General features: G+C 71.7%; 116 protein-coding genes, 1 other RNA gene and 1 pseudogene (1 of these 118 running past the window's edge). 56 read left to right on the forward strand and 62 right to left on the reverse strand.

What is annotated here, in order from left to right; genetic code table 11:
* From PSEJ31_RS16890 to PSEJ31_RS0107270, 3 genes and pseudogenes are all read right to left on the reverse strand, one after another.
* A pseudogene (locus tag PSEJ31_RS16890) lies at positions 1-140 on the reverse strand (alpha/beta hydrolase); the annotation flags it as partial.
* 244 nt (positions 141-384) lie between these two features.
* The gene (locus tag PSEJ31_RS0107265; RefSeq protein ID WP_019397841.1) at positions 385-864 is read right to left on the reverse strand and encodes a YbjN domain-containing protein; all 480 of its coding nucleotides are present in this window, start codon (positions 862-864) and stop codon (positions 385-387) included.
* 114 nt (positions 865-978) lie between these two features.
* A complete protein-coding gene (locus PSEJ31_RS0107270) occupies positions 979-1,434 on the reverse strand; it encodes a hypothetical protein (RefSeq protein WP_019397842.1) in 456 nt (151 codons plus the stop codon).
* Positions 1,435-1,552: 118 nt separating this feature from the next.
* On the opposite strand from PSEJ31_RS0107270, the gene PSEJ31_RS0107275 reads away from it, so the two are divergent.
* Positions 1,553-1,744, forward strand: coding sequence for a hypothetical protein (locus PSEJ31_RS0107275; RefSeq protein ID WP_028915070.1), 192 nt, complete (start codon positions 1,553-1,555; stop codon positions 1,742-1,744).
* 11 nt (positions 1,745-1,755) lie between these two features.
* Here PSEJ31_RS0107275 and PSEJ31_RS0107280 read toward each other — a convergent pair whose 3' ends face one another.
* The 4 genes from PSEJ31_RS0107280 to PSEJ31_RS15820 form a co-directional block, all read right to left on the reverse strand.
* A complete protein-coding gene (locus PSEJ31_RS0107280) occupies positions 1,756-2,031 on the reverse strand; it encodes a hypothetical protein (protein ID WP_019397844.1) in 276 nt (91 codons plus the stop codon).
* 106 nt (positions 2,032-2,137) lie between these two features.
* Positions 2,138-2,836: a hypothetical protein gene (locus PSEJ31_RS0107285; RefSeq protein ID WP_232210998.1), complete on the reverse strand. Its 699-nt coding sequence runs from the start codon at positions 2,834-2,836 to the stop codon at positions 2,138-2,140.
* A 281-nt stretch (positions 2,837-3,117) separates the two neighbouring features.
* On the reverse strand, positions 3,118-4,107 hold the full coding sequence (locus tag PSEJ31_RS0107290; RefSeq protein WP_051403689.1) for an alpha/beta hydrolase-fold protein: 990 nt from the start codon (positions 4,105-4,107) through the stop codon (positions 3,118-3,120).
* Positions 4,108-4,164: 57 nt separating this feature from the next.
* Positions 4,165-4,419: a hypothetical protein gene (locus PSEJ31_RS15820; RefSeq protein WP_037034749.1), complete on the reverse strand. Its 255-nt coding sequence runs from the start codon at positions 4,417-4,419 to the stop codon at positions 4,165-4,167.
* A 12-nt stretch (positions 4,420-4,431) separates the two neighbouring features.
* Between PSEJ31_RS15820 and PSEJ31_RS0107300 the strand changes: the two genes are divergently transcribed.
* A complete protein-coding gene (locus PSEJ31_RS0107300; protein WP_028915072.1) occupies positions 4,432-4,872 on the forward strand; it encodes a hypothetical protein in 441 nt (146 codons plus the stop codon).
* A gap of 48 nt (positions 4,873-4,920) precedes the next feature.
* On the opposite strand, the gene PSEJ31_RS0107305 is transcribed toward PSEJ31_RS0107300, so the two are convergent.
* Positions 4,921-5,346: a GNAT family N-acetyltransferase gene (locus PSEJ31_RS0107305; RefSeq protein WP_019397132.1), complete on the reverse strand. Its 426-nt coding sequence runs from the start codon at positions 5,344-5,346 to the stop codon at positions 4,921-4,923.
* Between the two features lie 180 nt (positions 5,347-5,526).
* On the opposite strand from PSEJ31_RS0107305, the gene arr reads away from it, so the two are divergent.
* Positions 5,527-5,925, forward strand: a complete 399-nt coding sequence (gene arr, locus PSEJ31_RS0107310) for an NAD(+)--rifampin ADP-ribosyltransferase (RefSeq protein ID WP_037034751.1) — start codon at positions 5,527-5,529, stop codon at positions 5,923-5,925.
* Between the two features lie 3 nt (positions 5,926-5,928).
* Here the strand turns inward: arr and PSEJ31_RS16895 are convergent, their stop codons facing one another.
* Entirely contained in the window at positions 5,929-6,579 is a 651-nt protein-coding gene (locus PSEJ31_RS16895; protein WP_147208201.1) for a hypothetical protein, read from the reverse strand.
* A gap of 395 nt (positions 6,580-6,974) precedes the next feature.
* Between PSEJ31_RS16895 and PSEJ31_RS0107320 the strand changes: the two genes are divergently transcribed.
* Positions 6,975-8,261 (forward strand): solute carrier family 23 protein, encoded by a 1,287-nt coding sequence (locus PSEJ31_RS0107320; protein WP_232210999.1) that lies wholly within the window; start codon positions 6,975-6,977, stop codon positions 8,259-8,261.
* 104 nt (positions 8,262-8,365) lie between these two features.
* Positions 8,366-9,463, forward strand: a complete 1,098-nt coding sequence (locus PSEJ31_RS0107325) for an alpha/beta hydrolase (RefSeq protein ID WP_028915074.1) — start codon at positions 8,366-8,368, stop codon at positions 9,461-9,463.
* A 229-nt stretch (positions 9,464-9,692) separates the two neighbouring features.
* Here the strand turns inward: PSEJ31_RS0107325 and PSEJ31_RS0107330 are convergent, their stop codons facing one another.
* The 6 genes from PSEJ31_RS0107330 to PSEJ31_RS0107355 all read right to left on the reverse strand — a co-directional run bounded on the left by PSEJ31_RS0107330 (position 9,693) and on the right by PSEJ31_RS0107355 (position 13,429).
* Positions 9,693-10,064 (reverse strand): hypothetical protein, encoded by a 372-nt coding sequence (locus PSEJ31_RS0107330; protein WP_028915075.1) that lies wholly within the window; start codon positions 10,062-10,064, stop codon positions 9,693-9,695.
* 57 nt (positions 10,065-10,121) lie between these two features.
* Positions 10,122-10,400 (reverse strand): hypothetical protein, encoded by a 279-nt coding sequence (locus tag PSEJ31_RS0107335; protein WP_028915076.1) that lies wholly within the window; start codon positions 10,398-10,400, stop codon positions 10,122-10,124.
* Positions 10,401-10,635: 235 nt separating this feature from the next.
* Positions 10,636-11,340 carry a hypothetical protein gene (locus PSEJ31_RS0107340; protein WP_156924934.1) on the reverse strand — a complete coding sequence of 235 codons (705 nt, stop codon included), beginning with the start codon at positions 11,338-11,340 and terminating at the stop codon, positions 10,636-10,638.
* A gap of 94 nt (positions 11,341-11,434) precedes the next feature.
* Entirely contained in the window at positions 11,435-11,665 is a 231-nt protein-coding gene (locus tag PSEJ31_RS15830) for a hypothetical protein (RefSeq protein ID WP_037034757.1), read from the reverse strand.
* 94 nt (positions 11,666-11,759) lie between these two features.
* The gene (locus PSEJ31_RS0107350) at positions 11,760-12,671 is read right to left on the reverse strand and encodes a hypothetical protein (protein ID WP_028915078.1); all 912 of its coding nucleotides are present in this window, start codon (positions 12,669-12,671) and stop codon (positions 11,760-11,762) included.
* 236 nt (positions 12,672-12,907) lie between these two features.
* Positions 12,908-13,429, reverse strand: coding sequence for a hypothetical protein (locus tag PSEJ31_RS0107355; protein WP_037034759.1), 522 nt, complete (start codon positions 13,427-13,429; stop codon positions 12,908-12,910).
* A gap of 455 nt (positions 13,430-13,884) precedes the next feature.
* Here PSEJ31_RS0107355 and PSEJ31_RS0107360 point away from each other — a divergent pair, with 455 nt between their 5' ends.
* The 3 genes from PSEJ31_RS0107360 to PSEJ31_RS0107370 all read left to right on the forward strand — a co-directional run bounded on the left by PSEJ31_RS0107360 (position 13,885) and on the right by PSEJ31_RS0107370 (position 15,516).
* Positions 13,885-14,082: a hypothetical protein gene (locus tag PSEJ31_RS0107360; protein ID WP_019397125.1), complete on the forward strand. Its 198-nt coding sequence runs from the start codon at positions 13,885-13,887 to the stop codon at positions 14,080-14,082.
* Between the two features lie 66 nt (positions 14,083-14,148).
* Positions 14,149-14,778: a CPBP family intramembrane glutamic endopeptidase gene (locus PSEJ31_RS0107365; RefSeq protein WP_019397124.1), complete on the forward strand. Its 630-nt coding sequence runs from the start codon at positions 14,149-14,151 to the stop codon at positions 14,776-14,778.
* Positions 14,779-14,934: 156 nt separating this feature from the next.
* A complete protein-coding gene (locus PSEJ31_RS0107370; RefSeq protein WP_028915080.1) occupies positions 14,935-15,516 on the forward strand; it encodes an SCE4755 family polysaccharide monooxygenase-like protein in 582 nt (193 codons plus the stop codon).
* Positions 15,517-15,705: 189 nt separating this feature from the next.
* Here PSEJ31_RS0107370 and PSEJ31_RS0107375 read toward each other — a convergent pair whose 3' ends face one another.
* Positions 15,706-16,428 (reverse strand): rRNA pseudouridine synthase, encoded by a 723-nt coding sequence (locus tag PSEJ31_RS0107375; RefSeq protein ID WP_028915081.1) that lies wholly within the window; start codon positions 16,426-16,428, stop codon positions 15,706-15,708.
* Between the two features lie 97 nt (positions 16,429-16,525).
* Between PSEJ31_RS0107375 and PSEJ31_RS0107380 the strand changes: the two genes are divergently transcribed.
* Together PSEJ31_RS0107380 and PSEJ31_RS0107385 are read left to right on the forward strand one after the other, a co-directional pair.
* Positions 16,526-17,383: a PA4780 family RIO1-like protein kinase gene (locus PSEJ31_RS0107380; RefSeq protein WP_028915082.1), complete on the forward strand. Its 858-nt coding sequence runs from the start codon at positions 16,526-16,528 to the stop codon at positions 17,381-17,383.
* Positions 17,384-18,264: 881 nt separating this feature from the next.
* Positions 18,265-18,486, forward strand: coding sequence for a hypothetical protein (locus PSEJ31_RS0107385; RefSeq protein WP_028915083.1), 222 nt, complete (start codon positions 18,265-18,267; stop codon positions 18,484-18,486).
* Positions 18,487-18,960: 474 nt separating this feature from the next.
* Here PSEJ31_RS0107385 and PSEJ31_RS16515 read toward each other — a convergent pair whose 3' ends face one another.
* The 4 genes from PSEJ31_RS16515 to PSEJ31_RS0107405 form a co-directional block, all read right to left on the reverse strand.
* Complete coding sequence (locus PSEJ31_RS16515) at positions 18,961-20,103, reverse strand: DUF3800 domain-containing protein (RefSeq protein ID WP_186828120.1); 1,143 nt, start codon at positions 20,101-20,103, stop codon at positions 18,961-18,963.
* Between the two features lie 101 nt (positions 20,104-20,204).
* Complete coding sequence (locus PSEJ31_RS0107395; RefSeq protein ID WP_028915084.1) at positions 20,205-20,978, reverse strand: NrdJb; 774 nt, start codon at positions 20,976-20,978, stop codon at positions 20,205-20,207.
* 100 nt (positions 20,979-21,078) lie between these two features.
* Positions 21,079-21,891, reverse strand: coding sequence for a histone H1-like repetitive region-containing protein (locus tag PSEJ31_RS0107400; RefSeq protein WP_028915085.1), 813 nt, complete (start codon positions 21,889-21,891; stop codon positions 21,079-21,081).
* Between the two features lie 160 nt (positions 21,892-22,051).
* The gene (locus PSEJ31_RS0107405) at positions 22,052-24,208 is read right to left on the reverse strand and encodes an adenosylcobalamin-dependent ribonucleoside-diphosphate reductase (RefSeq protein ID WP_037034762.1); all 2,157 of its coding nucleotides are present in this window, start codon (positions 24,206-24,208) and stop codon (positions 22,052-22,054) included.
* Positions 24,209-24,700: 492 nt separating this feature from the next.
* On the opposite strand from PSEJ31_RS0107405, the gene PSEJ31_RS0107410 reads away from it, so the two are divergent.
* The 8 genes from PSEJ31_RS0107410 to PSEJ31_RS0107450 all read left to right on the forward strand — a co-directional run bounded on the left by PSEJ31_RS0107410 (position 24,701) and on the right by PSEJ31_RS0107450 (position 32,328).
* Positions 24,701-26,155, forward strand: coding sequence for a Do family serine endopeptidase (locus PSEJ31_RS0107410; protein WP_019398034.1), 1,455 nt, complete (start codon positions 24,701-24,703; stop codon positions 26,153-26,155).
* Between the two features lie 87 nt (positions 26,156-26,242).
* Positions 26,243-26,602: a hypothetical protein gene (locus tag PSEJ31_RS0107415; RefSeq protein ID WP_019398035.1), complete on the forward strand. Its 360-nt coding sequence runs from the start codon at positions 26,243-26,245 to the stop codon at positions 26,600-26,602.
* Between the two features lie 9 nt (positions 26,603-26,611).
* On the forward strand, positions 26,612-27,115 hold the full coding sequence (locus PSEJ31_RS0107420) for a membrane protein (protein WP_028915087.1): 504 nt from the start codon (positions 26,612-26,614) through the stop codon (positions 27,113-27,115).
* Positions 27,112-27,597: a hypothetical protein gene (locus tag PSEJ31_RS0107425; RefSeq protein ID WP_028915088.1), complete on the forward strand. Its 486-nt coding sequence runs from the start codon at positions 27,112-27,114 to the stop codon at positions 27,595-27,597. The genes PSEJ31_RS0107420 and PSEJ31_RS0107425 overlap by 4 nt, the downstream gene beginning before the upstream one ends.
* 53 nt (positions 27,598-27,650) lie before the next feature.
* A complete protein-coding gene (locus PSEJ31_RS0107430; protein WP_026010565.1) occupies positions 27,651-28,781 on the forward strand; it encodes an AI-2E family transporter in 1,131 nt (376 codons plus the stop codon).
* A gap of 85 nt (positions 28,782-28,866) precedes the next feature.
* Entirely contained in the window at positions 28,867-29,598 is a 732-nt protein-coding gene (locus PSEJ31_RS0107435; RefSeq protein ID WP_028915089.1) for an HAD-IA family hydrolase, read from the forward strand.
* Positions 29,595-30,959 carry a leucyl aminopeptidase family protein gene (locus tag PSEJ31_RS0107440; protein ID WP_028915090.1) on the forward strand — a complete coding sequence of 455 codons (1,365 nt, stop codon included), beginning with the start codon at positions 29,595-29,597 and terminating at the stop codon, positions 30,957-30,959. Before PSEJ31_RS0107435 ends, PSEJ31_RS0107440 begins: the two co-directional genes overlap by 4 nt.
* A 361-nt stretch (positions 30,960-31,320) precedes the next feature.
* Positions 31,321-32,328 carry a hypothetical protein gene (locus PSEJ31_RS0107450; RefSeq protein WP_147208197.1) on the forward strand — a complete coding sequence of 336 codons (1,008 nt, stop codon included), beginning with the start codon at positions 31,321-31,323 and terminating at the stop codon, positions 32,326-32,328.
* A 3-nt stretch (positions 32,329-32,331) separates the two neighbouring features.
* Here PSEJ31_RS0107450 and PSEJ31_RS0107455 read toward each other — a convergent pair whose 3' ends face one another.
* The gene (locus PSEJ31_RS0107455; RefSeq protein ID WP_019398837.1) at positions 32,332-32,934 is read right to left on the reverse strand and encodes a response regulator transcription factor; all 603 of its coding nucleotides are present in this window, start codon (positions 32,932-32,934) and stop codon (positions 32,332-32,334) included.
* Positions 32,931-34,193: a sensor histidine kinase gene (locus PSEJ31_RS0107460; protein WP_028915092.1), complete on the reverse strand. Its 1,263-nt coding sequence runs from the start codon at positions 34,191-34,193 to the stop codon at positions 32,931-32,933. Before PSEJ31_RS0107460 ends, PSEJ31_RS0107455 begins: the two co-directional genes overlap by 4 nt.
* A gap of 296 nt (positions 34,194-34,489) precedes the next feature.
* Here PSEJ31_RS0107460 and PSEJ31_RS0107465 point away from each other — a divergent pair, with 296 nt between their 5' ends.
* The 4 genes from PSEJ31_RS0107465 (at position 34,490) to PSEJ31_RS0107480 (ending at position 39,009) form a co-directional block, all read left to right on the forward strand.
* On the forward strand, positions 34,490-35,731 hold the full coding sequence (locus PSEJ31_RS0107465; protein WP_028915093.1) for an efflux RND transporter periplasmic adaptor subunit: 1,242 nt from the start codon (positions 34,490-34,492) through the stop codon (positions 35,729-35,731).
* Between the two features lie 70 nt (positions 35,732-35,801).
* Complete coding sequence (locus tag PSEJ31_RS0107470; protein ID WP_028915094.1) at positions 35,802-36,494, forward strand: ABC transporter ATP-binding protein; 693 nt, start codon at positions 35,802-35,804, stop codon at positions 36,492-36,494.
* Positions 36,495-36,512: 18 nt separating this feature from the next.
* Positions 36,513-37,679: an ABC transporter permease gene (locus PSEJ31_RS0107475; RefSeq protein ID WP_019398841.1), complete on the forward strand. Its 1,167-nt coding sequence runs from the start codon at positions 36,513-36,515 to the stop codon at positions 37,677-37,679.
* Between the two features lie 10 nt (positions 37,680-37,689).
* The gene (locus PSEJ31_RS0107480) at positions 37,690-39,009 is read left to right on the forward strand and encodes an ABC transporter permease (protein ID WP_019398842.1); all 1,320 of its coding nucleotides are present in this window, start codon (positions 37,690-37,692) and stop codon (positions 39,007-39,009) included.
* A 357-nt stretch (positions 39,010-39,366) separates the two neighbouring features.
* Here the strand turns inward: PSEJ31_RS0107480 and PSEJ31_RS0107485 are convergent, their stop codons facing one another.
* Positions 39,367-39,933 (reverse strand): adenylate kinase, encoded by a 567-nt coding sequence (locus PSEJ31_RS0107485; RefSeq protein WP_026010567.1) that lies wholly within the window; start codon positions 39,931-39,933, stop codon positions 39,367-39,369.
* Between the two features lie 152 nt (positions 39,934-40,085).
* On the opposite strand from PSEJ31_RS0107485, the gene PSEJ31_RS0107490 reads away from it, so the two are divergent.
* Together PSEJ31_RS0107490 and PSEJ31_RS17330 are read left to right on the forward strand one after the other, a co-directional pair.
* Positions 40,086-41,354: a 6-phosphofructokinase gene (locus PSEJ31_RS0107490; RefSeq protein ID WP_028915095.1), complete on the forward strand. Its 1,269-nt coding sequence runs from the start codon at positions 40,086-40,088 to the stop codon at positions 41,352-41,354.
* Between the two features lie 5 nt (positions 41,355-41,359).
* On the forward strand, positions 41,360-41,494 hold the full coding sequence (locus PSEJ31_RS17330) for a hypothetical protein (protein ID WP_019398845.1): 135 nt from the start codon (positions 41,360-41,362) through the stop codon (positions 41,492-41,494).
* On the opposite strand, the gene PSEJ31_RS17350 is transcribed toward PSEJ31_RS17330, so the two are convergent.
* A complete protein-coding gene (locus PSEJ31_RS17350; protein WP_084220831.1) occupies positions 41,491-42,066 on the reverse strand; it encodes a hypothetical protein in 576 nt (191 codons plus the stop codon). The two genes, PSEJ31_RS17330 and PSEJ31_RS17350, sit on opposite strands and share 4 nt — an antisense overlap.
* 222 nt (positions 42,067-42,288) lie before the next feature.
* On the opposite strand from PSEJ31_RS17350, the gene PSEJ31_RS0107505 reads away from it, so the two are divergent.
* A complete protein-coding gene (locus tag PSEJ31_RS0107505) occupies positions 42,289-44,316 on the forward strand; it encodes a sodium-translocating pyrophosphatase (RefSeq protein ID WP_028915097.1) in 2,028 nt (675 codons plus the stop codon).
* Between the two features lie 77 nt (positions 44,317-44,393).
* Here PSEJ31_RS0107505 and PSEJ31_RS0107510 read toward each other — a convergent pair whose 3' ends face one another.
* A complete protein-coding gene (locus PSEJ31_RS0107510) occupies positions 44,394-45,719 on the reverse strand; it encodes an aminopeptidase P N-terminal domain-containing protein (protein WP_028915098.1) in 1,326 nt (441 codons plus the stop codon).
* Between the two features lies 1 nt (position 45,720).
* On the reverse strand, positions 45,721-46,266 hold the full coding sequence (locus PSEJ31_RS0107515) for a UPF0149 family protein (protein WP_019398849.1): 546 nt from the start codon (positions 46,264-46,266) through the stop codon (positions 45,721-45,723).
* A 115-nt stretch (positions 46,267-46,381) separates the two neighbouring features.
* On the opposite strand from PSEJ31_RS0107515, the gene PSEJ31_RS0107520 reads away from it, so the two are divergent.
* The 8 genes from PSEJ31_RS0107520 (at position 46,382) to PSEJ31_RS0107550 (ending at position 50,570) form a co-directional block, all read left to right on the forward strand.
* Positions 46,382-46,606 carry a TIGR02449 family protein gene (locus PSEJ31_RS0107520; protein WP_019398850.1) on the forward strand — a complete coding sequence of 75 codons (225 nt, stop codon included), beginning with the start codon at positions 46,382-46,384 and terminating at the stop codon, positions 46,604-46,606.
* A complete protein-coding gene (locus tag PSEJ31_RS0107525) occupies positions 46,603-46,914 on the forward strand; it encodes a cell division protein ZapA (protein ID WP_028915099.1) in 312 nt (103 codons plus the stop codon). Before PSEJ31_RS0107520 ends, PSEJ31_RS0107525 begins: the two co-directional genes overlap by 4 nt.
* Before the next feature lie 113 nt (positions 46,915-47,027).
* A non-coding RNA gene (gene ssrS / locus PSEJ31_RS16525) (6S RNA) lies at positions 47,028-47,210 on the forward strand.
* Between the two features lie 120 nt (positions 47,211-47,330).
* Positions 47,331-47,942 (forward strand): 5-formyltetrahydrofolate cyclo-ligase, encoded by a 612-nt coding sequence (locus tag PSEJ31_RS0107530; protein ID WP_028915100.1) that lies wholly within the window; start codon positions 47,331-47,333, stop codon positions 47,940-47,942.
* Positions 47,939-48,415: an EVE domain-containing protein gene (locus tag PSEJ31_RS0107535; protein ID WP_028915101.1), complete on the forward strand. Its 477-nt coding sequence runs from the start codon at positions 47,939-47,941 to the stop codon at positions 48,413-48,415. Before PSEJ31_RS0107530 ends, PSEJ31_RS0107535 begins: the two co-directional genes overlap by 4 nt.
* Before the next feature lie 76 nt (positions 48,416-48,491).
* The gene (gene rpiA / locus PSEJ31_RS0107540; RefSeq protein WP_028915102.1) at positions 48,492-49,139 is read left to right on the forward strand and encodes a ribose-5-phosphate isomerase RpiA; all 648 of its coding nucleotides are present in this window, start codon (positions 48,492-48,494) and stop codon (positions 49,137-49,139) included.
* A gap of 78 nt (positions 49,140-49,217) precedes the next feature.
* On the forward strand, positions 49,218-49,673 hold the full coding sequence (locus tag PSEJ31_RS0107545; protein WP_028915103.1) for a DUF192 domain-containing protein: 456 nt from the start codon (positions 49,218-49,220) through the stop codon (positions 49,671-49,673).
* A gap of 48 nt (positions 49,674-49,721) precedes the next feature.
* Positions 49,722-50,570 carry a SirB1 family protein gene (locus PSEJ31_RS0107550; RefSeq protein WP_028915104.1) on the forward strand — a complete coding sequence of 283 codons (849 nt, stop codon included), beginning with the start codon at positions 49,722-49,724 and terminating at the stop codon, positions 50,568-50,570.
* 33 nt (positions 50,571-50,603) lie between these two features.
* Here PSEJ31_RS0107550 and PSEJ31_RS0107555 read toward each other — a convergent pair whose 3' ends face one another.
* Entirely contained in the window at positions 50,604-50,792 is a 189-nt protein-coding gene (locus PSEJ31_RS0107555; RefSeq protein ID WP_019398857.1) for a rubredoxin, read from the reverse strand.
* A 64-nt stretch (positions 50,793-50,856) separates the two neighbouring features.
* Here PSEJ31_RS0107555 and thiE point away from each other — a divergent pair, with 64 nt between their 5' ends.
* The 4 genes from thiE to PSEJ31_RS0107575 all read left to right on the forward strand — a co-directional run bounded on the left by thiE (position 50,857) and on the right by PSEJ31_RS0107575 (position 54,379).
* Complete coding sequence (gene thiE / locus PSEJ31_RS0107560; protein WP_028915106.1) at positions 50,857-51,495, forward strand: thiamine phosphate synthase; 639 nt, start codon at positions 50,857-50,859, stop codon at positions 51,493-51,495.
* Positions 51,496-51,557: 62 nt separating this feature from the next.
* On the forward strand, positions 51,558-52,859 hold the full coding sequence (gene hemL / locus PSEJ31_RS0107565) for a glutamate-1-semialdehyde 2,1-aminomutase (protein WP_028915107.1): 1,302 nt from the start codon (positions 51,558-51,560) through the stop codon (positions 52,857-52,859).
* Positions 52,843-53,736: an ion transporter gene (locus PSEJ31_RS0107570; RefSeq protein ID WP_232211000.1), complete on the forward strand. Its 894-nt coding sequence runs from the start codon at positions 52,843-52,845 to the stop codon at positions 53,734-53,736. Before hemL ends, PSEJ31_RS0107570 begins: the two co-directional genes overlap by 17 nt.
* A gap of 28 nt (positions 53,737-53,764) precedes the next feature.
* On the forward strand, positions 53,765-54,379 hold the full coding sequence (locus tag PSEJ31_RS0107575; RefSeq protein ID WP_028915109.1) for an HAD-IA family hydrolase: 615 nt from the start codon (positions 53,765-53,767) through the stop codon (positions 54,377-54,379).
* Positions 54,380-54,708: 329 nt separating this feature from the next.
* On the opposite strand, the gene PSEJ31_RS0107580 is transcribed toward PSEJ31_RS0107575, so the two are convergent.
* Entirely contained in the window at positions 54,709-55,950 is a 1,242-nt protein-coding gene (locus PSEJ31_RS0107580; protein WP_037034771.1) for an acetylornithine transaminase, read from the reverse strand.
* A 157-nt stretch (positions 55,951-56,107) separates the two neighbouring features.
* Here PSEJ31_RS0107580 and PSEJ31_RS0107585 point away from each other — a divergent pair, with 157 nt between their 5' ends.
* On the forward strand, positions 56,108-57,232 hold the full coding sequence (locus PSEJ31_RS0107585) for an aminotransferase class I/II-fold pyridoxal phosphate-dependent enzyme (RefSeq protein WP_028915111.1): 1,125 nt from the start codon (positions 56,108-56,110) through the stop codon (positions 57,230-57,232).
* A 42-nt stretch (positions 57,233-57,274) separates the two neighbouring features.
* Here the strand turns inward: PSEJ31_RS0107585 and PSEJ31_RS0107590 are convergent, their stop codons facing one another.
* From PSEJ31_RS0107590 to yedA, 9 genes are all read right to left on the reverse strand, one after another.
* Positions 57,275-57,712 carry a VOC family protein gene (locus PSEJ31_RS0107590; protein ID WP_019398865.1) on the reverse strand — a complete coding sequence of 146 codons (438 nt, stop codon included), beginning with the start codon at positions 57,710-57,712 and terminating at the stop codon, positions 57,275-57,277.
* A 75-nt stretch (positions 57,713-57,787) separates the two neighbouring features.
* Positions 57,788-58,606 carry an NAD(P)-dependent oxidoreductase gene (locus PSEJ31_RS0107595; RefSeq protein WP_028915112.1) on the reverse strand — a complete coding sequence of 273 codons (819 nt, stop codon included), beginning with the start codon at positions 58,604-58,606 and terminating at the stop codon, positions 57,788-57,790.
* 91 nt (positions 58,607-58,697) lie between these two features.
* Entirely contained in the window at positions 58,698-60,713 is a 2,016-nt protein-coding gene (locus PSEJ31_RS0107600; RefSeq protein WP_028915113.1) for a bifunctional DedA family/phosphatase PAP2 family protein, read from the reverse strand.
* A 96-nt stretch (positions 60,714-60,809) separates the two neighbouring features.
* Positions 60,810-62,195, reverse strand: coding sequence for a sorbosone dehydrogenase family protein (locus tag PSEJ31_RS0107605; RefSeq protein ID WP_028915114.1), 1,386 nt, complete (start codon positions 62,193-62,195; stop codon positions 60,810-60,812).
* Positions 62,192-62,617 (reverse strand): DUF2231 domain-containing protein, encoded by a 426-nt coding sequence (locus tag PSEJ31_RS0107610; RefSeq protein ID WP_013536316.1) that lies wholly within the window; start codon positions 62,615-62,617, stop codon positions 62,192-62,194. Before PSEJ31_RS0107610 ends, PSEJ31_RS0107605 begins: the two co-directional genes overlap by 4 nt.
* A gap of 121 nt (positions 62,618-62,738) precedes the next feature.
* Positions 62,739-63,335, reverse strand: a complete 597-nt coding sequence (locus tag PSEJ31_RS0107615) for an LON peptidase substrate-binding domain-containing protein (protein WP_028915115.1) — start codon at positions 63,333-63,335, stop codon at positions 62,739-62,741.
* A gap of 68 nt (positions 63,336-63,403) precedes the next feature.
* The gene (gene mpl, locus PSEJ31_RS0107620; protein WP_028915116.1) at positions 63,404-64,810 is read right to left on the reverse strand and encodes a UDP-N-acetylmuramate:L-alanyl-gamma-D-glutamyl-meso-diaminopimelate ligase; all 1,407 of its coding nucleotides are present in this window, start codon (positions 64,808-64,810) and stop codon (positions 63,404-63,406) included.
* Positions 64,811-64,865: 55 nt separating this feature from the next.
* On the reverse strand, positions 64,866-65,765 hold the full coding sequence (rarD, locus tag PSEJ31_RS0107625) for an EamA family transporter RarD (RefSeq protein WP_028915117.1): 900 nt from the start codon (positions 65,763-65,765) through the stop codon (positions 64,866-64,868).
* Positions 65,762-66,661, reverse strand: coding sequence for a drug/metabolite exporter YedA (yedA, locus tag PSEJ31_RS0107630; RefSeq protein WP_019398998.1), 900 nt, complete (start codon positions 66,659-66,661; stop codon positions 65,762-65,764). The genes rarD and yedA overlap by 4 nt, the downstream gene beginning before the upstream one ends.
* Positions 66,662-66,888: 227 nt before the next feature.
* Between yedA and PSEJ31_RS0107635 the strand changes: the two genes are divergently transcribed.
* Positions 66,889-67,422 (forward strand): DUF3016 domain-containing protein, encoded by a 534-nt coding sequence (locus tag PSEJ31_RS0107635; protein WP_125077337.1) that lies wholly within the window; start codon positions 66,889-66,891, stop codon positions 67,420-67,422.
* A 255-nt stretch (positions 67,423-67,677) separates the two neighbouring features.
* Here the strand turns inward: PSEJ31_RS0107635 and PSEJ31_RS0107640 are convergent, their stop codons facing one another.
* Positions 67,678-68,079 carry a host attachment family protein gene (locus tag PSEJ31_RS0107640; protein ID WP_026010608.1) on the reverse strand — a complete coding sequence of 134 codons (402 nt, stop codon included), beginning with the start codon at positions 68,077-68,079 and terminating at the stop codon, positions 67,678-67,680.
* Between the two features lie 148 nt (positions 68,080-68,227).
* On the opposite strand from PSEJ31_RS0107640, the gene msrB reads away from it, so the two are divergent.
* The 3 genes from msrB (at position 68,228) to PSEJ31_RS0107655 (ending at position 69,933) form a co-directional block, all read left to right on the forward strand.
* Positions 68,228-68,692: a peptide-methionine (R)-S-oxide reductase MsrB gene (gene msrB / locus PSEJ31_RS0107645; protein WP_019398307.1), complete on the forward strand. Its 465-nt coding sequence runs from the start codon at positions 68,228-68,230 to the stop codon at positions 68,690-68,692.
* A 34-nt stretch (positions 68,693-68,726) separates the two neighbouring features.
* A complete protein-coding gene (locus tag PSEJ31_RS0107650) occupies positions 68,727-69,101 on the forward strand; it encodes a YciI family protein (protein ID WP_019398306.1) in 375 nt (124 codons plus the stop codon).
* A gap of 73 nt (positions 69,102-69,174) precedes the next feature.
* Positions 69,175-69,933, forward strand: coding sequence for a hypothetical protein (locus PSEJ31_RS0107655; RefSeq protein ID WP_028915119.1), 759 nt, complete (start codon positions 69,175-69,177; stop codon positions 69,931-69,933).
* A 3-nt stretch (positions 69,934-69,936) separates the two neighbouring features.
* On the opposite strand, the gene PSEJ31_RS0107660 is transcribed toward PSEJ31_RS0107655, so the two are convergent.
* The 6 genes from PSEJ31_RS0107660 to PSEJ31_RS0107685 form a co-directional block, all read right to left on the reverse strand.
* Positions 69,937-70,299: a hypothetical protein gene (locus PSEJ31_RS0107660; RefSeq protein WP_019398304.1), complete on the reverse strand. Its 363-nt coding sequence runs from the start codon at positions 70,297-70,299 to the stop codon at positions 69,937-69,939.
* A gap of 33 nt (positions 70,300-70,332) precedes the next feature.
* Positions 70,333-71,100, reverse strand: a complete 768-nt coding sequence (locus PSEJ31_RS0107665) for a LytTR family DNA-binding domain-containing protein (protein ID WP_028915120.1) — start codon at positions 71,098-71,100, stop codon at positions 70,333-70,335.
* The gene (locus PSEJ31_RS0107670) at positions 71,093-72,382 is read right to left on the reverse strand and encodes a histidine kinase (protein ID WP_028915121.1); all 1,290 of its coding nucleotides are present in this window, start codon (positions 72,380-72,382) and stop codon (positions 71,093-71,095) included. The genes PSEJ31_RS0107665 and PSEJ31_RS0107670 overlap by 8 nt, the downstream gene beginning before the upstream one ends.
* A gap of 169 nt (positions 72,383-72,551) precedes the next feature.
* Positions 72,552-72,857 (reverse strand): hypothetical protein, encoded by a 306-nt coding sequence (locus tag PSEJ31_RS0107675; protein ID WP_037034778.1) that lies wholly within the window; start codon positions 72,855-72,857, stop codon positions 72,552-72,554.
* A gap of 160 nt (positions 72,858-73,017) precedes the next feature.
* The gene (locus PSEJ31_RS0107680; protein WP_028915123.1) at positions 73,018-74,220 is read right to left on the reverse strand and encodes an NAD(P)/FAD-dependent oxidoreductase; all 1,203 of its coding nucleotides are present in this window, start codon (positions 74,218-74,220) and stop codon (positions 73,018-73,020) included.
* Positions 74,220-74,774 carry a YaeQ family protein gene (locus tag PSEJ31_RS0107685; protein WP_019398299.1) on the reverse strand — a complete coding sequence of 185 codons (555 nt, stop codon included), beginning with the start codon at positions 74,772-74,774 and terminating at the stop codon, positions 74,220-74,222. Before PSEJ31_RS0107685 ends, PSEJ31_RS0107680 begins: the two co-directional genes overlap by 1 nt.
* Before the next feature lie 113 nt (positions 74,775-74,887).
* Between PSEJ31_RS0107685 and PSEJ31_RS0107690 the strand changes: the two genes are divergently transcribed.
* On the forward strand, positions 74,888-75,130 hold the full coding sequence (locus PSEJ31_RS0107690) for a DUF3297 family protein (RefSeq protein WP_019398298.1): 243 nt from the start codon (positions 74,888-74,890) through the stop codon (positions 75,128-75,130).
* Positions 75,131-75,144: 14 nt separating this feature from the next.
* On the opposite strand, the gene PSEJ31_RS0107695 is transcribed toward PSEJ31_RS0107690, so the two are convergent.
* Positions 75,145-76,068, reverse strand: coding sequence for a hypothetical protein (locus PSEJ31_RS0107695; protein ID WP_028915124.1), 924 nt, complete (start codon positions 76,066-76,068; stop codon positions 75,145-75,147).
* A 166-nt stretch (positions 76,069-76,234) separates the two neighbouring features.
* Between PSEJ31_RS0107695 and PSEJ31_RS0107700 the strand changes: the two genes are divergently transcribed.
* Positions 76,235-78,643: a PAS domain-containing sensor histidine kinase gene (locus tag PSEJ31_RS0107700; protein ID WP_028915125.1), complete on the forward strand. Its 2,409-nt coding sequence runs from the start codon at positions 76,235-76,237 to the stop codon at positions 78,641-78,643.
* Positions 78,644-78,660: 17 nt separating this feature from the next.
* The gene (locus PSEJ31_RS0107705) at positions 78,661-79,038 is read left to right on the forward strand and encodes a response regulator (protein ID WP_028915126.1); all 378 of its coding nucleotides are present in this window, start codon (positions 78,661-78,663) and stop codon (positions 79,036-79,038) included.
* A gap of 83 nt (positions 79,039-79,121) precedes the next feature.
* Here PSEJ31_RS0107705 and fabV read toward each other — a convergent pair whose 3' ends face one another.
* Together fabV and PSEJ31_RS0107715 are read right to left on the reverse strand one after the other, a co-directional pair.
* Positions 79,122-80,324 (reverse strand): enoyl-ACP reductase FabV, encoded by a 1,203-nt coding sequence (gene fabV, locus PSEJ31_RS0107710; RefSeq protein WP_019399093.1) that lies wholly within the window; start codon positions 80,322-80,324, stop codon positions 79,122-79,124.
* 129 nt (positions 80,325-80,453) lie between these two features.
* Positions 80,454-81,692: an MFS transporter gene (locus PSEJ31_RS0107715; protein ID WP_037034790.1), complete on the reverse strand. Its 1,239-nt coding sequence runs from the start codon at positions 81,690-81,692 to the stop codon at positions 80,454-80,456.
* A 206-nt stretch (positions 81,693-81,898) separates the two neighbouring features.
* Here PSEJ31_RS0107715 and PSEJ31_RS0107720 point away from each other — a divergent pair, with 206 nt between their 5' ends.
* A complete protein-coding gene (locus PSEJ31_RS0107720; RefSeq protein ID WP_019399091.1) occupies positions 81,899-82,087 on the forward strand; it encodes a hypothetical protein in 189 nt (62 codons plus the stop codon).
* 13 nt (positions 82,088-82,100) lie between these two features.
* On the opposite strand, the gene PSEJ31_RS0107725 is transcribed toward PSEJ31_RS0107720, so the two are convergent.
* Positions 82,101-82,838 (reverse strand): DNA-formamidopyrimidine glycosylase family protein, encoded by a 738-nt coding sequence (locus PSEJ31_RS0107725; RefSeq protein WP_019399090.1) that lies wholly within the window; start codon positions 82,836-82,838, stop codon positions 82,101-82,103.
* A 90-nt stretch (positions 82,839-82,928) separates the two neighbouring features.
* Between PSEJ31_RS0107725 and PSEJ31_RS0107730 the strand changes: the two genes are divergently transcribed.
* The 4 genes from PSEJ31_RS0107730 to PSEJ31_RS0107745 all read left to right on the forward strand — a co-directional run bounded on the left by PSEJ31_RS0107730 (position 82,929) and on the right by PSEJ31_RS0107745 (position 88,537).
* The gene (locus PSEJ31_RS0107730; protein ID WP_028915128.1) at positions 82,929-83,540 is read left to right on the forward strand and encodes an ACP phosphodiesterase; all 612 of its coding nucleotides are present in this window, start codon (positions 82,929-82,931) and stop codon (positions 83,538-83,540) included.
* A 69-nt stretch (positions 83,541-83,609) separates the two neighbouring features.
* Positions 83,610-85,292, forward strand: a complete 1,683-nt coding sequence (treA, locus tag PSEJ31_RS0107735) for an alpha,alpha-trehalase TreA (RefSeq protein WP_037034793.1) — start codon at positions 83,610-83,612, stop codon at positions 85,290-85,292.
* A 7-nt stretch (positions 85,293-85,299) separates the two neighbouring features.
* Positions 85,300-85,956: a glutathione S-transferase family protein gene (locus PSEJ31_RS0107740; protein ID WP_019399087.1), complete on the forward strand. Its 657-nt coding sequence runs from the start codon at positions 85,300-85,302 to the stop codon at positions 85,954-85,956.
* Between the two features lie 91 nt (positions 85,957-86,047).
* On the forward strand, positions 86,048-88,537 hold the full coding sequence (locus PSEJ31_RS0107745; protein ID WP_019399086.1) for a glycoside hydrolase family 9 protein: 2,490 nt from the start codon (positions 86,048-86,050) through the stop codon (positions 88,535-88,537).
* Between the two features lie 64 nt (positions 88,538-88,601).
* Here PSEJ31_RS0107745 and PSEJ31_RS0107750 read toward each other — a convergent pair whose 3' ends face one another.
* On the reverse strand, positions 88,602-91,265 hold the full coding sequence (locus PSEJ31_RS0107750; RefSeq protein ID WP_028915130.1) for an EAL domain-containing protein: 2,664 nt from the start codon (positions 91,263-91,265) through the stop codon (positions 88,602-88,604).
* 215 nt (positions 91,266-91,480) lie between these two features.
* Here PSEJ31_RS0107750 and PSEJ31_RS0107755 point away from each other — a divergent pair, with 215 nt between their 5' ends.
* Complete coding sequence (locus tag PSEJ31_RS0107755; RefSeq protein WP_028915131.1) at positions 91,481-92,317, forward strand: MnmC family methyltransferase; 837 nt, start codon at positions 91,481-91,483, stop codon at positions 92,315-92,317.
* Between the two features lies 1 nt (position 92,318).
* Here PSEJ31_RS0107755 and PSEJ31_RS0107760 read toward each other — a convergent pair whose 3' ends face one another.
* The 4 genes from PSEJ31_RS0107760 to PSEJ31_RS0107775 all read right to left on the reverse strand — a co-directional run bounded on the left by PSEJ31_RS0107760 (position 92,319) and on the right by PSEJ31_RS0107775 (position 94,431).
* The gene (locus PSEJ31_RS0107760; protein WP_028915132.1) at positions 92,319-92,837 is read right to left on the reverse strand and encodes a nucleoside 2-deoxyribosyltransferase; all 519 of its coding nucleotides are present in this window, start codon (positions 92,835-92,837) and stop codon (positions 92,319-92,321) included.
* 100 nt (positions 92,838-92,937) lie between these two features.
* Positions 92,938-93,387 carry a universal stress protein gene (locus PSEJ31_RS0107765; protein WP_028915133.1) on the reverse strand — a complete coding sequence of 150 codons (450 nt, stop codon included), beginning with the start codon at positions 93,385-93,387 and terminating at the stop codon, positions 92,938-92,940.
* Between the two features lie 100 nt (positions 93,388-93,487).
* Positions 93,488-94,003 (reverse strand): hypothetical protein, encoded by a 516-nt coding sequence (locus tag PSEJ31_RS0107770; RefSeq protein WP_019399081.1) that lies wholly within the window; start codon positions 94,001-94,003, stop codon positions 93,488-93,490.
* A 14-nt stretch (positions 94,004-94,017) separates the two neighbouring features.
* A complete protein-coding gene (locus tag PSEJ31_RS0107775; protein ID WP_028915134.1) occupies positions 94,018-94,431 on the reverse strand; it encodes a CBS domain-containing protein in 414 nt (137 codons plus the stop codon).
* A 162-nt stretch (positions 94,432-94,593) separates the two neighbouring features.
* Between PSEJ31_RS0107775 and PSEJ31_RS0107780 the strand changes: the two genes are divergently transcribed.
* Complete coding sequence (locus tag PSEJ31_RS0107780) at positions 94,594-94,866, forward strand: hypothetical protein (RefSeq protein WP_019399079.1); 273 nt, start codon at positions 94,594-94,596, stop codon at positions 94,864-94,866.
* 54 nt (positions 94,867-94,920) lie between these two features.
* Here the strand turns inward: PSEJ31_RS0107780 and PSEJ31_RS0107785 are convergent, their stop codons facing one another.
* Genes PSEJ31_RS0107785 through PSEJ31_RS0107800 form a run of 4 tightly spaced genes read right to left on the reverse strand, consistent with a single transcriptional unit; the run spans position 94,921 to position 98,140 of the window.
* Positions 94,921-95,856, reverse strand: coding sequence for a YbhN family protein (locus tag PSEJ31_RS0107785; protein ID WP_028915135.1), 936 nt, complete (start codon positions 95,854-95,856; stop codon positions 94,921-94,923).
* Positions 95,853-97,070, reverse strand: coding sequence for a cardiolipin synthase ClsB (gene clsB, locus PSEJ31_RS0107790; RefSeq protein WP_037034797.1), 1,218 nt, complete (start codon positions 97,068-97,070; stop codon positions 95,853-95,855). Before clsB ends, PSEJ31_RS0107785 begins: the two co-directional genes overlap by 4 nt.
* Positions 97,067-97,852, reverse strand: coding sequence for an endonuclease/exonuclease/phosphatase family protein (locus PSEJ31_RS0107795; RefSeq protein WP_232211001.1), 786 nt, complete (start codon positions 97,850-97,852; stop codon positions 97,067-97,069). Before PSEJ31_RS0107795 ends, clsB begins: the two co-directional genes overlap by 4 nt.
* 9 nt (positions 97,853-97,861) lie before the next feature.
* On the reverse strand, positions 97,862-98,140 hold the full coding sequence (locus PSEJ31_RS0107800) for a hypothetical protein (protein ID WP_028915138.1): 279 nt from the start codon (positions 98,138-98,140) through the stop codon (positions 97,862-97,864).
* Positions 98,141-98,336: 196 nt separating this feature from the next.
* Between PSEJ31_RS0107800 and PSEJ31_RS0107805 the strand changes: the two genes are divergently transcribed.
* Entirely contained in the window at positions 98,337-98,624 is a 288-nt protein-coding gene (locus PSEJ31_RS0107805) for a hypothetical protein (protein WP_028915139.1), read from the forward strand.
* A 187-nt stretch (positions 98,625-98,811) separates the two neighbouring features.
* On the opposite strand, the gene PSEJ31_RS0107810 is transcribed toward PSEJ31_RS0107805, so the two are convergent.
* The gene (locus PSEJ31_RS0107810) at positions 98,812-99,483 is read right to left on the reverse strand and encodes an SDR family oxidoreductase (protein WP_028915140.1); all 672 of its coding nucleotides are present in this window, start codon (positions 99,481-99,483) and stop codon (positions 98,812-98,814) included.
* A 162-nt stretch (positions 99,484-99,645) separates the two neighbouring features.
* On the opposite strand from PSEJ31_RS0107810, the gene PSEJ31_RS15840 reads away from it, so the two are divergent.
* Entirely contained in the window at positions 99,646-100,416 is a 771-nt protein-coding gene (locus tag PSEJ31_RS15840; RefSeq protein ID WP_037034799.1) for a glycine zipper domain-containing protein, read from the forward strand.
* Between the two features lie 111 nt (positions 100,417-100,527).
* On the opposite strand, the gene PSEJ31_RS0107820 is transcribed toward PSEJ31_RS15840, so the two are convergent.
* Positions 100,528-101,013 carry a pyridoxamine 5'-phosphate oxidase family protein gene (locus PSEJ31_RS0107820; RefSeq protein WP_028915141.1) on the reverse strand — a complete coding sequence of 162 codons (486 nt, stop codon included), beginning with the start codon at positions 101,011-101,013 and terminating at the stop codon, positions 100,528-100,530.
* 20 nt (positions 101,014-101,033) lie between these two features.
* On the reverse strand, positions 101,034-101,405 hold the full coding sequence (locus PSEJ31_RS0107825; RefSeq protein WP_019399070.1) for a glycine zipper 2TM domain-containing protein: 372 nt from the start codon (positions 101,403-101,405) through the stop codon (positions 101,034-101,036).
* Positions 101,406-101,624: 219 nt separating this feature from the next.
* Here PSEJ31_RS0107825 and PSEJ31_RS16900 point away from each other — a divergent pair, with 219 nt between their 5' ends.
* Positions 101,625-102,059: a hypothetical protein gene (locus tag PSEJ31_RS16900; protein ID WP_125077285.1), complete on the forward strand. Its 435-nt coding sequence runs from the start codon at positions 101,625-101,627 to the stop codon at positions 102,057-102,059.
* Between the two features lie 129 nt (positions 102,060-102,188).
* Here the strand turns inward: PSEJ31_RS16900 and PSEJ31_RS0107835 are convergent, their stop codons facing one another.
* The gene (locus PSEJ31_RS0107835; RefSeq protein WP_019399068.1) at positions 102,189-103,025 is read right to left on the reverse strand and encodes a GGDEF domain-containing protein; all 837 of its coding nucleotides are present in this window, start codon (positions 103,023-103,025) and stop codon (positions 102,189-102,191) included.
* 19 nt (positions 103,026-103,044) lie between these two features.
* Here PSEJ31_RS0107835 and PSEJ31_RS0107840 point away from each other — a divergent pair, with 19 nt between their 5' ends.
* A complete protein-coding gene (locus tag PSEJ31_RS0107840) occupies positions 103,045-103,488 on the forward strand; it encodes a hypothetical protein (RefSeq protein ID WP_147208097.1) in 444 nt (147 codons plus the stop codon).
* A gap of 397 nt (positions 103,489-103,885) precedes the next feature.
* On the opposite strand, the gene PSEJ31_RS0107845 is transcribed toward PSEJ31_RS0107840, so the two are convergent.
* On the reverse strand, positions 103,886-104,018 hold the 3' end of the coding sequence (locus tag PSEJ31_RS0107845; protein ID WP_028915143.1) for a tannase/feruloyl esterase family alpha/beta hydrolase. It continues 1,442 nt past the right edge of the window; only the last 133 of its 1,575 coding nucleotides appear in the window; its start codon lies off the right edge, out of view; its stop codon occupies positions 103,886-103,888.

Below are 104,018 nucleotides of genomic sequence, written 5' to 3' on the forward strand. Positions count from 1 at the left end.
TCCGAACTCAGCGGCCAGCCGTGGCTGAAGGTGACGACCGGGCCGTCCTTCGGGCCCCAGTCCTTGTAGTACAGCTGCACGCCATCGCGGGTGGTGACGTAGTTGGCGGTGCGGGAAACGGCGGAAGTGCGGTTGTCCATGACAGTGCTCCAGGGATGGGGGGAATCCCGGCGCGGGTGCGCTGCCGGTGGAGCTACTTTGCCGAGGGGAGCTTATGCATACGTGACAGCACGTCCGGGAAACTTCACCGGGCGTCCGTGGCCTTGCGCAGGCGGGAGCATGGTCCGGCGGAGAAACACGGCCACGCCGGTTGCCGGCGCGGCGGTGGCCCCGCCCCGCGCCGCCGCCCACCGCAAGGCGCGCGGCACGCGGCGGGGCGCCGGCTCAGTAGTAGCCCATCGCGTCCTTGAAATCGCGCAGGAGCTTCCCGTACAGCTCGATCTGGCTTTCCAGGTGGCTCTTGGCGTCGGTGTGCAGGACCTCGAAGTCGAACTGCAGGTACGGGTCCATCTCGTGGTCCAGGTACAGGCGCACGTAGCGGTACTTCTGGTTGAACTCGTTGGCGGCCCGCAGCGAGGTGCCGTCCTCCAGGTCCAGCGCGGTCTCCAGCTGCAGCGAGCCGCAGCGGCCGTCCTGCTTCTTGCAGTCGTAGAAGTTCAGCCGCGCATGCAGGCCCTCGATCATGAACTCGATCTGCGGATCGCCATGCGAATCGGTGCCCAGTTCCGGCGACAGGTCCATCGCGCGCATCACCGCCAACGCCTCCCTGCCGCTGATGCGCTCAGCCGAAGCCTCGGCCGCCAGCAGCGGAGAAGCCAGTACCAGCACCGCGCCCAGCAGGCGCGTCTTGGCCTTGTCCAACATGCTTACCCCCCCCTGTGATGTGGTGGCTCCCTGCCACCGTGGACGATGCGAGGGGACCGCCGGCATTGCGCCGCGTCCCCGGCGCGGAGGATACCCCGGCGCACGGGGGGATTGTCAGCTGCGCGGATCGGCCGGCAGCCGGAAACGCCCGCCCATGCCCGGCAGCACCAGCAGCACGCCGGCGGCGATGCGCACCAGGACCCGGGCCAGTTCCAGGGCCAGCTCCGCGTCCGGCGCCAGCGGCGGCCACAGGGTGTACGCCAGCAGGCCGGCCTCCACCACCGTCCAGGCCAGCACCCAGCGGCGCGCGCGCCAGCTGCCCTGCAGCAGCAGCCGCGCGATCCAGGCCACGAACAGGCCCATGCCCAGCAGCAGGCAGGCGGTGGAGATGGCGTACGCCAGCCGCCTGTCCGCGGGCGCCTCCAGCGCCAGCGCGACCCATGTCGGCAGCTCCAGCACGTAGGCGGCCACGTAGCAGCCCACCGCCTGGCGCAACCGCGCTGCCACAGCGGCCTGCGGCGCCGGTGGCCCGCTGGCGGGGGCCAGGTAGGGATTGCGTTCGGCATCCATGCGCACGGCTCCATGCCCGGGGCGTGGCCCCCGAGTTTTCCACGGAAACCCGACCGCGGGACAGGCATGCTGGCCGCTGCGCCGGACGCCGGCGCCCGTGCCGCAGGAGGAGCCACGCATGACGCCGCTGGACAAACCGATCCGCCGCGAACTGGACATCGGCGGCGAGGCCTACACCCTCACCATCAGCCCCGAGGGCCTGAAGCTGGTGCCCAAGGGCAAGCGCAAGGGCCTGGAACTGGCCTGGACCGACCTGGTCAGCGGCGACGCCGCGCTGGCCTCGGCGCTGCAGGCTTCGCTGCGCGGCTGAGCCGCCCGCGGCTACGCGGCGCCGCGCGGCATGGCCCTGCCGGCTGCGGTGCGCAACCAGGCCAGCGCGCCCGGCGCCATGCCCTTGAACTTCGGGGCATCGGCCAGTGGTGCCACCAGCAGGCGCCGCGGTTGCGCGCGGCGTTTCAGCGCGTGGTAGAGCTGCGAGCGGGTGCGCGTGCTCGCGGCCAGGTACAGGCCGCAGGCCAGCGGCTGCAGCGCGGACCCGAGCGCTTCGGCACCGGGATCCGGCTCCAGGAACACGAGGTAGAGGATTGGCGCGTCCATGCCCGCAGCTTCGCAACACGGCGCCGGGGAGGACGTGAACCGCGGCCACGGAGGCGCATGCCCCGGCCTCCGGCCCGCCCCGCGATGCGGGACGGGCCGGCCACGCTCACTTGCGCGGGTTGCAGTTCAGCGCGCGGCTGCTGGTCGGGAAATCGATGTTGAACGGGCGTCCGGTCGTGGCCCGCTCGCCAATCATGCGTGCGACCGTGGCCGCGGCCGAGCCGGGGTCGGAGCACTCGCTTTCCACGTAGGACACCGAGTACACGTCCTCCGACACCACCACCGGCGCGGCCGAGGGCTCGTCCGGGTTGAACCGGTACAGGCGGATCATCGTCGTGACCTTGGGATTGATCCAGGTGCCGCCGGCGCGGCCCATGGCATTGGGCGCGTGGTCGACCTCCTCGCACTTGAGCATGCCCTCCTGCTCCTGGCAGGTGGCACCCATCGCGCCCATGATCAGCTTGCTGTCCTCGCCGGGCCGGCCCTCCTCGGTCTTGATGCCGATCCGCGCCTGGTAGCGCGGCGTTTCGCCCGCCGGCCACGCACTGCGCAGGTCGGACTTGGGCAGCACCTTGCGCAGCCCTTCCAGGTAGCCGGCGAGGATCTTCTCGCCATGGCCGGAGCCGCCGTCGTCCACCAGCTCCACCGCGACGCCCGACTGCGCGCCATGCTCGGAAAGCTCGTTGAACTCGGTGCGCTTGCCCACCGCCCGTTCGTAGGCGACCGACGCGGTGCCGCGCACCACGAGCAGGTCCTTCAACGGGTTGGCCTGCGCGAACGCGAGCAGCGGCAACAGGGATATCACTGCACCTGCAAGAACTGCTTGACGCTTCATGGTTCCCTCCTCAGTGGATGGCGCCGTGCGGCGCCGGGTGGCCATTCCGTGTCCACATCCCCCTCTCCGGACCACGCCTGGCCGCTCGCCCTGCGTGTCGCGTCAAGTACCGCAGCGCGATCACGCCGGGACTACCGGGGAGCGCCCCGGCGCGCACACTTTACGCCGCGATTGCGCGCGTGCACGCCTTTCGTTGCGATCATTGTCCGCCGCGCACGACCATACGCAGCGGTCTGCACCAGCGGCTGCGCCTACCTGTCGACCGGCGCAGGCGCCCCGGGCTTCCACAGCCAGCGCAGCACGTCCGGCAGCAGGCGCCCGCCGTGGTCGTCCGAGTGCCCGCCCTCGCCCCACACGTGCGCCACCGTATAGCGCGGCCCCGCATCGCCATTGCGGCCGGCCTCGGCATTGGCCCAGTGCAATGCGGCCAGCATCTGCTGGTTGGCGAGGAACCAGTTGCCGTGCTCGTTGTCCAGGTCGTTGCGTCCGTCCTGCAGGAAGATGCGCAGCGGACGCACCGGACTCTTGCGGACCAGGGTGGGGTACAGGTCGCCGCCGGGCACCAGCGGCTGGCCTGCGGCCGCGGGGCGGTAGCCAATCGAGACATAGCTGCCGATGAAACTGATGACGTTGGCAAACGCCTGCAGCCGGTGCCAGGCCACGGTGAACGCGGCGATGGCCCCGCTGCTGGTGCCGCCGATCGCGCGCCGCGCCGGATCGTCGCTGATGCGGTAGCGGCGCTGGACCTGCGGCAGCAGCTCGTCCACCAGCATGCGCGCGTAGGCATCGTCCAGCGCGTCGTATTCCTGCGCGCGGTTGTCCGGGTTCGCGTAGCCGATCGCCTCCGGCCAGTGCCGCGCGCGATGGCCCGGGGTGACGAACACGCCAATGGTCGGCGGGATGTCGCCGCGGTGGACCAGGTTGTCGAGCACGTCCGGCACCCGCAGCGAACCGCCGGGATTGATCGCGCGGTGGCCGTCGTGGAACACCAGCAGGTTGGCCGGTCCGCTGCCGTCGTAGCCCGCCGGCACGTGCACCCAGTAGCGGCGCACGGTGCCGGGGATGATGCGGCTGTGGAACTCGAACGGCCCTTCCAGCCGGCCCTGCGGCACCTCGGCGTGGCGCAGCGAATCGGCGGTCAGCTCGTAGCGCCGCGGCGCCTGTTCCGCCGCGGCCGGTGGCGCGGCAAAGGCCGGCAACGCCAGCAGGCAGGCAAGCAACGCAGGACGGCATCGACGCATGGCGTATCCCTCCGCATGGGCCGCGCAAGGGTAGCGCGCCGTGGTGCTAGCCGCCGGTCAGTCCGGCCTGAACTCCAGTTCGCGCCGGTAGGTGAAGCCGGCGGAACGCGCGGGATCGGGCGGGAACAGGGACAGGTAGCCGGCGGCGATGGCGCGGTCCTTCATGCGTTCGCCCACGCCTTCGGCCACCTCGATCTCGACATTGGTGACCTTGCCATCCGGATCGACGTGGATCAGCCACACCAGCCGTCCGATGAACTGCTCCGGCGGGATGGAGGCATCGTAGTTGGGCCGGCCCAGCACGTAGGGCACGGAAGAGGGTGCATGGAAGGCCGCCTGCTCCAGGGTGGCCGCGACCTCGATGCGGGCTTCGCCCAGCGGTTCGGGATTGCCGTCGAGATAGGCGCGCCAGGTCCAGATACCTGGCGCGCCGTCGTCCAGGTCGACGCGGTAGCAACGCTTGTCGCCACCGAACTCCGCATCTTCCTGGGCACCGCCACCCGGCCGGACGGATCGACGCCCTCGATGACGAGCCCCGCGGGCCGGGCCTCGGCCGGCAACGCGAACACGCACACCGCATGCTCGTGCCTGCCGTCGGCCACGAAGCCCAGGGTCGGCTGGCGCGCAATCGCCTCCGGCGGATGCAGCTTCCACAGGAACTCGATCCCGGCATGGGTGGCGCGCGGCGCTTCGTCGGCGGCCAGCGCGGCCATGGGAAGGAACGCGGCCAGCAAGGCGATGCGGAACATCCCGGTCTCCCTGTAAGCGGCCCGGTGCCGCTGCATGCACCTTCGCGCAACCTGTCCGGCATCCTCACTCGATGTAGCCGTCCGCGTGCGCGCGCTCCGGATCGGCGAAGACCGCCATCGCCGTGGTCATGCGGCGGAATCCGAAGCGGGCATAGAACGCTTCGCGGCCGGGCACCGCGTACAGGATGATCTTGCGGTGTCCGCGGCACAGCCCGAGCAGGCGCTGCAGCAGCTGCCCGCCGAGGCCGGCGCCCTGGCGCCGCGGATGGACCACGATGTCGCACAGGTAGGCGCAGTCCACGCCATCGGCCACCGCGCGGCCGGCGGCGACCACCTCGCCATCCTCGAAAGCCAGGCACTTGAACATGCTGTTGCCATAGGCGGTGCGCAGCCAGTCGGCGCTCTTGTTGCCCAGCGGCGCGATCCGGTACAGCTCCGACAGCGCGTCCCAGTCCACGCGTTCGGTCGACTGCGTCCACTCGATGCCCATGCCGTTCCTCCGCTGGATGACGGACTGGATGCGCGTGCCCGCGGCGCGACCCGGAAACAACAACGGGAAGCGCACCGCGCTTCCCGTTCCAACGTTATATCCCGATGGGGGACTTGCGGCAACGCCCGCCGCGCGGGGCAGGATCGCCGCCCTTCCCGCGACGGCCCCCTGGAGGATGCGATGCTGCAAGCGCCGATCTACTACCACGGCACCCGCGCCAACCTGCAGCCCGGCGACACCCTCGTGCCCGGCTACCCATCCAACTACGGCACCCGACGGCCATCGCGCTACGTGTACCTGTCGGCCAGGCTGGAGTCGGCGATCTGGGGCGCGGAGCTGGCGGTGGGCGAAGGCCCGGGCCGGGTGTACATCGTCGAGCCGACCGGTCCGCTGGAGGACGATCCCAACCTCACCGACCGCAAGTTCCCCGGCAATCCGACCCGCTCGTTCCGCACCGCGCATCCGCTGCGGGTGCTGGCCGAGGTGCACGGCTGGATCGGCCATCCGCCGGAGCAGCTGGAACGGATGCGCGCCTTCGTCGCCTCCCTCGGCCCGCAGGCCGATCCGGTCGAGGACTGAGCGCTACTCGCCGAGCAGGCCGTGGCAGGGCGCGCCGATGCAGCTGCCGCTGGATAGGTCCAGCACCACCGAATGCCCCGGCGAACCCTGCGGATACGGCACCTTCTCGCCGAGCAGGAACACCACCGCGTGCGCGCCGGTCAGGTCGGCCGGGAAGTGCATCTCGCCCTGGATGGTGTAGGCCGGCATGCGGCCCAGCTGCTGGTCCAGCTCGCGCGAGGCGGGCCGGCCGGCACTGGCCGCATGCCGTCGCTTCCAGCGCGCCAGCTCCGCCGGCGCCGCCGGCCTGAGCACGTCCGAGCGCAGCAGCATCACCAGCCCCGCCTGCCCGGGCGGTGGCACCGGGATCTGCGGCGGCTTCGGCAGCGCCGGTGGCTTGGTCTGCCGCTGCCGCGCGTCGGCCACGGCCAGCCTGGCGTCCGGCGGCGGCGGTTCGGACCAGTCGGCCTGGGCGATGAGCCGCGGCAGCGGCCGCGTTTCCTCCACCCGCGCGGCCTCGCTGGCCGCCGGCGTGGGCTCCTCGGCGCTGAAACCGGTTGGCGGCAGTTCGTGCAATACGTAGCGGCCGCCGCCGAGCAGGCGCACCGCCGCCTGCGGCCAGCACAGCGCAGCCACCACCGCCAGCAATACCGTGGCCAGCAGCAACCAGGCCAATGCCGGGCTCCTGCCTGGCGTTTGCGTCGTTCCTTGCCTGTCCATCCTGCCTCCGTCGGCCGCAGGGCCACCGACCGCGCGATGCCTGCCACCGCACCGCGGCCTGTCCGCGGGCGTGCTGTCGGCGCCGGCGCGCACCATGCGTGCGGCGCCAGGCGTCGCTGCGGCGGTCCTTCCTGCAGCCTGGGTCCCGGGCGGCGCCCGGGCATGGGGCCGGCCCCATGCGCGGCGCGCGCATTCCGGGGCCGGGGCCGCCACCCCTCACGGCGGCACGGGCCAAGCATCGCATGCGGCATTGGTTTCAGTAGCCCGGCACCGGCGCGGCGGATTTTCCATCGTCCGGCCCGGGCCTCTAAGATCGCCCGGACCAGCCATGGGGGGTAGCGAAGATGGGCATGTTCTCCTGGACCGCGAAGTCGCCGGCCGTGCTGCGCGGCGGCGGCGTGATCGCGCCGGACGAGCGCCTGCCCTGGGGCCAGACCGGGCTGATGGGCGTGCAGCACGTGATCGCCATGTTCGGCTCGACCGTGCTGGCGCCGATCCTGATGGGCTTCGATCCGAACCTGGCGGTGCTGATGAGCGGCATCGGCACGCTCATCTTCTTCCTGGTCACCGGCGGCAAGGTGCCCAGCTACCTCGGCTCTTCGTTCGCCTTCATCGGGGTGGTCAACGTGGCCACCGGCTACGTGGCCAGCCACGGCGCCAACGCCAACATCGGCCTGGCGCTGGGCGGGATCATCGCCTGCGGCCTGGTGTACGCGCTGGTGGGCGTGCTGGTGCACGTGGCCGGCACCGGCTGGATCGAGCGGCTGATGCCGCCGGTGGTGACCGGCGCGGTGGTGGCGGTGATCGGCCTCAACCTGGCCTCGATCCCGATCAGGAACATGGCGGCCTCCAACTTCGACGCGTGGATGCAGGCGGTGACCTTCCTGTGCGTGGCGCTGGTGGCGGTGTTTACCCGCGGCATGCTGCAGCGGCTGCTGATCCTGGTCGGCCTGCTGCTGGCCAGCCTGGTCTACGCCGCGCTGACCAACGGCCTGGGCCTGGGCAAGCCGGTGGACATGGCCGCGGTGGCCGCGGCGCCGTGGTTCGGCCTGCCCACGCTGCATGCGCCGGTGTTCGACACCCGCGCGATCACCCTGATCGTGCCGGTGGTGATCATCCTGGTGGCCGAGAACCTGGGCCACATCAAGGCGGTGACCGCGATGACCGGGCGCAACCTGGACCGCTACATGGGCCGCGCCTTCATCGGCGACGGCGTGGCAACCATGGTCTCCGGCGCGGCCGGCGGCACCGGCGTGACCACCTACGCCGAGAACATCGGGGTGATGGCCGCGACCCGCATCTACTCGACCGCGGTGTTCGTGTGCGCGGCGGCCATCGCCATCCTCCTGGGCTTCTCGCCCAAGTTCGGCGCCCTGATCCAGGCCATCCCGCTGCCGGTGATGGGCGGCGTGTCGATCGTGGTGTTCGGCCTCATCGCCGTCGCCGGCGCGCGCATCTGGGTGGACAACCGGGTGGACTTCTCCGACACGAAGAACCTGATCGTGGCCGCGATCACCCTGATCCTGGGCACCGGCGAGTTCACCCTGAAGTTCGGCGAGTTCGCCCTGGGCGGCATCGGCACCGCCACCTTCGGCGCGATCGCGCTCAACGCCCTGCTCTCCCGCGCCCGCAGGTAGCCCGGGCAAGGCCGGAGGCCGCCCCGGGGTCTGGCCGGGCCAACGGCCGCCGCATGCCGGTACAGTGGCCGCTACACGTCCCCTTCCCCGACGAGGACCGGCGCATGTGGACGATCCGACTGTTTGCGGTTGCACTGGCCACGCTGGCCCTGGCCCCGCCCGCCCCGGCACAGGAGCCGCCTGCCAGCGCCCGCGCCGAGGCGGTGGGCGTGATCCGCGAACTGCGCCGGATCGTGGCCCCGCAGGGCGTGGAGCGCTACGAGTACGTGCGCATCGGCGGCATCGACCAGTTCGTCTCCATCCGCGGCCAGGACCGCGCCAACCCGGTGCTGCTGGTGGTGCACGGTGGCCCGGGCTTCCCCACCTCCGGCATTGCCTGGTGGGCCACGCGCGGGCGGGAGGAGTACTTCACCGTGGTCCACTGGGACCAGCGCGGCGCCGGCAAGACCCACCTGGCCAACGACCCGGCCCGGGTCGCGCCGAGCATGCGCCCGCAACGCTTCGTCGACGACACCGAGGAGCTGGTGGCCTGGCTGCGCCGCGAGTTCGCCCAGGACAAGGTGTTCCTGCTGGGCACCTCGTGGGGCAGCTACGTGGGCCTGGAATTCGCGCTGCGCCGGCCGGAGTGGCTGCATGCCTACATCGGCATGGGCCAGGCCATCGACAGCCCGGAGAGCGAGCGCCGCGGCTATGCCTATGCGCTGGAGCAGGCACGCCGCGACGGCAATGCCGGCGCCGTCGCCGAGCTGGAATCGATCGCGCCGTACGCGCGCGAAGGCGAGCCGATCCCGCTGGCGAAGATCGCGCTTGAACGGAAGTGGTCGGACTACTACGGCGGGGTGATGGCCTGGCGCCAGGGCCAGGTCGACGGCATCGCCGTGCGCCTGGCGCCGGAGTACAGCGACGCGGAAGCCGCGCGCGCGTACGAGGCCAACGGCTGGTCGCAGGAGTTCCTGCTCAGCGACGTGCTGTCCGTGGACCTGGGCGGGCAGACGCGTCTGGGCTGCCCGCTGATCATCCTCGCCGGCCGCCACGACCGCAGCGTCAACTCGCAGGTCGCCTACGAGTGGTTCGGGCGCGTGCAGGCGCCGTACAAGCACTTCGAGTGGTTCGAGCACTCGGCCCACGAGATCCTGGCCGAGGAACCGGGCAAGTTGCTGGTCACCCTCGTCCAGCACGCGCGGCCGCTGGCGACCCGGTAGCCCGGACAAGGCCGAAGGCCGCGTCCGTGGCCTCGCGCACCCTGGGTGCGACCAGGTCCGGTCGCGGCCCGCGGCCCCGAAGTGTGGACGCCTCCCTGCGGCTCCCCCGGGGCTGCCGCGTTGCATGAAGCGCAAGCACCGTCGTGCCGGCGAAAGCCGGGCATCCGCTGACCTTGCTTGTTCGGGCCATGTGGTTGCCCCCCGGACTGTTGTCCGACAGGGCGGAAACTCAGGCATTGCGTCTGCGTGTTTTCAGCAACCAGCCGATCCGGTTTCCCATCCAGCCGCCGAGCACCACAACCAGCCAGGCGTATTCCTCGTACGGAACCTGCTGGGAGACCAGGCCAAGCAACACCAGGCAGGGCAATCCGGACAGGAAGACCATGAAATTGCGGTTGGCACGCCAGGCCCCCAGCGTGCCGTCCTCGTCCGGGCGGGCGAGCAGGTAGATCACCGCTCCCATGGTCACGAAGCCAAGCAGGTACCCACGCACAAACCGCGGCGCCAGATCCTGCTCAAACAGCAGGATGTACAGGACCACGAATGACAGGGCCACCGCCTCGATCCTCGCGCCCAGCTTGAAGCCTTCGCGCAACTGCATCGATCCTCCTCCGGAGGTACGCGCCCTCCCCGCCGCGGCGGAGAGGGCGCGCAGGAATCACTTCTGCATGAGCGCATCCTGGATCTTCGAACCGGCGTAGCCGCCGACCGCGCCGCCGATAAGCGATCCATGGATCAGGCCGACCGTCGCGCCGATCAGGCCGCCGGCCACGGTGCCCACGCCCGGGATCACGCTGCCGATCGCTCCACCGATCGCCGCGCCGGCGGTGACACCACCGTAGCGGCCAGCGATACCACCGACGATGCCACCGATGGCAGCACCGCCTTCGCCGCTGCCGCTCACACTCGCCACTTCAAGCTCCTGCAGTTCACGCATCGCGCTTTCTCCTGTGAAGTGTGGCGCACTTCCCTGCGCCCGGGTTCCGGATAGCCCGGATCTCTGTGATACGCGCATCGGTAGGAGATTGCGTTGGGCCCTGCGCAAGCGTCAACGCAAGTATCAGTTGCCTGCAAGCCAGGTATCGGCCCATGGGCCAAGCCGCACCGCGGCGGCGCGGTGCGCTTCGCTTACGGGCTGCGCGTCCGCGCGTTCGCTCCCGGGGCTGCCCGGCTCAGTCGGCCAGCAGCGCCGCGGTGTCGAGCAGGCGGAGGTTGGGCTGGGCGGCCAGGTGTTCGCGCAGCCAGTAGCCGTGCTCGGCGCCGACCAGGACCACGATGCGCTTGCCCGGGTTCTCCGCGGCCGCGCGCACGACCACCTCGAGGAAGTGGCGGTTCCAGGCCTGCCAGCCGGCGCGCTCGCCCTCGCCGACCAGGCCTTCCTGCAGCGCGTGCTTGGCGCGCAGCTGCTGGTCGGTGACCGCGTCGTTGACCCGCGCCGGACTGGTCCAGTAGTGGCGCAGCGCGGCGTAGATCGCCTGGCCATAGGCCGAGAACGCGGCCGAAGCCTCCGGCTGGCCGGACGCGAAGGCCTGGAACGAGGCCATGTAGGCGCCGCCGATCTGGTCGTACAGCGGGTTCTCCGGCTCCATCGGGTAGACCTTGTAGTGGCCGGCGTCGATCAGCGGGTAGATGGTTTCCGGGTACTCGACCTTGGTGGACTCCGGGGCACGCTGGGTGTACTTGTCCGGATTCACCTCGATGCACAGCACGTCCGCGTCCAGGCGGCGGATGCTTTCGGCCAGCACCTCCTGGGTATACGCCGGCACCTGCGCGTGCAGGCGGTGCAGGGTGGAGAGCACGGCCACCTCGGCCGGGCGCGGCGCAGCCGTGGCCACCGTGGATGCCAGGCCCAGTACCGCTGCCAGCAGAAGACGCATGCCCTACCCCCTGTAGTCGTGGCGAGGGCGGCAGCATGCGGCAAGCGCGCACCTGGCGCGCGCGCCGGAAGTCATGCCGGCAGCGGGCCCGGCGTCATTCCCCGGGCATGTCGGCCTGCATGCGCAGCAGGTCGGCGCGTAGCGAGGCGATCTGGTCGGTCTGCTGGCGCTGCAGGCTGATCAGGGTGTCCAGCCGCCCCTTGATCCCGAACACGGCAAACGGCAGCACGAACCACAGGATCGCAAGCACGCACAGGAACGCCAGTACGAACACGCCAAGCAGGCCGCCAAACAGGCTGGCACCATGGCCGAAGGAAGCAAGCATGGGTTTCCCCCCTGGAAGAGTGGCTCAAACGGTCGCGGGGCACCCCGCTGGCGCACCCGCGGTGGGCCGACTTTGTCCCAGGGCAACCCTGTCTTCAACCCTGCGCGTTCGCCTCGCGCATGCGCAGCAGCTGGTTCTGCAGGGTCTGCACCTGGGCGCGCAGCTGCTCGTTCTCCCGCTCCAGCTGGGCGACGCGGCGCTGCAGGGTCCGGACGTCCGGCTCGGCCGCGGCCTCGGGGGCGTCCTCGCCGCCCTCGGCGGCGGCGGGCACCGGTTCCTGGCGCGGACGCTTCTTCGCCTCGCGCGCGCGTCTTGCCGCCTGGCGCAGCTCGGCCTTGCCGCCCTGGGCGGCGCTGCGCTGTTCCTCCACCGGCAGGCTGGCCACCGCGGCGGCGGCGCTGATGGAGATCTCGCCGGCCTTCAGCGCCTCCACCACCTCCGGCGCGGCCTGGGTGTGGATGCGCTCGATCATCGCCACCTGATTCGGGCTGAGCTTGGCCTCGCGCGCCAGTTCGGCACGGCTGACCGGCACCGGATCCCAGGGCGGCAGGTCGTCGGACTCCGGCTTAGCCTTCAGCGCGGCCGCCGCCTCGGCGGCTTCGGCCTCGGCCGCTTCGGCGGCGGCAGCGGCGGCCTGGGCGGCACGCAGCGCCTCCAGCTCGGCCTCGCGCTGCGCCTGCAGGCGGCGGGCCAGGATCTCGCGCTTGCGCAGCGCCAGCACGCCGCGCTGGTAGTCGGACACGCTGCGGCGGCCCAGGTGCTGCTCGATCATCCACAGGTGCACGTCCTCCATCGACTGGAAGCGCGTGTTCTGCACGGTGTTGAACGGGATGCCGTGCTTCTGGCAGATGCCGTAGCGGTTGTGGCCGTCGACCAGGATGTTGCCCCACAGCACCAGCGAATCGCGGCAGCCTTCGGCCAGCAGGCTGCGCTCCAGTGCCTCGTACTCGTCGTTGGTCAGCGGATCGATGTAGGCCTTGAGCTCTTCGAGTACGACGATGTCCATGCACTGCGGGGGAAAACGGGGGCGCGCATTGTAGTGCGTCGCCCCCGCCGCCAGTAGCCGATTGACGGATGCGGCCGATGGTGCACCACGACCCCGGCGCCAAGGCAAAAGGCCAGGACTATCAGTCCTGGCCTGGTTGCCGCATCGGGCCTGCCGGATCGATCGACCAGGCCATTGCCCGTCGCCGCGATGCCGTGTGCATGGCGCCCACGGCACGCAGTCGCGCGCTCCGGCGCTCAGCCTTCCCAGGTGCCGCCGGCCATCTGGCAGCTGGCCGGGAGCGTGGCCAGGTCCTCGCTGCTGCGCTCGTAGTAGAAGGCGTGGATCGAGGGCTGGCCGAACATGCCCTTGCAGCTGCCCTGGTTGGGGCTGGGGCAGGCGTCCATGTAGGCGACCTCGCCGGCCTTGCCGGTGCCGATCTGGGCCGAGCCCTGCGCCAGCGACTCGCACATCTGCCGGTGCATGTCCTCCGGGACGTCCGCGCCGGCCTGCAGGCAATCGCGCGAACGGATGCGCTGGCCCATGATCTCGAACTCGCCTGCAATCATGCAGGCCCGGGTCTTCGCCGTGGCCATCGCCGCCGGCTGCGCCGCTTCGGCTGCCGCGGGCGCTTCGGTGGCCTCGCTGGCCGCTTCCGCCGGCGCGGTCTCGCCCACCGCGGCCGGAGCCACCTCCGCGGTCGCCTGCTCCGCCGGCGCACAGCCGGCCGCCAGCACCGACAGGAACAGCCCGGCCACATACCTTCCCCTGATACGCATCGAAACTCCCCTGGTTGAAAAAAACGCGCCATCCTGCCATTGCCGGCCGGCCTGCGTCACCGGTCCGGGCGCGGCCGTCCGCGGCGCGCCATCCCTTCGCCTGCAAGCCCTCCCACCCGCAACCAATAATTGCACCAGCCTGTACAGATGGGCTTGCATGCCATGCACATCCCTTGCCCCCCGCGGCACGAAAGGCAGTGCAACCGGACTGTGCCACTGCACCGGGTTGAACCCGATCGCGCCGGGCGGGACGATCCACGAGGACTTTCGATCAGGCGCTACGGGGACTGAGTTCGGAGCGCCCATCCGGGAAACGCGTTGCGACCGGGCGATTGCATCGCCGCCGGCACGGGCGCGTGCGTCCCGGGATCGGAGTCCGCGCGGTGGCGCATGCGGCACCCGGCGCCGCCCGTCCCGAGCAGGGTGCCAGACAGAGGAGAGGGTCAATGCGGTCTTTGAGCGAGAAGGAACTGCTGTTGGCAGTGGGTGGTACGGACGGCTGCCCGCCGGCGCGTCCGGCGGACATCGTGCCCTGCGCGCAATCCGAGTACGGAAACCTCGCGAACGACATCAGCAACGGCATCCAGAACTGGTACGAAGCCGCGGTGGATGCGACCTCGCAGGCGATCGAGACGGTTGCCGGCTGGTTCTGAGTGACGCATGCCGGGAGGGCGGATATCCTCGCGGAGATCCGCCTTTCCGGCGCTCGGGCAGAGTTCATGGTCCACGAAACCAGGGCGGCCGCCGGCAGGGCGATCGCCGCCGCCCTAGGCTACGTCGCACTGCTCCTGGCATCGCACCTGCTTTCCGTCCGCCTGGGCGTGGATGGGCGGCTGCTGATGGCGCTCGCCACCGTGGTCCTGCTGTCTGGCCTGTGCCTTGGCTCGGCGGGAGCCCGCGAGTTCCTGCGCACGCAGGCCACGCGCGCGCGGTCCGGGTGGATCGAAGTGCTTTGCTGGGCCTTGGCCGGCGTCGCGTTCCACCTGGCGTACTTCGCCGTTTCCGGCGTGGACGCGTCGCGGATCTCGGGATGGCGGCTGGATGCCCGCTTCCTGGCCTCCGCCATCCTGCTTTCCTCCATCGCCGCGCCCTTCGTGGAAGAAGTGTTCTTCCGTCTGTTCGCGATCTGGCGTTCCCGCCGGTTCCCGGCGCTGCTGGCCGTTGCCATCTCCGGCGCGGCCTTCGCCCTGCTGCATCCGGAGCGCCCGGTATCGGTCTTGGTGTTTGCCGCGCTCGCCGCGATCGCCTACCTGAGGGTGGGCATTGCCGCCTCGCTGGCGTTCCATGTCGCCTACAACCTGGGCAACTACCTGCTGCTGCTGGCGGCCTCGCAGGCCAACGGCGCCTAGCCGGTCCACGCGCTCCGGCCGGCGGGGGCCGGCCATCTCCGCCAGGCACCATCCGCCACCGTCCGGTGCGCGGTGCGGTTTCGCGCGCAATCAACCGCCTTGGGGCGGGGCGATTTGTGTAATGTCCGGGGCACGACCGCCGAAGGAGCCTTGCCCATGCGCCGCCGAGCTTCCGCCTGCCTGCTGCTCCTGCTGGGCCTGGGCGCCGGCCCTGCCCACGCCCATTTCGCCGTGGACTTCGCCGACACCCACCAGTCGCGCTACGGGCCGGGCGAGATCAAGTCCGCGCCCTGCGGACGCCCGGACGGCGAGCGCGGCGAGCACGTCTATACCTATGCCCCCGGCGAGACCATCACCGTGTCCTGGGTCGAATACGTGGCCCATCCCGGCTACTTCCGCATCGCCTTCGACAACGATGGCGACGACGACTTCGTGAATCCCGCGCGCATCGCCCCGGCCGGCCGCAGCTGCGCCGAAGGCGAGCCCCACTGCGGCGACGGCGACTTCTACAACAACGCCACCGTGCTGGTGGACGACTTCGGCCGCCACGACGTGGCCGAGAACGGCAAGCCCTACTCGCTCCAGCTCAAGCTGCCCGACGTCGAATGCGAGAACTGCACCCTGCAGATCATCCAGCTGATGACCGAGGCCGGGAAGGCGCCCTACGACCCGGCGGCCGAGGATGCGGACGACATCTACTACCAGTGCATCGACCTGCGGCTGCAGGCCAGCCGGTAAACAGGCAATCGCGCCCCTGAAGTGCAACCAGGCCCGGGCCGTCGCCATGGCCCGGCCACCCCAGGGCGCGATTGGCCTGTGTAGCCCGGTCAAGGCCGCAGGCCGCATCCGGGGGGCCGCACACGCGACGCATCCGGCATTCCCGGCCATCCCGTCGCGGGTGCGCTTCGCCTACCCGGGCTACGTAGGTCAGAACTTCCCGCCCACCGGCAGGTAGCGCCAGGCGCCAACCGGCATCTTGGCCAGGGCGATGCGGCCGATGCGCAGGCGGCGGATCGAGACCACCTGCAGGCCGACCTGGGCGCACATGTGGCGCAGCTGGCCGGGGCGCGGGCCGTTGATCGCGAAGCGCAGGCGGGTCTCGTTCTGCCAGCTGACCTTGCATGGCGGCAGGGGGCGGCCTTCGTAGGACAGGCCGTGGCCAAGGCGGGACAGGCCCCAGGGCTCCAGCAAACCCTCGACCTCGACAACGAACTCCTGCTCGATGGTGGCGATGTCCTCCACCAGCCGGCGACGCACGCGCCCGTCCTGGCTCAGCACCACCAGGCCGCTGGCTTCCGGCTCCAGCGGCACCAGCGAGGCCAGCCGCTGGAAGTTCTTGCGCAGCATGCGGATGCCGGTGGTGTCGCCGTCCCAGCGGTTGGCCGGCGGCAGCAGGTCAGCGATCGCGCCGGCCGCGGCGTGCAGGTCCACGCCGGCCGGCTTGTGCAGCAGGAAGGTTGCCGGTTCGATCGGCTGCGGACGGGCGCCGGCAACGATCTCCACCACCTCGTCGGTGACCATATGGCCGGGCAGTTCCACCACCTGGCCATCGACCTCCACCCAGCCACCCTCGATGTACTGCTCGGCCTCGCTGCGCGAGCATCGGGCCAGCTCGGCCACGCGTCGGGCCAGTCGGATCGGGTTGGACATGAACGGCACGCCATGGGGTCGGGGGGCGCGCAGTGTATCGCTCGCGCGCGCCGGCGCCGGTCCACGGCCCTCGCCCGATCACTGTTTACGAGGTGCCATGAGAACTCCCGCCGCACTGCAGGCGCTGATCGACGACGGCGTGATCGACGCCGTGCTGCGCCCGCTCAAGAGCGGCAAGGAGGCCTCGGTGTACGTGGTCCGCGCAGGCGACGAGATCCGCTGCGCCAAGGTCTACAAGGACATGGCCCAGCGTAGCTTCCAGCAGCGCGTGCAGTACCAGGAAGGCCGCAAGGTCCGCGGCAGCCGCGAGGCCCGCGCGATCGGCAAGGCCACGAAGTACGGGCGCAAGCAGCAGGAAACGGCCTGGAAGAACACCGAGGTCGATGCGCTGTACCAGTTGCGCGACGCCGGCGTGCGCGTGCCCGAGCCGCATGGCTACGTCCACGGCGTGCTGGTGATGGAGCTGGTCGCCGATGCCGAGGGCAGTTCCGCCCCGCGCCTGGGCGAGGTCGCGCTCTCAGCCGCGCAGGCGCGGGACTACCACCGCTTTCTGGTGCGGCAGATCCTGAGGATGCTCTGCAGCGGCCTGGTCCACGGCGATCTGTCGCCCTACAACGTGCTGGTCGGCGCCGATGGCCCGGTGGTGATCGACTTTCCCCAGGTGGTCAGCGCCGCCGGCAACAACGCCGCCCGTACCATGCTGCTGCGCGACGTCAACAACATCACCGCGTATCTCGGCACCTCGGCTCCCGAGCTGCTGGACACCTGGTACGGCGAGGAGATGTGGGCCCTGTTCGAGGCCGGCGAGCTGCACCCGGACACCGAGCTGACCGGCCACTTCGAGCACGACGAATCCATCCCCGACATCGACGGCGTACGCCACGCCATCAACGATGCCCGCGAGGAAGCGCTGATCCGCCAGCAAGGCCGCGAGGCGGCGGCCGAAGCGGACTAGGACGTGCACCTGCGGCGCCTAGCGCGAGGCGCTCGTAGCCGGATAAGCCCGAAGGGCGCATCCGGGGCCTCGGCCACGAGGCTACTCAATCCCCCGGCTGCGCTTCGCACACCCGAGCCACGAAACCGTCAGAAGTGAACCTGACCCCGTTAGTAGCCGATACAGGGGCAGGTGCGTAGCCCCGGCCAAGGCCAAAGGCCGCAATCCGGGCCTCGGTCAATCATGCAACGCGAACACGCGTGCGCTTGCTCCCGGGGGGGCGCCCTGAACTACCGTCGTCCGCCCCGGCCATTGGCTTACGACGGCCGAAATTCTATTCTCGGAATGTGGTTCGGCGTCGTCTTTCAATTAGGGGGTGAGAGTTGAATCGAGCACAGCGGACGTTCTTGGCGATAGGGATGCTGGGCATGGTGGCGATGCTCGTTTGGGTCCCCTACTCGGCCGTCTATAAAGGAACCCCTGGCCACTTGTGGACGAATGCAGGGTATGACTCGATCTTCACGCCACCCGACGTGGAGGTCTGTCGCGTAGCCATCGAGAACTATTCGGGCGTCGATTTCGGGTATGGCTTTCAAGAGGAGCGATGTGAGATTCGCTTGGATGTGAGGCGTTTGACCTTGACTGCCGCAGCAGTTGCATTAGCAACGGGGGCCCTTGTGATCGTTCTAGGATTGTTGGCCCCTAGAGGGAGTTCATCCTTACCTCTGAGACGAACGGTTGACTCGCAGCCAGAGCCTGCACCTGCCTCTCCGAGCTCAGACATTGCACGTGCACTTCTGGCTCGAAATCCTCGCTTACCCATTAGGGACGGTGACCTCAGCGAGAAAAACCCACTAGTCATAACCGCGAGGACAAACTACGTTGCGGCGGAGTATGAAGTCATGGAAGCCCTTCACTCTGGTTGGGACAGCATCGAATTTGAGTTGAAAGATCAGGGCTTGGTGAAGCGTGGCAACAAGCGAATCGACGAGCTCACGTACCGCTATCGAAAGCCCGGACAGTCCCAATGGGGGCACGAGAAAACCTACCATTTCGATGTAACCATCGGAATGGAGGAGCTACGGCGGGAGATCGAACACCGGTGGTGGCAAGTCTGGAAGTAATCGTGAAGGCCGGATGGAACCGAAGGCCGCGTCCGGGCTCGCCTTTGGATTCACGCGGGCCCGGGTGCGCTGCGCTTACCCGGGCTAGGAGAGCCATCCTGACCATAGTCAGCCCGGCCTACGACGGCCGCACAGACCCGTTATACGACGCACCCAGGACTAGACGCGGCTCGGGAACCGAAAGCAAAGTATCAGGCTCGACAGCACATTTGTGTATATCCACACATCTTGGGGCGGGACGAAAACAAATTCACCTGACCTCTTATCTCCTAGCTCCTATCTCCCCTTCGCACTCGCAGCGAGCGCGACCGCCGGCCAACGACCAACACATGCCGCGCTGGTTGACACCATCATGCGTAAGCCTTGCCTGGCTCTCCGCGAACAAATTTCTGCTCCGCCACCTGCCCTGCCTGCCTGCCATCATTAGATTCGCTGAGCGTTACCCCCTCACTTCCAACCCCGGATGATTTGCTCTCACACCAAATAGGTGAGCCTCCGAATGCATTCAAATCTGTCCTGCGACAGCAGATCAACATCGCCGTTGGTTGCGGTCGATATGATCTGGGCAGTGCTCTTGACCCGCCTTAGTGCCGGTATCACTTGCGCATCCGTGAGTTCGATATAACTCTCAATGTCCTTCATCGAAGCGGGAAGCTTGTAACCCGGATCCGGGCGAGACGCTTTACTACTGATCAGAACACCTTCGTCCCTTAGTGGACCTACAATTTTGCTTCTTAGCACTTGTGCCCCCAATGGCTTCTCCATCGCTCGACCAAGTTTTTCTTCAATAATGTTGGCCATAAGGTAGTCCCCGTGGGCAACAACGGAATGTTCGATCAGGGCCTTCAAGAACTCACACCTAAGAAAGGACTCCTCTGAGCGGTCTTGGTGGGAGTCGATGTACCTTATTGCGCGGCGCAGGGCCTCGCTTCTTATGATGTTGTCCAATTTCTCATCGGACTCCAGTGCGCCCCCATTACCCCATAGGATTGGCTTTGGCCAATCCCAAGTGCAGCACACTTGGCTCAGTAGCGTGTAGAGCCGATCTCGATCCTCTGTGTCTCCCGCTTCGGCGAGCTTAGCTATCGAACCGGCGTACAGATCGGCGACCTGTATTCCTATGCAGGCCGCACTGTCGACCACATCAAACCTTTTAGCCGGGAAGAGGTCGTCCTCCTCGAAGCGTGCATGTAGGTATTTAACAAACCCTGCCTTGAAGTCCTCTCTTCCCTTCTGGTCGAAATATATTTCACTAGTTCCAGCCGCAGGAAGATACTTGCAGAAGTCGTCTGCAAAGTATTTTACGAAGGACCTCGAGAACCTGAGACCGCTGTCGGAACTGATTAGCGACTTTCTAACACGATATGCCACAACCGAGAATGGCGGGAGGAGTTCCCTAGCGGAAGCGAGAATTTTCAGGCGGCGCGCAATGTTGGCGCCTATTTTTGAAGACTTTATTTCCCCTGTTTGAAAGTACTTTGCCCGGAGTTTGGATGCTTTCGCGATGAATTCTTCGACATGGATTCCGGCGACAACGACCGCTGCAAGAACGTAAAACTCGGAAGCCCCCTTGCTGATGTTTAGACTCTCGTCACCCGATTCATCGATGTAGATCACACGGTTCCGCACATGACCCCCCCAACAGGCTGCGAAAGAAAAAGGGCCAGTTCGTTTTAGACGACTGGCCCCTTCGGTCTACTTAGCAATGGCGTGACCCCTCACCCGCACTTGCTATACCCGCAGTTCAAGCACGTCGCACACCCATCCATGATCACCAGCGCCTTGGTGCTGCACTTGTGGCACATGGTGGCGCTGGGCGGGAAGCTGGTGCCTTCGCCGGTCACGGCGACGTCCTCCTCGCGGGCGGTGGTGGCGGCGGTGCCGTTGACGGCGGCGCTGGCGCCCTTGGCGCGCTCTTCGTACTGCTTGCGCTTCTCGGCGATCAGGGCCTTCTGGTGGGCGCTCATCTCCGGGTCGTGGATCAGGCCGATGGACTTCATGTGCTCCTCGACCACGGCGCCGATCTCGGCCACCAGCGAGGGCATGTACACCCCGCCGGCCTTGAAGTAGCCGCCGCGCGGGTCGAACACGGCCTTCATCTCCTCCACCAGGAAGGTCACGTCGCCGCCCTTGCGGAACACGGCGGACATGATCCGGGTCAGGGCCACGATCCACTGGAAGTGGTCCATCGACTTGGAGTTGATGAACACCTCGAACGGGCGGCGCAGCTCGTGCTCGGTGCCGGCGTTGAGCACGATGTCGTTGATGGTCACGTACATGGCGTGCTCCACCAGCGGCGACTTGATCTTGTAGGTGCTGCCGATCAGGACGTCCGGGCGCTCGATGCGCTCGTGCATGTGGATGACGTTGTCCTTCGGCTCGCTGGCCGCGTCGCGATCGGCGGCGGGCGCCGGCGCGGCGGTCTCGCGCGCCTTGTCCTCCGGGGTGACGACGGAGTAGCCCTTGATTTTCCTGTCGATCTTCACGGCCATGGGGCTGGATCCTCTTTCTGGTCGGTTCTTCTGGTTATGGATACGGGGCGGCGGGGCCGCGGCTCCTCCCGCCGGGGCGGGAGGAGCCTTGCAGGGGTTTTCAGCGGGTGCGGCGGGCGGCGGCCTTGCGGGCCGGGGCCTTCTTCGCCACGGTCTTGCGGGCGACGGCCTTCTTCACGACCGCCTTCCTTGCAACGGTCTTCTTGGCGACGGTCTTCTTGGCGACGGGCTTCCTGGCGACGGCCTTCTTCGCCACGCCCTTCTTCACCGCGGGCTTCTTCGCCACCTTCTTCGCGGCCTTGGCCGCCTTCTTCACCGCCTTCTTTGCGGCGGCGGCCTTCTTCGCGGCGACGACCTTGCGGCCGACGGCCACCTTCTTGGCTGCGGCCTTCTTGGCGGCGGTCTTGCGGGTGGCAGCGCGCGCGGCGATGCGGCTGCGGGCGGTGCTCGCCTCGGCGGCGGCGTTGGCCTTGGCCGCCTGCAGCCTGGTGCGGGCCTTGGCCACGGCCTTCTTGGCCGCCTTCTTCGCCGTGCCGCGGGCCTTGTCGGCGGTGGCCTTGGCCTTCTTCGCGGCGGCGGTGGCCTTCCTGGCCGCGGTGCTGGCCTTCTTCGCGACCGTGGCGGCCTTTTCCTTCGCCTTCTTCGCCACGGTGGCGGCCTTCCCGGCGACCTTGGCGCGGGTGCGGGCCGCGGCCTTCTTCACCTTGGCGACCACCGGCTCGGCGGCGGGTTCGGCCTCGGCTTCGGGGGCCGGCGCCGGCGCGGTCGGGGCTTCGGCGGCGGTCAGCGCCTCCGGAGCCTGGGCCTCGCCGGCGGCCTGCGCCTCGGCGACGGGGGTCGCTGTGTCGTTGCTGCTGGCGGGATGGGCGGCGTCCTCGGTCAGGGTCGCCGTCACACCATTGCTGTTGCTCATGGGGCCCTCCTTGGGCTCGCTGGATGTGGTCATCGGGACACTCTCACTGGCTCCGGGCGCCGTTTACCGCAGGAAGCCGTGGCGGGCGCCCGGAAAGCGCGCGCCACGGCCGGGGACCTCGGGACGGGTCGCGGGCCTGCGGGCCCGCGCCGCCCTCCGGTCAGAACTTGCCGTAATACCCTTCCTTGAGGGCATCGAACAGGTTGGCGGCGGTGTGCACCTCGCCGTCGTACTCGATCTCCTCGTTGCCCTTGACCTCCACCACCGAGCCGTCCTCCAGCTCGAAGCGGTACAGGGTGTTCTCCAGGTCCTTCTCCTTGACCAGCACGCCCTGGAAGGCGGCCGGGTTGAAGCGGAAGGTGGTGCAGCCCTTCAGACCCTGCTTGTAGGCGTACAGGTAGATGTCCTTGAACTGCTCGTACGGGTAGTCGGTGGGGACGTTGGCGGTCTTGGAGATGGAGCTGTCCACCCACTTCTGGGCGGCGGCCTGCACGTCCACGTGCTCCTTCGGCGAGATGTCGTCGGCGGAGATGAAGTAGTCCGGCAGCTTCGCCTCCGGGTCGTCGGAGAACGGCATCGCCTTGGGGTTGACGAAGTGGCGGTAGGCCAGCAGTTCGTAGCTGTAGACGTCCACCTTCTCCTTGCTCTTCTTGCCCTCGCGGATCACGTTGCGGCTGTAGTGGTGCGCGAACGAGGGCTCGATGCCGTTGGAGGCGTTGTTGGCCAGCGACAGGGAGATGGTGCCGGTCGGGGCGATGGAGCTGTGGTGGGTGAAGCGGGCGCCGACCTCGGCCAGCTCGTCCACCAGGTCCGGGGCCACGGTGGCGATGCGCTGCATGTAGCGGCTGTAGCGGGCGTGCAGCACCTTGCCTTCGATCTCCTGGCCCACGCGCCAGCCGTCCTTCGCCATCTCCGGGCGCTGGCGCAGCATCTGCGGGGTCACGGTGAAGGTCTCGTCCATGATCGGGGCCGGGCCCTTCTCCTTGGCCAGCGACAGGCCCACTTCCCAGCCGGCCACGGCCATCTCCCGGGCCACCTGCTCGGTGAACTCCAGGCTCTCGGCCGAGCCGTACTTCATCTTGAGCATGGTCAGGGTCGAGCCCAGGCCCAGGAAGCCCATGCCGTGGCGGCGCTTGCGCAGGATCTCCTGGCGCTGCTGCTCCAGCGGCAGGCCGTTGACCTCGACCACGTTGTCCAGCATGCGGGTGAACACGCGCACCACTTCCTTGTACTCCTCCCAGTCGAAGGAGGCCTTGTCGGTGAAGGGGTCGCGCACGAACTTGGTCAGGTTGACCGAGCCCAGCAGGCAGGCGCCGTACGGCGGCAGCGGCTGCTCGCCGCAGGGGTTGGTGGCGCGGATGTTCTCGCACCACCAGTTGTTGTTCATCTCGTTGACGCGGTCGATCAGGATGAAGCCCGGCTCGGCGTAGTCGTACGTCGAGACCATGATCATGTCCCACAGGTGCCGCGCCTTGATGTGGCCGTAGACGCGGCAGGCGACCATGCCATCGTCGCGCACGATGTAGGCGTCGTCGTGGGCCGGCCAGTCGCGCCAGACCACCTGCTCGGGGTTGGAGAGGTCCAGGTCGGCCTCTTCCTTGCGGTTGACCGGGAACACCAGCGGCCAGTCGGCGTCGGTCTCCACCGCCTGCATGAAGCCGTCGGTGACCAGCAGCGAGAGGTTGAACTGGCGCAGGCGCCCGTCCTCGCGCTTGGCGCGGATGAAGTCCTTAACGTCCGGGTGGGAGACGTCGAAGGTGCCCATCTGCGCGCCGCGGCGGCCGCCGGCCGACGAGACGGTGAAGCACATCTTGTCGAAGATATCCATGAAGGACATCGGGCCGGAGGTGTAGGCGCCGGCGCCGGCCACGAACGCGCCGCGCGGGCGCAGGGTCGAGAACTCGTAGCCGATGCCGCAGCCGGCCTTCAGGGTCAGGCCGGCCTCGTGGACCTTCTGCAGGATGCCGTCCATCGAGTCGCCGATGGTGCCGGAGACGGTGCAGTTGATGGTGCTGGTGGCCGGCTTGTGCTCCTGCGCGCCGGCGTTGGAGGTGATGCGGCCGGCCGGGATCGCGCCGCGGCGCAGCGCCCACAGGAAACGCTCGTACCAGTAGGTGCGCTTCTCTTCGGTCTGCTCGGCATCGGCCAGGGCCCGGGCCACGCGCTGGTAGGTGCCGTCGACGTCGGCGTCCAGCGGCACCCCCTGCTTGGTCTTCAGGCGGTACTTCTTGTCCCAGATGTCCTGGGAAGCCGGCTGCAGCGGGATCTCCGCGACGGGTTTGTCCGTATTGACCACTTCGAGGCGCACCGTACTCATGCTGTTGGGATCTCCTTCCGCACCGTAATCCAGTTGGGGGCCGGGGTGGGAACGAGAAGGGCACGCCGTGGCGACGCGAAGACGCGCCGCCTGCCGGAGTCAGGCGCCGGGTTTGTCGCGGCCTGCGCGGCCGCTTCCGTACGCAATTTCCTGTCCCATCCGCTCGCCGCTCCGGCGTTGGGCCCGCAGTGTTGGCTATTCACCTAAACCACCAATCACTGGGGCCAGCGTTGTGTTCGACCGCTATATCTAGTGGCTCGACAGGCGGCCAAGCTAAGCCCGGGCGGCGGGCAGTGTCAACCGCGATTCGACAAACGCAGCAACGGCGGGAGCGGGCTTCCGGGCGGGGGCGTACGGAACAGATGGAATGCGCAGGTCAAGAGGGGTTTCACCGCCGGTTTAGCGCCCCGGGGCGACACTCGTTCAGCTTGATGACGTGCCCTGCCGCCCCCATGGTGGCGGCGTTCCCATCCACGCCAGCCAGGAACCTGCATGCGCCGCGCGACCTCGCTCATCGCCCTGACCGCTGCCGCCGCCTTCGGGGGCTTTGCCGCCACCGCCGTGCGCGAAGCCCTGGACAACCGCGCCCACGCCAGCCCCGCCCCGGTGCCGGCCGCGCCGGCGCCGACCGCCAGCGTGCCCATGGCCGCCGCCCTGCCGGTGGCGGTGGACGGGCAGCAGCTGCCCTCGCTGGCGCCGATGCTGCAGCGGGTGCTGCCGGCGGTGGTCAGCATCCACACCAAGACCCGGGTGCGGGTGCGCAACCCGTTCTTCGACGACCCGTTCTTCCGGCGCATGTTCCCGCAGGTGCCGCAGGAGCGGATCAACGAGTCGCTGGGCTCGGGCGTGATCATCGACGCCGGCCGCGGCTACGTGCTGACCAACCACCACGTGATCGAGGGCGCCGACGACGTGTCGGTGTCGCTGGCCGACGGCCGCACCTTCACCGCCGAGTTCCTCGGCTCGGACGCGGACACCGACGTGGCCCTGATCCGGATCCCGGCCGAGAAGCTGACCGAGCTGCCGCTGGGCGACAGCAGCAAGCTGCAGGTGGGCGATTTCGTGGTCGCCATCGGCAACCCGTTCGGCCTGAGCCAGACGGTCACCTCCGGCATCGTCTCGGCGGTGGGCCGCAGCGGCATCCGCGGCCTGGGCTACCAGAACTTCATCCAGACCGACGCCTCGATCAACCCGGGCAACTCCGGCGGCGCCCTGGTCAACCTGCGCGGCGAGCTGGTCGGCATCAACACCGCCTCGCTCAACCCGCGCGGCTCGATGGCCGGCAACATCGGCCTGGGCCTGGCCATCCCCTCCAACCTGGCGCGCGACGTGGTGCAGCAGCTGGTGACCACCGGCGAGGTGCGCCGCGGCACCCTGGGCGTGGACACCCAGCCGCTGGACGCGCGCCTGGCGCGCAGCCTGGGCCTGCCGGAAAACCAGCAGGGCGCGCTGGTGGCGCGGGTGCACGCCAACTCCGGTGCCGCCGCCGCGGGCCTGCGCCCGGGCGACGTGATCGTGGAGGCCGGTGGCCAGCGCATCACCAGCCCGATGGCGCTGCACAACTTCGAGGGCCTGCAGCCGGTGGGCTCGCAGGTGCCGCTGCGGGTGCTGCGCGACGGCCGCACCCTGGAGCTGCGCGCGACCCTGCGCGAGCAGCCGCGCAGCCTGGCCGGCGACGCGGTCGACCCGCGCCTGGCCGGCGCCACCCTGGCCGAGCTGCCGGAGCCGCTGCGCCAGGCGCGCGGCCAGGGCGTGCTGGTGGAGCGGGTGGCCAGCGGCAGCCGCGCCGAGGCCAACGGCCTGCGCCCGGGCGACATCATCACCGCCACCAGCGCCGGCCAGGTCTCGGACCTGTCCTCGCTGCGCTCGAGCCTGGCCGACACGCCGCGGCAGTTGGTGCTGCTGATCGAGCGCGGTAACGTGCGCGGGCGGCTGGTGCTGCAGTAAGCGCCAGCCGTAACGGACCCTACACCGCGGGCGTGGTCAGATGGCCGCGCCCATGCCGTCCCGGCATCCCCATCCAGGAGAACGCAGATGAGCCCGAACCCGAGCGAGAACATCAAGGAAAACCTCAGCGAGGCCGGTGCCCACCTGAAGTCGGCCGCCGGTGCCGCCGGCGAGGCGCTGCGTGGCGCCGCCACCGCCGCCGGCGACGAGCTGCGCCTGGGCAAGGCCAACGTCAAGGCCGAGCTGGCCGATACGGCGCTGTCGGGACTGGCCGCCGCCGAGCTGGGCGGCGAGGCCGCGCGCGAGCAGGTCGACGCCCTGCTCGACAAGGGCCGCGACCTGCTGGACAGCGCCGCCGAACTGATCCGCGAGCGCCCGCTGGCCTCCTTCGGCGTGGCCTTCGCCGCCGGCTGGCTGGTGGCCGCGCTGAGCCGCCGCGACCGCTGACGCACGGCCGTGGGCGACGGGGAGCACACCGGGGACGCCGGCCCGCAGGCCGGCGCGCCGCCGCCGCTGGACGAGACGATCCGCCAGGTCGGTGACGCCGGACGCGAGGCGCTGGGCGCCACCGCCGATTCGCTGCGCGCCCTGCGCGCGCTGCTGTCGGCCGATATCGCCATGGCCCGCTCGGCCATGGGCCGGGCCCTGGCCTGGACCGGCGTGGCGGTGGTGTTCGGGGCCTCGGCCTGGCTGCTGGCCACCGCCGCGGCGGTGGCACTGATGCAGCGCCTGGGGCTGTCCTGGCTCAGCGCGCTGTCGATCGCTGCCCTGTTCAACATCGGCGTATGCGCGCTGGCCGCCTGGCGCACGGCGCGCTTCTTCGACTACATGGGCCTGCACGCCACCCGTCGCCAGCTGAGCCGCATGGGCCTGTTCCAGGAGGACGACGAGGACGAGCCCGCGCCTGCGCCGCAGCCGTCGCAGGCCCCGCCGCCCGCGTCCCCGGAGGCGCCGCGATGAGGTTCGAGCATCTGCGCCAGCGGGTGGAGCGCGCCGAGGCGCGCGTGCAGCGCTGCATGGACCGCGCCGAGGACAGCCGCACCCGCCTGCGCGAGCACTGGCGGCTGGGCTGGACCCCGCCGCGGATCGTGGTTGCCGGCCTGGTGGCCGGGTTCCTGGTCGGCCGCGCCGAGCCGCTGGCACGGATTGGCGCGGCGCGCTGGCTGCAGTTGCTGGGCACCGCCTCGACCATGCTGGCCTCGATCCGCGCCGCCGCTGCCTCGGCCACCGCCGAGGAAGCGGCCGAGACCGCGGCCGAGGGCGCGGCAACCGCGGAGTTCGCGGCCAGCGCCGCCCCGGCACAGGCCGCGGCGGCCGCCGCCGACGCGGTGGCCGGGGCGCGGCCACAGCCGGCGCCCACCTATACCCACGCCGGCCCGCCGCCAGGCGCGCCGCGCGCACCGGCCCCGGCCGAAGCGGCCACCGACGTCTCCGAGCGCTAGCCGCGCCATCCGCATCCCCCAACGCCACGCCGGCGTCCGCCGCCCGAGGCCGCATGTCTTCCCCGCCTTCCAATCCGCCCTCCCCCGATACGCCGGTCGTCGCCGAGCCGGTGCCGGTGCCGATCGACGCGCACCTGCCGCACCTGCGCCCGCGCGCGCCCGGTTCGCTGGTGGTGCTGGCCACCCTGGCGGTGGGCTTCACCCTGTGGGCGGCGCAGGAGGTGATCCTGCCGATCCTGCTGGCGATGTTCTTCGCCCTGGTCGGCAATCCGCTGATCCGGCTGCTGCGGCGGCTGTGGATCCCGCGCTTCCTGGCCGCGCTGCTGGTGCTGCTGGCCGGCCTGGCCGGCACCACCCTGCTGGCGGTGCAGCTGGTGGAGCCGGCCACCGCCTGGGCCGAGCAGGCCCCGCGCGAGGCGCGCAAGATCGGCCGCGAGCTGCAGAACCTGACCAAGCCGATGCACGAGGCCAACCGCATCGCCGAGGACATGGCCCGCGCCGCCGCCGGCGAGGCCAACCGCAAGGTGCAGGTGGTGCGCACCCGGGTCGACGATCCCTACGCGGTGCTGACCCGCACCCCGCGCCTGCTGGCCTCGGTGCTGGCGGTGATCCTGCTGACGTTCTTCTTCATGGTCTACGGCGAGAACCTGCAGCGGAACGCGATCGCGCTGCTGCCGGGGCGGCAGCAGAAGAAGTTCACGGTGGAGATCCTGCAGTCGATCGAGCACCAGGTGTCGCGCTACGTGCTGACCATCAGCCTGATCAACGCCACGGTGGGCCTGGTGTTCGCCGGCATCCTGGTGCTGCTGCGCTTCCCGCTGCAGGAGGCGCTGCTGTGGGGCACGATGGTGATGCTGCTCAACTACGCGCCGTACGTGGGCCCGCTGATCGGCATGATCGCGATGCTGCTGGTGGGCTTCATCCGCTTCGACGAGACCCTGGCCTCGGTGACCCCGGCGGTGCTGTACCTGGTGCTGCACACCATCGAGGGCCAGCTGGTCACCCCGATCATCCTCGGCCGCAGCATGGCGCTGTCGCCGCTGGTGCTGATCCTGGCGCTGATGCTGTTCGGCTGGCTGTGGGGCCTGGTCGGCCTGCTGCTGGCGGTGCCGCTGCTGGTGTGCGTGAAGCTGGTGCTGGAGCAGGTCGAGGGCATGCAGGGCTGGGCCAGGCTGCTGGAATGACCGTCGGTCTGGCTACCCATCCGGGGAGAGCGCCTTTCACGGAGTGTTCCGCCCACGCCCGCGGCCCCGGGCCTACAATGCCCCGGTGAGCTTCACCGTCCGCGCCATCACCCTCGACCTCGACGACACGCTGTGGCCGTTCGCCCCGATCGGCGCGCGCATCGACCAGGTCCTGCACGAGTGGATGCTCCAGCACAGCCCGGCCACCGCGGCGATGTTCCCGGTGGAGGCGATGCGCGAGCTGCGCGAGCGCTCCTTCCGCGACAACCCGCACCTGCACCACGACCTCTCCGCCCTGCGCCGGCTGACCATCGCCGAGGCGCTGCAGGCCAGCGGCGCGTCCATGGACCTGCTGGAGCCGGCCTACGAGGTGTTCTACGCCGCCCGCAACCAGGTCGAGTGCTACCCCGACGCGATCGGGACCCTGGCGCGCATCTCCGCGCGCGTGCCGGTGGCGGCGGTGAGCAACGGCAATGCCGACCTGGAGCGGATCGGGCTGATGCAGCACTTCGCCTTCCAGCTGGGCTCGCGCGACCACGGCTACGCCAAGCCGCACCCGAGCATCTTCCACGCCGCCTGCCAGCGGCTGGGCTGCGGCCACGGCGAGGTGCTGCACGTGGGCGACCACGTGGAGATGGACGTGGCCGGCGCCGCGCGCGCCGGCCTGCGCACCTGCTGGATCAACCGCACCGGCGCGGCCTGGTCGCACCCGGAGCTGGAGCCGGACCTGGAGTTCGACACCCTGACCGCGCTGGCCGACTGGCTGGACGCCCACCTGGCCGACGCCTGCCGGCCGACTTCCGGAACCTACGCATGAACCCCGCTTACGCCACCCCAGGCACCCCTGCCCTTCCCCTGTACCTGCTCGACCGCGCCGGCTTTGCCGCCTGGCGCGACGCCCAGCCCGCCGCCGTGTCCGCGTGGCTGAAGGCGCAGGCCTTCGACGCCGCGCCCGGCAGCGCGGTGCTGCTGCCGGGCAGCGATGGCATCGCCGGCGCGGTGCTGGGCGTGGGCGACCGCCTGGATCCGTATGCCTACGCCCACGGTCCGCAGGCCCTGCCCGAGGGCGCCTGGGCGCCGCAGGGCGAACTGCCGGCCGACCAGCTGGCCGCGCTGCAGCTGGGCTGGGGCCTGGGCAGCTACCGCTTCGCCCGCTACAAGCAGGGCGGCCGCGCCCCGGCGCAGCTGCTGCTGGAATCCACCGACGCCGAGGCGCTGGACGTGCTGGCCGCCTGCGTGCGCGTGCGCGACTGGGTCAACACCCCGACCGAGGACATGGGCCCGGAGCAGCTGGAGGCCATCGCCCGCGAGCTGGCGCAGGCGCACGGCGCGCAGCTGGAGGTGGTCGCCGGCGAGGAACTGCTGGCACAGAACTTCCCGGCGATCCACGCGGTCGGTCGCGCCTCGCACCGTGCCCCGCGCCTGATCGCGCTGCGCTGGGGCGATGCCGCGCATCCGCACGCGGCCCTGGTCGGCAAGGGCGTGTGCTTCGACACCGGCGGCCTGGACCTGAAGCCGGCCGACGGCATGCGCAACATGAAGAAGGACATGGGCGGCGCCGCGCACGCGCTGGCCCTGGCCGGGCTGGTGATGGCGCGCAGGCTGCCGCTGCGCCTGACCGTGCTGGTGCCGGCAGTGGAGAACGCGGTCGGCCCGAACGCGCTGCGCCCGGGCGAGATCATTGCCACCCGCAAGGGGGTGAGCGTGGAGGTGGACAACACCGACGCCGAGGGCCGCCTGATCCTGTGCGACGCGCTGGCCTATGCCGCCGAGCAGCAGCCGGCGCTGGTGCTGGACTTCGCCACCCTGACCGGCGCGGCGCGCATCGCCCTGGGCCCGGACCTGCCGGCGCTGTTCGCCAACGACGACGCCCTGGCCGAGGGCTGGCTGGCCGCCGGCCGGGATACCCGCGACCCGGTCTGGCGCATGCCGCTGTGGCGCCCCTACCTGCGCTACCTGGCCAGCAACGTGGCCGACCTGGCCAATGCCGGCTCGCGCATGGCCGGCGCGGTGACCGCGGCGCTGTACCTGGAGCGCTTCCTGCCCGAGAGCCTGCCGTGGGCGCACCTGGACACCTACGCCTGGAACGACAGCGCGCGCCCGGGCCGACCGGCCGGCGGCGAGGCCCTGGGCCTGCGCTCGGCCTACGCCCTGCTGAAGGCGCGCAGCGCGGGCTGAGTGCCGCCCTCGCCCCGGCACCTGCCGGGGCGACACGGGATGGCGTTCCCGCGCAGCCCGGACAAGGCCGCACACCGCGTGCCTGGAGTGCGACCCGGCCCGGGCCGTCGCCACGGCCCTGCTGCCGCAAGGCGCGAGGCGAGGTGCCACGCCTCGCCAGGCCTTCGTACCGCAGCGGCGCGGTGCGCTTCGCTTGCCGGGCCACGCCGCCTGCAACCGCGCCTGTACCGTTCGCCGGAATCCCGACGCAGTTGGCGGAAGCGCGCGCGCCGGCTATGCCATCCTCACGCCGCGTCGACGGTGGGAATGGCCTGGACCGGCCGCCCGGTACCGCCGCCGCCGAACGGCAACGGAGGGCAGGATGCTCGGCAAGCTGGGGATGGGCGCGTGGTCGGGCGCGGCGTGGATCGCCGGGCCGGGCCTGGCGCTGCCGGGACGCGGCCTGTCCGCGGTCGATGCGGTGCTGGCCTGGCTTGGCATGGCCGCGCTCGCGGGGCTGTGCTGGATGATCCACGGCCACCGCCAGCGCCGGCGCCAGGCACTGCTGCAGCGCACCCGGGGCGGCCAGCCGCTGGAAGCCGACCTGCGCACCAGTTACCTGCTGCTGCTCGCCGCCGGTTCGGGGGTGCTGCTGTTGCTCGTGGCCTTGCTGCTGCAGGCCGGCGCCTGGCTGCTGGCCGCGCTGCTGTCCCTGGCCGCGCTGCTGGGGATCGCGCTCACCTGGGACCTGCTGCTGGCGTTCCGCCGCCCCGGGCCGATGCTGCGCATGGACCGGCACGGAGTGAGTTCGGCCGCGTACGGACGCATCCCCTGGTGCGACGTGATCGGCATCGAGCTGCAAAGCGTGCGCCACCGCCATGGCAGCATGCACACCCTGGCGCTGTGCGTGCGCAACCCCGGCCGTTACCTGGAACACGCCACCCCGCTGCTGCGCTGGATCCGGCGCCGGCTGCGCGACGAGCCCATCGGCACGCTGATGCTCGACCTCAACGCGCTGGACGAGGAGGCCGGGGTGATCCACCACACCGCGCTGGCGCTGCGCCGGCGCGATCCGGCGCCGTTCCTGGAGGCCTGGACCCGCCACATGGACCGCACCGCGGTCGAGGCCTTCATCGAGGCGCGCGGACTGGACAGCGAGCGCGAACGCATCATCGCCGAGCTGCAGGCGGTCGGGGACCAGGCGCCGCTGCCGGCCACCGTGGCCAGGCCCGCGCCGCAGGCGCCCAGCGAGGCGGCCGAGCTGCACTTCCGCCGGGCGCTGGCCGCGCACGTGCGGCGCACCCGGCGGCGGGCGCGCGACGCACGGCTGGCGTCGTGGGTGGTGCTGGGCCTGGCGCTGCTGGTGGCGCTGGTCGTCCTGCTGCGCTGAGTGCTACAGCCAGCCCTTCTGCCGCGCCAGGCGGTGGGCCTCGATGCGGTTGGCCGCGCCCAGCTTGCCGATCGCCTCGGACAGGTAGTTGCGCACCGTGCCCTGGGACAGGTTGAGGCGGGCGGCGATCTCGGCCGAGGACAGGCCCTCGCCGGCCAGGCGCAGCACCTGGCGCTCGCGGTCGTTGAGCGGGTCGGCCTCGGTCCAGGCCTCCATCGCCAGCTCCGGGTCGATCGCGCGGCCGCCGCGGTGCACGGTGCGCAGTGCCTCGGCCAGGCGCTCGGCCGGGGCGTCCTTGAGCAGGTAGCCGCGCACCCCGGCATCCAGCGCGCGGCGCAGGAAGCCGGCGCGGGCGAAGGTGGTCACGATCACCACCTTCACCGGCAGTTCGTGGCGGGCGATGCGCGCGGCCAGGTCGAGGCCGCCGAGGCCGGGCATCTCGATGTCGGTGACCAGCACGTCAGGCTGCAGGCGCTGCAGCTCGCGCCAGGCAGCCTCGCCGTCGGCCACCGCGCCGGCGACCTCGATGTCGGATTCCATCGACAGCAGCGCGGCCAGCGCGCCGCGCACCATGGCCTGGTCTTCGGCCAGCAGGACTCGGATCACGGGGCATGCGGCGAGGCGGACATGCCGTCGAAGTTACCAGAGCCGCGCTGCGCACCGGCAGCCTCGGCCGCGGCGGGCGCATCGACCGCCTGCGGCGCCACCGCCTCGCGCAGCGGCACCTCGACCACCAGCCGGGTGCCGCGCGGCTGCGCCGGTTCCCAGCGCACCCGTCCGCCAAGCGCATGCACGCGCTCGCGCATGCCGGCCAGGCCGTTGCCGGGGCGGATCGCGCCGCCGCGGCCATCATCCTCCACCAGCAGCCGGCAGCGCCCGCCCTCGGCCGCCAGCGACACGCCCACCTGGCGCGCACGCGCGTGGCGGTGGACGTTGGTCACCGCTTCGCGCAGGCACAGCGCCAATACCGTCTCCAGTTCCGGCGCCAGCGCCGAGGCGTCGTTGCGGTGCACCTGCAGGTCGATGCGCTCGCCACCCAGCAGCAGGCGCGCGGCCGCCAGCTCGGCGGCGAACTCGGCGCTGCGGATGCCGCTGACCGCGCGCCGCACCTGGGCCAGGGCCTCGCGCGCGATCCCCGCCAGCTCGCCGATCTCGCGCTGCGCCGCCTGCGGGTCGCGCGGCAGCAGCTTGCCGGCCAGGTCCGCCTTCAGCGCCACCAGCGACAGGGTGTGGCCGAGCAGGTCGTGCAGGTCGCGGCCGATGCGCTCGCGCTCGGCGGTGGCGGCCAGCCGCCGCACTTCCTCCTGCGACAGCTCCAGCGCCTGGTCCTTGCGCTCCAGCACCCGCTGCGACTGCACCACCACGCCCACCGCCAGGGTGGTCACCGGCATCCACACCATCGAGGTCCACGGATAGCCGAACGCGCGCGCCGCCAGCACGAACAGCACGTTCAGCGCCAGCAGCGCCAGCGGATAGCCCCACCAGCTGCGCCACGGGCCGAAGCCCAGGAAGATGCAGCCGAAGATGAAGTAGCTCATGCCCGACGGGTACCAGCGCAGCAGCACCAGGCACAGCGCCATCATGCCCAGCGCCGGCAGGCGCACGCGCCGCCGCGGCGCCAGCAGCACGCGCACGTACAGGGCCACGAACAGCGGGTAGGAAACCAGGGTCAGCGCCCACCAGAGCGGGTTGTAGCCCTGCGGGGTGAACACCGGGACGATGAACACCCACATCGTCCACAGCAGGTGCACGAACTCGGTCCACAGCGGGCGGCCGCGGCGCACCGCGCAGCCGGCGATCGAATCCGGCGCCGGGCGCAGCCAGGCCCGGAGGCGTTCGGTGGTGCGGGGGACGGGTGCTGACATCGGCTTCTCCTCGGCTGCGCCACGGGCCGTGCGGGGCGATGGTACGCCCGCCGCGGCCCGCGCAGTCTCCCGCGCGCGCGGGTGCCGGCCCATGCATGGCTGCCACCGAAGACGGATGACAGCCGTCACTGGGACGCGGCCGCCGCGGCGCCCAAGCTTGCCCTGCGCCGTCCATCCCGCCGCAGGCCGGTTCCGTCGCACCGGCGGCAGGCTCGGCCACAAAGTGACTTCCGGCAACTCGCGCCGGGGCATCCTGCGGGCGGACACTCCACGGCAGCTCCAGGCAAGGGACCGCAATGAACGACTCCGCCGAACTGCTCAAGCAACTGCGCATCGAGCGCGACAAGCCGGGCCAGGGCACGCCGCCCGGGCGCCAGCTCCTGTACCCGCTGCTGATCGCCGCGCTGGTGCTGGCCATCATCGCCGCCGCCTGGTTCCTGCTGCGGCGCGAGCCGGCGCCGGAAGTGCGCACCGCGCAGGCGGTGCCGCTGGCCTCCGGGCCGGCGGCGGCTTCGGTGCTGGACGCCAGCGGCTACGTGGTCGCGCGGCGCATGGCGACGGTGTCGGCCAAGGTCACCGGGCGCGTCCAGGAAGTGCTGATCGAGGAAGGCATGCAGGTCGCCGAGGGCCAGGTGCTGGCGCGCCTGGACCCGGTGGACGCCGATGCCCAGCGCGCGCTGGCGCAGTCGCAGCTGGCCGCCGCGCGCAGCCAGATCGAGAGCGTGCAGGCGCAGCTGGTGGACGCGGAAGCCAGCGCCAGCCGCCTGGAACGGCTGGCCGCCGGGCAGCTGGTCTCGCGCGCGCAGTACGACCAGGCCGTGGCCCAGCGCGACAGCCTGCGCGCGCAGCTGGCCACCGCCCGCCGCAACGCGCAGGTGGCCGCCGACCAGCTGCGCATCGCCGACCACGGCGTGGACAACACCATCGTGCGCGCGCCGTTCTCCGGCGTGGTCATCGCCAAGGCCGCCCAGCCCGGCGAGATCGTCTCGCCGCTGGCCACCGGCGGCTTCACCCGCACCGGCATCGGCACCATCGTCGACATGGATTCGCTGGAGGTCGAGGTCGACGTGGGCGAGGCCTACATCGGCCGGGTCAAGGCGAAGATGCCGGTGGAAGCCACGCTCAACGCCTACCCGGACTGGAAGATCCCGGCCGAGGTGGTCGCCACCATCCCCACCGCCGACCGCGGCAAGGCCACGGTCAAGGTGCGCATCGCGCTCAAGGTGAAGGACCCGCGGATCGTGCCGGACATGGGCGTGACCGTGAGCTTCCTGGAGCAGGCCCCGGAAGCCGGCGACGAACAGCCGCGCGCCGGCGTGCGCGTGCCATCCGGGGCCCTGGTCGAGCGCGACGGCCGCACCGTGGCCTTCGTGCTCGGCGACGACGACCGCGTGCGCCTGCGCCAGGTGCAGGCCGTGCCCTCCACCGCCAGCACCCGCGACGTCACCTCCGGCCTGGCCCCGGGCGAGCTGGTGGTGCTCGATCCGCCGCAGGACCTGGCCGACGGCGACCTGGTCAAGGTCGCCGGCGGCGGCTGATCCGCCGCGCCGCGTCCGCGGCGTCCTCCTTTCCCCCGGCCCACCGGCCACGCATGCACGAGGCACAGCCATGGCAACCCTGGTTTCGATCCGCAACCTGACCAAGACCTACCAGCGCGGCCCGGAGAAGGTCGAAGTGCTGCACGGCATCGACCTGGACATCGAGGAAGGCGACTTCGTCGCGCTGATGGGCCCCTCCGGCTCGGGCAAGACCACCCTGCTGAACCTGATCGGCGGGCTGGACTCGCCCACCTCCGGCAGCATCGAGGTCGCCGGCCAGCGCATCGACCAGCTCGGCGCCGGCAAGCTCTCGCACTGGCGCAGCCAGCACGTGGGCTACGTGTTCCAGTTCTACAACCTGATGCCGGCGCTGACCGCGCAGAAGAACGTGGAGCTGCCGCTGCTGCTGACCAAGCTCGGCGCCGCCCAGCGCAAGCGCAACGCGCAGATCGCGCTGCAGCTGGTGGGCCTGTCCGAGCGCATGTCGCACAAGCCCAGCGAACTGTCCGGCGGCCAGCAGCAGCGCGTGGCCATCGCCCGCGCGATCGTCTCCGACCCGACGTTGCTGATCTGCGACGAGCCCACCGGCGACCTGGACCGGCATTCGGCCGAGGAGATCCTGGGCCTGCTGCAGCAGCTCAACCGCGAGCACGGCAAGACCATCGTGATGGTCACCCACGACCCGAAGGCGGCCGAATACGCCAGCCACACCCTGCACCTGGACAAGGGCACCCTGGTCGAACAGGCGCCGCAGGCGGCCTGACCGGGCGGAGGACATGCGATGAAATACTTCCACCTGATATGGGCGGCGCTGTTCCGGCGCCGGACCCGCACCCTCCTCACCCTCGCCTCGATCATGGCGGCGTTCCTGCTGTTCGGCCTGCTCGACGGCATCCGCACCTCCTTCGCCGACCTGGGCCGCAGCGCCGACGGCGCGCAGCGGCTGCGCACCGGCTCGCGGCTGTCGATGATCGAGACCCTGCCGCTGTCGCTGGCGCCGCGCATCGCGCGGCTGGACAACGTCGAGGCGGTGACCTGGGCCAACTGGTTCGGCGGCGCCTACCAGGACCCGCGCAACCAGCTGTTCACCTTCGCGGTGGCGCCCAACTACCTGGACCTGTACCCGGAGATCGAGGTCGACCCGGCGCAGCGCCAGGCCTGGGCCGGCAACCGCACCGGCATCCTGGTCGGCGAAACCCTGATGCGGCGCTTCGGCTGGAAGGTGGGCCAGCAGATCCCGCTGCAGTCCACGATCTTCCCCAACCGCGACGGCAGCCTGAACTGGTCGTTCCAGATCGACGGCGTGCTGCGCCCGCGCGACGGCGAGGAATCCGGCTTCACCGGGATGATGGTGCTGCTGCACTACGAGTACTTCGAGGAGTCCACGCCGTACGTGGACGGCAACGTCGGCTGGTACATCAGCCGCGTGAGCGACGTGCGCCGCAGCGACGCGGTGGCCAGGGCGATCGACGCGCTGTCGGCCAACTCGCCGCACGAGACCAAGACCATGAGCGAGCAGGCGGCGATGGCCTCGCAGCTCAAGCAGATGGCCGACATCGGCCTGATCGTGGGCTCGATCATGGGCGCGGTGTTCTTCACCCTGCTGCTGCTGACCGGCAACACCATGGCCCAGGCGGTGCGCGAGCGCACCTCCGAGCTGGCGGTGCTGCGCACCATCGGCTTCACCGCGCAGTCGGTGCTGGGCATGGTCCTGGCCGAATCGGTGCTGCTGGTGCTGCTGGGCGGCGTGCTCGGCCTCGGCCTGGCCACGCTGATCGGGCCGGTGGCCAAGGCCGCCAGCGGCGGCATGCTGAACCTGCCGGAGATCGGCTGGCGCAGCTGGATGCTGGGCCTGGGGCTGATGGCCGGCATCGGCCTGCTGGTGGGCGCCCTGCCCGCGCTGCGGGCGATGCGCCTGAACATCGTCGACGCGCTGGCCGGGCGCTAGGAGGAACCCCATGAAACTGCTCAAGTCCCTGCTCTCCGGCACCGCGATGTTCCTGGTGCTGGTGGTGTTCCTGGCGGCGTGGATCGCGCTGCCGTGGCCGGCGCTGCTCGGCCTGGCCGTGCTGTTCGCGCTGTGGATGCTGCTGGCCCGCAGCGGCCGCCAGGCGGCCTCGGTCACCCGGGTCGGGGTCAGCACCCTGGCCCAGCGCCTGGGTGGCTCCTCGGTGGTGGTGATCGGCATCGCCGGCGTGGTCGGCGTGCTGGTCGCGCTGCTGGCGATGGGCGAGGGCTACCGCCACACCGTCGGCAACAGCGGCAACGACGAGACCGCGATCGTGCTGCGCGGCGGCTCCTCGGCCGAACTGATGTCGGTGCTGGACCGCGAGGCGATCACCGTGATCGAGCGCGCGCCGCAGATCGCGCGCGACGGCGAGGGGCGGCCGCTGGCCTCGGCCGAGCTGCTGGTGGCGGCCAACCTGCCGCTGCGCGGCGGCGAGGACGATGGCAGCGTGACCCTGCGCGGCGTCGGCCCGATGGCCTGGGCGGTGCGCCCGAACATCAGGCTGGTCGCCGGCCGCCAGTTCCAGCCCGGCCGCCGCGAGCTGGTGGTCGGCACCGGCACCCAGCGCCAGTTCGCGGGCCTGGAGGTCGGCAAGTCGGTGCGCCTGGGCAACGAGCCCTGGGAGGTGGTCGGCGTGTTCGAATCCGGCGATTCGATGGAATCGGAGATGTGGGCCGACGCCGAGATCGTCGCCACCACCTTCCGCCGCGGCAGCAGCCGCGCCAGCGTGGTCGCCCGGCTCACCGGCACGCGCGACTTCGATGCGTTCAAGGCCACCCTCGCCGCCGACCCGCGGCTGAAGGTGGAGGCCACCACCACCCGCGAGTACTTCCAGCGACAGTCGGAGGGCATGGCCAGGCAGCTGCGCATCATCGGCATCGTGGTCGGTTCGATCATGGCGATCGGCGCGGTGTTCGGCGCGCTCAACACCATGTTCGCCTCGGTCGCCTCGCGTGCCCGCGAGATCGCCACCCTGCGCGCGATCGGCTTCCGCGGCATGCCGGTGGTGGTGGCGGTGATGCTGGAGACCATGCTGCTGGCCGCGACCGGCGGCGTGCTCGGCGGCCTGCTGGCCTGGCTGATCTTCAACGGCTACACCGCCTCGACCCTGGCCGGCGGCGTGGCCCAGCTGACGTTCGAGTTCAAGGTCACCCCGGGGCTGCTGTGGGAAGGCCTGAAGTGGGCGCTGGCGATCGGCTTCATCGGCGGCCTGTTCCCGGCCGTGCGCGCGGCGCGGCTGCCGGTGACCGAGGCGCTGCGGGCGGCATGAGCCGCGCACGCCGCCGCAACGCCGGAACCGACGCCCGGCCTGGTGCCGGGCGTCCCTTTTGGGGAAGGCGACAAGCCACCGGGTCCCGGCTTGTGCCGGGGCCGCGGAAGTTGCTGCTCCGCATGGCGAGGGTCCAGCTGCATGGCCCCCGGCAAGGCGGAAGGCGGCGTCCCCGACGTTGCAGGGCGTTCCTGGCCCCGGATGCGCCTCGCTTGTCCGGCTGCGGCAACCGGCGGCCCATCGGCCCAGGGAAAAAAAACGCGCCACCCGAAGGTGGCGCGCTTTCCATGTCGCAGCCGGCAAGCACATCCCCGGCCCTCTGCCCAACCCCTCGCGCGGAGGGGAACGCAGGCCGCCTCAGGCCTTCTTCAGCGCGGCCAGGATGCGGGCGGTGATCTCGTCCATGCTGCCCACGCCGTCGATGCGGGTGAGCGTGCCGCGGTTTTCGTAGAAGCCGATCACCGGGGCGGTGGAGTCGTTGTACACCTGCAGGCGCTTGCGCACCGACTCGGGGTTGTCGTCGTCGCGGCCCTCGGCCTTGGCACGGCCGGCGATGCGCTCGACCAGCAGGTCGGTCGGCACGTCCAGCTGCACCACCGCGTCCAGCGGCTGGCCGATCTTGGCCAGCAGGCCGTCCAGGGCGTCGGCCTGGGCGAGGTTGCGCGGATAGCCGTCGAGGATGAAGCCCTTGGCCACGTCGTCGCGGCCCAGGCGCGACTCCAGCATGCCGAGCAGGATGTCGTCGGACACCAGCTCGCCGCGGGCCATCACTTCCTTCGCCTGCTGCCCCAGCGGGCTGCCCGCGGCCACTTCGGCGCGCAGCAGGTCGCCGGTGGAAATATGCGGGACGCCCAGCGTTTCCTTCAGTCGCGTGGCCTGGGTTCCCTTGCCGGAGCCCGGTGGGCCGAGTAGCACTAGTCGCATCAATCGACTCCCTGGATGAATGTTCCGTAGGGGCCCGGGGCGCTAGACTCCCCACGTCCCTGGCGGCGCGTGACGCGCCGCACCAAGGTCCGGCAGCTTACCGCATCCGGCCCGCCAGTCACAGAAAAACGTCCCGTCCCCAGGAGTTGTCCATGGCCCGAGCCAAATCCGCAGGCACCCTGCTGTACGCCCAGTCCGGCGGTGTTACCGCTGTCATCAACGCCACCGCCAGTGGCGTGATTTCCGAGGCCAGGGCCCGGGGCGTGAAGGTCCTGGCGGCCCGCAACGGCATCCTGGGCGCCCTGCGCGAGGAACTGGTGGATACCTCGAAGGAGTCGGCCGCCGCCATCGCCGGCCTGGCCCAGACCCCGGGCGGTGCCTTCGGCTCCTGCCGCTACAAGCTCAAGTCGCTGGAAGCCGACCGCGCCAAGTACGAGCGCCTGCTGCAGGTGCTGCAGGCGCACGACGTGCGCTACTTCCTCTACAACGGCGGCAACGATTCGGCCGACACCGCGTGGAAGGTCTCGCAGCTGGCCAGGGAATTCGGCTACCCGCTGACCTGCATCGGCGTGCCCAAGACCATCGACAACGATCTGGCCGTCACCGACACCTGCCCCGGCTTCGGTTCGGCCGCCAAGTACACCGCCGTGTCCGTGCGCGAGGCGGCGCTGGACGTGGCGGCGATGGCCGAGACCTCGACCAAGGTCTTCGTGTACGAGGCCATGGGCCGCCACGCCGGCTGGCTGGCCGCGGCCGCGGGCCTGGCCGGGCAGTCGCCGGACGACGCCCCGCAGGTCATCCTGTTCCCCGAGCGCGCCTACGACGAGGCCGCGTTCCTGGCCCAGGTCGACAAGGTGGTGAAGAAGATCGGCTGGTGCGTGGTCGTGGCCAGCGAGGGCATCCGCGACAAGGACGGCAGGTTCGTCGCCGACGCCGGCGGCGGCAAGGACGCGTTCGGCCACACCCAGCTGGGCGGCGTGTCGTCCTACCTGGCCGGCAAGGTCAAGGACAAGCTGGGCTACAAGGTGCACTGGACCCTGCCGGACTACCTGCAGCGCTCGGCCCGCCACATCGCCAGCAAGACCGACTGGGAGCAGGCGCAGGCGGTGGGCAAGGCCGCGGTGCAGTACGCGCTCAAGGGCATGAATGCGGTGATGCCGGTGATCGTGCGCACCTCGTCGGCGCCATACCGCTGGAAGATCGAGCCGGCGCCGCTGCACAAGGTCGCCAACCACGAGAAGACCATGCCGGCCGGCTTCATCCGCAAGGACGGCTTCGGCATCACCGCCAGGGCGCGCGAGTACCTGGAGCCGCTGATCCGCGGCGAGGCGCCGCTGGCCTATGGCCGCGACGGCCTGCCGAAGTACGTCACCCTGAAGAACGTGGCGGTGAAGAAGAAGCTGCCGGCCTGGGAAGGCTGACTGCGATGACGGACGCGGCCGGCGGGCTCCGCGCCCTGCTGGCCGCGCCGGAGGCGGAGCCGCACCATCCCGGCCGCGACTGCGGCCGCGCGCGGCTGGAGGGCGAGCCGGTGGAACCGGAGGCGCTCCCGGCGGGCTAGTTGCCGCAGGCTCCCTGCGGCGCCTGCAGCACGGCGCTGTACTGCGGCAGCCGGGAGGCCCCGGCAGCCGCCTGCCCGCGGCCCTGCTCCAGGTAGATCCGCGCCTGGCCCTGGCCGTCGCGCGCCGGAGCGTCCGCCCCGGACTTGCGCCAGACCTGGACCACCGCCTCGCGCCCCGGGCAGGCCGCCTCGGGAATCTTCACCACGTCGTTGAGCGTCCAGCCGGCCGCGGCCGAGGGTTGCGCCTGTTCGGCCCCGACATAGCGCGCGCGCGGCTGGCAGGCGCCGCCCAGCGGCACCACCTGCAGCGCATAGGGCGCGGCGGCCCCGGCCTGCGCGTAACTGCCTTCCAGGCGTACGCAGGCTTCCGGGATCTGGCGCACGGTATGCACCGCGCCCGGGGCCTGTGGTGCGCCGACGCGCGCCGCCGGCTCCTGCGCGCGCAGCGGCACCACCACCGCCAGGGCGGTGGCCAGCAGCACCAGCAGGAAGGCCTGGCGGAAGGCAGCGCGGCTGCGCGCCTGGGCGCCGGCGACGGGGGATTGGTGGCGGACGGACGGGCGACGGCTCATGGGCAACGCTGGGCTCGGGGGACTACAAGCCTGCCCCGGCGCGGATGAACGCCATGTGGCCTTCCGCACGCGGCTGGGGTCATACTCGGCCCACTCCACGGAAGTCGAACACGGTACGACGCGTCTCGGTAACGGGTCCGTTCCAGTGCTTCATGGCTCGCCAGGCGTGGTCCTCCCGGTTCGACCTCGGTCGGACGGCATCCATACACCTCGGGAGGGGTCATGCTGGAACAACACGGTCTGACGCTGGCGCTGCTGTGCGCCGTGCTCGCAATCCTCTACGGCATCATCTCCGCACGCTGGATCCTGGCGCAGCCTGCAGGCAACGAACGCATGCAGCAGATCGCCGCGGCGATCCAGGAAGGCGCGCGCGCCTACCTCAACCGCCAGTACCTCACCATCGCCGTCGCCGGCGTGGTGCTGTTCGTGCTGGTGGGGCTGTTCCTGAGCTGGTACACCGCCATCGGGTTCGCCATCGGCGCGGTGCTGTCCGGCGCCGCCGGCTACATCGGCATGAACGTGTCGGTGCGCGCCAACGTGCGCACCGCCGAGGCTGCGCGCCACGGCCTGCGCCCGGCGATGGACGTGGCGTTCCGCGGCGGCGCGATCACCGGCATGCTGGTGGTCGGGCTGGGCCTGCTGGGCGTGGCCGGCTACTTCTGGCTGCTGCAGAAGCTGGGGCTGTCGCTGGCCGACAACCTGCACGCACTGGTCGGCCTGGCCTTCGGTTCCTCGCTGATCTCGATCTTCGCGCGCCTGGGTGGCGGCATCTTCACCAAGGGCGCCGACGTGGGCGCGGACCTGGTGGGCAAAGTCGAGGCCGGGATCCCGGAGGACGATCCGCGCAACCCGGCGGTGATCGCGGACAACGTCGGCGACAACGTCGGCGACTGCGCCGGCATGGCCGCGGACCTGTTCGAGACCTACGCGGTGACGGTGATCGCGACCATGCTGCTGGGCGGGCTGATGCTCGACCAGGTCGGTGCCAACGCGGTGCTGTACCCGCTGGTGCTGGGCGGCGTCTCGATCGTGGCCTCGATCATCGGCGCGTTCTTCGTGCGCGCCAGGGACGGCGGCTCGATCATGGGCGCGCTGTACAAGGGCGTGATCGTGTCCGGCGTGCTGGCGGCGATCGCGTTCTGGCCGGTGACCACCTCGCTGATGGCCGGCTCGCCGGCGGGCCCGGGCAACCTCTACGTGTGCGCGCTGATCGGCCTGGTGCTGACCGGCCTGATCGTGTGGATCACCGAGTACTACACCGGCACCGAGTACGGTCCGGTGCGGCACGTCGCCCAGGCCTCGACCACCGGCCACGGCACCAACATCATCGCCGGCCTGGGCGTGTCGATGAAGGCCACCGCGCTGCCGGTGGTGGCGGTGTGCGCGGCGATCTGGGGCGCGCACGCGCTGGCCGGGCTGTACGGCATCGCCATCGCCGCCACCGCGATGCTGTCGATGGCCGGCATGGTGGTGGCGCTGGACGCCTACGGCCCGATCACCGACAACGCCGGCGGCATCGCCGAGATGAGCGAGCTGCCGCCGGAGGTGCGCGCGGTGACCGATCCGCTGGACGCGGTGGGCAACACCACCAAGGCGGTGACCAAGGGCTACGCGATCGGCTCGGCGGCGCTGGCGGCGCTGGTACTGTTCGCCGACTACACGCACAACCTGCGCGCGGCCAATCCCGGCACGACCTACGCCTTCGACCTGTCCGACCACACGGTGATCATCGGCCTGCTGATCGGCGGCCTGATCCCCTACCTGTTCGGCGCGATGGCGATGGAGGCGGTGGGCCGCGCCGCCGGCGCGGTGGTCGAGGAAGTGCGCCGCCAGTTCCGCGAGATCGCCGGGATCATGCAGGGCACGGCCAAGCCGCAGTACGACCGCGCGGTGGACATGCTGACCCGGTCGGCGATCAAGGAGATGATCGTGCCCTCGCTGCTGCCGGTGGTGGTGCCGATCATCGTCGGCCTGCTGCTGGGACCGAAGGCGCTGGGCGGCCTGCTGATCGGCACCATCGTCACCGGCCTGTTCGTGGCCATCTCCATGACCACCGGCGGCGGCGCCTGGGACAACGCCAAGAAGTACATCGAGGACGGCAACTTCGGCGGCAAGGGTTCGGAGGCGCACAAGGCCGCGGTCACCGGCGACACCGTCGGCGATCCCTACAAGGACACCGCCGGCCCGGCGATCAACCCGCTGATCAAGATCATCAACATCGTGGCGCTGCTGCTGGTGCCGCTGCTTTGATCGTTGCCGGTCGTTGGAAGGAGAAGCCCCGGCCAGGCCGGGGCTTTTCCTTTTTCCTCTCCCCATGGGGTGAGGGGTCAGCGTTGGGCCATGAAGGCCTCGATCTCGTCGGCCGAGCGGGCCAGGCCTTCGGTGAGGATGCGGTGGCCGTCGCCGGTCACCACCACGTTGTCCTCGGTGCGGATGCCGATGCCGCGCCAGCGCGGCTGCACCGTGGTGTCGTCCGGCATCACGTACAGGCCCGGTTCGATGGTGAACACCATGCCCGGCTCCAGCAGGCGCGACTCGCCGTCGATGCGGTAGTCGCCGACGTCGTGCACGTCCAGGCCCAGCCAGTGGCCGCTCTTGTGCCGGTAGAAGCGCTTGTAGCTCTCCGCGGCCAGGTTCTTCTGCAGCGTGCCCTTGAGCAGGCCCAGCGACAGCAGGCCCTCGGTGAGCGCCTCCACCGCCGCTTCGTGCATGGCGATCCACGGCTCGCCCGGGCGCGCCTTCTCCAGCGCCGCCGCCTGGGCGCGGCCGACCAGGTCGTGCAGCGCGCGCTGCTCCTTCGAGAAGTGGCCGTTGGCCGGGAAGGTGCGGGTGATGTCGGCGGCGTAGTTGCGGTACTCGGCGCCGGCGTCGATCAGCACCAGGTCGCCGTCGCGGATGCGGGCATTGTTGGCCACGTAGTGCAGCACGCAACCATTGCCACCGGCGCCGACGATGCTGCCGTAGGCCGGGCAGGCGTCGGCGGCGCGGAACACGCGCTCCAGCTCGGCCTGCAGCTCGTATTCGTACATGCCCGGGCGCACCGCGCGCATCGCCGCCTGGTGCGCGCGCACGCTGATCTCGGCCGCCTTCTCCATCAGCCGCAGCTCCTCGCGCGACTTGAACAGGCGCATCTCGTGCAGCAGGTGGCCCAGCTCCAGGAACTCGTGCGGTGGCTGCGCCCCGTGGCGCACCTGGGCGCGTACGCGGTTGACCCAGCCGATCAGCTTGAGGTCGAACTCGGCGTCGCGGCCGAAGTGGTAGTACACCCGCGAGCGGCCCTCGAGCAGGCCGGGCAGGATGTCGTCCAGGTCGTCGATCGGGTAGGCGTCGTCCAGGCCGAACGCCTCCACCGCGCCCTCCTGGCCGAAGCGCGGGCCGTCCCAGGCCTCGCGCTCCGGGTCGCGCTCGCGGCAGAACAGCAGGGCCTCGCCGTGCTTGCGCCCGGGCACCAGCACCAGCACCGCGTCCGGCTCGGGGAAGCCGCACAGGTACCAGAAGTCGGAGTCCTGCCGGTAGGGATAGTGGGTGTCGTGGCTGCGCACGCGCTGCGGCGCGGCCGGGAGCACCAGGATGGCGTCGTCGCCGGCCATGCGCATGAGCTGGCGGCGCCGGCGCGCGAATTCGGCGACGGGGATGCCGGTGACGCTGCGCATGTCAGTTGAAGCTGCGGCGGTGGCGCGGACCGAGCACGCAGTCGCCATGCAGCAGCAGGGTGGCCACGCGCACGAATTCCTCCAGTTCCGAGAGCGAGGCTTCGTCCTCCTCGTCCTCGTCGATGTCCTGCACCCGGGCCCCGGCCAGCTTGCCGAGGTCCTGCAGGGCCTCGCTGCCCTCCTCCGACAGCGGCGGCTTGGCCCCGGCGGCCAGGCCGAAGGCGCCGAGGAAGCCGCGGCACCAGTCGAACAGCGCCTGCGCGCGCTGGCGCACGCTGGCATCCTCGTCGGCCAGCAGCAGCTGGAAGGCGAACTCGCCGTCCTCCAGCTGGGCCACGCTGCCCTCGCGCAGGCGGTCCAGGGCGCTGCCGGCGGGCGGCGGCGGCAGGGATTCGTCGGCCATGACCTTGGCGGTCCAGTCGCGCGCGTCGGCGCCGCCCCCGGCCAGCCAGCCGCAGAGGGCGCCGTGCAGTTCGGCGGGCGAGGCGACCAGGCCGAGCTCGCGGCTGGCCGCGGCGACCTCCTGGGGAGTGGGCAGTTGCGACATGTCGGGCGGGGGCGGGAAGGGGAGCCAAGTGTATCAATCCGCCCGCGACGGCCCGGTGGCCGGCCGTCCGGACTCGCTTGACCGGCGCGCGGGGCGCTGCCTATCGTGGCCTCCCATGGAACCCACGCCCGACGCCACCGCCCGCCTCCGCGCCCTCGCCGCGCGGGTCGAAGCGCTGGCCGACCGCTGCCAGCGGCTGGCGGAGGAGAACCGCAGCCTGCGCCTGCAGCAGGAGCAGCTGGTCGCCGAGCGCGCGCAGCTGCTGCTGAAGAACGAGCAGGCGCGGTCCCGGGTCGAGGCGATGATCGCGCGGCTGCGGTCGCTGGAGCAGCACACGTGAGCACCGAGCCGGTAGAAGTCCGCATCCTGGACCGCGAGTACACCGTCGGCGTGCCGGCGGGTGAACGCGACAGCCTGCAGGCGGCCGCCCGCCTGCTGGACTCGCGCATGCGCGAGATCCGCGGCAGCAACCGCATGGTCTCGCTGGACCGGCTGGCGGTGCTGACCGCGCTGAACCTGGCCCACGAACTGCAACAGGCGCGCGAGGAACGCGACGCCCGCGAGCGCGAGCTGGCGCGGGTGCTGGACACCCTGGACCGGCGCCTGGACAGCCTGCTCGGCCCGGCCACGGACAAACCACAAGACTGAATGCGCGGTCCGATTGACCGCGCCTTCCGGCCCTGAACCAGGCATTGCCGGAATCTTCGCTATTCACGCCACGCAGGCTAGGCAGCGCGCGCGGCGACGCTATAATCCTTCCGCGTTCTCTGCCGTGTTCGACAGCTGGCAAAACATTCGCCTTGTCCCTTAAAAACGACACCGGGGATGCGACGACGCCGGGTGTGCATGTCCGCCATGTAGCGGGAAGCCCGAAGGTTTCCGACCGTTCCCACTTGAACCTCGGGTTCAAGGTCGTTTCGCCGCATCGGCATGGTGGAGAACCATTCTTCCGACGACGCCTCCCCCCGGGAGGCGTCGTTTTTTGTGCGCGCCGGCACCGTCGCGGGCTTGGCGCGGCCGGCGGCGGCGGCGATCATGCAGCGCCGCCCACGCCCCGGATGCCCATGACCCAGGACCGCCCCACCCTGCGCCGCCAGCTGCGCGACCGCCGCCGCGCGCTGCCGCCGGCCGTGCGCATCGCCGCCGCGCAGGAGCTGGCCGAACGCATCCTCGCCCTGCCTTTCCTGCCGCAGCGCGGCTACGTCGCCGGCTACTGGGCGATGGACGGCGAGATCGGCCTGCACGTGTTGCAGCTGAAGCTGCCCCCGGGCCTGGTCTGGTGCCTGCCGGTGCTGGACGGCGAGCTGCTGCGCTTCGCGCCATGGCGCTCGGGCGACCCGCTGGTGACCAACCGCTTCGGCATTCCCGAGCCGGACGTGGAGCCGTCCTCGGCGCTGGAGCCGGCGGCGATGTCGCTGGTGGTGATGCCGCTGGTCGGCTTCGACCCCGGCGGCCAGCGGCTGGGCATGGGAGGCGGCTGGTATGATCGCAGCTTCGCGTTCCGCCGCGACCGCGCCGCGCCGCCGTGGCTGGTGGGTGCCGGCTTCTCCGTGCAGCAGGTCGAGGCGCTGGAGGGGGCGGAGTGGGACGTGGTCCCCGACGCGATCTGCACCGAGACCCAGACCCTGCTGCGCCCCGGCGCCAGCAGCCCGCAGCACGAGAAAGACCCGACGTGAGCGCCCGCACCCGCTACTGGCTGATGAAGTCCGAACCGGACGCGTTTTCCATCGACGACCTCCAGCGGGTCGGCACCGAGCCCTGGAACGGGGTACGCAACTACCAGGCGCGCAACTTCATGCGCGACGGGATGAAGGTCGGCGACGGGGTGCTGTTCTACCACTCCAACACCAAGGTCCCGGGCATCGTCGGCATCGCCCGCGTGGCCAGCGAGGCCTATCCGGACGAGACCCAGTTCGACCCGAAGTCCGACTACTACGACCCCAAGGCCACCCGCGAGCAGCCGCGCTGGTACCTGGTGGACGTGGCCTTCGAGCGCAAGCTCGCCCGCACCATCCCGCTGGACGAGATCAAGCAGCACGCCGACCAACTCGGCGAAGGCTTCCCCCTGGTCGCCCGCGGCAACCGCCTGTCCGTGTTCCCGGTCACCGCGGCGCAGTGGAAGCTACTCTTGGCGCTGGAAAAGCAGTGATTCGCCGTTCGTGATTAGCGGGCAGCGAAGCGCTCCTACGAATCACCAATCACCAATTACCAATCACGGCCCTCCAATGTCTGAAGCCAAGCGCCTGGCCGGCGAAAAGGCCATCGAGTACGTCGAGGACGGCATGGTCGTCGGCGTGGGCACCGGCTCGACCGTGGCCTACTTCATCGAGGCCCTGGGCCGGATCAAGGACCGCATTGCCGGCGCCGTTTCCAGCTCCGAGCAGAGCACGAAGCGGCTGAAGGAGCTGGGCATCGAGGTGTTGGACGCCAACGCCGCCGGCCCGCTGAAGCTGTACGTGGACGGCGCCGACGAGTGCGACCCGCACAAGCGCCTGATCAAGGGCGGCGGCGCCGCGCTGACCCGGGAGAAGATCATCGCCGAGGCCAGCGAGACCTTCGTGTGCATCATCGATCCGGCCAAGCAGGTACCGGTGCTGGGCAAGTTCCCGCTGCCGGTGGAAGTGATCCCGATGGCGCGCAGCCTGGTCGCCCGCCGCATCCTGGAACTGACCGGCGGCCAGCCGGTGTGGCGCGACGGCGTGGTCACCGACAACGGCAACTGGATCCTGGACGTGCACAACCTCCGCATCACCGACCCGGTGAAGATGGAGAGCGAACTCAACCAGATCCCCGGCGTGGTCAGCGTCGGCCTGTTCGCCCGCCGCCCGGCCGACATCGTGATCGTCGGCGGCCAGCCGCCGCAGGTGCTCTGAGCCCGGCCGCGGCGCGGCCTTGACCGCCGCGCCGGGTTGCCCCACCTTGCGGGCCTGGTTCCGTCCGTGGTGGTCCACATGCCCCGACTGCTCCGCCGCCTTGCCGTCCTGACCGCGCTGCTGCTGGGCAGCGGCCTTGCCGCCGCCAGCGACCACTGGGTCGAGCTGGCCGGCGAGCGCTTCCAGGTCGAGATCGCCGCCACCGAGGCCCAGCGCGCGCGCGGGCTGATGTACCGCGAGCGGCTGGAGCCGGGCCACGGCATGCTCTTCATCCACGACTGGTTCGGGCCGCAGGCCTACTGGATGAAGAACACGCGCATCCCGCTGGACATCCTGTACTTCGACGAGCAGCGCCGGCTGGTCTCGCAGCACCGCGACGTGCCGCCGTGCCGCACCCGCGACTGCCCGGTCTACCCCAGCGGCGCCCCGGCCCGCTACGTGCTGGAGCTCAACGCCGGCGAGGCGGCGCGGCTGGGCGTGGCCGAGGGGGCTGAACTGCGCTTCGGCCCGGGGATCCCCGCGGCGGCGGAGTAGCCGCGCCCGGGCTTGATTGTCGCCGCGCCCGACCCCAGTCTTGGGCGCATGGGGAAAACACGCATCCAACTTCCCGACTGGAACGCCCTGGCAGCGCTGGACGATGCCGCGCTGCCCCTGTTGCCGACCGCCCTGCTGATCGCCCGCGACGAGTACCCGGCGCTGGACCCGGCCGAGTACGACGCCCTGGTGCAGTCGCACGTCGAGCACCTGCGGCCGGAGGTGGAGGCGATCCCGTCGACCGCGCTGAAGATGGCGGCGATCAACCGCCACCTGTTCGACGAGCTGGGCTACAGCGGCAACCACGACGCCTACTACGACCCGCGCAACAGCTACCTCAACCAGGTGCTGGAGCGGCGCCTGGGCAACCCGATCTCGCTGGCGATGGTGCAGATGGAGGTCGCCCGCCGCCTGGGCGTGCCGCTGGACGGGGTCTCCTTCCCCGGGCACTTCCTGGTGCGGCTGCCGGTGGACGGCGGCCTGCTGGTGATGGACCCGTTCAACGGCGGCCGCCCGCTGGCGGTGGAGGAGCTGCGCGAGCGGGTGCGCCCGCACCTGGGCGGCGAGGTCCCGGACGACCGGGTGCTGCTGCAGATCCTCACCCCCGCCCCGCACCGGGCGATCCTGGCGCGGGTGCTGCGCAACCTGCACGGCGTGTACGCCGCCGCCGGGGAATGGGAGCGCGCCGCGCGCAGCGCCGACCGCGTGCTGCGGCTGGTGCCGGAGGAAACCGACGCCCTGCGCGACCGCGGCCTGGCCTACATGGAGCTGGGGCACATCGAGGGCGCGCGCCGCGACCTGGGCCGCTACCTGCAGCTGGCCCCGGACGCCGCCGACGCCGAAGCGATCCGCGAGCGCCTGATCGACGCAGCCGGGCAGCGCACCGTGCTGCACTGAGCCCGCCCGCGCCCGCCGGGGCGCGGTGCCGGCTCAGATCTCCATCATCTCGAAGTCGTCCTTGGTGACCCCGCAATCCGGGCAGGTCCAGGTGTCCGGGATGTCCTCCCAGCGCGTCCCGGGCGGGATGCCCTCTTCCGGCAAGCCTTCGGCTTCGTGGTAGATGAAGCCGCATACCACGCACATCCAGCTGCGGTAAGGGGCGTTGTCGGTCTCGCTCATCGGATAATGCAGGCCTGCGTCAGGGGCGCCATTGTCCCACAGGCGCCCGCACGACGGAGTCGAGATGAGCCCTGCCCCCCGCCCCCGAGGCCTGTACCTGATCACCCCGGACGAGCCGGTCACCAGCCGCCTGCTGCAGCGGGTAGGGCCGCTGCTTGGCGCCGGCGTGGCCTGGCTGCAGTACCGCAACAAGGCCGCCAGCGCGGCGCTGAGGCAAGAGCAGGCCGCGGCGCTGCAGGCCCTGTGCGCGCGCGCCGGAGTGCCGCTGCTGGTCAACGACGACGCGGCCCTGGCCTCGGAGATCGGCGCCGCCGGCGCCCACCTGGGCGAGGACGACGGCGCCCTGGCCGCGGCCCGCGCCCTGCTCGGCCCGCACGCCATCCTCGGCGCCTCCTGCTACGACAGCCTGCAGCTGGCGCGCGAGGCGGTGGCCGCCGGTGCCAGCTACGTGGCCTTCGGCGCGTTCTTCCCCACCACCACCAAGGTGGTGACCCGGCGCGCCACCCCGGACCTGCTGCGCGATGCCGCGGCGCTGGGCGTGCCGCGGGTGGCGATCGGCGGCATCACCCCGGAAAACGGCCGCGCCCTGGTCGAGGCCGGCGCCGACCTGCTGGCGGTGATCGGCGGGGTGTTCGACGCGCCCGATCCGCTGGCGGCGGTGCGGGCCTACCAGCGCTGTTTCCAGGCCACGCCGGCGGCCTGAGCGGGGCGCGCGCGGGCGGCGGGGCCTACAATACGGGGCTTCGCCGCACTGGAACCGTCCCGATGAACCACGACCGCTCCCACGCCCTGTTCTCCCGCGCGCAGCAGCTGCTGCCTGGAGGCGTGAACTCGCCGGTGCGTGCGTTCAAGTCGGTGGGCGGCGAGCCGTTCTTCGTGCAGCGCGCCGACGGCCCCTACCTGTTCGACGTCGACGGCAACCGCTACATCGACTACGTCGGCTCCTGGGGCCCGATGATCGTCGGCCACAACCACCCGGCGGTGCGCGAGGCGGTGCAGGAGGCGATCGGCAACGGCCTGTCCTACGGCGCCCCGTGCGAGGCCGAGGTGGAGATGGCCGAGACCATCACCCGCCTGGTGCCGTCCTGCGAGATGGTGCGCATGGTCAACTCCGGCACCGAGGCCACGCTGTCGGCGATCCGCCTGGCGCGCGGCGCCACCGGCCGCCAGCGCATCGTCAAGTTCGAGGGCTGCTACCACGGCCACGGCGACTCGTTCCTGGTCAAGGCCGGCAGCGGCATGCTGACCCTGGGCGTGCCGACCTCGCCGGGCGTGCCGGCCGGCCTCAGCGAGCTGACCGCCACCCTCAGCTACAACGACTTCGAGGGCGCCACGAAGCTGTTCGGGGAGATCGGCGGCGAGATCGCCGCGGTGATCATCGAGCCGGTGGTGGGCAACGCCAACTGCATCCCGCCGCGCGCGGGCTACCTGCAGCACCTGCGCGAGCTGTGCACGAAGCACGGCGCGCTGCTGATCTTCGACGAGGTGATGACCGGCTTCCGCGTGGCCCTGGGCGGTGCCCAGGCGCACTACGGCATCACCCCGGACCTGACCACCTTCGGCAAGATCATCGGCGGCGGCATGCCGGTGGGCGCCTACGGCGGCCGCCGCGAACTGATGCAGCAGATCGCCCCGGCCGGCCCGATCTACCAGGCCGGCACCCTCAGCGGCAATCCGGTGGCCATGGCCGCCGGCCTGGCCATGCTGCAGCTGATCCAGGAGCCGGGCTTCCACGCGCGCCTGGCCACGGCCACCGCGCAGCTGTGCGAGGGCTTCGAGGCCGCCGCGCGCGAGGCCGGCGTGCCGCTGACCACCAACCACGTCGGCGCCATGTTCGGCCTGTTCTTCACCGACCAGAAGGTGGAGACCTATGCCCAGGCCACCGCCTGCGACACCACCGCGTTCAACCGCTTCTTCCACGCCATGCTCGAACGCGGCGTGTTCCTGGCCCCGAGCGCCTACGAGGCCGGCTTCCTCTCCAGCGCCCACGACGGCGCGGTGATCGACGCCACCCTCGAGGCCGCGCGTGCCGCGTTCCGGAGCCTGGCCGATGACCGCGCCGGCTGAGCCCGGCGCCGGCCCGCGCGCGGACGGCGGCAGCCTGTTCGAGCGCGAGCACCTGCCGGCCTCCAGCGAAGGCCGGCGCTACCGCTGGTTCCGGGTGATCTTCCACCACGACGCCCCGGACGAGCGCAACTTCGACCTGGCGCTGATCCTGGTCATCCTGGCCAGCGTGGCGGTGGTGCTGCTGGACTCCATGCCCTCGGTGAAGGTGCGTTGGCACGCCTGGCTGTACGCGGCCGAGTGGCTGTTCACCCTGGCCTTCGCCGTGGAATACGGCGTGCGGCTGTGGGTGGTGAAGCGGCCGCTGCGCTATGCCTTCAGCTTCTTCGGCATCATCGACCTGCTGGCGATCCTGCCCACCTTCCTGTCGCTGCTGTTCCCGGCCACCGCCTCGTTCACCGTGATCCGCGCGCTGCGCCTGCTGCGCGTGTTCCGGGTGCTCAAGCTGGTGGAGTATTCCAGCGAGGCCGGGGTGCTGATCCAGGCGCTGGTGCGCAGCCGGCGCAAGATCCTGGTGTTCATCGCCGCGTTGCTGACCATCGTGGTGGTGTTCGGTGCGCTGATGTACGTGGTGGAGGGCCCGGACAACGGCTTCACCAGCATCCCCGCCGGCATGTACTGGGCGATCGTGACCGTCGGCACCGTCGGCTTCGGCGACATCGCCCCGGCCACCCCGTTCGGCCGCTTCGTCACCTCGCTGCTGATCGTGATCGGCTACAGCATCATCGCCGTGCCCACCGGCATCTACACCGCCGAGCTGGCGCGCTCGCTGCAGCCGCGCCGGCGCCAGGCGCGCTGCGGCAGCTGCGGACTGGACGACCACGAGGCCGATGCCTGGCACTGCCGCAAGTGCGGCGCCGCCCTGGCGCGGGAGCCATGAGCGGCGGCGCGCGGGCCCCGGAGCGGCGATGAGGCCGCGCATCCGCCAGCTGCTGCTGGACTTCGACAACGTGCTGGCCCACTACCGGCGCGAGCAGCGGGTGGCATGCCTGGCCGCGCATGCGGGCACGAGCTTCGCGCAGGTGTGGCAGGCGCTGTATGGCTCCGGGCTGGAAGCGCGCTACGACGCCGGCCGGGTTTCCACGGCCGATTACCTGCGCGAACTGGGCGAAGGCATCGGCGCGGCCGTGGACGAAACCGCCTGGCTGCAGGCGCGGGTGGCGGCCACCACTGCCGACGAACGCGCGCTGGCACGGCTGCTGGCGCTGGACCCGGAACTGCCGATGGCGGTGCTGACCAACAACGGCGAACTGGCCGCGCGGGTGGTGCTGCAGGTGGCCGCGCCGCTGGCGCCGCGGCTGGGCGGCCGGGTGCTGTGCAGCGGCAGCCTGGGCGGGCGCAAGCCGGAGCCGCAGGTCTACCTGCGCGCGCTCGAGCGCCTGGGCTGGAATGCCGCCGATACCCTGTTCATCGACGACCTGTTCGCCAACGTGCAGGGCGCACGCCGCGCGGGCCTGCACGCCGACAGCGTGCGCGATGCCCGCGCCCTGGGCCGGGTGCTGAAACGCTTCGGCCTGGCCTGAGCGCGCGCTCACGCTCTTCCCCGGAGGAACCTGGATGCGCTTCGCTGGTCCGGGATCCGCACCTGCGGCAACGCCGCGCGCATGGCCGTGCAGCGGGGCGTTGCCAGCGAGGCGGCCCGGGCACGCCGGTGCCCGATCTTGCATCGAGGTGGACGGCCTGGACGAGGCGCTACGCCGGGGGCGCGCGGCCGGCCTGCACCGGAATACGGTGCGGCCGCCGAGCCCTGGACGTGCGCCGCTTCTTCGTGCGCGACCCGCCGGGGCGGCTGCCCAGCATCCTGCGACACCGCCCGGCGGCCTGGGGGCGCGCTTGCGGCGCCCCTCGCCAGTCAGGCGACGAACTTGGCGATGGCCTTGCGCAGCCGCGCCAGGCCCTCGGCCACGTCGGCGTCGGTGATGTTCAGCGCCGGCACCAGGCGCAGCACGTCCGGGCCGGCCTGCAGCAGCAGCAGGCCCTCGTGCGCGGCCAGGTCGAGGATCTCGCCGGCGCGGCCCGCGTATTCGGAGTTGAGCACGGCGCCCAGCATCAGGCCGCGGCCACGCACCTGGGCGAACACGCCGAACTCCCCGCCGATCGCGGCCAGGCCCTCGCGCAACGCGTGCGACTGGCGCGAGACGTTGGCCGCGATCTGCGGCGAGGCCAGCTTGCGCAGGGCCACGCGCGCCACCGCCGCCGCCAGCGGATTGCCGCCGAAGGTGGTGCCGTGGGCGCCGAAGCCCATGGCCTCGGCGACCTTCGGGCCGGCGAGCATGGCGCCGATCGGGAAGCCGCCGCCCAGGGCCTTGGCCAGGGTGACGATGTCCGGGACCACGTCGTCCTGCCAGTGCGCGAACAGGGTGCCGGTGCGGCCCATGCCGGCCTGGATCTCGTCCAGCACCAGCAGTGCATTGTGCTTGTCGCACAGCGCGCGCACCTGCTTGAGGAAGCCGGAGGCGGCCGGCATCACCCCGCCTTCGCCCTGCACCGGCTCCAGCATCACCGCGGCCACGTCGCCGGCGGCCATCGCCGTCTCCAGCTGCACGATGTCGTTGAAGTCCACATAACGGAAACCGCCGGGCAGCGGCTCGTAGCCTTCCTGGTACTTGGGCTGGGCGGTGGCGGTGACCGCGGCCAGGGTGCGGCCGTGGAAGCTGCCGCGGAAGGTGACGATCACCCGCTGCTGCGGGGCACGCCCCTGGGCGGTGGCCCACTTGCGCACCAGCTTGATCGCGGCCTCGTTGGCCTCGGCGCCGGAGTTGCACAGGAACACGCGCTCGGCGAAGCGGCTGGCGGTCACCAGCTCCTCGGCCAGGCGCAGCGGCGGCTCGCTGAAGAAGATGTTGCTGGTGTGCCACAGCTTGCCGGCCTGCTCGACCAGGGCCGCGTGCAGGTCCGGGTCGTTGTGGCCCAGGCCGCACACGGCGATGCCGGCGCCGAAATCCACGTACTCGCGGCCTTCGCTGTCCCACAGTCGCGCGCCCTGGCCTCGCTCCAGCACCAGCTCGCGCTGCCGGTACACGGGCAGGAAATAGCGGTGGCCAAGGTCGATCAGGGAGGCGGTGTCGCCGGCAGCCGGCGTCGTGGCGTTCATGGCAGTGGAATATCCGTGGAAGAAGGCCGGCACGGGGCCGGTGGGCCATTATCCGCCTCGTTCGGCGATGCCGCCACGCCGTCGCCGGACCGGTGCCGGGCTCGCGTATCATCGGGCTGCCGCGCAGCGGCGCCTCCGCTCCCAACGACCGACCGCCATGTCCCGCATCGAAACCCTCGCCGCCCGCGCCGGCAGCCGACCCGACCCGGCCAGCGGCGCGCTGTCGCCGCCGCTGCAGCTGGCCACCACCTTCGAGCACACGCCCGACGGCCAGCTGCCGCAGGGCTTCCTGTACCAGCGCTACGACAACCCGACCCAGCAGGAGACCGAGCAGGTGCTGGCGGCGCTGGAAAGTGCGAAGCGGGCGCTGCTGTTCCCCACCGGCATGGCCGCCGGCGCCACCGCGCTGCAGGCGCTGCCGCCGGGCAGCCACGTGCTGTTGTGCGACGACAGCTATTTCTCGTTCCGGGTGCTGGCGGCACAACAGTTCCCGCGCTGGGGCCTGGAGTGCACGATCGTCGACTTCACCGACCTGGACGCGGTGCGCGCCGCGCTACGGCCCAACACCGCGTTGCTGTGGGCGGAGACCCCGTCCAACCCGCTGCTGAAGGTCAGCGACATCGCCGCGCTGGCGACCATTGCCCACCAGGCCGGCGCGCGCCTGCTGGTGGACGGCACCTTCGCCCCGCCGGTGATCCAGCAGCCGCTGGCGCTGGGCGCGGACATCGTCCTGCATTCGGCCACCAAGTACCTGGGCGGCCACGGCGACGTGATGGGCGGAGTGCTGTGCTTCGCCGAGGACGGCGAACACGCCGCCGCCTGCCACCAGCTGCGCCTGCTGGCCGGCGCCACCGCCTCGCCGTTCGCGGCGTGGATGATCCTGCGCGGGGTGCGCTCGCTGCCGGCGCGGATGGACTGGCATTGCCGCAACGCGCGCCGGGTGGCGGAGTTCCTCGCCGGCCATGCGAAGGTATCGGCGGTGCATTACCCCGGCCTGGCCTCGCATCCGCAGCACGCGGTGGCCGCGGCGCAGATGCGCGACTTCGGCGGCATGCTGTCGTTCGAGGTAGCCGGCGGACGCGAGGCGGCGCTGGCCGTGGCTTCACGCATGCGCCTGTTCACCAATGCCACCTCGCTGGGTTCGACCGAATCGCTGGTCGAGCACCGCGCCTCGATCGAAGGCCCGGCCTCGACCACACCCGGCGGCCTGCTGCGGCTGTCGGTGGGCCTGGAGCACGCCGACGACCTGGTCGCCGACCTGGAGCAGGCGCTGGCCGGCTGAGCGGCACGCGGCGCGGCGATCCCGCGCCGCGATCCTGCCGGCTTACCAGGTGCCGGTGTTGGGCATCGACGCCCACGGCTCGGCCGGCGGCAGGGCCTCGCCCTTCTGCAGCAGCTCGATCGAGATCAGGTCCGGGGTGCGGACGAAGGCCATGCGGCCGTCGCGCGGCGGGCGGTTGATGGTCACGCCCATGGACTGCAGGTGCGCGCAGATGGCGTAGATGTCGTCGACCTCGAAGGCCAGGTGGCCGAAGTTGCGGGCGCTGCCGTAGTCCTCCGGTGCCGAACCGTCCTCCGGCGGCCAGTTGTAGGTCAGCTCGATCTCCGCCTCCGGGTTCTCCGGGGCGCCGAAGTAGACCAGGGTGTAGCGCCCGGCCTCGTTGTCCATGCGCCGGGTCTGCTTCAGGCCCAGGCCCTCGGTGAAGAAGCGGCTGGTCTTTTCCAGGTCGTGGACCCGGATCATCGCGTGCAGGTACTTCATGGTGTTTCCGTAACGAAAAGGGGGCCGGCCATTGTAGGAGCGCGCCGCGGCCGGCGGCGGCGCGCGCGGCGCGACTCAGTCCAGGAACAGGTCCGGCAGCAGCGGCTTGGACGGATCGACGGCATAGCCGGACAGGTCGGTCACGCCGGCCTCGGCCAGCACCTCGTCGTCGATCAGGAAGCGGCCGCTGAAACCGGCCGCCTGGCGCACCAGGATCGCGTGCGCGGCATCGGCCATGATCTCCGGGCGGCGGCCGTTGCCGGCATCCACGCCGGGGATCATGTTCAGCGCGTCGGTGGCGATGAGCGTGCGCGGCCACAGCGCGTTGACCGCCACGCCCTTCGGCCCGAACTCCGCGGCCAGGCCCAGGGTGACGAAGCTCATGCCCATCTTGGCCAGGGTGTAGCCGGTGTGCGGGGCCCACCACTTCGGGTCCAGGTTCGGCGGCGGCGCCAGGGTCAGGATGTGCGGGTTGGCCGCCTGCAGCAGGTGCGGCAGGCAGGCCTGGGCGCAGAGGAAGCTGCCGCGGGCGTTGACCTGCTGCATCAGGTCGAAGCGCTTCATCGGCGTGTCCAGGGTGCCACGCAGCCAGATCGCGCTGGCGTTGTTGACCAGGATGTCGATGCCGCCGAAGGCGTCCACCGTGGCCGCCACCGCGGCCTGCACCTGGTCTTCCTCGCGGATGTCGCACTTCAGCGCCAGGCCGCGGCCGCCGGCGGCGTCCACCGCTTCGGCCGCGGTATGGATGGTGCCCGGCAGCTTCGGGTTGGGCACCGCGGACTTGGCGGCGATGGCGACGTTGGCGCCGTCGCGCGCCGCGCGCAGGGCGATGGCCAGGCCGATGCCGCGCGAGGCACCGGTGATGAACAGGGTCTTGCCGGCGAGGCTGGTCATGCGCGTCTCCAGGTACAACGGGGGACGCGCATTGTCGCCCGGCACGCGCTGCGCGTGCGCGGTCGCGTGCGTCGCCGCCGCGGGCGGCGCGCTAGCGTGCCGCTTCCGCGCCGGCCGCGGCGGTGCGCAGGCGCAGCGTGGGCAGGCCCGAGACCGGGTGCGGCTCGACCTGGTGCGGCAGGTCGGCCACCGCCTCCACGATCCGCTCCAGCGCCGGGTCGGCGTCGGCATGCGGGCGCCAGGTGGCCAGCACGTCGAACGCGGGGGTGAAGTGCAGGGTCTGCGCGGTGCCGATCCACAGCGGCTGGTGCCCCGGGCGCAGCTGCACCGGCGCCGCCCACAGCCGCAGCACGATGCGGCGGTCCGGGCGGGCGCCCTCGCGCACCATCAGCAGGGCCTCGGTGCGTGCGTCCAGGGTCGCCGGCAGCACCGGCACGCCGGCCGGCCACACGTCCTCGTCGAACATGTTCAGCGCCTGCTCCCAGCGCGCCTGCGGCTGCACCTTCCAGCCCTGCGCCTCCAGGCGCTCGCGCAGCGGGCCCAGCGGGCCGGCCACCTGCACGTCCAGCGGCCAGCGCTGGGCGTCGTCGAACTCGTTGCGGCGCGCCGGCTGCAGCGCCCAGTCGCGCTGCCACCAGGCCTGCAGGTCCTGGACCTCGATCGCCGGCCCCGGCGGCTCGAACTTGGCCAGCTTGGCCTCGATGTTGCGCGGCGCGTACCACAGCGCGGCCAACGCGAACACGCCGTAGAACGCCGCCGCCACCGGCTTGACCCAGAACGAGCGGTTGAAGCGGCGGCGGTAGGCGATGCCCAGCACCAGCAGCCAGACGATGCCCAGCAGCATCCCGCCGACCACGTCGCTGAGCCAGTGCGCGCCCAGGTACAGGCGGGCGAAGCCGATGACCGCCACCACCAGGCCGGAGACCATGTACGGCCAGACCCGGTCGCGCCCCGGCAGCTCGCGCGCGATCAGCACGGCGAAGAAGCCGAAGGCGATGGTGGACATGGTCACCGCGATCGAGGGGAAGCCGAAGCCGCTGCTGGCCGAGGGCGGGCGCACCACGTTGATGGTCGCGCCCAGCAGCCAGGTCAGGGCCAGACCGAAGCCCAGCGCCGCCAGCCAGTGCGCGGCGGCCATCCAGCGCTGGCGCCAGGCGAAATAGCCCAGCGCCGCGGCGCAGGCCGGGGCCAGCACCGGCCAGTCGCCGAGCGAGGCCAGCGCCGCCAGCGGGTAGTCGGCCAGCGGGTTGCGCAGGGACAGCATCAGCTGGTGTACCGCCAGGTCCACGCCCAGCGGCTCGCCGTGGCCGACCACCACCAGCAGCAGGGCGAACCACACCCAGCCGATGGCCAGCAGCAGCACCGCCAGCAGCGCCAGCGGCACCGACTCGCGCCGCTGCGGGTCGAACACCGCCACCGAGTACTCGCCCAGCACCGGATGCCGGTGCGACCAGGCCAGCATCCGCGCCAGCACGGCGTCGGCGTGCTCGGCGAACCAGCGGTAGGTGTACAGCACCACCGCCCAGGCCAGCGCCAGCACCGCCAGCAGCAGGCCCAGCACCACCACCAGGTGGCCGGCCACCGCGGCCACCGCGTCGTAGGCCCGGCCCAGGACCCAGCCCGGGGCCAGGAACAGCACGCCCCAGGACACGCAGGCCAGGCCGGAGGCGGTGAAGTAGCGTCGCACCGGCATCCTGGCCATGCCGGCAATGGCCGGGACGAACGGGCGGATCGCGCCGACGTAGCGGGCCAGCAGGATCGCGCTGAAGGCATTGCGCCGGAACAGGGTCTCGCCGCGCTCCAGCAGCTGCGGGTAGCGGCTGAACGGCCAGACCCCGCGCAGGCGGTCGCCCCAGCGCAGGCCGACCCAGTAGCTGATGGCGTCGCCGGCCAGGGCGCCGAGCGCGGCGCTGGCCACCGCGTAGGGACCGGAGATCTCGCCCATGCCGATCAGCACGCCCACCGCGAACAGCAGTGGCAGGGCCGGGACCACGGCCCCGACGATGATGAGCGCGTCGCAGAAGGCGATCGCGAAGATCACCACGCCGGCCAGCAGGGGGTGTTCCCCGATCCAGGCCAGGGTGGCTTCCATCCAGGAAGAATTCATCGGCGGATTATAGGAGCCGCCCCGCAACGGACGCTGTAGGAACGCGCCGCCGGCACCCCCCGGCCCCGGCGGTGGCCGGGTCCGGCGGCGGCCGGATCAGGGCCCGGTACCGGCCTCGGGCACCGTCTCCGTATCCTCCCCGCCGGCCTGGTCCGTGGCCGGCGGCGGGGGGGCCGGCGGCGGCGCAGCCGCGCCGGTCCGCGCCACCCGCCAGACGATGTTGGCCAGGTCGTCGGCGATGACCAGGGCGCCGCGCGGATCCACGGTCACCCCCACCGGACGGCCACGGGTGGTGCCGTCGTCGTCGCGGAAGCCGGTGGCGAAGTCGATCGGATCACCGGCCGGGCGGCCATTGCGGAACGGCACGAACACCACCTTGTAGCCCACCGGCTCGGATCGGTTCCAGCTGCCGTGCATGCCGACGAAGACGCCCTCGGCGTACTCCGGCCCCATCACCGGGCTGGAGAAGTCCAGGCCCAGGGCGGCCACGTGCGCGCCCAGGGCGTAGTCCGGGGTGATCGAGGCGGCGACCTTCTCCGGGTTCTCCGGCTTGACCCGCGTGTCGACGTGCTGGCCCCAGTAGGCCCAGGGCCAGCCGTAGAAGCCGCCCTCGCGCACCGAGGTCAGGTAGTCAGGCACCAGGTCCGGGCCGATCTCGTCGCGTTCGTTGACCACCGCCCACAGCTGGCCGCTGCCGGGCTGGATCGCCAGCGCGGTGGGATTGCGCAGGCCGCCGGCGTATTCGCGGTGCATGCCGGTCTGGGTATCGATCTCCCAGACCACGGCGCGGTCCTGCTCGGCGGTCATGCCACGCTCGGTGATGTTGCTGTTGGAGCCGATGCCCACGTACAGGAAGCGCCCGTCGGCACTGGCGGTCATCGCCTTGGTCCAGTGGTGGTTGATCTCCGACGGCAGCTTCGTAAGCACCTGCGGCTTGCCGGCCCGGGCCTGGGTCATGCCCGGCTGGTAGTCGAAGCGCACCACGGCGTCCTGGTTGGCCACGTAGAGGTTGTTGCCGACCAGCGCCAGGCCGTAGGGCGCGTCCAGGTCCTCGGCGAACACCGTCTGCAGCTCGTACTCACCGTCGCCATCGGCGTCGCGCAGCAGGGTCAGGCGGTTGCCACTGGGCACCTGGGTGGTGCCGGCGGCCTTGATCGGACCGGCGATCACGTCCTTGGGCTTGAGCGCGGGCGCGTTGCCCCCGCGACCCTCGGCCACCAGGATGTCGCCGTTGGGCAGGACCAGGGTCTGGCGCGGGATGCGCAGGTCGCGGGCGATGGCACGGACCTCGAAGCCCTCCGGCACGACCGGCACCTGGTCGCCCCACTCGGACGGGTCGGCGATCTTCATCGACGGCAGCAGGCCGCGCTTCGGTTCCGGCAGTTCCGGGTTGGCACCGTGCTGGAGCGGGCCGGGTTCGGGATTGCAGGCCGCCAGCACGACGGTGGCACAGGCGGCGGCGACAAGCTTCAGGCGGTTCATCGCACACCTCCGGCGCGCAGCGGCCAGGCCGCGAAGAAAATGGAAACCAGCGCGACCGCGAACACCAGCACCGACAGCACCAGCGCCATCGGCATCGCGGCCCAGGCGTCGCGCGCATGGACCAGGGCATTGAGCAAGGCGAGGATCCACGCCACCGCCCACAGCAGGCAGTGCAGCGCCGAGCCGCGGGTGCGGCGCGAGGGCACCAGGCCCAACAGTGCGCAGACCAGCGCGGCGGCGGCGAACACCAGGCCGCCGACGTTGAGCCAGGCGGCGAAGTTGATCCACTGGATCTCGTAGGTCCGCGCGTAGGCGATGTCGGCCAGCAGCGTGCCGAGGATCAGCGACAGGGCGCCGCCGAGCAGCAGCGCGTGGACGGGATGGAAGGCGGGTGCATACCGGCCTTCGACGGTTGCGACCATGGCAGGTCCTCCGTGGTGGACGCCGCGGCGTCGGATGGGCGGGAACGGCTTTCAGCCGAGGCCCATGGTCGCCGCACGTGGCTCACGGCCGCGTGTAGCCGCGGCCCGCGGACGCAGCGTCCTATTCCTCGTCCATCCAGACAAGCAGGTGCTGCAGCCGCCGGTGCGGATCGTCCTCCTGCAGCAGGGCGAGGCGCTGCTCCTCGGTGATCGGCAGGATCTCGGCCAGGCGCCAGCCCACCCAGTCCGCATCCTCGAGCAGGCGCAGGTTGGGTGCGTCGTGCAGCCCGCCCACCTTCTGCAGCAGTTCGCCCAGCAGCGTGCCCAGCACCGCGTGCTCGGGCAGCAGCCGCGCGCCGCTGCCGGGTTCTTGCCGCTGGTCGCGCCAGCGCACCTGGCCGACCAGCAGGCCGTTGTCGCGCACGCTGGTGCGGCTGACCCGGAACCGGCGCGCACCGCGCACGGCCAGGGTCAGCACCCCGCCCGGCTCGCTGCCGAAGTCCTCGATCAGCGCCTCCACCCCGAACGCCGCCGGCGTCGCCGGCGCGCCGCTCTCCTCGCCCTCCAGGATCATGCACACGCCGAAACTGCGGCCCTGGCGGCCGCACTCGGCGACCAGGTCCAGGTAGCGGCGCTCGAACACGCGCAGTCCCAGCGGCGCGCCGGGCAGCAGCACGGTGTGCAGCGGGAACAGCGGCAGGGCTTCGGTACTGGGCACGGTGCGATGGCGTTCGGCTCGCCGGCAGGGTAACGCCGCCCGTTCAAGGCGGCGTCACGGCGGCGTGGTCAGTCGCGCCCTTCCAGCATCGCCACGAAGCGCCGCGGCGCCGCGTCGAAGCCGCCGTTGGACATGAACACCACGTGGTCGCCCGCCTGCACCAGCTCGCCCAGGCGCGCCAGCAGGGTGTCAGTATCCGGCACCGCCTGCGCCTGGCCGCGCACCGCGGCCACCACCTTGCCGGCGTCCCAGGCCAGCTCCGGACGATGCAGGAACACGACCACGTCGGCGATGTCCAGCGACGGCGCCAGCGCGTCGGCGTGGGCGCCCAGGCGCATGGAATTGCTGCGCGGCTCCATCGCCACCACGATGCGCGCATCGCCGACCCTGGCACGCAGGCCTTCGAGGGTGGTGCGGATCGCGGTGGGGTGGTGGGCGAAGTCGTCGTACACGGTGACGCCGGCCGGGGTGCCCAGCACCTCCAGGCGGCGCTTGACGCTGTGGAAGCCGGCCAGCGCCGGGGCCACATCGGCCGGCGACACGCCCACCGCGTGCGCCGCGGCCAGCGCCGCCAGCGCGTTCAGCACGTTGTGCCGGCCCAGCAGCGGCCAGTGCACGCTCGCCACTTCGCGGCCGTCATGCAGCACCACGAACTGGCTGCCGTCGGCGGCCAGCAGGCGCGCGCTCCAGTCGAAGCCGGCACCGCCGCCGGCGCGCGCGATGGCCACCTCCGCGCCCTCCAGGCCGAAGGTCTCCACCGGGGTCCAGCAGCCCATCGCCAGCACCTGGGCCAGGTGCGCGTCTTCGCCGTTGACGACGAGCCGGCCGGCGCGCGGCACGGTGCGCACCAGGTGGTGGAACTGGCGCTGGATCGCGGCCAGGTCCGGGAAGATGTCGGCGTGGTCGTACTCGAGGTTGTTGAGGATCGCCACCGTCGGCCGGTAGTGCACGAACTTGCTGCGCTTGTCGAAGAAGGCGGTGTCGTACTCGTCGGCCTCGACCACGAACTCGCGGCCGCCGCCCACCCGCGCCGAGGTGCCGAAGTCCTCGGCGACGCCGCCGACCAGGAAGCCCGGGTCGCGCCCGGCGGCCTGCAGCAGGAAGGCCAGCAGGCTGGTGGTGGTGGTCTTGCCGTGGGTGCCGGCCACCGCCAGGGTGGTGCGCCCGGGCAGCACGTGCTCGGCCAGCCACTGCGCGCCGGAGGTGTAGCGGCGGCCGTCGTCCAGCACCTGCTCCACCGCCGGGTTGCCGCGCGAGAGGGCGTTGCCGATCACCACCTCCACCGCGTCGGGGGAGATATGCGCCGGGTCGTAGCCCTGGCGCAGCTGGATGCCCAGCTTCTCCAGCTGGGTGGACATCGGCGGGTATACCGCCTGGTCGCTGCCTTCGACGCTGTAGCCCAGTTCGCGCGCCAGCGCCGCCACGCCGCCCATGAAGGTGCCGGCGATCCCGAGGATGTGGATGGTGGTGGTCATGCCGCGATTGTCGCCCAGCGGCGCCGGCTTTTGTGGCGCCGTTGCCGTTTCCGGGCTAGGAGCGGCTGCGCGCGCGCCACAGGCCCTCGCCCGCGTACAGCGCAAGTCCCAGCCAGATCGCGCCGAAACCGAGTGCGCGGCCGGCGCCGAACGGCTCGTGGAAGAACCACACGCCCAGCAGCAGCTGCAGGGTCGGGGCGATGTACTGCAGCAGCCCGACCACGCTCAGCGGGATGCGGCGCACGCCATAGGCGAAACCGATCAGCGGCACCGCGGTGACCACGCCGCCGAACACCAGCAGCAGGTCCGTGCCCCAGCCCCAGCCGCTGGCGAAGCTGCCGCCGTGCCCGGCCTCGGCCCACAGCACGTAGGCCAGCGAGGGCAGGAACAGGTACAGGCTTTCCAGGCCCAGGCCGGCCACCGGATCCACCGCCACCAGCTTGCGCACCAGCCCGTACAGGCCGAACGAGGCGGCCAGGCCCAGCGCGATCCACGGCGGCGAGCCGGCCTGCACGGTCAGCCAGGCCACGCCCAGCGCGGCGCAGCCCACCGCGATCCACTGCACCCGGCGCAGGCGCTCGTGCAGCACCAGCACGCCCAGCACCACGTTGACCAGCGGGTTGATGAAGTAGCCCAGGCTGGTCTCGACCACGTGGCCGGCGTTGACCGCCCAGATGTACAACCCCCAGTTGAACGCGATCAGCACCGCGCTCAGCGCCAGCGCCGGCAGCGCGCGCGGCTGCGCGGCCAGCCTGCGCAGCCAGCCCAGGCCGTCGCTGAGCAGCAGCCAGGCCACCACCAGCAGGGCGCTCCAGACCACGCGGTGGGCCATGATCTGCATGGCCGGCACGTTCTTCAGCAGGTGCCAGTACACCGGCACCACGCCCCACAGCACGAAGGTGCCGGCGGTGACGGCCAGGCCGCGGCGGTCGATGGACGGAGCGGCGGTGCTCATCGGCGCAGCACCCGCGCCAGGGTGATGGTGACCACGCCGGCCAGGATCACCGCCATGGCACCCAGGTCGTGCGCGGTGAAGCGCTCGCCGGCCAGCCACGCGCCCAGGGCCACGGCAATGGCCGGGTTGACGTAGGCGTAGCTGCTGACCAGCACCGGGCGCACGTGGTGCAGCAGCCACACGTAGGTGCTGAAGGCCACGATCGAGCCGAACAGCGCCAGGTAGCCCAGGGCCAGGGTGCCGTGGAGGGTCGGCGCGGCCGGCAGCGACTCGCCGCGCAGCAGGCCGGTGGCGACGATCATGGCCCCGCCGCACAGCATCTGCCCGGCCGCGGCCATGAACGGCGACGGCAGGTCGCGCCCGCGCGACCACACCGAGCCGAACGCCCAGCCGACCGGCGCCACCAGCAGCAGGACCAGGCCCACGGGGCTGGCGGTGAGGCTGCTGCCGGCGTTGAGCCACAGTACGCCGGCAAAGCCGATGGCGATGCCCAGCCATTCGATCCGGGTGGGGCGCTGGCCGTAGATCGCGCCGAACACGCCCATCCACAGCGGCACCGAGGCCACCGCCACCGCGGCCAGGCCGGAGGACACGCTCTGCTCGCTCAGCACCACGCAGCCGTTGCCCAGCAGCAGCAGGGTGAAACCCATCACCGCCAGGTTCTTCCACTGCGCGCGGGTCGGGGCCGGTACCCCGCGCCAGCGCAGGAAGGCGTACATGGCCGCGCCGGCGACGACGAAGCGCGCGCCGGAGACGGCCAGCAGCGGCGGCCATCCGCCTTCCAGGGCAAAGCGGATGCCGAGGTAGGTCGAACCCCAGACCACGTAGACGATGGCCAGGGCGAAAACGATGGCCAGCCCGGCGGCGCGCGCCGGGGCCTGCGCGGGAACGCTCATGCGGAATCCGGGGGGAAGGAGCGGACCTGCGATTCTAGCGCCGTGCGCCCCTCGCGCACCGTGTCGGAAGGCGTGGTTCCGGGGCCATCCGGCGCAAGGAAAGCGTTGCGCCGTGCGCCTGAAGCGACCGCAACGGCTGGCCCGCGCCACCTTGCCGGGACATGCGCGCGGGCGCATATTCGCTGCAGGTCAACGCGATACCGGAGCGGAACATGAAAGCCCCATCCATGCTCCTGCTGCTGGCCCTGGCCGCGCTGCCGGCCGTGGCGCCGGCCGCCAGGAGCGTCACCGATCCCGATGCCCCGCGCGCGCTGCCGGAGCAGGATCCGGTCAGCGTGTCCTGGGAGGACCCGGCGCAGTTCTCCGACCTGCGCTACAGCGGCAACCGCTGGGAAGCCGCGCATGGCGACTGGGTCGCCGAGCTGGCCCGGCACCTGCAGAAGAACGCCGCCAAGCGCCTGCCCGAGGGCGCGCGCATGGAAGTGACCATCACCGACATCCAGCGTGCCGGCCGCTACGAGCCGTGGCGCGGTCCGAACCTGGACCACGTGCGCTTCATGCGCGACCACTATCCGCCGCGCATGGAGCTGAAGTTCCGCATCACCGGCGCCGACGGCCGGGTGCTGGCCGAGGGCGAGCGCAAGCTGCACGACGTGTCCTACCTGCAGCGCGGCGCGCCGCTGGACAGCGATGCCCTGCGCTACGAGAAGCGCATGATCGACGACTGGCTGCGCAAGGAGCTGCCGTCGCCGGCGGCCTGAGGGATTGGCGGCGCGGACTGCATCGTGCCGCCCGCGCCGCCTTGATGCCGATGCTTCCAGCAGACCGATGGCCGGGGGCGGCGGGCTGGTGATCCGGCGGTGACCGCCCTGGCCGGGAACGGCCCCGGCGCCCGGCGCCCGGTCCTGGCCCTGCCCCGCTGCCCCGCACAGCGGACCACGCGCAAGACCATGGGAAGCTTCGTCCGGCCCCGGCAAACGCCCGGGACCGGCGGCCGGCGGCGCGCGGCGTGGACCTCAGAAGTCGGGCGCCAGCGCCTGCTCGATCTGTTCGCGCCGCAGGTTGGTGTAGTTCTTCGCCACTTCCGCCAGCAGGCGGCTGCGGACCTCCTCGTGCAGCAACGGACGCATGTAGCCCAGGGTGGTCGGGTCGGCCGCCAGCACCAGGTGCTGGAAGCGGCCGTTGAGCGCGTGCTCGTTCAGGCGCCGCGCCAGTTCACGCGCGAAGCCTGCCTCCTCGGCCTCCTTGGCCCCCACCTCCGGCGGCAGGATCGCCGGCATCTCGCCTTCCTTGGGATCCAGCGCGATGGCCGCTTCCTGGTGCAGCACCAGCTGGCCCTTCTCACCGACGTTGGTGAACAGCCGCGCCGACGCACCGTCGGCCACCAGCACCCAGGCACCACGGGGAATCCTTCGCATGTCGCCTCCTGCTTTGGGGATCGCCCCGCCAGCCTAGGCAGGCAGGTGTTAGCGTCCCGCGCACGTCGCGTCAGCGGCGGCCGCGGCGGGCCGGTTCACCCGCCGCCCGCCCTGGTGCATGCTGGGACGCCCGCCACCGGAGCCGCCGATGAGCCGTTTCGACCTGACCCCGCCCGACCCGGAGCAGCTGCAGGCCCTGGCCGCCGCGCTGTCGCCGGAGGAACGCCACGTGCTGCTGCAGCACGGCACCGAGCGCCCGTTCTGCGGCGTGTTCCTGGACAACAAGCGCGAGGGCACCTACGTGTGCCGGCTGTGCGGGTTGCCGCTGTTCCGCTCCTCGGCCAAGTTCGATTCCGGCACCGGCTGGCCCAGCTTCTTCGCGCCCTACGACGAAGCCCACATCCGCCGCGTGCGCGATACCAGCCACGGCATGGTCCGCACCGAGATCGTATGCGCCCGCTGCGGCGGCCACCTGGGCCACGTGTTCCCCGACGGGCCGCCGCCGACCTACGAACGCCACTGCCTCAACTCGGTGTCGCTGGGCTTCGTCGACGCCGGCCAGCCCCTGCCCGACCCGCTGCGCCGCGGCGGCGCCGAGGCCGGGCCGCCCTGAGCGCCGCGCGCCCTACCTCCCACGGAGAACGCCAATGAAGTTCCTGTTGCTGGTGTACATCGACCAGGCCCTGCTGGGACAGCTGTCGCAGGAGGAGTACGACGCGCACATGCGCGACTGCGTGCGCAAGGCCGACGACCTGGCCGGCAAGGGCACGCTGCTGGGCGCCAACAAGCTGGAGCCGCCGACCACCGCGCGCACGGTGCGGGTACGCGAGGGCCGCGCGCGGGTGTACGACGGTCCCTTCGCCGAGACCAAGGAAGTGCTGGCCGGCTACAACCTGATCGAGGCCGACTCCCTGGAGGAGGCGGTGGAACTGGCCAAGCAGTTCCCGTGGGCGCGCTACGGCGCGATGGAGGTGCGCCCGGTGGGCGACCTGGACGCCGAGCGCGTGCGCGTCGGCGCCTAGGCCGGGCTTCACGCCACGTCCCGCGCGCGCCGGCTAGCGTTGGCCCATCTCCATTCGGCGCGGGCGCGAGGCGATGCGCATACTGGTCCTGCTTGCCGCGCTGGCGATGCCGGTGGTGGCGTTCCTGTCCCAGCGCGGCGTGTTCGGTCCGGACAACGGCGAGGTCTCCGCGCGCTACCCGACCCTGCTGGTGGCCGCCGGCTACGCGTTCTCGATCTGGAGCCTGGTGTTCGCGCTGGACCTGGTGCACGCCCTGCGCCAGCTGCGCGCGCGGTGGCGCGACGACCCGCTGCTGGCGCGCGTCGCCCCGGCCACCGCCGCCGGCTTCGCGCTTACCGCGCTGTGGATGCCGCTGTTCTCGCAGGGCCTGTTCGCGGCCTGCCTGCTGGTGATCTTCGCCGCGCTGGCCTGCCTGCTATGGGTGGCGGTGCGCCTGTCCGATGCCGGTGCGCACGGCGGCGCGCACCTCTGGTCCTGGCTGGGGCTGTCGCTGCACGCCGGCTGGCTGTCGCTGGCGGCGTTCCTCAACCTGGCCCAGTCCGCGCTGGCCTTCGGCTGGATCCACCCGCAGGCACAGTTGGTGTCCTCGCTGCTGTTGCTGGCCGCGGCCACCGCGCTGCTGCTGTGGTTCAACGCGCGCATGCGCGGCAACCTGGCCTATGCCGCGGCGGCGTTGTGGGGGCTGGTGGCGATGTGGGTGCGGCAGTCCGGATCCACCCTGCCCGGCTCGGACCCCACCGCGCGGATGGCCCTGCTGGCGGCCGTGCTGCTGGCGGCGCAGAGCGCCTGGTTGCGGCTGCGCGCGCGGCGGCTGGCCGCAACGGCGCACTGAGGCTCAGGCGCACCCGGGCGCGTCCTGGGCCGCGACCACGCACTGGGCGAAGTCCGCGGGCAGGCCGCCCACCTGGCGGCGCGCGCCGACATGCAGCTGGAAGCGCCCCAGTTCGCGGCGGCTGCAGTGCTGCTCCAGCGCGGTGCCGCCGACGGCGGCCTTGCAGATCTCCTGGTACAGGCGGTAGTGGCAGGCGCCGCTGCCGCTGGACAGGCACTGGAAGGTCGCCAGCCCGTCGGCCAGGGTGGTCTTGCTCAGCAGCACGCCCTGGCCGGCGCGGGCGAAGTCGATGCGGGTGCGGCTGCCGGGTCCGTCGCCGCCGAACAGCGACAGCAGGCACGCAAGCAGGGCGGTCAGCAGGTGCATGGGACACTCCTTGGTCTTTCCGGTCCGGTGCGGCTACATGCCGCGGAACAGGGCCATGAACGGCGCGCTCACCGGCAAGGTCTCGCTGCGGTTGCGCAGGCGCAGCTGGCCCTTGCCGCTGTCGTCGCGCACCACCGACAGCACCGCCGCCAGGTTGACGATGGTGGAGCGGTGGATCTGGCGGAAGCGGTTGGGGTCCAGCACCACCAGCAGTTCCTTCAGCGGGGTGCGCAGCAGCGACTCGCCCTCGGCGGTCACCACCACGGTGTACTTGTTGTCGGCGCGGAAATAGGCCACGTCCTCGAGCATGATCAGCCGCGTTTCGCGCCCGCTGCTGGCGGTGATCCAGGCCAGCGGGGGCGGCGCCGAGGGCGGCGGCGGGCGCCGCGCCAGGTGCTGCAGCAGCGCGTCGAGGGTGGCCTGGTCGGGGCCGCCGCCGGCGCGCGCCTGCAGCCGCTGCACCGTGGCCTGCAACCGCTCGCGCGCGACCGGCTTGAGCAGGTAGTCGACCGCGCCCTTCTCGAAGGCCTCGATCGCGTACTGGTCGTAGGCGGTGACGAACACCACCTGGGTCCGCGGGCTGGACTGGGCCACCGCCGCGGCCACCTGGATCCCGGTCAGGCCCGGCATGCGGATGTCGAGGAAGGCCACCTCCGGCTGGTGCGCGGCGATGGCTTCCAGCGCGGCGGCGCCGTCCTCGCACTCGGCCACCACCCGCAGTTCCGGCCAGGCCGCCGCCAGCTCCTGCACCAGCGAGGCGCGCAGCAGCTCCTCGTCCTCGGCGACGATGCAGTCAGGCATGGCCGGCACCTCCGGGCTGGGCGAACGGGGGCAGCGGCGGCGGCGCGGCGGGCGCCTCCGGCGCCGGCACCGCGACGGTCGCGGCCACCCCGTTGGGGAAATTGGACACGATCGAGAACGAGGCGGCGTCGCCATAGGTCAGGCGCAGGCGCTCGCGCAGGTTCTTCAGGCCGATCCCGGTGCCGGCGCTGGCGCCGTTGCCGAAGCCGCACCCGTCGTCGGCCACGGTGATGGCCACCTGGTCGTCGGCCCGGCGCGCCAGGATCCACACCGTGCCGCCGCCGGGCTTGGGCTCCAGGCCGTGCTTGATCGCGTTCTCCACCAGGGTCTGCAGCATCATCGACGGCAGCGGCACCTGCTTGAGCGCGTCCGGCACCTCCACCTGCAACTGCAGGCGCGCGCCCATGCGGATCCTGAGGATCTCAAGGTAGGCGCGGGTGCGCTCCAGCTCCTCGCCCAGGGTGGACAGGGTGTCGTGCTCGCGCGGCAGGGAGTGGCGCAGGTACTGGATCAGGTGGCCCAGCATCTGCTCGGCGCGCGGCGGGTCGGTGCGCGCCAGCACCTGGGCGTTGGCCAGGGTGTTGTAGAGGAAGTGCGGCTCGACCTGGGCCTGCAGCAGGTTCAGGCGGGCCACGGTGAGCGCGTTGTCGGTGGCCTCGCGCTCGGCGCGCGCCCGCTCCTCGCGGCGCTGCGCCGCGACCTGGTGCGACAGCGCGCGCAGCAGGCTCTCGGCGTTCTCGTAGTTGCTGCCTTCGTCCAGCGCGAACAGGTCGACCCAGTGCGCCGCGTCCGGCTCGCACAGCACGGTCACGCCGACCGTGCCGCTGCCCGGGTGCACGGTCGCCAGCACCCGGTCGTGGGTGACGGCGAAGCGCGCCAGCAGGTTCCAGCGCGAGGGCCGGGCGCCGCCGAACGGGTCCGAGCGGCGCACCCGCGCGCGCAACTGCAGGCTGCCGCGCAGCGGCTCCATGTCCTCCACCCGCGGCAGCTGGCGGATCGCGTCGGCGACCAGGTCGAAGGCGGCCTCCGCGTCGAGCGGCAGCTCGATCCGCCGCTGCTGGCGGTTGGCCAGCACCGCCGCGTCCAGGCGCCCGGCGAGCAGGCGTACCCGGCGGATGTGGGTGATCACGCCCAGCACCGCCAGGCCGAAGGTCAGCAGCGCCAGCAGCCAGAAGACACCACCGACGCCGCCGAACATCCCGGCCCAGACGAAGCCGGCCACGAAGATGGCGACCCACCAGGCGAACAGGATGCGGAACGCGAGGAACAGGCTGGAGGACACGTGGGGCCCGCGGGCTGGAAGGATGCGGGCGAGGATAGCGGCCGCCGCCGGGAACGGAACCGGGGATGCGACGAAACCGGGAATCGGGCGACGAAACCGGGGGCGGCGGGCGCGCCGGGCACGCCGGCCGGCGGCATCCACGGCCGGGATGCGCGGCCGGCCTGCGCCTTCAGTCGGCGGTGGCGTCGCGGATGCGCTCCCAGACCTGGTCGAACACCTGGCTGGCCTCGGCCTCGCTGAGCAGGCTCATGGCCACGCTCTCGCGGCGCAGGAACAGCTCCAGGCGCTCGCCCGCGGCGGCGCGCGGGTGGTTGAGGTAGACGTCGTAGGCGGCGCACAGCACCGGCCAGTAGCGGGCGAAGCTGCGCATGGCCCGGGCCCGGGGCAGCGACTGGTAGCGCTGGCGCCAGTGGTCGCGTTCGCGGTCGATGTCGATCATGACCGCCTGGCGCGCCGGCGGTAGTGCCTGGGGCATTGTCGCGTTCCTGTTGCTGGCGCGTCCCGCGCGCCGGGCCTTCCCGTGGCCTTCGAGGTTTCCAGCCGCGCCGTCACCCGGCGGTGAAACCGCGCGCAGGAAATACGCGGGTGCTTGAACGTTTAAGCCGGCCGCCGCCGCCGGCGCGCGTTGCGCCCCCTCACGCCGCGGCCAGCGCCTGCCCGGCCGCGTGCCCGGACGCCCAGGCCCACTGGAAGTTGTAGCCGCCCAGCCAGCCGGTGACGTCCAGCACCTCGCCGACGAAATGCAGGCCCGGCACCTTGCGCGACTCCATGGTGCTGGAGGACACCTCGCGGGTGTCCACGCCGCCCAGGGTGACCTCGGCGGTGCGGTAGCCCTCGGTGCCGCTGGCCACCAGCGGCCAGGCCGACAGCACTTCGGCGGCCTTGCGCAGCTGCGGCACGTCGAGCTGGCGCATCGGCCGGTTCGGCAGCCACAGCTCGCACAGGCGCTGGGCGAAGCGCCGCGGCAGGGCCTCGGCCAGCACGGTCTTCAGCTCCGCGTCCGGGCGCTGCTTCTGCTGCGCCTGCAGCCATTCCAGGGCGTCGCGCCCGGGCAGCAGGTCCAGCAGCAGCTCGTCGCCCGGCTGCCAGTACGAGGAGATCTGCAGGATCGCCGGGCCGCTGACGCCGCGGTGGGTGAACAGCATGGCCTCGCGGAAGCTGCGGCCGTTGCAGCGTGCCTCCACCTCCAGGGCCACGCCGGACAGGTCGGCCAGCCGCTCCAGGTGGCGGCCGGACAGGGTCAGCGGCACCAGGCCGGCGCGGGTGGGCAGCACCGCGTGGCCGAAGCGCCGCGCCAGTTCGTAGCCGAAGCCGGTGGCGCCCATGCTCGGGATCGACAGCCCGCCGCTGGCCACCACCAGCGCCGGCGCGGCGAAGCGCCCCTGGGTGGTGCGCAGCAGGAAGCCGCCGCCATCGGGCTGCTCGACCGCCTCCACGCTGCACTGGGTCAGCAACTGCACGCCGCCGGCGGCACATTCGTCCAGCAGCATCCGCACGATCAGCTTGGAGGACACGTCGCAGAACAGCTGGCCAGGCGCCTTCTCGTGCCAGGCGATGCGGTGGCGGTCCACCATCTCGATGAACTGCCAGGGCGTGTAGCGCGCCAGCGCCGACTTGCAGAAGTGCGGGTTGGCGGAGAGGTAGTTGGCCGGGCTGGTGTTGGTGTTGGTGAAGTTGCAGCGCCCGCCGCCGGACATGAGGATCTTCTTGCCCGGCTTGTTGGCATGCTCGACCACCAGCACGCGCAGGCCGCGCTGGCCGGCGGTGAGCGCGCACATCAGCCCGGCGGCGCCGGCGCCGATGACGATGGCGTCGTAGCGGTCGGGCGCCGCGGCCATCAGCCTTCCCGTGCGCGCATCCGCGGCACCGGCTGCAGCACCGCCTCGGCGCCGCGCTCGTCCAGCACCCGCACCTCGCCGTCCTGCACCTGCACGTCAAGGCGCATGCCGCGCGCGTACATGGCCACCAGCGGTTCCAGCTGCGCCGGCGGCAGGTCGAGCACGTCCAGGTTGTGGTGGCGCGACAGCGCGCCCGCGTTGCGCTCCCACCACAGGTCGGCGGCGCGGCCGCCGTAGTTGAGCACCACCACCCGCGCGGCGCGGTTGCAGGCCTTGCGCACGCGCGACTCGTCCGGCTGGCCCAGCTCGATCCACAGCTGCACGTCGCCGGTGTAGTCGCGCAGCCACAGGTCCGGGTCCTCGTCCGTGCTCAGGCCGCGGCCGAACTCCAGCCGATCCTGCGCATGCAGGGCGAAGGCCAGCACCCGCACCATCAGCCGCTCCCCGGTCTCGGACGGATGCTGGGCCAGGGTCAGCGAATGGGCGGCGTAGTAGTGGCGGTCCATGTCGCTGATCTGCAGGTCCACGCGGACCACGGTGGCCTTGAGCGCCATGGCAAGTCTCCGGTGCGGCGGCGGGGGCGCCGCGGGAGGCGCATGATACGCGCCCCGCGGTATCCTTCACCCACCGCGCCGGCGGCTCCGGCACGCACGACAGCTTCCCGAAGATGACCGATACGCCTCCCGACCGCCTGGCCCTCGACCCGCGCAGCCCCTATTACGACGCCGAAGCGCTCAACCGCGGCGTGGGCGTGCGCTTCAACGGCGAGGAGCGCGACAACGTCGAGGAATACTCGGTGAGCGAGGGCTGGATCCGGGTGCAGGTGGGCCGCTCGCGCGACCGCCGCGGCAACCCGATGACGATCAAGATCAAGGGCGTGGTCGAGCCCTACTACCTGGCGCAAGGCTAGGCCGCGCCGCCGCCTCAGCCGCGGCAATCCTGCAGCTGCCGGCGCGCATGCCACAGCGCGCGCCGGCCCTGGTCCCAGGCGCTGTCGGCCGTGGACGGCAGCTGGTGCTGCGCGCGCACCGGGTCGGCGCCCCTGGCCATCGCGTGCTCCACCGCCTGCAGCCGGGCCAGCGCCTCGCGCAGCGGTTCCAGCAGCTTCTCCATGCGTTCGCGCGGGCAGCGCGGATGCTCGCGCTCCAGCTGCGCCACCTGCTCGCGCAGGCTGCGGCTGGCGCTGCCGTCCAGGCCCGGCGCGGGCTCGGCACTGATCGGCGCGGCGCGCCAGGCATCGCCGGTGGCCTCGCTGCCCAGGTCGGCCGGGCGTTCGTGGCGGGCCGGGTTGAACGCCACCTGCGGCGGTCGCCGTGCCTGCGCATGCTGGATCTCCTTGCCCAGCAGGGCCCGGGCGATCTTGCCCTGGGCGCGGGCGATGGCCTGCCCGGCCACGTCGGCGATGTCGCCGTCGCTGATCCAGTCGTCGCCGAAGCGGGTGCCGCGGTAGTCCACCGGATTGGGGGGCTGCAGCGGGTCCTGTCCGGGTACCGGCACCCGCGCCACCGTGCCCTCGGGCAGGTGGATGCGGCCATCGGCGTCGTACAGGTCGATCTGCCGGGCAGGCGCGGCGCCGGAGGCCGGTACAGGTGCGGCGGGCTGCCGCGGCCCGGTCGCGGTCGTGCCCGCGGCCGACTGCGGGCCCGGCCTCGCGGCGTCCTGCGGCGGCAGGGACGGCAGCACCGCGCGCGGGACGAGGCGCAGCTGCAGCCGCTCCAGCGGCGCCCCCGGCTCCAGCCGCGGCCGCGCGCTCCACAGCAGCAGCCACGCGCCCAGCGCCAGCAGCGCCGCGGTCAGTACCGCGGCCACGGCATGGGGCAGCAGCTGCCTGGCGGGGGACTCGTGCAAGCGGGAAGGAATGCGGGCGGGGACAGCAGCAGACCGTGCGCGCGGCCGCCGGTTCCCCGGCCGGCGCGCCCGCTCAGCCACCGGTCGGACAGGCCGGGCGCGTGATCACGCGGCCCACGCGCGATATGCCAGCATCCGTCCCACCCTCCCCTGCCCCGCGCGCGCGATGCCCCTCGAGCAGCTCCTGGTCCCCGGCACCGAATTCCTGCGCGACGGGGGCCACGTGGCCCACCGGGTGGCGATGCACGACTGGTCCGCGCATCCGCTGGGCCCGCCGCAGTCCTGGCCGACCGAACTGAAGACCTCGCTGTCGATGATGCTCGGCTCGCGCTTCGCCATGTGCCTGGGCTGGGGCCCGGACCTGTTGCTGTTCTACAACGACGCCTACGTCCCGGTGCTGGGGGTCAAGGAGCCCACCGCCCTGGGCCGGCCGCTGCGCGAGGTCTGGCACGAGCTATGGGACGACGTGCGCGGGATGGCGGAGATGGCCATGTCCGGCACCGCCACCTGGGTCGAGGACATGTACCTGCGCATGGAGCGCAATGGCGTGCCCGAGGACACCTGGTGGACCTTCACCTACAGCCCGGTGCGCCAGGCCGACGGCCGGGTCGTGGCCATGCTCTGCATCACCCACGAGACCACCCGGCGGGTGCTGACCCAGCGCCGGCTGGCCGACGAACGCGCACGCCTGGCGCGCATGTTCGACCAGGCGCCGGCGTTCATGGCCATGCTGCGCGGGCCGGAGCACCGCTTCGAGTTCGCCAATGCCGCCTACCTGCGCCTGGTCGGGCGCGACGACCTGGTCGGCCGCACCGTGGCCGAGGCGCTGCCGGAGGTGGTGCGCCAGGGCTGGATGCCGGTGCTGGACGAGGTCTACCGCAGCGGCCGCCCGCACGCCGAGCAGGACGCACGCTTCGTCGCCGAACCGGAGCACGGCGCGCCGCAGGAGCACTACCTGGACTTCGTGTTCCAGCCGTTCACCGACCAGGACGGCAGCATCGGCGGGCTGGTGCTGGTGGGCATGGACAACACCCGCCGCACCCGCACCGAGCAGGCGCTGCGCCGGCGCGAGGCCGAGCTGGAACAGCTCAACCGCGAACTCGAGCAGCGGGTGGCCGAGCACGCCCACGAACGCTCGCTCAACTGGCAGGTCACCCCCGACATGCTGGGCGTGTTCGACCGCGACGGCATCCTCGAGCGCAGCAACCCGGCCTGGCAGCAGGTACTGGGCTGGAGCCACGAGGAGCTGGCCGCGCGGCCGATGCGCGAGCTGCTGCACCCGGGCGACCGCGGGGCGGCGGCCGCGGCATGCCAGCGCCTGCACGCCGGCGAACCCCTGCTGGGCTTCGAGTGCCGCATGCGCGCACGCGACGGCAGCTACCGCACGCTGTCGTGGGTGGCCACGCCGCAGGGCGGCAAGTTCTACTGCAGCGCGCGCGATGTCACCGCGCACCGCGCCGCGGTGGCGGCGCTGGCCGAGTCGCAGGCGCAGCTGCGCAACCTGTTCGAGACCAGCTTCCAGCTGCAGGGCATGTGCGCCCTCGACGGCACCCTGCTGGACGCCAACCAGGCCGCGCTGGCGATGATCGGCGCCAGCCGCGAGGACGTGGTCGGGCGGACGTTCTGGGACACCCCCTGGTTCGCCGGCACCCCGGGCATGCCGGAGCGGATCCGCGCCGGCGTGCTGCGCGCGGCCGCCGGCGAGCCGGTGCACGACGAGCTGGAACTGGTGCTGCCCGACGGCCGCCGCGTGCTGGAGCTTTCGCTGCGCCCGTTCCGCGGCGCCGACGGGCGGATCACCGCGGTGGTGCAGGAGGCGATCGACATCACCGAGCGGCGCATCGCCGAGGAAGCCCTGCGCCAGTCGCAGAAGCTGGAGGCGATGGGCCAGCTCACCGGCGGCGTGGCGCACGACTTCAACAACCTGCTGGCGCCGATCATGGCCGCGCTGGAACTGGCGGCCGACCCGGCCGCCAACCCGGAGCGGCGCGCGCGCACCATCGCCGTGGCGCGGCAGTCCACGGAGCGCGCGGCGATGCTGGTGCAGCGCCTGCTGGCGTTCGCGCGCAAGCAGCCGCTGCAGACCGTGGTGGTGGACGTGTGCGCGCTGCTGGAAGGGATCGGCGCGCTGATGCGCTCCAGCTTCGATCCGCGGGTGCGGATCCAGGTCCGCGCCGGGGCCGATACCCCGCCGGCACGCGCGGACTGGAACCAGCTGGAGATGGCCCTGCTCAACCTCGGCGTGAACGCCCGCGACGCCATGCCCGAGGGCGGCACCCTGACCCTGTCCGCGCGCAGCGCCGAGGTGCCCGGTCCCGGTGCGCCGCGCGCCCTGCCGGCCGGGCGCTACGCGGTGATCACCGTCGCCGATACCGGCGCGGGCATGGACGAGGCCACCCGCGCGCGGGCGATCGAGCCGTTCTTCTCCACCAAGGGCGTGGGCAAGGGTACCGGCCTGGGCCTGTCGATGGCGCACGGCCTGGCCCTGCAGCTGGGCGGCTGCCTTCACATCGACAGCGCACCCGGCAAAGGCACCATGGTCGAGCTTTGGCTGCCGTCCGCCGGCGAGCCGTGACCCTGAGGGAGATCCCCGTGGCAACCGCGCCACCGAACCCGCCGCGCATCGCCCTGGTCGTCGACGACGAACCGGGCGTGCGCATGTGCACCGCCGACGTCCTGCTGGACATGGGCTACGAGGTGGTGGAGGCCGGCTCGGCCGAGGAAGCCCTGTCCGAACTGGACCGCGGCCTGCGTCCCACCCTGGTGGTCACCGACCACCTGATGCCGGGCATGTCCGGCGCCGACCTGGCGCGCGAGGTGGTCGGCCGCAACCCCGGCACGCCGGTGATCGTGGTTTCCGGCTACACCAACGTGGAGCTGGATCCATCGCTGGTGCGGCTGTCCAAGCCGTTCCGGCTCAGCGACCTGCGCGAGTGTGTCGTCGCCGCTACCGCGGCGCGGGATTCGTGATTCGGGATTCGTGATTCGGCCGCCAGGCGCATGCGGCCGGCGCTGGGGCCGGCCGCATGCGATGCCAGGTCGATGCGAGCCTGTTACTCGGCCAGGTCGATGACGTCGAAGGCGGCCACGGGGTCGACCTCGGCGTCGTAGTCCACGTCCTCGCGCTCGAAGCCGAACAGCTTCAGGAAGTCGCGCTTGTAGCTGGCGTAGTCGGTGATCTGGAACAGGTTCTCGGTGGTGACCTGCGGCCACAGGTCGCGGCAGGCCTGCTGCACGTCGTCGCGCAGCTCGCGGTCGTCCAGGCGCAGGCGGTTGGACTCGTCGGCCGGCGGCGGGTTGTCGCTGTACAGGTGCTCGCGGAAGGTGCGCTCCAGCTGCTCGATCGGGCCCTCGTGCAGGCCCTTGTCCTTCATGATCCGGTAGACGATGGCGATGTACAGCGGCATCACCGGGATCGCGGCGCTGGCCTGGGTGACCACCGACTTGAGCACGGCCACGTTGGCCGAACCGCCCGTCGGCTTCAGCCTGGCGTCGATGGCGTGGGCGGCGCGGTCCAGGTCCTCCTTGGCCTTGCCCAGGGCGCCATGCCAGTAGATCGGCCAGGTGATCTCGGTGCCGATGTAGCTGAAGGCCACGGTCTTGGCGTTAGGCGCCAGCACGCCGGCCTTGGACAGGGCGTCGATCCACAGCTCCCAGTCCTCGCCACCCATCACCTTCACGGTGTCGGCGACTTCCTGCTCGGTGGCCGGCTCGACCGTGGCCTCGATCACCTGGTCGCGGTTGGTGTCCACCGCGGTGGCCTTGTACGGCTGGCCGATCGGCTTGAGCGCCGAGCGCTTGAGCTCGCCGGTATCCGGCAGGCGGCGCACGGGCGAGGCCAGCGAGTACACGACCAGGTCGACCGGGCCGCCCATCTCGCCGATCAGCTCGATGGCCTTGGCGCGGACCTCGTCGGAGAAGGCGTCGCCGTTGATCGAGCGGCTCCACAGGCCGGCGGCCTTGGCCTGGCGGTCGAACTCGGCGGAGTTGTACCAGCCCGGGTTGCCCGGCTTCTTCTCGGTGCCGGGCTTCTCGAAGAACACGCCCAGGGTGGCGGCGCCGTAGCCGAAGGCGGCGGTGATACGCGCGGCCAGGCCGTAGCCGGTGGAGGCGCCGATCACCAGCACCCGCTTCGGCCCGCCCTCGCGCTTGCCCTGGGACTGCACGTAGCGGATCTGGTCCTGCACGTTCTTCGCGCACCCTTCGGGGTGGGCGGTGGTGCAGATGAAGCCTCGGACTTTGGGATGGATGACCACGCGGACTCTCTCTGAAGCGGAAAGGGACGCGGGCGCGCGGGCGCCGCGGAAGCGCCACAGTCTAAGTGGTCCGGCCGGAAAACGACCCTCCCGGGGCGTATGGAGCGCGCCATCGCGGCGCGGCGCGGCTCAGGCAGCCGGGCAGCAGGCCTCGGCGCGCAGGCGCCGGGCGCGGGTGCGCGCGGCCCACAGGTACAGGCCGATGCCGGCCACCGCGGGGATGGCGCCGACCGGGCCGGTGGAGGTCCAGCCGAAGCCGGCGCTGATCGCCATGCCGCCCAGCAGCGGGCCCAGGGCATTGGCGGCGTTGAACGCGGCATGGTGCGAGGCGGCGGCCAGGGTCTGCGCCTCGCCGGCCACGTCCATCAGGTGCGACTGCAGGATCGGGCCCAGCGCGCCCATCGCGCCAATGCACACGGTGGCCAGCAGCAGGCTCCACGGCGCCTGTGCCGCCAGCGGGAACAGCAGCAGCATCACCAGCGCCCAGCCCAGCACCACCGGCACCGCGCGGAAGCGCAGGCGGTCGAACAGCCAGCCGCCGACCATGTTGCCGATCAGGCCGCCCAGGCCGAAGCCGGCCACGCCCACCGGGATCCACGCCGGGGCCACGCCGGTCACCTGCACCATGGTCGGCGCCAGGTAGCTGAAGACGCTGAACATGCCGGCGAAGCCGATCGCGCCAATCAGCAGGCCCTGCCACACCGGCAGGCGGTTGAACGCGCGCAGTTCGTCCAGCACCCGGGTGCGCGGGGCCTTGCCGTTGGCCGGCAGGTAGAGCGCCAGCAGGGTCAGGGTGGCCAGCGACACCAGGGCGACGAAGGCGTAGGTCCAGCGCCAGCTGGCCAGCTGGCCCATCCAGGTCGCCAGCGGGGTGCCCAGCAGGATCGCCAGGGTCAGGCCCAGCATGCTCAGGCTGACCGCGCGCCCGCGCGCCTCCGGCGGGGTGATCGCCACCGCGGTCAGCGCCGCCACGCCGAAGTAGGCGCCGTGCGGCAGGCCGGCGATGAAGCGGAACAGCATCAGGCTCAGGTAGTCCGGGCCCAGCGCGGTGGCCAGGTTGCCGGCGGCGTAGAACGCCATCAGCGCCAGCAGCAGGGCCTTGCGCGACAGCCGCCCGCCAAGGATCGCCAGCAGTGGCGCGCCGACCACCACGCCCAGGGCGTAGGCGCTGATCAGGTGCCCGACCTGCGGCTCGCTGACGCCCAGCTCGGCGACCATGTTGGGCATCAGGCCCATGCTGGCGAACTCGCTGGTGCCAATGGCGAAACCGCCCAGGCTCAGGCCGGTGAGGATCAGGGCGCGCTGGCGCGGACCCACGGCAAGCGCCGGGGCGCCCGGGGAGGCGTCGGGGATCGGGGAGACGGACATGGGCGGCATTATGCTGCATCGCACAATGCGATGCAGCCGGGCAGGCGACAGCCGCATCACGCCGGCCGGCCTACGTTCAGCCATGCCGGGCCTCCGGCCCGCGGGCGCCGGCGCTCCGGGCTTGACCGCGATCAATGCCGCCCCCGCCCGCCGGGCCGAGGATCGGGCCATGGCGGTGGACCACCGCCGTCACGGGAGAGACGGTCATGGACATTTCGCTGATGGGCCTGGGGCATGCGCTGCTGCTGTTCGCCCTGCCGGCGGCGCTGGTGGGCGTGGGCAAGCTGGTCTCGCCGGGGCACCGCGGCTTCGAGCGCGGCTGGTGCGGGGTACTGTTCATCGCCCTGTGCGCGGCAGTCGCGGCGCAGGCGGTGCTGTCGCGGGTCGCGCTCTGAGCGCTGCCACGGCTCAGGCATACAGCCGCTGGCAGCGGCTGCACCAGAACGCACGCCGGCGCGCCAGGCCCAGCTCCTTGCGGTAGCTCAGTTCGGTGCCGTCGCGCGGGCAGGTCTTCTTCGCGTGCACCTGCCAGTGCTTGCGCAGCACGAAGGCCTTCTTCCATTCGAGGAAATCGAAGCTGTACTGCCGCGCCTCGGCCACCAGCTGGCCCAGCTTGCGCGGCGGCAGCGCGCCGATCCGACTTTCCGGATGCACGCGGATGCGGTGCAGCACCTCGTTCTTGATGATGTTGCCGACCCCGGCGAACACGTCCTGGTCCAGCAACGCGTCGGCCGCCAGCGCGTCCGGCCGCGCGCGCAGCTTGCGCCGCGCCGCCGCCGGATCCCAGGCGTCGTTCATCACGTCGGCGCTCCAGTCGTAGACCTCGTCCAGCGGCTGCTCGATGAAGCGCACCGAACAGGCATAGAAGTTCAGTTCCCTGCCGCCGGTGAACTCCAGGCCCAGCCGCGCCGGCGTGGCCTTGCGCTCGTCGATGCGGTAGCTGCCGAACAGCATGAAGTGGATGCGCACGGCAAAGCCGTCGAACTCCATCAGGAAGTGCTTGCCCCAGCTGTGCAGCGCCACCAGGCGCTTTCCCGCAAGGCGCTGGATCGGCTCGCGGCTGTTGCCATGCACGGCCCGCACCTTGCGTCCGGCAAAGCCCGCGGCGGCTTCCCTGAGGATGACGATGGAAGGGCCTTCGGGCATGGCTGGCAGTATCGCGGCCAGCGGTGAGGCGGGCGTCAACCATGGCCTGCGTACAGCTTCGCGGCGGCGGCGCATGCGAAAATCGCCGCGATGAACTACCTCGCCCACACCTACCTGGCCGCCCCGGATCCGGAGGCGATGCTGGGCGCGCTGCTGGGCGACTTCGTGTTCGGCCTGGCCGCACTGGCCGACTACAGTCCGGTGGAGCGGCGCGAGATCCTGGTCCACCGCCGCGTCGACCGCTACACCGACGACCATCCCGTGGTCGCCGGGGCGCGGGCGCTGTTTGCGCCCGGCCTGCGCCGCTATGCGGGCATCGCCCTGGACGTGTACTACGACCACCTGCTGGCGCGCGACTGGACGCGGCATTCGGGCGAGCCGCTGGACCGCTACACCGCGCGCTTCTACGACCACCTGCTGGCGCAGCGCGCGCGCCTGCCGGAACGGCTGCAGGGCCTGGCTCCGCGGATCGCCGCCCACGACTGGCTGGGCTCGTACCGGCGCCGCGAAAGCGTGGACCTGGCGGTGACCCGCATCGCCACGCGCCTTTCGCGCAATGGCGAGCGCCTGGTCGCGTGCCTGGACGACCTGCGCCGGCACGAAGAGGCGATCGCCGCCGGATTCGAGGTGTTCTTCCCGCAGCTGGAGGCCTATACGGTGCAGGCACGCGCATCGGTGGTGGAGGCCGCGGACGTAGCCTGAGGGCAGCCTTGCCGCTTCCATCGCGTCGCCGGTGCGAACATCGCCCGGTCACGCGTCCCGGAGGCCGCCATGCCACGCCATCCCGTCCGCCGCTTGCTGTTCGTGCTGCCCCTGCTGCTTGGCGCCTGCGCGGCGCGCCCGCCCCTCGCCGGCCAGCCCGCCACGCCGGCAGCCACTGCCGCGGAGGACGCGCGCAGCGTGCGCACGCCGGACCAGGCCTGGCCGGCGGTATTCGCCGCGGTGCAGGAAGCGCGCCTGTTCGCGGACCAGAAGTACTTCGTGGACGCCGTGCCGCGCAGCGACCCGGCGACGATCGAGGCCGCGTTCGCGCAGCAGCGCGGCCTGCCCGGCTTCGACCTGCGCCGCTTCGTGGACGGGCATTTCGTGCTGCCGGACGAGGGCGCCGCCACCGACATCCCCAAGCGCGACAGCCTGCGCGCGCATATCGATGCGCTGTGGCCGCTGCTGACCCGGCGCAGCCCGGCGCCGCGGCCGCATGACAGCCTGCTGCAATTGCCGCATCCCTACGTGGTCCCGGGTGGCCGCTTCCGCGAGGTCTATTACTGGGATTCGTACTTCACCATGCTCGGCCTGGCGGAGAGCGGACAGCACGCGCTGGTGCGGCAGATGCTCGACAACTTCGCCCACCTGATCGACGCCTGGGGCCATGTCCCCAACGGCAACCGCAGCTACTACCTCAGCCGCTCGCAGCCGCCGTTCTTCTCGCACATGGTGATGCTGCAGGCAAAGCTCGAGCCGGCCGCGCCGGTACGCTACCTGCCGCAGCTGCGGCGCGAGCACGCGTTCTGGATGGATGGCGCCGAGGGCCTGCGGCCGGGGCAGGCCCATCGCCGCGTGGTGCGGCTGGCCGACGGTAGCCTGCTCAACCGCTACTGGGACGACCGCGACAGCCCGCGCCCGGAATCCTACGTGCAGGACCGCCAGACCGCGGCCGCGTCCACCCGCCCGGCCGGCGAGGTCTACCGCGAGCTGCGCGCCGGCGCCGAAAGCGGCTGGGATTTCTCCAGCCGCTGGCTGGACGATCCGATGCGGCTGGACACAATCCACGTCACCACGCGCGTGCCGGTGGACCTCAACAGCCTGCTGCACCACCTGGAAACGACCATCGCCCTGGCCTGCGGACAGGCCGGCGACCAGGCCTGCGCACGCGACTACCAGGCCCGCGCAGGCGAGCGCGCCGCCGCCATCGAACGCCACCTGTGGCAGGCGGACGGCTACTACGGCGACCTGGACCTGCGCGACGGCCAGGTCCGCGCCCAGCCCACCGCCGCGGCGCTGTTCCCGCTGCACGCCGGCATCGCCTCGCCGGAGCGGGCGCGCAGTACCGCGGCCATGGTGCGCGCGCGGCTGCTGAAGCCGGGCGGCCTGGTGACCACCACCATCGACAGCGGCCAGCAGTGGGACGCGCCCAACGTGTGGGCGCCGCTGCAGTGGATCGCGGTCGACGGCCTGCGCCGCTACGGCGAGGACGCGCTGGCGCGCGACATCGCCGCCGGCTTCCTCGGCAACGTCAGGACCCTGTTCGGGCGCGAGCACAAGCTGGTGGAGAAGTACGACGCCGACGGCGCGCTGCAGGGCGGTGGCGGCGGCGAGTACCCGTTGCAGGACGGCTTCGGCTGGACCAATGGCGTGGCCCTGGCGTTGCTGGCGCTTTACCCGCAGCTGGAACGCGAGCCGGTGTCGAATCCCGCCGCGCCCGCGCGTCGCAGCGAGGACTCCACCACCCGCTGAGGCCACGATGAGCCTTGCCCTGTACGCGCACCCGTTCTCCTCCTACTGCCAGAAGGTGCTGGTGGCGCTGTACGAGAACCAGGTCCGGTTCGAGTACCGCCACCTGGAGGCGCCGGGGAACATGGACGCGCTGCGCGCGCGCTGGCCGATCGGCCGCTTCCCGCTGCTGGTGGACGGGGAACGCAGCCTTCCGGAGGCCAGTGCCATCATCGAGTACCTGCACCTGCGCCACCCCGGCCCGGTCCCGCTGCTGCCAGGCGATCCCCTGCAGGCACTGGAGGTGCGGTTTCTGGACCGCTTCTTCGACAACTACGTGTCCACGCCGCAACAGAAGGTGGTGCTCGACGCACTGCGCCCGGAAGGCCAGCGCGATCCGCAGGGCGTGGCCGAGGCGCGGCGCCTGCTGGAGACCAGCTACGCCTGGCTGGAGCGGCATCTTGCCGATGGCCGCACCTGGGCCGCGGGCGCGCACTTCAGCCTGGCCGACTGCGGCGCCGCCCCGTTCCTGTTCTATGCCGACTGGACCCAGCCGATCCCGCCCGGATGCACGCGGGTGCAGGCCTACCGCGCACGGCTGCTGGCCCGGCCGTCCATGCGCCGCGCCGTCGACGAGGCGCGGCCGTACCGGCATTACTTCCCGCTCGGTGCGCCGGACCGCGACTGAAGCTGGATGCCGCGGCTTGCTGCACCGCAGCTGGGTTAGCCCGTGACCCGATGTTAGCGTTCACATCGAAATCCGAGGGGAGCCCAACGCAATGTCGCCACGCCGCAGTCCGCGATCCATCCGCGCCCGTTCCGTCCTTGCCGCTGCCCTGCTGGCGGCGCTGCCGCCGGCCCTGGCCGAGCCGCTGCGCCTGACCGAGCAGGAGTACTTCAGCCGCCCCGGCCTGGACGTGCTGGTGTTCAACAACTACTACGACGGCCTGTTCTCCGACGCCAAGCACGCCGGCGTGGAGCTGATCCACCACGGCGTGCGCACCGCCACCAACGGCGACGTGCGCCTCTCGCCCACGCCCGAGCAGTGGGATCCGGTGGCGCAGCTGGTCGAGCGCAAGGTCGATCCGCGCACCGGCACCGTCACCACCCGCCTGGCCTATCCGAAGGAAAACTTCGAATACAGCATCCAGGTCTCGCCGCAGGGCGAGGGCGTGCGCGTGCAGGTGCTGCTGGACAAGCCGCTGCCGAAGTCGCTGCAGGGCCGCGCCGGGTTCAACCTGGAGTTCCTGCCCTCGGCCTATTTCGGCAAGTCCTGGGTGGCCGCCGGCGAGGGCGAGCGCAGCGGCCAGTTTCCGCGCTACCCGACCGGCCCCACCGGGCGCGACGCCGGGGGCAAGCCGGTGCGCCTGCCGATCACCACCGGCAAGCGCCTGGTGCTGGCGCCGGAGGACCCGCAGCGCCGGGTGACCATCGAAAGCCGCAGTGGCGAACTGGGCCTGTACGACGGCCGCAACCAGGCGCAGAACGGCTGGTTCGTGGTGCGCACCCTGCTGCCGGCCGGCAAGCGCGGCGCGGTGCTGGACTGGAGCGTGGAAGGCCACACCCTGCCGGGCTGGACCCGCGATCCGGTGATCGGCCACTCGCAGGTGGGCTACCACCCGGCGCAGCGCAAGGTCGCGGTGCTGGAAACCGATCCGCGCGCGGCGGCGCCGGGCCCGGCGCGGCTGCTGCGGATCGGCGCGGACGGCAGCCAGAGCGAGGTGCTCGCGGCCACGCCGGCCCCGTGGGGCCGCTACCTGCGCTACCAGTACTACACCTTCGACTTCTCCTCCGTGCGCGAGCCGGGCCTGTACGTGATCGAGGCCGCCGGCCAGCGCACCCACGCCTTCCGCATCGCCGAGGACGTCTACGCCGAGGCCTGGCATCCGACCCTGGACGTGTTCTTCCCGGTGCAGATGGACCACATGTTCGTCAACGAGGCCTACCGGGTCTGGCACGGCCGTCCGCACATGGACGACGCCCGCCAGGTGGCGCCCAACCACGAGCACTTCGACCTGTTCGGCCAGGGTCCGGAGCTGGATTCGCCGTTCCAGCCCGGCGAGCACATCCCCGGCCTGAACTACGGCGGCTGGTTCGACGCCGGCGACTTCGACATCCGCACCCAGACCCACTACGCCACCGTGCTGTCGATGGTCGATACCTGGGAGCGCTTCCGCCCCGAGCGCGACGAAACCAGCATCGACCAGCAGCGCAAGCACGTGGAGATCCACGTGCCGGACGGCAAGCCCGACCTGCTGCAGCAGATCGAGCACGGGACCCTGGCCCTCATCGCCCAGCACCGGGTGTTCGGCCATGCCATCCCCGGCATCGTCGAACCGGACCTGGGCCAGTACACCCACCTGGGCGACGCCTCGACCAAGACCGACGGCAAGGTCCACGACCCCAACGACCCGGATTCGCCGGCCGACGACCGCTGGGCCTTCACCACCGCCACCACCGCGCTCAACTACGGCTCGGCCGCCGCCCTGGCCGCGGCCAGCCGCGCCCTGCGCGGCTACAACGACGCCCTGGCCGAGGAGTGCCTGGAGACCGCGCGCAAGGCGTGGGACTTCGAGCAGTCGCGCGAGCCGAACCTGTTCCGGGTGGGCAACACCACCGGCGGGCATCCGGACGACGAGCAGCTGCGCGCGGCCGCGCAGCTGCTGCTGAGCACCGGCGATGCGAAGTACGCCGAGGCGATCCGCGCGCTGTGGCCTTCGGTCGGCGGCGAGCGCTTCGGCTTCAACATCCCGGCGCTGCTGGCCGCGCTGCCGAAGATGGACGACGCCTTCCGCGCCCAGGTGCGGGCGCGCGCCGAGCGCCTGCGCGAGGAGTTCGCGCCGATGCTGGGCGAGAACCCGTACGGGGTGCCGATCACCCGCGGTGGCTGGGCCGGCAACGGCGCAGTGGTCGGCGTGGCGATCGCCAACTACCACCTGCACAAGGCCTTCCCGGACCTGTTCGACGCCGAGCCCACGCTGCGCGGCCTGGACTACCTCTACGGCACCCATCCGGACTCGAACATCTCCTTCGTGTCCGCGGTCGGCGCGCGCTCCAAGGAGGTGGCCTACGGCAACAACCGCGCCGACTTCAGCTTCATCGCCGGCGGCGTGGTGCCCGGCGTGCTCGTGCTCAAGCCGGACTTCCCGGAGAACAAGGAGGACTGGCCGTTCTTCTGGGGCCAGAACGAGTACGTGATCGACCTGGCGGCCAACTACATCTTCCTGGTGCACGCGGCCCAGGACGTGCTGCAGGCCCGCAAGCCCTGAGCCCGGGCGGGCGGCGCCGGCCAGGCGCCGCCCGCCCGCACCCGGCCGCGGTGCACGACGCGGCTCAGCGCGGCGGCGGCACCGGATCGCGCTGGAACACCACCCGGTCCGGGCAATGCAGGGCGAAGCCCTGGGCCAGGTCCACGCCGCGCTCGCGCAGCAGCGGCAGCATGCGCGGGTCGTCCACCCACTCGGCGACCACCCGCAGCCCCCGCTGGTGGCCGATCTGGGCGATGGCGCTGACGATGATGCGGCTGACCGGGTCGCTGTCCAGGTCGCGGATGAAGCTGCCGTCGATCTTGATGATGTCCACCGGCAGGTTCTTGAGGTAGCCGAAGGAGGACATGCCGGCGCCGAAGTCGTCCAGCGCGATGCGGCAGCCGGCCGCGCGCAGGCGCTCGATCACCGGCACCACCCGGCGCAGGTTGCGCACCGCCACCGTCTCGGTGATCTCCAGGCACACCCGCCGCGGCTGCACCGCGTACTCGGTGATGCAGCCGAGGATGTAGTCGGCCAGGCCCGGGTCCTCGAGGCTGGCGCCGGAGAGGTTGATGGCGAAGGCGCGCAGCCCGGCGCCGCGCGGGTGCAGGCGGTCGGCATTGGCCAGCGCGTTGCGGATCACCCAGCGGTCGATCGCCGGCATCAGGCCATAGCGCTCGGCCGCCGGCAGGAACGCCCCGGGCATGACCACGTTGCCGTCCTCGTCGCGCAGGCGCAGCAGCAGCTCCACCCGCGGCGCGTGGTCGCCCGGCTCCGGGTCCAGCGGCACCACTTCCTGGTAGTCCAGCAGCAGGCGGTCCTCCTCCAGCGCGCGGCGCAGGCGCGTGGCCCATTCCATCTCGCCCTGGCGGCGGGTGGTGTCCACGTCCTCGCGGTACAGCTGCACCCGGTTGCGGCCGTTTTCCTTGGCCTGGTAACAGGCGCTGTCGGCCCAGGCGAGGATGTCCTTGAGGGTGGCGCCGGGGCGGTCGGCCACGACCACGCCGATGCTGGCGCTGACCGTGTAGCTGCGGCCCTCCCAGGGGAACACCACGTCCTCGATGCAGTGGCGCATGCGCTCGGCCAGCGCGCGCGCCTGCATCGGCCCGGTGGCCGGGGCCAGCAGCCCGAACTCGTCGCCGCCCAGCCGCGCCAGCAGGTCCTGCGGCCGCAGCTGGCTGCGCATGGCCTGCACCAGTTCCACCAGCAGCTGGTCGCCGGCCATGTGCCCGGACAGGTCGTTGACCAGCTTGAACTGGTCCAGGTCGATGTACAGCACGGCGAAGCTGGCCGACGGGTCGGCCTCCAGCCCGGCCAGCGCCTTCTGCAGGCGGCGTTCGAACTCGCGCCGGTTGTACAGCCCGGTCAGCTCGTCGTGCGCGGCCTGGTAGCCCAGCCGCTCGGTGAGCTTGCGTTGCTCGCTGACGTCGTTGGCCACCATCAGCACGTGCGGCACGCCATCCACCTCCACCGGCGCCAGCGAGGCGTGCGCCCAGAACGGCTCGCCCTGGGCGGGCACCATCAGCGCCTCGCGCCCGCTCCAGTCGCCGCCGGCCGCGGCCACCCGCAGCGCCTCGCGGCCCAGCGCCGGGTCGGCGAACAGCGAGGGCAGCAGCTGCCCGATCACCGCGCCCAGCTGGCGGCGCGCGGCCTGGTTGGCGTAGCTGATGTGGCCGTCGCGCGCGTCCACCAGCAGCACCAGCGCCGGCAGCAGCTCGTTCAGGGCGCGGAAGCGGGCCTCGCTCTCGCCGAAGCGCTCGCCCATGCGCCGGCCCATCTCCACCGCGCGGCGGCGGGTGTTGGCCAGGGTCCACAGCAGCAGCGCCAGCAGCAGGCTGATCACGGTGCCGGTCAGCGCCACCATGGCCACGCTGGAGTAGCTGGTCTTGCCCGCGCGCGGCCACAGCAGCAGCTGCCAGCGGCGGCCGCCGAACTCGACCAGCCGCACCTGGGCATCGGCCGGCGGTTGCAGGCCCGGCTCGGAGGCGTGGATCAGGCCGTCGTCGTCCGGCATGTCCAGGTCGCGCAGCTCCACGTGCATGTATTCCAGGACCCGCCCCTCCAGCGCGCCCAGCACGGTCGGCGCCAGGCGCAGGCTGATCGCCAGCGCGCCGAGCTCGCGCTCGCGGCGCTCGGCCACCGTCAGCGGCGCGCGGCCGGGGCTGTACACCGGCAGGCGCACGGTCACGCCCAGCGCCGGCTCGCCCTCGCGCCCCCGGTACTGCATCAGCGGGAACGGCGCGGACATGGCCACCGTGTCGGTGTCGCGCGCGCGCTCCAGCGCCTGCAGGTTGGCCTGCTGGCTGGCGCTGTCGAAGCCCAGCAGCATCTCGTTGCCGGCCAGCGGGGTGACCAGCTCGTAGGGATAGGACGGGCCGGGATGGCGGCGCGCGAACGCGGTCACCACGTGCCCGGGCATGCGCTCGTTGGCGCGCAGGTTCTCCTGGTAGCGGTCGAAGATGGCCTGGTCGACGTGGTCGCTGCCCAGGAACACGGTCTGCATGGCGCGCAGCGCCTGCGCCGCCAGCTCGAGGTCCGAAGCCAGCCGTTCCTGCGCCGAACGGCCCATGGCCCGGTGCATGGCGCGGGCCTCGGACTGCACCGCCACCAGCTCGCGGCGGGCGGCCTCGGCCGTGCACAGCAGCCCGGCCAGCAGCACCAGCAGCGCCCAGGTCCGCGGCGCCAGCCGCGAGGCCCGGAGGCTCTCGGCTTCGCTGGATGGAGCCGGCGTGGGATCCTGCATCGTCATCCGTGCATTCCTGCATGGCCAGTGGAGAACAACGGGGCGAAACCGCCCGGATCCCGGACCATGCCTCCTCCCGGCGGCATGGCCGGCCATCGTCGTCTATCGGCCCCCTGCGCCCATTCTTGACCGGAACCGGGGGGCAACGCACGCCGCGCCGGGCTGCGACGCAGACAGGCAGGGGGTACGATGCCCCGCCCTGCCCGCCGTCCCCTTCGCCCATGCCCCACGCCCCGCTGCTCACCCTCGACGTCGCCCGGGCGCTGGAACGGGCGCGCGCGGCCGGCGCGGCAACCTGCGAGGCCTCGCTGGACCTGGGCCGCAGCCGCGCCGTGGTCGCGCTGGCCGCGGAAGCCTGGAGCTGGAATGGCAGCCAGTACCCGTACCCGGGCAAGCTGCGCGACCGCACCATCTACCACTTCGACGGCCAGGACTGGGAACCGGCCGCGCGCTACGCCGGCTCGCTGATCAAGCTGGTGCCCACGCCCTGGGGCCCGCCGACCTTCGAGATCGACGGCATCAAGATGCTGCCCACCGCGAAGGAATCGCCACTGGAGGACGCGCGGCGCAAGGTGGCCCTGGTGCAGCCGCGCGGGCGCACCGTGCTGGATACCTGCGGCGGCCTCGGCTACTTCGCCGCCTGCTGCCTGGAGGCCGGGGTTGCGCGCATCGTCTCGTTCGAGAAGAACGAGAGCGTGCTGTGGCTGCGCACCCTCAACCCGTGGTCGCCGGACCCGGATGGCGCCGAGGCCGGCGGCCGCCTGGAGCTCAACCACGGCGACGTGTCGCAGGCCATCGCCGGCCTGCCGGACGCCTCGTTCGATGCGCTGCTGCACGACCCGCCGCGCTTCGGCATCGCCGGCGAGCTGTACTCGCAGGAGTTCTACGGCCAGCTGGCGCGGGTACTGCGCCGCGGCGGCCGCCTGTTCCACTACACCGGCAGCCCCAACCGCCTCACCAGCGGCCGCGACGTGCCGCGCGAGGTCGCCCGGCGCCTGGACAAGGCCGGCTTCCGCGCCGAGCCGGCGCTGGACGGGGTCCTGGCGGTGCGCCGCTGACTCAGCCGCCACGCAGGTGCGCGGCCAGCCAGGCCAGGGCCGCCTCCGCATCGCCGACCACCAGCGGCGCCGGCACCGAGAGCATCAGGTTCAGTGGCAGGCCGAACTCCTCGATGTTCCAGCCATGCGCGTCGAGCAGGCCGTCGGCACCGATCGCCTGCGGATGGCGCAGGCGGATGCGCTGGGCCAGGCTGCCGTGCTCGGGGATGTAGTCGTAAACCGGCTTGCCCCTGGCCACCGCGTAGCCGACCTCGAAGCAGGTGCCGCTGTCCGGTTCCGGGCCGCGGAAGAAGTCCAGGTTGGCCAGCACCGCGTCGACGCGCCCGATCAGGGCGATGTTGTTGCGGTAGATCCAGGCCGCTTGCGCCGCCGGATCGGTGATCTCCGCCGGCACTTCCTGGTCCAGCGGGAACAGTCCCTCGAAGCCGTGGCGCGCGCACAGCGCCTTCAGCTGCCGCCCGCGCTCGGCGGCATCGGGGCGGAACACGTCGGGGCCGGCAAGGTAGAGCGAACGGATCATCGGAAAAAAAGCGCGCGCCACCGGGGCGCGCGAAATCCGGAGGTTGGCACGCCGCCCCGGCCGAGGGGTGGAGAAAACCGGGGCGGCGTGCCGCTGCAGGTCACTGCACCGGCGGGCGGTACACCAGCACCGGAATGTCGGAATGGGTCAGCACCTTGGCGGTGACGCTGCCCAGCACCAGCGCCTTGATGCCGCGGCGGCCATGGGAAGCCATCGCCACCAGGTCGCAGCCGCGCTCGCGTGCGGTCTGGATGATGGCCTCGTGCGGGTCGTCGGCGCTCAGCGAAACGGCGTCGTGTTCGACGCCGGCGGCCTTGGCCAGCTCGGTGGCGCGCGCCATGCGCCGGTCGGCTTCCTCGCGCGCGTACTTCTCGTAGGCATCGCGGGTGGCGGCCACCTGCTCGGGCTCGTAGGCCACCACCTGGAACGGCTCGATCACGGTCAGCACCGTGATCCGTGCGCCCAGCCTCTTCGCCAGCCTGAGCGCCTGTTCCAGCGCGCTGTCGGACAGCGGCGAACCATCGGTCGGAACCAGGATATGCGTGTACATGGCACTGCCTCCTTCCCTAGGGTGGAGGCATTCTCGGCCCGCGCCGCGGGCATGGCCTTGATCCGGATCAAGCCGCGCCTTGCCGTTGCGTGTTGCGGATTCAGGAAGCGCGGCCGTCCTGCACGCCGAGCACGGTTCCGCCCTGGGCATCGGTCTGGCAGGTCCAGGCGCTGCGCAGTTCCTGGCGCTGGACCCTCACCTCCACGCCGGCCTGGGTGCGCGCGGTGCCGGTGACGACCAGCTCGGCGGCCGGGGTGCCGGAGACGCGGGCCACTTCCTCCACGCAGGCGCGCTGCGCGGCCGGGTAGCGGTCCAGCGCGGACTGGCCGGCCTCCGTGCCTGCACCGGCTCCAGCGCCCGCTGCGGCGGGGGACGCGGCCCCGGCCGTACCGCCGTCGTCCATCGCATTGCCGCCGGTATCCATGCCGGTCGGCGCACCGGTGCCGGGGGTGTCGGCCATGGGCGGGTCGGCGGCATTGCCTGCCGCGGCGGCGGTGTCCGTGGGGCTGTCCTGCAGGGTGCCGCCCTGGGTAGTCCCGGGTCCGGCATCGCGATCGCAGGCGCACAGGCACAGCGTGGCCACCAGGGCCGCGGCGAGGATCCGCTCGTGCTGCATGGGACTCTCCCGTTTCAGTGCGGACGCGCCACGCCGCGCAGCAGTTCCTGCGAGGCCTGCTGGTCGTGGCTGTAGGCGAAATTGGCCAGCGAGACGATGCCGACCAGGCGCATGTCGCGGTTGAGTACCGGCAGGCGCCGCTTCTCCAGCCCGGCCATGTTGGCCGCGACTTCGTCGACGTCCTCGTCGTCGAAGCAGTACTTCACTCCAGCGGTCATCACCTCGCGCACGCTGCTGTCCGGGTCCAAGCCCTCGCCGATGCCGCGCAGGACGATGTCGCGGTCGGTGACGATGCCGACCAGGCGGTCGTCCTCGCCCACCGGCAGGCAGCCGACATCACGCCGGGCCATCTCGCGCGCGGCTTCGCGCAGCGTGGTGGCGGGCGATACGACGCACACATCGCGGCTCATGACGTCGCCGATACGCATGGCACTCTCCTGGGCTGGGATGGAACCTGCGATGCTCCGCCGGCGCTGATTAACCTGCCGGCAAGAAACTGGCATGGTTCCCGTTAACCCGTCGCTGCCGGCGCCTGCGCCACGTGCCGCAAACTGACACCACCGTGACGGGGCGCGGCCGAAGATGCAGCCATGGAAAACAGGTCCGCCATCGACGCCGAGCTGCAACGGCTGGAAAAGCTGATTCCGGAGCTCAAGGCCCAGGGCGACGAGGCCGCTGCGCTGGACCGCTTCGCCGAGGCTTCCGCGCCGCTCACCCGCAATGCCCCGCCCGAGCACGAGGCCTACATCACCCGGCGCCTGCAATGCATGCTGGTGCAGGCCGGCCTGGTCGCCGGAGCGCCGGAAGGCGAACCCTGCGAAGGTGGCGAGGACGCCGCGCCGCCGGAGGCGCCACGCGGATAAGGTTCGGGATCGGGATTCGGGACCGGGGTGCTGGGGCGGGAGGTGGTTGCCGGCTCAGCCGGCGCGCGGAGCCGTGCGCGGAGGACGCCGTGCTTCCAGTGTCGCGTAGAGCACCAGGGCAATGGCCAGGGGCAGTACGTAGTAGAGCCCGCGCCAGGCCAGCAGGGCGGCGATGATTGCCGGTCGTCCCAGTTCCCCGCCCAGGGCCAGCAGGAAGGCCGATTCCCAGGCGCCAAGCCCGGCCGGGGTATGCAGCAGGGCTCCGGCCACCGCTGCGAGCAGCACCACCGCCAGCACCCGCGGATAGGCCACGCCATCGGGTAGCAGCACGAACATCAGCGCACCAATCAGTGCCCAGTTCAGGGTGGACAGCAGCAGCTGCCAGCCCGCGATGCGCAAGGTGGGCAGGGGCAGGCCATGGCCGCGCACCCGCAACGGGCGGCCCGGCCAGCGCGCACAGGCAAACAGGTAGGCCGCAACCAGCAGCAGCATGGCCGCGCCCAGTATCCGCCAGGCCGCTTCGGGCGCCACGCCGCCCGGCAGCGGCAGGCGCGCACTGGCCAGCACCATCCCCGCCAGCAGGCAGTAGCCGATCCAGTTGGTGGTGACCGCGTACAGCGCCACCCGCGCGATCGGGCCGCCCGCCAGGCCGGCACCGCGGTACAGGCGCAGGCGCATGCCACCACCGCCGACCAGCGCCCCGAAATTGAGGCTGAAGGCGTAGCTGACCAGGGCGATGCCGACGGTGCGCCGCGTGCCGACGCGATGCCCGACCTGGCGCCGCGCCAGCAGTTCGTAGCCGCAGTACAGGGCATAGCTGGCCGCCACCAGCGCCAGCGCGGTGGCCAACGTGCCCGCGCCGTAGCCGCGCAGGGCAGCGGCCACCGCGGCCCAGTCGGTCTGGCGCGCCAGCCGCAGCAGCAGCACCGCGACCACGCCCAGGACCGCGAGGGTGAGCAGCCGCAGCAGCAGGCGCCGGCGCGCGCTCATCGCCGCAGCGCCGCCAGCCAGCGGCGGGCCGTTGCGTCCTCCTTCGCGCGCCCGGGCGCGGCCAGGGTCTCCACCCACGGGGTGTGCGCCGGCAGCAACCCGGCCCAGCGCGGGAAATGGCGCAGCACGTGGTACAGCAGCGGCTGCGGCACCCGCCAGCGCGGGCGGCGGGCGAGGTCGGCCAGCGTCACCGCTTCGCAGTGGTGCTCCCACAGCCGCTGCAGGGAGGCCGCCAGGGTGCCGGCGAAGTCGCGGTCGCGCACCACCAGGTTGGCCTCGAGGTTGAGCGACAGGCTCAGCGGATCCAGGTTGCTGGAGCCGACCGTGGCCCAGTCGTCGTCCACCACCGCGACCTTGCCGTGGAACGGACGGGTGCAGTACTCGTGGATGCGCACCCCGTCGCGCAGCAGCTGGCGGTACAGGGTGCGCGCGGCCAGCGGCGCCGCAGGGGTATCCGGCTGGCCCTGCAGGATCAGCCGCACGTCCACGCCGCGGCGCGCGGCGGCGGCCAGGTCGTGCAGGAAGCCGTAGCCGGGGAAGAAATAGGCATTGGCCAGCAGGATGCGCTTGCGCGCGGCGCGGAACGCCGCGCGGTAGGCCTGCTCGATGTCGGTGCGGTGGCGGTCGTTGTCGCGCACGACGAAGGCCGCCCCTGCCTCGCCGGCGGGCGCCGCCGGCGTGGTGGCGGGCGCGGGTGCTTCGCCGGCCTGCGCGGCCACGAAGCGGTGGATCTCCGCGACCACCGGCCCACGCACTTCCACCGCGTAGTCCTGCTTGGAGTCAGGGCCGGTATGCAGCAGGTGGTCGGCCGAATAGTTGATGCCGCCGACGAAGGCGACCGTGCCGTCGACCACCAGCAGCTTGCGGTGCATGCGGCGGAACACGTTGAGGCGGATGCCCAGCGGCTGCGGTCCCGGGTCGTAGCTGCGCAGGACCACGCCGGCTTCGGCCAGCGCGGCGACGAAGGCGGCGGAGAAACCCGGCGAGCCGTAACCGTCCACCAGCACCGACACCCGCACGCCGCGCCGCGCCGCGTCCACCAGGCGCGCATGCAGCGCCTGGCCGACCTCGTCCTCGAACAGGATGAAGGTCTCCAGCAGGATCTCGCTCCGCGCGGCCTCGATCGCGGCGAACGCGCGCGCATAGTAGCCCTCGCCGTTCTCCAGCAGGCGCACCGCATTGCCCGGTTGCCAGCACGAAAGCCCGCCACTCATGCCGCCACCTCGCCGGAAACGCGCGCGTACAGCGGCAGGTGGTCGGACAGCCGCGACCAGGGCGCACCGCGCGGCATCGCCACCTCGTGCACCTGCAGGCCACGCACGTAGATGCGGTCCAGCGGCAGCAGCGGCCACAACGCGGGGAAGCTGCGCGCCAGCCGGCCGCGGCGCTGCTCGAAGACCTCCACCAGGCCGCAGTCCAGCACCTGGCGGTGGGCGGCGGCACGCCAGTCGTTGAAGTCGCCGGCCACCACCACCGGGGCATCCACCGGCACTTCGGCGCGCAGCACCTCGCGCAGCAGGCCGACCTGGCGGCGGCGATGGGCCTCGCGCAGGCCCAGGTGCACGCAGACCGCGTGCAGGTGCTGCGGGTGGCCGGGCAGTTCCAGCTCGCAATGCAGCAGCCCGCGGTTCTCGTGGCCGGCCACGGATACGTCGTGGTTGGCGTGGCGCACGATCGGCAGCCGCGACAGCAGCGCGTTGCCATGGTGGCCGTGCGGGTAGACCGCGTTGCGGCCGTAGGCGAACTGCGGCCACAGGGTGTCGGCCAGGTATTCGTAGTGCGGCACGTCCGGCCACTGCCGCCAGCGCCGGGCGCGTTCGCGGTGGTCGCCCTGCACTTCCTGCAGGAACACCAGGTCGGCACCCAGCGCGCGGATCGCCTCGCGCAGCCGCGGCAGCACGAAGCGTCGCTGCAGCATGTCCAGGCCCATGTGGATGTTGGTGGTCAGCACGCCCAACCCGGGCAGCGGCGGGACGGCTGGCGGCGCCATGGACATGGACGCGGCTCAGTCGTCGTCGCGGTCGCGCCCGGCGGCCTGTTCCAGCGCGTCGTGCTGGCCGAAGTCCGGCTGGGTGCTGCCATCGCGGCGCGGCCGGCCTTCCGGCTCGCCCTCGCCCAGCGATCCGCCCTTGCCGTGCCCGCGGGGGTACCAGCCTTCGCCTGAGCCCTCCGCGGGCAGCGGCGCGGACGGATCCTCGCGGCCGTGGCCGGACGGATCGGTGTCGGGGCCCTTGCCGCGGTAGGCGGACTGGCGTTCGTCGTGGGTGCCGGGTGGCTTGTTCATGGTGCGCTCCGGATCGGGATATGTCCGTCCGGATGCTGCGCCGCGCTGCATGAAACGCCCGTGGAATCGGCGCCGCGTTGCGGCCGGCATTCATCCGCACGCGGATGACGGCGCCTGCACCGCCGGGTCACGTCCGCCTAACCGCGCAACCTCCAACCTCGGATCTCCTTCCCCGCGAACACTGAGGAGCAAGACCATGGGAATCCTGCGCACCGCGGCGGTTGCCGCGCTTGGCGTCGTCGCCTACCGCGCCTGGCAGCGGCACAAGTCCGACGGCGGTTCCAACCACGCCGTGGCGGACGATGCCGGCGCCACGCCGCCGCATGGCGATCCCCGCCGCGAGGATATCGACGGCGGCGACGAAGCCCGCGCCAGCTCCGACGTCGTCGGCCTGGGCGGCACGCCCGATACCGCCGCCACCTTCGACGGCGAGGAATCCGAGCCGCCACGCGCGGCCCAGGCCAGTCCGGGGTTTGGGGGCTGACGCCGGCCATGCGGCAGTCCGGGCTCCTGCGGCCGGAGCCCGGCACCATCGCCTTTCCAGGCCAGTGGATCCGCCGTGCCGGATGAGGGATATCGCACGTACCTGCGAATGCCCGGCACGGTGGCCTGGCCGCCGCATCGGCATGCTCCCGGCAGGCAGGACCGCCCGCCTGCCGGGAGGAAGCGGCTTACCAGGGCAGCGGCGTGCCGTTGGCGTGCCAGAAGCTGCCGGTCTCGGCCAGGGTCAGGCCATCCAGGCGCGCGATCAGGTTGGCTGCCGCCTCGTCCGGACCGATGTCGCCCTGGCCACCAAGCATGTCGGTGCCGACCCGGCCCGGGTGCAGCAGGAACACCGCGATCCGGCGCGGAGCCAGGTCCACCGCCAGCGACTTGCCGATCGCGTTCACCGCCGCCTTGGAAGCGCGGTAGCCGTAGTAGGCGCCGGAACCGTTGTCCTCCACCGAGCCCATGCGGCTGGTGATGATGCCGATCTTGCCGCCGTCGGCCAGCTGCGCCTGCAGCGCCGCGGCCACGCGCAGCGGACCGAGGCTGTTGACCTCGAACTGGCGCTGGATGCGCGCGAACGCGTCCGCGTCCAGCGCCTCCAGGGTCTCGTTGCTGAAGATGCCGGCGTTGAGCACCAGCACGTCGATGCGCCGGCCCTGCAGCCGCTCCGGCAGCGTGGCCACGGCCTGCGCATCGGAAACGTCGACGCCGTCGATGACCTCCGCCCCGCTGGCGCGCAGCGCATCACTGGCCTGGCGGCACACGCCGATGACGGTTTCGCCGCGTGCGCGCAGCTGCTGCGCCAGCGACAGGCCAATGCCGCGGTTGGCGCCGGTGATCAGGTAGGTGGCCATGGGAACTCCTTGCAAAACGTGGGGTCGGCCATTCTAGACTTGCCCTCGCGAGGCCGCGCCTTCATCCGCGGCTGACACCCGGCACACGGCCGTTGAACGGTGCCGTTGCAAGGGTGCGGGTTTTCCCCGGCCCGCCAAGGGCCGTCTCCTGGAGGTGAGCCCATGAGCAAAGAACCCCGTGACCTCAACCGTGATCCGATCACCGGCGCGCCCGGTTCCCATCCGGTGGGCGTGGGCGTGGGTGGCACCGGCGGCGCCGTCGCCGGCGCCGCGGTCGGCTCGCTGCTGGGACCGATCGGCACGCTGGTCGGCGGCGCGGTCGGCGCGCTTGCCGGCGCCGCCGCCGGCAAGAACGTGGCCGAACGCCTGGATCCCACTGCCGAGGCCGAATACTGGCGCACCGAGTACGCCAACCGCCCCTACAACGACCCGGGCTTCGACTACGACAGCGACTACGCCCCGGCCTACCGCTACGGCCTGGACGTGCGCGAGCAGTCCGGTGCCGGCCAGCGCTGGGACGCCTCGCTGGAGGCACGCGCCCGCTCCGGCTGGGAGCAGGCCCGGGGCGGCTCGCGCCTGACCTGGGAGCAGGCACGCGACGCGGTGCGCGACGCGTTCGAGCGCTCGGACCGCACCTACCGCGCCTACGAGGCGACCGACGGTTACTACGCCGACCAGTACGAGGCGGCCGACTACTACCTCAGCGACTACGACTACGAGGACTACCGGCCGGCCTACCGCTACGGTACCTACGCCCGCAGCAACCTGCGCGGGCGGGTCTGGGACGCGGAACTGGAGCAGGAACTGGAGCGCGGCTGGGAAAGCGCGCGCGGCAGTTCGCGCCTGGACTGGGAGGACGCCCGCGACGCGGTGTGGGACGCCTGGCACGGCGCCGAGCGGTTGTTCCCGGACGACGGATACACGCGGCGCTGAGCGCCGCAACGGCAAGGCCCGGGCGCGCCGGGCCTTGCAGGGCAGCATCGCCGGACAACAGCGGAGGCGCGCCGGGCGCGCCTCCGCCGCCCCCTTTCCGGCCGGCCTGCCTCAGCCGAGGTCGACCCGCGCGACCTTGTCCTTGTAGTCCTGCTTGGGGTCGATGCCCATCAGCATCTTCACCCCGGCAAACAGGCTGTTCTCGTTGAGCCAGACCTCGCCCTGGTCCGGGTCCAGGCGCAGCAGGGCCAGCTTCGGATCGGCCTTGCCCTCATACCAGGCGGCGACGAACGGGTTCCACAGCCGCTCCACCACCGCGCGGTCGGTATCCACCGCCAGCTGCCCGCCGATGCTGGCGAACAGGTCGTGGTCCTTGGCCACGAACGCGGCCGTGGCCCGGCGCGGGCCGGACAGTTCGCGCACCAGGGCGTTGTCGGTGGAGGTGAAGAACCAGATCGGACCATGGCCTTCGTGCTCCAGCTGCGCGGTCATCGGCCGGGTGTGGCCGTCCTCCATGCCGTCCACGCCCAGCATCACGGTCATGTCCGACTTCAGCGCCTTCCAGAATTTGCGTTCGAGTTCCTCGGGACTGGCCATTTCCGGCTCCTGTGTGGGGATCAGCGCCAGACGCGCTCGCAGCGGGTCTCGACCTGGCGCTGGCCGCGCCGTTCCTGGTTGTTGCCCTGGATGTTGCGGCCGATGGCGCCACCGGCGACCGCGCCGCCGACCGTGGCCAGCTTCTTGCCCTTGCCACCGCCGACCTGGTTGCCGAGCAGGCCACCGATCACCGCACCGGTGGCGGTACCGGCAATGCGGTTGGGATCCTTGGTGTTCTGCGCGACCTCGACTTCCTCGCAGACCACGCGGCTGCCGTCACTGAAGCGGCGGCCCTCGTCCTCCGGTCCGTAGGTCTGCTGCGCGCCGGCCACGCCGGCTCCCAGCAGCAGCGGCGCGGCGGCCAGCAGGCGAAGCATCTTCCGGGTGTTCATGGAGGGTCCTCCGTCGTGTGTGTCCCCGCAGCCTTCCGCAGGCGCGGACAAACGACGGTGAAAAACCGGCGCTGCACGGGTGCGCACCGCAGCGGGGGTTCATCGACGTGAGACCCGTGAAAGTGTGAACTTCCGTGAAGGGGTCAGAATTCCCTGATAGCGCGCCCCCCCAGTGGCACGGGAAGCTTGCGCTGCAGGGGAAACAACCCACAGGTCGATATGTGCACAGCTGATCCTCGCGCCGCGGCGGGCGGTGGCCGCGACAGTGGCGGTCACCGGCCCCGGGCCGACCGCAGGTCCCGTTCTCCCGCTTGGTCGCGCTGGGCCTGGAGCGCCGGCACGGCCACCGCGGTCGCCGGCACCTGGCTGCTGGCGCGGGTCGCCGCCCCCGAAGTCGCCGGGCTGGCGGCGCTCACCGATTTCGCCGGCCGCGACAACGTGTTCCTGGGCGTGCTGTCCGGGCTGGGCGCGGCGCTGGCCGCCTACCTGGCACGCGGCGGCCGCGCCGCGGTCCGCCGCCGGCGCCAGCTGGTGGCCATCGCCCTGGGCCTGCTGGCGATCTGCAGCCTGTTGTTCGGGGCGCGCGGCCTGATCCTCATGCTGCTGCTGGAGGTGGCGCTGGCCGGCTCGTTCCCGCGCGAGGGGCCCTGCTAGCTCCTGCGCAGTGCCGGCGGCAGGTTGCCGGGACCAGGGGCGGATGCAGCCTGGCGCGGAGGCGCCGGGACACGGCTGCCCCGCAGGCCCGATGCCCGCGCGTGCGGACGACGTCCCCGGGGCGGCGGCTCAGCCGAGGGTGGCTTCTTCCAGCTGCGCCGCCTCGGCCGGCAGGGGCGCCGGCCCCTGGTCGCCCAGGGTGACCACCGTGGTGTGGCGGCCGCTGGCCTTGGCCTCGTACAGCGCCTGGTCGGCGCGCAGCAGCGCCTCGGTCACCGCCCTGCCCGGCTGCGGGTACAGGTAGTGCAGGCCGATGCTGAGGGTCAGCCGCTTGCCGGGCACGTGCGAGCCCTCGTGCTCGATGCCCAGGCCCGCGATGTCGGCATGGATCGCCGCCAGGGTGGTTTCCACGTCGGCCAGGCTGGCGTCGTACCAGACGCAGACGAATTCCTCGCCGCCGTGGCGGGCCACCATGTCCAGCGGCCCGCGCGCGTGCGCGCCCAGCACCCGGCCCACCGCGCGCAGCACGCGGTCGCCGGCCGGATGGCCGTAGCGGTCGTTGTAGGCCTTGAACCAGTCCACGTCCATCAGCGCGATGCCCAGCGGCCGCTGCTCGGCGCGGGCGCGCTGCCACACCGCGTCGATCCGCTCGGCGAAGGCGCGGCGGTTGGGCAGGCCGGTGAGGTAGTCGCGGTGGGCCATGCCGCGCAGCTGGCGCGCCATCAGGAAGTTGCCGCGCCCCTCCTGGTCCAGCACCCAGGCGGTGATGATGCCGATGATGTTGGTGGTGACGGTGAACACGGTGCGCATGGCCAGCTCGTCGGCCGGCAGGCCGGCCACCGCTTCGGCCAGCGGATACACCACGGTGGTGGTGGTGCCGCACAGGATCGCGGTGTGCAGGCGCATGGCGCCGCAGCCGTACAGGTACATCAGCACCAGCAGCACGCCCTCGTAGTCCAGCGGCATGCCCAGGGCGCGGGTGCGGGTGACCAGGACACAGGCAGGCCAGGCCGGCCAGGCGGTGCAGGATGCCGCGCCACTCCTCGCGGAACGAGGCGGCCAGCAGCAGCACCAGCGGCGCCACCATCAGCAGCAGGCGCAGGAACACCACCTCGCCCATGATCGGCGGGGGCGCCACGAACAGGTCGAGGATGGCGTAGGCCAGCAGCACGCCGACCGCAGCCCCCAGTGCCCAGCGGATGCGCGCCACCAGGGCGGCGTCCTGGAACAGGCGGTACTCGGCCTCCAGCTGCGGCTCGAACCGCCGCAACAGGCCATAGCGCCGCGGCGGGTTCACGGGATCGCCTTCACCGTCGGTGCGGAATGCAGTGGAAACCATCAGGACCGCTCGCTGGACTGGGAAGTCGCACCCCGCCGCAAACAGCAGGCGAGGTCCGAATCGTTAACGGCCGCCGCCCGCCGGACTTGAACGGTGCGTATGGAACGCGCAGGCCTGGGCCGGTGCCCGCCCGCGTACCGGGCTGGTGACCGGCTCCCGCCCACGCCCCCGGCGCGGCCTAGTGTCCCGGCATCCCCGCGGCCTGGCCATCGGGGAAGCTCCTACAGCAGGTCCGCCGGCGCCCGACGCCGCACGGCATGGAACCCGGCGCGGGTACGGCTGGCGACCCGCACGCCGGGCAGCCGCGGCGTCCATCGGACACACGGGCAACCGCTGTCGCCGCAACGTGGGCGCGAACGCCTCGCCAGGGCCGCGCCCCTGGTCGCGCACCCAGGTGCGCCCGGACCGAAGAACGGCGTGGCGAGCAGCAGCGGCATCGCGGCGCGGCCAGGCGGCCGCGCATGGAGGGAACAGGCCGGTGCCGGCCTCAGTCGCCGGTCTGGCAGATGTAGCTGTCCGGGTGGGCCGGATCACCGCCCTGGTAATGCGCATGGGTCGGGTACGGGCACAGCGGGCGCTCGCCCGGCAGGGCAGCCCCGCGCGCCAGCACCCGGCCGGGC

It is taken from the genome of Pseudoxanthomonas sp. J31, from assembly GCF_000510725.1.
In the GTDB taxonomy this organism is placed as follows: domain Bacteria; phylum Pseudomonadota; class Gammaproteobacteria; order Xanthomonadales; family Xanthomonadaceae; genus Pseudoxanthomonas.

What these genes read in the sequence shown, in the direction of transcription:
- PSEJ31_RS0107265 (WP_019397841.1), bottom strand. Translation starts at nt 864, where the DNA reads ATGTTGGACAAGGCCAAGACGCGCCTGCTGGGCGCGGTGCTGGTACTG.
- PSEJ31_RS0107270 (WP_019397842.1), bottom strand. Translation starts at nt 1,434, where the DNA reads ATGGATGCCGAACGCAATCCCTACCTGGCCCCCGCCAGCGGGCCACCG.
- PSEJ31_RS0107275 (WP_028915070.1), top strand. Translation starts at nt 1,553, where the DNA reads ATGACGCCGCTGGACAAACCGATCCGCCGCGAACTGGACATCGGCGGC.
- PSEJ31_RS0107280 (WP_019397844.1), bottom strand. Translation starts at nt 2,031, where the DNA reads ATGGACGCGCCAATCCTCTACCTCGTGTTCCTGGAGCCGGATCCCGGT.
- PSEJ31_RS0107290 (WP_051403689.1), bottom strand. Translation starts at nt 4,107, where the DNA reads ATGCGTCGATGCCGTCCTGCGTTGCTTGCCTGCCTGCTGGCGTTGCCG.
- PSEJ31_RS0107300 (WP_028915072.1), top strand. Translation starts at nt 4,432, where the DNA reads ATGGAAGGCCGCCTGCTCCAGGGTGGCCGCGACCTCGATGCGGGCTTC.
- PSEJ31_RS0107305 (WP_019397132.1), bottom strand. Translation starts at nt 5,346, where the DNA reads ATGGGCATCGAGTGGACGCAGTCGACCGAACGCGTGGACTGGGACGCG.
- arr (WP_037034751.1), top strand. Translation starts at nt 5,527, where the DNA reads ATGCTGCAAGCGCCGATCTACTACCACGGCACCCGCGCCAACCTGCAG.
- PSEJ31_RS0107320 (WP_232210999.1), top strand. Translation starts at nt 6,975, where the DNA reads ATGTTCTCCTGGACCGCGAAGTCGCCGGCCGTGCTGCGCGGCGGCGGC.
- PSEJ31_RS0107325 (WP_028915074.1), top strand. Translation starts at nt 8,366, where the DNA reads ATGTGGACGATCCGACTGTTTGCGGTTGCACTGGCCACGCTGGCCCTG.
- PSEJ31_RS0107330 (WP_028915075.1), bottom strand. Translation starts at nt 10,064, where the DNA reads ATGCAGTTGCGCGAAGGCTTCAAGCTGGGCGCGAGGATCGAGGCGGTG.
- PSEJ31_RS0107335 (WP_028915076.1), bottom strand. Translation starts at nt 10,400, where the DNA reads ATGCGTGAACTGCAGGAGCTTGAAGTGGCGAGTGTGAGCGGCAGCGGC.
- PSEJ31_RS0107340 (WP_156924934.1), bottom strand. Translation starts at nt 11,340, where the DNA reads ATGCGTCTTCTGCTGGCAGCGGTACTGGGCCTGGCATCCACGGTGGCC.
- PSEJ31_RS15830 (WP_037034757.1), bottom strand. Translation starts at nt 11,665, where the DNA reads ATGCTTGCTTCCTTCGGCCATGGTGCCAGCCTGTTTGGCGGCCTGCTT.
- PSEJ31_RS0107350 (WP_028915078.1), bottom strand. Translation starts at nt 12,671, where the DNA reads ATGGACATCGTCGTACTCGAAGAGCTCAAGGCCTACATCGATCCGCTG.
- PSEJ31_RS0107355 (WP_037034759.1), bottom strand. Translation starts at nt 13,429, where the DNA reads ATGCGTATCAGGGGAAGGTATGTGGCCGGGCTGTTCCTGTCGGTGCTG.
- PSEJ31_RS0107365 (WP_019397124.1), top strand. Translation starts at nt 14,149, where the DNA reads ATGGTCCACGAAACCAGGGCGGCCGCCGGCAGGGCGATCGCCGCCGCC.
- PSEJ31_RS0107370 (WP_028915080.1), top strand. Translation starts at nt 14,935, where the DNA reads ATGCGCCGCCGAGCTTCCGCCTGCCTGCTGCTCCTGCTGGGCCTGGGC.
- PSEJ31_RS0107375 (WP_028915081.1), bottom strand. Translation starts at nt 16,428, where the DNA reads ATGTCCAACCCGATCCGACTGGCCCGACGCGTGGCCGAGCTGGCCCGA.
- PSEJ31_RS0107380 (WP_028915082.1), top strand. Translation starts at nt 16,526, where the DNA reads ATGAGAACTCCCGCCGCACTGCAGGCGCTGATCGACGACGGCGTGATC.
- PSEJ31_RS0107385 (WP_028915083.1), top strand. Translation starts at nt 18,265, where the DNA reads ATGGAAGCCCTTCACTCTGGTTGGGACAGCATCGAATTTGAGTTGAAA.
- PSEJ31_RS0107395 (WP_028915084.1), bottom strand. Translation starts at nt 20,978, where the DNA reads ATGGCCGTGAAGATCGACAGGAAAATCAAGGGCTACTCCGTCGTCACC.
- PSEJ31_RS0107400 (WP_028915085.1), bottom strand. Translation starts at nt 21,891, where the DNA reads ATGAGCAACAGCAATGGTGTGACGGCGACCCTGACCGAGGACGCCGCC.
- PSEJ31_RS0107405 (WP_037034762.1), bottom strand. Translation starts at nt 24,208, where the DNA reads ATGAGTACGGTGCGCCTCGAAGTGGTCAATACGGACAAACCCGTCGCG.
- PSEJ31_RS0107410 (WP_019398034.1), top strand. Translation starts at nt 24,701, where the DNA reads ATGCGCCGCGCGACCTCGCTCATCGCCCTGACCGCTGCCGCCGCCTTC.
- PSEJ31_RS0107415 (WP_019398035.1), top strand. Translation starts at nt 26,243, where the DNA reads ATGAGCCCGAACCCGAGCGAGAACATCAAGGAAAACCTCAGCGAGGCC.
- PSEJ31_RS0107425 (WP_028915088.1), top strand. Translation starts at nt 27,112, where the DNA reads ATGAGGTTCGAGCATCTGCGCCAGCGGGTGGAGCGCGCCGAGGCGCGC.
- PSEJ31_RS0107430 (WP_026010565.1), top strand. Translation starts at nt 27,651, where the DNA reads ATGTCTTCCCCGCCTTCCAATCCGCCCTCCCCCGATACGCCGGTCGTC.
- PSEJ31_RS0107440 (WP_028915090.1), top strand. Translation starts at nt 29,595, where the DNA reads ATGAACCCCGCTTACGCCACCCCAGGCACCCCTGCCCTTCCCCTGTAC.
- PSEJ31_RS0107450 (WP_147208197.1), top strand. Translation starts at nt 31,321, where the DNA reads ATGCTCGGCAAGCTGGGGATGGGCGCGTGGTCGGGCGCGGCGTGGATC.
- PSEJ31_RS0107460 (WP_028915092.1), bottom strand. Translation starts at nt 34,193, where the DNA reads ATGTCAGCACCCGTCCCCCGCACCACCGAACGCCTCCGGGCCTGGCTG.
- PSEJ31_RS0107465 (WP_028915093.1), top strand. Translation starts at nt 34,490, where the DNA reads ATGAACGACTCCGCCGAACTGCTCAAGCAACTGCGCATCGAGCGCGAC.
- PSEJ31_RS0107470 (WP_028915094.1), top strand. Translation starts at nt 35,802, where the DNA reads ATGGCAACCCTGGTTTCGATCCGCAACCTGACCAAGACCTACCAGCGC.
- PSEJ31_RS0107475 (WP_019398841.1), top strand. Translation starts at nt 36,513, where the DNA reads ATGAAATACTTCCACCTGATATGGGCGGCGCTGTTCCGGCGCCGGACC.
- PSEJ31_RS0107480 (WP_019398842.1), top strand. Translation starts at nt 37,690, where the DNA reads ATGAAACTGCTCAAGTCCCTGCTCTCCGGCACCGCGATGTTCCTGGTG.
- PSEJ31_RS0107485 (WP_026010567.1), bottom strand. Translation starts at nt 39,933, where the DNA reads ATGCGACTAGTGCTACTCGGCCCACCGGGCTCCGGCAAGGGAACCCAG.
- PSEJ31_RS0107490 (WP_028915095.1), top strand. Translation starts at nt 40,086, where the DNA reads ATGGCCCGAGCCAAATCCGCAGGCACCCTGCTGTACGCCCAGTCCGGC.
- PSEJ31_RS17330 (WP_019398845.1), top strand. Translation starts at nt 41,360, where the DNA reads ATGACGGACGCGGCCGGCGGGCTCCGCGCCCTGCTGGCCGCGCCGGAG.
- PSEJ31_RS17350 (WP_084220831.1), bottom strand. Translation starts at nt 42,066, where the DNA reads ATGAGCCGTCGCCCGTCCGTCCGCCACCAATCCCCCGTCGCCGGCGCC.
- PSEJ31_RS0107505 (WP_028915097.1), top strand. Translation starts at nt 42,289, where the DNA reads ATGCTGGAACAACACGGTCTGACGCTGGCGCTGCTGTGCGCCGTGCTC.
- PSEJ31_RS0107510 (WP_028915098.1), bottom strand. Translation starts at nt 45,719, where the DNA reads ATGCGCAGCGTCACCGGCATCCCCGTCGCCGAATTCGCGCGCCGGCGC.
- PSEJ31_RS0107515 (WP_019398849.1), bottom strand. Translation starts at nt 46,266, where the DNA reads ATGTCGCAACTGCCCACTCCCCAGGAGGTCGCCGCGGCCAGCCGCGAG.
- PSEJ31_RS0107520 (WP_019398850.1), top strand. Translation starts at nt 46,382, where the DNA reads ATGGAACCCACGCCCGACGCCACCGCCCGCCTCCGCGCCCTCGCCGCG.
- PSEJ31_RS0107530 (WP_028915100.1), top strand. Translation starts at nt 47,331, where the DNA reads ATGACCCAGGACCGCCCCACCCTGCGCCGCCAGCTGCGCGACCGCCGC.
- rpiA (WP_028915102.1), top strand. Translation starts at nt 48,492, where the DNA reads ATGTCTGAAGCCAAGCGCCTGGCCGGCGAAAAGGCCATCGAGTACGTC.
- PSEJ31_RS0107545 (WP_028915103.1), top strand. Translation starts at nt 49,218, where the DNA reads ATGCCCCGACTGCTCCGCCGCCTTGCCGTCCTGACCGCGCTGCTGCTG.
- PSEJ31_RS0107550 (WP_028915104.1), top strand. Translation starts at nt 49,722, where the DNA reads ATGGGGAAAACACGCATCCAACTTCCCGACTGGAACGCCCTGGCAGCG.
- PSEJ31_RS0107555 (WP_019398857.1), bottom strand. Translation starts at nt 50,792, where the DNA reads ATGAGCGAGACCGACAACGCCCCTTACCGCAGCTGGATGTGCGTGGTA.
- thiE (WP_028915106.1), top strand. Translation starts at nt 50,857, where the DNA reads ATGAGCCCTGCCCCCCGCCCCCGAGGCCTGTACCTGATCACCCCGGAC.
- hemL (WP_028915107.1), top strand. Translation starts at nt 51,558, where the DNA reads ATGAACCACGACCGCTCCCACGCCCTGTTCTCCCGCGCGCAGCAGCTG.
- PSEJ31_RS0107570 (WP_232211000.1), top strand. Translation starts at nt 52,843, where the DNA reads ATGACCGCGCCGGCTGAGCCCGGCGCCGGCCCGCGCGCGGACGGCGGC.
- PSEJ31_RS0107575 (WP_028915109.1), top strand. Translation starts at nt 53,765, where the DNA reads ATGAGGCCGCGCATCCGCCAGCTGCTGCTGGACTTCGACAACGTGCTG.
- PSEJ31_RS0107580 (WP_037034771.1), bottom strand. Translation starts at nt 55,950, where the DNA reads ATGAACGCCACGACGCCGGCTGCCGGCGACACCGCCTCCCTGATCGAC.
- PSEJ31_RS0107585 (WP_028915111.1), top strand. Translation starts at nt 56,108, where the DNA reads ATGTCCCGCATCGAAACCCTCGCCGCCCGCGCCGGCAGCCGACCCGAC.
- PSEJ31_RS0107590 (WP_019398865.1), bottom strand. Translation starts at nt 57,712, where the DNA reads ATGAAGTACCTGCACGCGATGATCCGGGTCCACGACCTGGAAAAGACC.
- PSEJ31_RS0107595 (WP_028915112.1), bottom strand. Translation starts at nt 58,606, where the DNA reads ATGACCAGCCTCGCCGGCAAGACCCTGTTCATCACCGGTGCCTCGCGC.
- PSEJ31_RS0107600 (WP_028915113.1), bottom strand. Translation starts at nt 60,713, where the DNA reads ATGAATTCTTCCTGGATGGAAGCCACCCTGGCCTGGATCGGGGAACAC.
- PSEJ31_RS0107605 (WP_028915114.1), bottom strand. Translation starts at nt 62,195, where the DNA reads ATGAACCGCCTGAAGCTTGTCGCCGCCGCCTGTGCCACCGTCGTGCTG.
- PSEJ31_RS0107610 (WP_013536316.1), bottom strand. Translation starts at nt 62,617, where the DNA reads ATGGTCGCAACCGTCGAAGGCCGGTATGCACCCGCCTTCCATCCCGTC.
- mpl (WP_028915116.1), bottom strand. Translation starts at nt 64,810, where the DNA reads ATGACCACCACCATCCACATCCTCGGGATCGCCGGCACCTTCATGGGC.
- rarD (WP_028915117.1), bottom strand. Translation starts at nt 65,765, where the DNA reads ATGAGCACCGCCGCTCCGTCCATCGACCGCCGCGGCCTGGCCGTCACC.
- yedA (WP_019398998.1), bottom strand. Translation starts at nt 66,661, where the DNA reads ATGAGCGTTCCCGCGCAGGCCCCGGCGCGCGCCGCCGGGCTGGCCATC.
- PSEJ31_RS0107635 (WP_125077337.1), top strand. Translation starts at nt 66,889, where the DNA reads ATGCTCCTGCTGCTGGCCCTGGCCGCGCTGCCGGCCGTGGCGCCGGCC.
- PSEJ31_RS0107640 (WP_026010608.1), bottom strand. Translation starts at nt 68,079, where the DNA reads ATGCGAAGGATTCCCCGTGGTGCCTGGGTGCTGGTGGCCGACGGTGCG.
- msrB (WP_019398307.1), top strand. Translation starts at nt 68,228, where the DNA reads ATGAGCCGTTTCGACCTGACCCCGCCCGACCCGGAGCAGCTGCAGGCC.
- PSEJ31_RS0107650 (WP_019398306.1), top strand. Translation starts at nt 68,727, where the DNA reads ATGAAGTTCCTGTTGCTGGTGTACATCGACCAGGCCCTGCTGGGACAG.
- PSEJ31_RS0107655 (WP_028915119.1), top strand. Translation starts at nt 69,175, where the DNA reads ATGCGCATACTGGTCCTGCTTGCCGCGCTGGCGATGCCGGTGGTGGCG.
- PSEJ31_RS0107660 (WP_019398304.1), bottom strand. Translation starts at nt 70,299, where the DNA reads ATGCACCTGCTGACCGCCCTGCTTGCGTGCCTGCTGTCGCTGTTCGGC.
- PSEJ31_RS0107665 (WP_028915120.1), bottom strand. Translation starts at nt 71,100, where the DNA reads ATGCCTGACTGCATCGTCGCCGAGGACGAGGAGCTGCTGCGCGCCTCG.
- PSEJ31_RS0107675 (WP_037034778.1), bottom strand. Translation starts at nt 72,857, where the DNA reads ATGCCCCAGGCACTACCGCCGGCGCGCCAGGCGGTCATGATCGACATC.
- PSEJ31_RS0107680 (WP_028915123.1), bottom strand. Translation starts at nt 74,220, where the DNA reads ATGGCCGCGGCGCCCGACCGCTACGACGCCATCGTCATCGGCGCCGGC.
- PSEJ31_RS0107685 (WP_019398299.1), bottom strand. Translation starts at nt 74,774, where the DNA reads ATGGCGCTCAAGGCCACCGTGGTCCGCGTGGACCTGCAGATCAGCGAC.
- PSEJ31_RS0107690 (WP_019398298.1), top strand. Translation starts at nt 74,888, where the DNA reads ATGACCGATACGCCTCCCGACCGCCTGGCCCTCGACCCGCGCAGCCCC.
- PSEJ31_RS0107700 (WP_028915125.1), top strand. Translation starts at nt 76,235, where the DNA reads ATGCCCCTCGAGCAGCTCCTGGTCCCCGGCACCGAATTCCTGCGCGAC.
- PSEJ31_RS0107715 (WP_037034790.1), bottom strand. Translation starts at nt 81,692, where the DNA reads ATGTCCGTCTCCCCGATCCCCGACGCCTCCCCGGGCGCCCCGGCGCTT.
- PSEJ31_RS0107720 (WP_019399091.1), top strand. Translation starts at nt 81,899, where the DNA reads ATGGACATTTCGCTGATGGGCCTGGGGCATGCGCTGCTGCTGTTCGCC.
- PSEJ31_RS0107725 (WP_019399090.1), bottom strand. Translation starts at nt 82,838, where the DNA reads ATGCCCGAAGGCCCTTCCATCGTCATCCTCAGGGAAGCCGCCGCGGGC.
- PSEJ31_RS0107730 (WP_028915128.1), top strand. Translation starts at nt 82,929, where the DNA reads ATGAACTACCTCGCCCACACCTACCTGGCCGCCCCGGATCCGGAGGCG.
- treA (WP_037034793.1), top strand. Translation starts at nt 83,610, where the DNA reads ATGCCACGCCATCCCGTCCGCCGCTTGCTGTTCGTGCTGCCCCTGCTG.
- PSEJ31_RS0107740 (WP_019399087.1), top strand. Translation starts at nt 85,300, where the DNA reads ATGAGCCTTGCCCTGTACGCGCACCCGTTCTCCTCCTACTGCCAGAAG.
- PSEJ31_RS0107745 (WP_019399086.1), top strand. Translation starts at nt 86,048, where the DNA reads ATGTCGCCACGCCGCAGTCCGCGATCCATCCGCGCCCGTTCCGTCCTT.
- PSEJ31_RS0107750 (WP_028915130.1), bottom strand. Translation starts at nt 91,265, where the DNA reads ATGACGATGCAGGATCCCACGCCGGCTCCATCCAGCGAAGCCGAGAGC.
- PSEJ31_RS0107755 (WP_028915131.1), top strand. Translation starts at nt 91,481, where the DNA reads ATGCCCCACGCCCCGCTGCTCACCCTCGACGTCGCCCGGGCGCTGGAA.
- PSEJ31_RS0107760 (WP_028915132.1), bottom strand. Translation starts at nt 92,837, where the DNA reads ATGATCCGTTCGCTCTACCTTGCCGGCCCCGACGTGTTCCGCCCCGAT.
- PSEJ31_RS0107765 (WP_028915133.1), bottom strand. Translation starts at nt 93,387, where the DNA reads ATGTACACGCATATCCTGGTTCCGACCGATGGTTCGCCGCTGTCCGAC.
- PSEJ31_RS0107770 (WP_019399081.1), bottom strand. Translation starts at nt 94,003, where the DNA reads ATGCAGCACGAGCGGATCCTCGCCGCGGCCCTGGTGGCCACGCTGTGC.
- PSEJ31_RS0107775 (WP_028915134.1), bottom strand. Translation starts at nt 94,431, where the DNA reads ATGCGTATCGGCGACGTCATGAGCCGCGATGTGTGCGTCGTATCGCCC.
- PSEJ31_RS0107780 (WP_019399079.1), top strand. Translation starts at nt 94,594, where the DNA reads ATGGAAAACAGGTCCGCCATCGACGCCGAGCTGCAACGGCTGGAAAAG.
- PSEJ31_RS0107785 (WP_028915135.1), bottom strand. Translation starts at nt 95,856, where the DNA reads ATGAGCGCGCGCCGGCGCCTGCTGCTGCGGCTGCTCACCCTCGCGGTC.
- clsB (WP_037034797.1), bottom strand. Translation starts at nt 97,070, where the DNA reads ATGAGTGGCGGGCTTTCGTGCTGGCAACCGGGCAATGCGGTGCGCCTG.
- PSEJ31_RS0107795 (WP_232211001.1), bottom strand. Translation starts at nt 97,852, where the DNA reads ATGTCCATGGCGCCGCCAGCCGTCCCGCCGCTGCCCGGGTTGGGCGTG.
- PSEJ31_RS0107800 (WP_028915138.1), bottom strand. Translation starts at nt 98,140, where the DNA reads ATGAACAAGCCACCCGGCACCCACGACGAACGCCAGTCCGCCTACCGC.
- PSEJ31_RS0107805 (WP_028915139.1), top strand. Translation starts at nt 98,337, where the DNA reads ATGGGAATCCTGCGCACCGCGGCGGTTGCCGCGCTTGGCGTCGTCGCC.
- PSEJ31_RS0107810 (WP_028915140.1), bottom strand. Translation starts at nt 99,483, where the DNA reads ATGGCCACCTACCTGATCACCGGCGCCAACCGCGGCATTGGCCTGTCG.
- PSEJ31_RS15840 (WP_037034799.1), top strand. Translation starts at nt 99,646, where the DNA reads ATGAGCAAAGAACCCCGTGACCTCAACCGTGATCCGATCACCGGCGCG.
- PSEJ31_RS0107820 (WP_028915141.1), bottom strand. Translation starts at nt 101,013, where the DNA reads ATGGCCAGTCCCGAGGAACTCGAACGCAAATTCTGGAAGGCGCTGAAG.
- PSEJ31_RS0107825 (WP_019399070.1), bottom strand. Translation starts at nt 101,405, where the DNA reads ATGAACACCCGGAAGATGCTTCGCCTGCTGGCCGCCGCGCCGCTGCTG.
- PSEJ31_RS16900 (WP_125077285.1), top strand. Translation starts at nt 101,625, where the DNA reads ATGTGCACAGCTGATCCTCGCGCCGCGGCGGGCGGTGGCCGCGACAGT.
- PSEJ31_RS0107835 (WP_019399068.1), bottom strand. Translation starts at nt 103,025, where the DNA reads ATGCCGCTGGACTACGAGGGCGTGCTGCTGGTGCTGATGTACCTGTAC.